We start from the raw sequence: 111,397 nt of genomic DNA on the forward strand, positions 1-111,397 counted from the left end.
GAAACCTTTGCTGGCACCTTTGAAGCAGTTTTAGCCCGTCTGCATCCAGATGATCGAGGATTACTGGCTCAATCGTTGAGTCGAGCGATTAACAAAAGCGTGGAGCATAATTTAGAATATCGAATTATTCAAGATGACGGCAGTATCCGCTACGTAGCCTGTCGGGGAAAAGCCTTTTTCAACGAAGCGGGTATTGCCACACACATGAGTGGTGTTGTGCTTGATATCACTGAGCGCAAACAATCTGAATCCGAACGTATCCAACTGATTCAAGAGCAAACCGCCCGACAGGAAGCAGAAGCTGATCAGCAACGAGCAGCATTTTTAGCTCAAGTCAGTTCAACCCTCGCCTCTTCTCTCGATTACGAAAGTACGCTAGCAAGCGTGGCCAACTTGGTTGTACCTTATTTCGCCGATTGGTGCGCTGTTGACTTGCTGGAAGATAACCAATCAATTCATCGGGTAGCAGTTGCTCATCGTGATCCAGAGAAAGTAAAACTCGGTTGGGAACTTCATCAGCGTTATCCCAGAGATTTGTATGCGGATGAAGGTGTGCTGAAAGTACTGCGTACATGGCTTACTGAAATGGTAGCTGAAATTTCAGATGCAGCCCTAGCAGCAGCGATCCAAGATCCAGAACATCTGCGGATTCTGCGTGAACTTGGTTTAAAGTCTTGTATAATCTTGCCCTTGGTGGCACGCGGACGGATTTTTGGTGCTATTTCCTTTGTGACTGCTGAATCAGAACGTCGTTACAGCGCGGCTGACTTGTCACTGGCCCAAGATGTTGCCCATCGAGCGGCGATCGCCATCGATAATGCCCGCCTTTACCAAGAAGCGCAGCAAGCACAAAGAACAGCAGAGCGAGCCTTAGAGCGCATTGCCCGTCTCCAGTCGATCACGGCTGCCCTTTCAGAATTGCTAACACCAGCCCAAGTCTCTGAAGTGATTGTAGAGCAGAGCATGGCTGCCCTGGGAGCCAGTTGTGCTCTCGTCGCCTTGCTGAATAAAAGTAAAACTGAACTGGAAATTGTGCGGGCAGTTGGTTTTAACCAAGATTTGGTGAATACTTGGAGTAATTTTCCCATAGATTCACTTTCTCCTTTAGCAGAAGCTGTGCGGACTGGGCAACCTATTTGGGCTGAACCAATACAAAATCGGGTAGCTCGTTACCCGCATTTGGCCCAAGCTTACGCCCAATATGACTTTGAAGCCTGGATTTCTATTCCATTGATGGTGGAGGGTTGGGCAGTTGGCGGTATAACTTTGGGATTTGCCCAGCTACAACAACTTAGTGGAGAAGATCAAGCATTTATCTTGGCTGTTGCTCAACAGTGCGCTCAAGCGATCGCTCGCGCCCATCTCTATGAAGCCGAACGAACGGCACGCAGCGCTGCGGAATCAGCAAACCGCGTCAAAGATGAATTTCTAGCTGTGCTGTCCCATGAATTGAGAACACCGCTTAACCCGATTCTGGGTTGGGCAAAACTGATGCGGAGTCGCAAGCTTGACCAAGCAACAAGCGATCGCGCCCTAGAAACTATTGAGCGTAATGCCAAGTTACAAACTCAATTGATTGAAGATTTGCTTGATGTCTCCCGCATCCTTCAGGGTAAACTTAACCTTAACTTCGATCAGATTAATTTGGGAGCAGTGATTGAAGCTGCGATCGAGACAGTGCGTTTATCGGCGGAGGCTAAGTCTATCCAGATTCAGACAATTCTCCAATCTGGTGTCGGGCAAGTTTTAGGCGATGGCAATCGATTGCAACAAGTCATTTGGAATATCCTTTCCAATGCCATTAAGTTTACTCCCACTGAGGGACAGGTAAAAATTAAATTAGAGCAAGTCGGCTCACAGGTACAAATCTGCGTCACTGACACCGGGAAGGGGATTGCACCTGAGTTCTTACCTTATGTCTTTGATTATTTCCGTCAAGCAGATGGTGCGACAACTCGAAAATTTGGCGGTTTAGGTTTAGGATTAGCGATCGTCCACCATCTTGTAGAACTTCACGGGGGAACTGTTCAAGCAGAAAGCCTGGGCGAAGGTAAAGGAGCAATTTTCACTGTCAGACTTCCATGTTTACAGGATGAAAGCAAAGGAATCAAGGATACAAAAGATAACTCCTCAGTTGTGGCGGCTCAGTCCTTACCCCTGTCTGGCTTAGAGATTCTCGTGGTGGATGATGATGCAGATATGCGAGAATTTTTGCCCTTCATGCTAGAGCAATATGGTGCAACTGTTATCGTTACAGCCTCAGCCATTGCCGCTTTAACTGCCCTGAGTCAATCCCAGCCAAATCTGATCATCAGCGATATCGGGATGCCAGAAATGGATGGTTATATGCTGATGCGACAGGTGAGGAGTCTGAAACCAGAGCAAGGCGGGACAATTCCCGCGATCGCTTTAACTGCCTATGCTGGTGAGATAGATCATCAGCAAGCGATCGCTGTCGGATTTCAACTGCATATTTCCAAGCCTGTAGATCCAGAAGAATTAGTGAAGGCGATCGCCTTATTAGACTTATCGAAATAGAATTCAGCATGAATTCAGTACGAGTGAGGGGTCTAAACCCCCACGCTCTTGATTCTGACATCTCGGCGGAGCGTCTCTGGCTTTGCTTTGCAATTCTGACTTCTTCTTCAATACAAAATTGACGATTTCCAGAAGGCTTGTGTGTAAACGGTAGCAGGGATTCGGAGTCTTACTGCATCTGCATTCTGATCATACCACGCTTGTTTGTAATCGACTTATACCTTCCTGCACAGGATGACGCTAGCTCAACAAGCGATTAAACTATGGATAATATCAAGCAATTAATTGTTGCTTTTAGCACCAATTACATAAATTTAATTTCATTGTTAAAGCTAAAATCTTATCCTGCTATATAAAATACCAATTATGTCAGTGTATCAAGTAAGCTCTGGGGAGACCACCGATTTGATTATTGGTATTCACAACCAAGAAAACCTCGAATTACAAGCAAATTCTGCTCCTGTGGGCGCTCTTGCCACAAGAAAAGGAAATTTTTCTACGTTTCTTGCTCCCCTGACTCAGGATACTTTTAAACAAGTCGTTAAGGATGTTGAGCATAAATTACAGATTGTCCATCAAACCCTATCAATGCTGGATTCTCAGGGGTTTGAAACTCTTCTGCAAGAAATGTTGCATTCGATTACCTTGAAAACCGGGGAATTACTGGGGGCAGACCGGACGACCATATTTTTATTGGATGAAGAAAAACAAGAACTCTGGTCAATTCTGGCTGAGGGGGAGGGCGATCGCTCTTTAGAAATTCGCATCCCCGCCAATAAAGGCATTGCTGGGGAAGTCGCCACCTTCAAGGAAGTTATCAATATTCCCTTTGATTTTTATAGTGATCCGCGATCGCATTTTGCCCAAGAACAAGAAAAAAGAACTGGCTATCGCACCTACACCATGTTGGCTTTGCCATTGTTGAATGAACATGGAAAGTTAGTTGCGGTGGTGCAATTACTAAATAAATTAAAATCTGTTAATAATTCCGATGCTCCACTTGCAGAGCGCATTGATACCAAAGGTTTTATCTATGCTGACGAGCAATTATTTCAAGAATTTGCGCCTTCGATTCGTCTGATTTTAGAATCCTCGCGCTCTTTTTATATCGCCACTCAAAAACAAAGAGCAGTGGCGGCGCTGATGAAGGCGATCAAGTCCCTCTCTCAAAGCAGTCTTGACTTAGAAGACACCTTAAAGCGAGTGATGGATGAAGCCAAGGAACTGATGAATGCCGATCGCAGTACACTATGGTTAATAGACCGCGATCGCGATGAATTGTGGACGAAAATCACCCAGGACGATGGTTCAACTAAAGAGTTGCGAGTCCCCGTAGGTAAAGGCTTTGCTGGTCTAGTAGCGGTTTCTGGCAAGAAACTGAATATTGCCTTTGACTTGTATGACCATTCTGACTCGGAGACAGCCAAAGAACTCGACCAGCAAAATGGCTATCGCACCTGTAGCTTATTTTGTATGCCAGTTTTTAACGGCGATGAACAACTAATTGGCGTTACCCAGCTTGTAAATAAAAAAAAGTCTGGTGATTTTCCACCTTATAATCCAGCTGATTGGCCGAAAGCCCCCGACTGCTTCCAAGCTAGCTTTGATCGCAACGATGAAGAGTTCATGGAAGCTTTTAATATTCAAGCCGGAGTCGCGCTGCAAAATGCCCAATTGTTTGCCACAGTCAAGCAACAAGAACAAATGCAACGGGATATTCTGCGTAGTCTTTCCAATGGAGTGGTTTCTACTGATAAAACTGGATTAATTATCGCCGCCAATGAAAGTGCCAAGCGTTTGCTAGGACTGGAGCCAGAAGACCGTTTAGAAGGTAAATTAGTTACTGATGCGATCGCCATAAAAGAAGGTGACTTTAGCAAGTGGTATCAGGATGCTTTACACGCAATTGACTTAAAAGGCCGCCAGCAATATTACCCCGATCGCACACTCATAAGTACTAGCATAAAACCGCACAGTATTAATTTATCGATTAACACAATTGCCGATGCTAGCGACCACGAGCAAATCCGTGGGGCGCTGGTGGTGATGGAAGATATCAGTGATGAAAAGCGGCTCAAGAGTACGATGTACCGCTACATGACCCAGGAATTAGCCGAAGAATTGCTGAAATTGGATGATGCTAAACTAGGAGGCGATCGTAAAGAAGTTTCGATTCTATTTTCCGATATTCGCGGCTACACCACTTTAACCGAAAGCTTGGAAGCAGAAGAAGTGGTGAGTATGCTGAATGAATATTTTGAATCAATGGTGGAGGCAGTTTTTAAACATAAAGGTACCCTTGACAAATACATCGGTGACGCCATCATGGCTGTATTTGGTTCTCCCCTACCTTTGAAAGAACACGCTTGGATGGCAGTGCAAACAGCCTTAGAAATGCGCGTTCGCCTGCACGAATTTAATCTCCGTCGCCACGCAGTTAATAAGCCCAAAATCAAGATCGGCATTGGCATCAATTCTGATACCGTCATTAGTGGGAATATTGGCTCTAGCAAGCGAATGGAATTTACCGCCATTGGCGATGGCGTTAATCTTGGCTCCCGATTAGAAAGTGTCAGTAAACAGTATGGTTGCGACATTATTATTAGCCATAACACTTTTAAACCATGCCAAGATTATATTTGGGCTAGGGAACTAGATTACATTCGTGTCAAGGGCAGAAATGAGCCAGTAGCCATATATGAATTACTGGGTTTGCGTTCCAATCCGATTGAAAGTGAAAAATTGCAAGTGATTGAGCACTATCAGAAAGGGCGCGAGTATTACCTCAAGCGGGAGTTTTATCTTGCAAGAGCTGAGTTTGCTAATGTTTTGGCAGCAGACAATCAGGACAAAGCTGCTATGTTGCATCTGTTGCGTTGTCAGCATTGGTTACAATCACCCCCAACAGAATCAGATTGGGATGAAGGAGTCTGGACATTTCTGGAAAAATAAGTGATATCATGTCCGGGTAATTAGTTGTGATTCCCATAGTCATTGCACCCCACACGCCAGATGCTCCACTTGGGGAGACCCCTCTGAGCGCACTGGCTCCCCTTAATCCCCTCCCCGCTCTTCGGGAGGGGAGACAAAACGCAGCTTTGGCGGGGTGGGGTTTTTAGGGTTTAATAAGTAATGAAGTGAACATGATATGAGTTCGGGACTCGGAGTTTGGTGTTCCGATCAAAAGTATTAGGCGAATATAATTCAATACGCTTGGGTTAAGGAGAATCGGAGTTTTTACTTGTTAACAATTCATGTGCTAATAATCTATCAGCAGCATATTTAATCACATCAAATGATATTCCCGACCTTTCTGCAATATCGAGCAGAGTATGCTGACCATCAGATAAATTTAAAACCCACAAAGTTGCCATTTGATTTAGCCTACTATCTTGATCGCCATTGTCTGCCTGATATAGACCTCTTCTCCCCAACTGTGGCTCACATTTGGGATTTTTGTTGTAGTAAATGTGATTATTATTGAGTAGATGTAAAATAGAACGACATTGAAAGAATGACTCGGCAAGATATTGGGGTTGAACAAAATTTAAATCATCGGCTGAGGTGTGATATTCGGGAAAACATTCATGAGGCGATCGCATCAAGCAACCTACAGCTAAATTAAATCCAGGTGAGCAATATTGTCGCTCATCATAGCCATAGGGGAAGAAATCTTTAATTTTATAATCCTGTTTTGAGTTTCTCAGTACATAAGCAGCAATTTTATCAATTTCAGTGTCACCTCTACGGCTTTTTTTGTAAGTAAAGTTGCCTGAATCTCCTAGACAAGTTAACACCAAGCCATGTTTAATATTATTGACTTTAGCCTCATTGAGAGCCAGCCATGTAATTGAGCCAATGGTTCCTGGAATCCAGAGAAATCGATAGGAATATCTTGGTGTCGTTTGACTTAAATATTTAGCGATAAAAGTAGCGATCGCAATTCCCGAAAGATTATCATTACACAGTGAAGGATGGCAGGCGTGGCAAGAAATTAAGACTTCATCAGTACTGTCTCCTGGAATATAATACTCACCATAGCTCAGATGACCTGGTTCGAGGGAAGAATCAATAAATACTTCATATTCTTGATCATTTAGTTCCAAATATTGATTTTGACTCACGCAAAAACCCCAAGTCTCTTTATAATATGAAGTGCGATAGGGAATCCAGTCAGGAGACTCAGGCACTGTAAATAGATGCGCTTTTAGTTCTGGAAGAGATAGCTTTTGATGTACTGGAATACTATAATTAACAACGTGTAGATTCGAGTTAGCAAAATCTACAATTTTCTTACCTTGGGAGTTTTTGATGTAGGCATCTTTAATATTCCATTCTTTGGGAACTTTCCAATCAAAAACTTGAGTGTCAGTTGGAACTTCATGAACCGATAAAGGAATATACTCACTAATAATCTTGAGGGTGTTTCTAACGCCATTACCTGTAATACTACGACAAATAGGATATAGCTGATCAACTAATTGATAAAGTTCCTGAGCAATTTGCTCTGAGGGTGTTTTTATACTACTAAGATTCATATATTTTCAGCTATTTTGAATTTTAAGGAAGTAGAGGTTTTCTAAATGGGCGGATGCTGATATCAGTAACTTCAGCAGTAGGAGGCAAGCTAAGGGCATTGATGACTACACTTGCCACATCTTCTGGTTGTATTAGGCGTTCTGGGTGATAAATTTTACCCTCCATCTCGTGAATTTTTGCTTGCAGAGGAGTTGCAGTACGCCCAAGAAACACACTAATAACACGTACTTGGTCAGTATTAACTTCTTCTCTAAGACTATCAGCGATCGCTTTTAGGGCGTGTTTGGTTGCTGCATAATGTCCTGCATTAGCACTTGCCCTCAAGCCCACAGATGAGTTGATAAACACAATTTGACCATGCCGGATTTTGAGCATGGGTAGCAAAGCTTGAGTCAGTAAGTAAGGAGCGCGAACATTAATCCGATACTGTTGGTCGAATTCTGCAACGGGGGTAGTTGCAATCGCACCCATTGAGAAAATACCAGCGTTGTGAATCAGGATATCAACTTGCCCAAAATCTTGTTGAATAGAGACTATGAGTTTCTGAATGTCTTCATCCAATGCCAGATCAACCTGATAGCTTTTGGATCTAGGTGAAGTTTCCTGAATAGTCTGAGCGATCGCTAAGAGTGTTTCTAAACGACGCCCCACTAAACATACTACAGCACCTTGCGCCGCCATTTCCAAAGCGATCGCTTTACCAATACCGCTATTCGCTCCTGTCACCACAACAATTTGGTTAGTGAATTGACTGATCATTTTATTTTTTAGAAAAATATTTTTCGACAGTAAAATGCCTCAGCATATTTACTCGGTGAATTTGATTCAATCCCGCGAATTCGGAGAATAGAACGAAAAGTATCTTCTGTAAACCACTGCTTATTATTTTGGGTGGCAAACGCATCCAAAATGTATTGAATTTTTCGGCGGCAAAGTGCCTCATCTAAATGGACAAAGAAATTAGGAATACCCAAATCACCATCGTATTTTGGGATCTCATATTCCAAAATTAAATGATTTCTGAAGGTATTCCAAGTCAACTCAGAAATTAAGCGGTGATCTTGGTGGCGATCGTCTCGGTGGTGAGTAAAGATTATATCTGGTGAAAATTCCTGCTTCAACTGTTCAAAGCATTCCTTCACCTCTATCCCTTGGAAAGGTAAAAAGCCATCTCGAAAATTTTTAATGATAATTTTCTTGGTCTGGATTTCTTTTAAGAAAAGATTGGCACTTGCTGTTGCTTCCTGTGCTCTTTGCTCGTTGGAACTAAAAACAACCCAATCGATGACAACATGCTGGTAATTCTGTATCAGCTTTAAGATTGTGCCTCCACAACCAATCTCGATATCATCGCAATGAGAACCTAGACAAAGGATTTTGTACTCAGATTCTTCTGTCTTGTTTAAGCTAAGTTGGATCATATATGCCTTACTTCTAGTTGTTTATCTCCCCATACTTCCCAAGGTCTTTCCCCTTGAGCATACATATCATCCAACTGTTGCTTCTCTTTAAACGTATCCATTACCCCGAAAAAGCCAGTATATTTATACGCAAAAAGTTCTTCTTTGGCAATCAGTCGTTGAAAAGGCTCAAAAACAAGTTCTTCACCATAATTAATATAGTTAAAAATCTCTTTTTTAAAGATAAAATATCCTCCATTAATCCAAATATCACGTTGCTTGACATCTTTTATATCCTTCACCAAACCATCCTCGTCCATATCAACTAGGTGAAAAGTTTGGCTTGGTCTGACACACAAAAAACTACCGATTTTATCACGCTGATAAAAATGCTGAATATACGCTGGTAGATGCAAATCTGTCAAACCATCACTGTAGTTACCTAAAAATACTTCTTCTCCTTCTAAATACTTTTCTACTGCCTTCAATCTTTGTCCAATATTGGCAGTTAACCCTGTATCTACAAATGTGATATTCCAATCTTGAATATCCCGATTAAATAACTGGATTTGGCTACCGTTGGAAAGGCTAAAATTATTAGAGAGCCATTCATTATAATTTAAAAAATAGCTTTTAATTAGGTCAGCCTTGTAACCAAGACATAAGATAAAATCTTTGTGTCCATAATGAGCATAGTATTTCATTACATGCCATAATATTGGTCTATAACCAATATTCACCATTGGCTTAGGAATAGTTTCTGAATAATCTCTCATTCTAGTTCCTAAACCACCACAGAATAAAACTACTTTCATGTAAATTCCTCTTTTTTGATGAGCAAAAAATATCAACCGCTTAAGAGTAGACATTAACTTCGGGAATTGGTACAATAAATTGACCTCCCCAATCACGAATATAAGCTATTTGTGTCATAATTTCAGTTTTCAAATTCCAGGGTAAAATTAGTACATAGTCAGGCTTTGTTTCGGCAATTTTGTCTGGATGAAAAATCGGAATATGAGTTCCTGGTAGAAATTTACCTTGTTTGTAAGGGTTACGGTCTACTGTATAATCAAGAAAATCTGTGCGGATACTACAATAGTTTAAGAGAGTATTTCCCTTACCTGGAGCGCCATAACCAACAATCGATTTTCCCTCTTGCTTAACTTTGATCAAGAAATCTAGTAACTTCCGTTTGGTTTCTTTGACTTGTTCCCCAAATGAAAAATAGTATTCTAATTGCGTAAAACCAGCCGCTTCTTCTCTATATTTAAGTTCTGATACTTGGTGGCGAACGGGTTTAGAATAATCTTCATTGTGGCGAGCATAAATTCTCAAAGAACCACCATGAGTAGTTAATTCTTCTACATCAAAAATTGTCAAACCGTGAGCAGCAAAAATCTTTTCTACGGTGAGAAATGAAAAATAAGAGAAATGCTCATGGTAAATAGTATCAAACTGATTTTCCTCGATTAACCGCATCAAGTGGGGAAATTCCATAGTAATTACACCATGTGGTTTCAGGATAATTTTCATTCCTTTCAGAAAATCATTAAGATACGGTGTGTGGGCAAGGACATTATTTCCTAGTAATAAATCTGCCTGTTTGCCCTTAGCAATCTGTTCTTGGGCTGTCTGCTGTCCAAAAAATTTGACAACTGTAGGAATACCTTTTTTAATTGCTACTTCAGCAATATTTGCGGCTGGCTCTATTCCCAGCACCGGGATACTTTTGGCAACAAAGTATTGCAGCAAGTAGCCATCATTACTAGCAATTTCTATTACCTGACTTTCCTGGGTTAATTGTAAACGCTCTACTACTAAATCAACGTAGTTCTTGGCATGTTGCAACCAGCTATCAGAGTAGGAAGAGAAATAAGCGTAGTCGCTAAAAATATTTTCCGGGCTAATGTATTCTTGAAGTTGAACTAAAAAACACTCCTCGCAAACATAGACATGCAGAGGATAAAAAGACTCCACTTGGTTGAGTTGTTTGAGACTGCGATAGCTTTCGCAGAGAGGAGACATACCTAAATCTACGAAGGTATGGTGCAACTCTGTCCCACAGAACAGACAGTTACCAGTGGTTGATTGATTATTTGTTGGTTTTGCTAAATTCATAATTTATATTTTTTGGCAAAAATCAGATTTCTAATTACAGCTATTTTCACGTAAATAGGCCACGCAGTAGGGAACATTGCTCACAAGTGTCAACTTAAGCAAAAAGGGCGGTTATAAACAGGCAAAACCCACCTCCGTGGGTTATTGGAATAGCACTAAGAAAAGCCCCCAATGAGCATTGCTGCGCCCCTACGAGAAATCTTACTCCCCTTCCCTACAAGCGAAGGCGTTGGAAGTTACGTTTGATATCATGTCCGCCAGATTACCCATAATAAAAGAACCCCACCCCCAGCCCCTCCCTGCAAGCGGGGAGGGGAGACAAAGCATAGCTTTGGCGGGGTGAGGTTCTTCGGGTTTAATAAGTAATCAAGCGGACATGATATGAGAGAAAGTCGCACAGGGAGCATCTCAATGAGTGCAAATATACCAGATGAGAAACAAGATTCTTGCTCCCTCTCCTTACCAAGGAGAGGGTTGGGGTGAGGTTTTACAAGGCTTTTTACACTCATTGAGATCCACACGGCGTTATATTATGCCGCGATCGCAATTTGTGGGAATTTTAATTCAGTAGCAATATTTTCTCCTAAAATAGCAAATGCCTACCTACTTACCAGTTTGGGTTGTCATGTCTGTACGATGTTCAGCAGAAAGATAACTCTCAGAAATTTCTATACCCTGGCGCATGGATGACACCAGAATCCCAGATGATAAGTCATGAACTGTCTGTCTGTAAAAATGTATCCGGTAAGGTCAACCCCTGAGGATACACCGAAATCGCCTCTTTAATTTGGTTTTGAGCTTGGTAAACTTGACTCAAGCGGTTGTAGATTTCCCAGTTTTGAGGATTGAGTTTTAAGGCTTGGTGATAGGATGCGTAGTTTACGGCCGCAGGCATCGCTTCTTCTAGCTGCTCTTGTTCTTGCAGAATGCTCCCTAAGTTATAATACAACTCTGACAAGTCTGGCTCAAGAGCGATCGCTTGTTGATAATAGCCCAAGACTTTTTGGATATAACCTGGTTTCTGAAGGGGAGTTGTTTCTTCCTGTGTTAACCAACTGAATAACTTTGCGATCGCTTTCGGGTTATGATCTATTTTTAGAGCCTCTTCTAACACTTGCCAAGCTCCCGTCAGATTCCCAGCCTCTAGAGGAATTAGGGCTAATTTTAGACAATAAAGAAAATAATAACTCCGGCATTCGGTCGTAATCTGTGCCGAGTCTTCAATAGGAAAATAACTCTCTGATATTTCAATTGCCCTACGGATGGATATCGTCTGCTTCCCAGTCAGCAAAAGCTCGCTAGTTATGTTATTAGCATGTTGGCGGTAACAAGCTAAAATTTCTGGTTCGTACCACCAATCATAAAAAACAGCAATGCGTTTATAAAGTTCCCAGTCAGTTGTATAGGTCAATTCGGGATGATATACCCCCAATTGTTGGTGCGCCTCTCGACGAATCACCACCGCAGGCATATTCAATAAGTTACTAACTCCAATGCGTTGCAGCCAATTTTTAGCAATCCCTCGCTGCTCTCCATAGACTTGTTTGCGGAAAATTACTTCCCCTTTCTCGTTAATATTTTGATAACCCGTAAAAGCTGCTCCCACAGAATCCGAACACCCTTCTAAACCCTCTTGCAGCCGGGAATAAAAACCTGGAAGAGTATAATCATCGTCATGAAGTAAATGAACCCACCAACCGCGAGTTAGGGCAATTCCCGCATTCCAATTTCCTGGCACACCGAGGTTTTGCGGATTGCGGTAGTAGTGGATTATTCCTTGTCCAATACTATTCACCAGTTGAAATACTGGCGTTATACTAGCATTGTCCATAACGATGATTTCCATCTGCTCTTCTCCCTGCCATTGTGCCAAGACACTGACAAGGCATTCGAGTAGATAATCTATCCGGTTATATACAGTTACCACCACACTCCAGAAAGGACGATTGATTGTATGATCTACTACGGGCTGGATAGCCGGAAAACTGTATTTCCCTACAATTACCTCCCCTTGGGGAATTGGGGGTGTAACTGGTACTTGTTGAAGAATTTCAGCATCCTCGTCAGATGCTAATGCTTTGGCATAGTGGGGATTAATCAGCTTTAACGCTTGTCGATAAGCAGAAACTGCTTTTTGGAATTGCTTCTGCTGTTGGTAAATTTTGCCTAAGTTCAGGTAAACTTGTCCATAGGTGGGATTAAGTTGCAAGAGTTTTTGATAAAAGGCGATCGCTTCTTCTAACTCCCCTTGGGATTGCAGCGCCAGTCCCAAGTTATAATAAGCTTCTAGCAAATCTGGCTGTAGTGCGATCGCTTGTTTGTGATAAATAACAGCAGTTTTTAAATCCCCTGCTTTTTCCCGGGCAACACCCAATTTATGATTTAATTGTGCATAGTACAATTGTTGTTCGCTGGCGAGCTTACCTTGAGCGTGCAGCGCATTACCCAAATTCGCCTCTGCTTCTATAAAGTCTGGCTTTAACTCTAGAGCTTTTTGATAGTAGTTAATTGCTTCGTCAAATAATCCTTGTTGTTGCAGAGCGTAGCCCAAATTGTTGTAAATTGGCAGTGAGTCAGGTACTATGAGTAGAGCTTGACGGTAAGCTTTCTCTGCTTCGGAAAAGTGTTCCTGAACTAAACGCAAATTACCTAAACTGAACCAAGTCTTAACAGAATCAGGTTTAATTTGCGAAGCCGTACTTAGCCACTGTTCAGCAATTTGGGGTTGCCCCATCTGCTGCGCCAATATCCCTAAACTATATAAAGCTTCCAGGTGGTCAGATTGTTTTTCCAGAACTTGACTATATAACAGTTCAGCCTCTACTAAACGATTGGCTCGTTGATGTTGAACTGCTAATTGGAAGATTTCAGTCACTTCTGTTTTGTCTAGCGATTCAGGTTCATCCCCTTGACTTGACTGATGCTTCTGCACCGCGATTTTAATCAGAGATTTTACTTGAGATTCAGAAATATTAGTAGTATTCATGGCTATCTATAGGACTCGTATTTGATTTTTGAAAAAACTCAGTACACTTCTACCCCCTTGTTTCCTGTTCCCTATTCCCAGTTAAGAGTTCGCTGCCTACGCAAGTAATTTCAGGAATCAAATCGGATTGCTATATATTAATTATTAAGTTGATATCAGCTTGTTACGGGTTAGTATAGCCTTAGAGGATGGCTGATAAGTATAAAATATTTCGCCTGTTTCCCCCTCTTAAAAAGCAGGGTAGTTTCATCCGATGGGAGAAAAATAAATGTGTCAGCCCTAAATTTCCAACGGAAAGGAGAGAATTTAAAGCCTCTCTCCTTACAGGAGAGAAGAATGGAAGTTAAGTTTTCCAGATAAGAGTGAAAAGTCAGGCAATTATTCGGGATAAGAGTAGTTTTTCTGGAGAGCAATTAGCCTTAAGTAAATGCTATTGATTGAGAGTTAATGTGACTGGCAGTCACACCTGAAATTAATATTGTTTCTTGATTAAATAAAGAATCTAATTTGATCACAGCACCATCTTTGCTATTTGTTATATTTATACCACCTAGCTTAAGACTACTATTAGTATAATCCCAGCCATCTAATACAATCTTATCAAAACCAACTTGGAAATCTTTAATGATATCAAAGTCATTTCTTAAGTGGGTATCGGCTTTTTTGAAAATAAATGTGTCTTTACCACCGCCACCAACCAAGACATCATTACCACTACCACCAATCAGGACATCATTACCCAAACGGCCATAGAGTGTATCATTGCCATCACCACCATCTAGCCTATCATTACCTTGGCCTGCGTCGAGGATATCATTACCTTTTTTTCCATATAGCTGATCATTCCCCAAGCTGGCATAAAGTTTATCCGCACCGTTAGTTCCGGTTAATTTATCGTTCCAAATCGTGCCATAGATAACATCTTTACCTAAGTTGCCAATTAAAGTATCTCCTGCCAATTCAACGGTACTAGTATTAATTTCAACTACAGCTATGTTGCTATTGCGAGTAAAATTCCGATGATAAGTCCCAACAGCACTATCATTGAGGAAGTCACTACCATTGTTGCTATTAATCTCAGAAATTTTATTCCGAAGGTTAATCGTAACATTGCGACTATTACCAAGGGTCAGATCGGCGATTTGATTAGAGGAGATTAAATTACCCTGGATACCAAAATAATCTAAAACTATGGGCTTATTGGGATTTGTAGTATCTAACACCAAAAAAGCGGTTTTAGACACAGCTTTGTTATATTCAACTTTGGAATTTTCAATTTCTTTAGCTTTCAGCGCTAAATTTGCTGAAAAATCAAAAGAGAAGTTTTGATTAGCGTCAACCCTAAAATTAGCAAGTACTTTTGTTTTGCTTTCGGAACTACCTGTAAACTGACCATTTAATCCAATGACACTAGTATCATTGAAGAGTTTTGAAAAAGTTGTGTCAGCCTTAAAAAAACTCGCTTTAGCCTCAGCAATAGCAACACCCAAGCCACCTTTAACTAATGTCTTCGTCTGGGCATCAGTCAAAGTTCCTGAAGGACTTTGACTATAGTTGGAGAAAACAGTATTCTCTTGAGCGGTAACAAAATTGGGTTTTGGTTTTGGTTTGGGTTTGGGATTTAAATTGGAATTGGAATTGGAACTGAAATTGTAATTGTAATTGTAATTGAAATTTGAAATGGGATCGAGATTAAATTTGACTGTGGAAATAATTAAGTCTGAAACTGTAGCTAGTGATGACATGAAAACCTCTGTTGAGCTTATTAACTACTCAAAGAAAATATGGGCAGTCCAACTGCAACCACACGACAAAGTTTAGCGTATTGGCAGGGTTTACAGAAAACCCACAAGTGTTTTGTGCCTTCAGGTATTATTGATTTTCAATAGCTCTGATTTAACAAAACAGAATCAAGGCGTCAGAAGCTAGAATTGAATTGAATGAAAATAGCTAACTTAAAAATCAGGACTTGGAAAACCTCAAAAGAAACTTCCCAACAAGTCGGAAAAACTCAGTACGGAGGTCGAATCAATCGAGATTACAGAACCACTTGCAGAAGCAGAGTTTTGATAAGATTTAAATTTAGTATTTCCAATCACTATATTACCATTACCTGTCGTTGCTAGGTTAGCTGTAGCATTATCACCCCATGCCTCAGATAATCCTGTGCCATTTGATGTGTAATCATCTGTTGACCAAGCTTTGGAAGAACTATTTGCACTAGCAAAAGGGTAACTATCTGACCCGAAAGCGAATGCCCCAGATATCACATTCACTCCAGCAGAACCTAAAATCAATTCGTCTTTTGAAACATTCTGTAAATATGGTAAATCAGCTATTTGCATACTTCCATTTTCTACAGCTTTTTTCAAATCCTCAACTTTCTTGCTCAGGAGTTGGCTGTGAAGAGTTTCGTCTTTGACTATTCTGATGAAGAAATCTTTAACTTTCTTAAAAATTGCTAAGAACATATTTTTTACTGTCTCCTGGAATATTAGTACTTGTGATGTAAAAGTCAAGCAGTATTTACAATTTCTAGGGTAGGCGCGACTTCTGCTGGTGTTGCTCCAACCACAACCCCTAGAATATCATTCCCCTTGCCAAAGTCCGCATAAATAATAGTGTCAAGTGCGCTATAAAAGCTGGCTTGTCCCAGTTTATAATTGAGTCCCTTCTGTAACTGAATGCGATCAACCGTCGGATCGAAGTCTCGTTTCAGCACCCCATTACTTTCCACACCAATCACAGCCGCATCAAAGAGAGTGAAACCCTTACCGACAGTAGAACCACCGAGGTAGTAGAATTGTCCATTACCTCCGAGTACAAACAGGTCTGCCCCAGCCCCTCCGGTCAAGAGATCGGTTTCCCCAAAGCCTAGTGACTTTCCTCCGAAACTTTCCTTGCTGCCCCGACCCACACCGACGAGGACATCATTACCAGCACCACCGATGAGAACATCATCACCGCCGCCCCCTTGGAGGGTGTCATTGCCGATGTTGCCATTTAGAGTATCGTTTCCAAGATCGCCGAACAGAAGGTCATTTCCGAAACCGCCATCGAGGTTGTCGTCGCCAGTGCCCCCTTCCAGATGATCATCCCCAATATAGCCACTGAGGGTGTCATTGCCAGCATCTCCGTAGAGGAAATCCTTTTGGCCTAGCGCGAATATTTGATCATTCCCGTCACCCCCATAAATCGTATCCATTCCTCCCCCTGTAAAGGCATTACCACTGGCTCCTTGGATGAAGTCATTGCCACTTCCCCCATAAATGAGATTATTGCCACTGATATCGAAGATGCGATCATTACCGGCTCCGCCTAATAAGGTGTCGTTACCCAGTCCGCCTTGAATATAGTCATCGCCATTACCGCCATCTACTCTGTCGTTGCCATCACCACCATCGAGGAAGTCATTGCCGGCACCACCCAGAAGCGTATCATTGCCGTCACCCCCAAAAAGCTGATCGTTACCATCACCACCATTTAATAAATCGTTACCCTGGTTGCCCTGAAGGAAATCATCTCCCCCTAACCCCAATAGAGTATCATTACCGAAATTTGCAAATAATTGATCGCTTGCAGCAGTCCCTGTAATTAAGTCATTACCGCTGGTTCCTAGATTAAAAGCCAGATTAAAAGCCACAAATTTTCTTTCCTTAATTTGAAAGTTTAAGTTTAGATTGATCGGAGTTGGATATCAGGTAAAACGACCCGTTTAACCACAAATTTTTAGTTGTTAGTTGTGCTAGGGTTGGTAAATCTATCCTAATTTGATGTTGGCTTCTTGGTGTTGGGGATTAAACTCCAAAGCTTTTTGATAGCAAGCGATCGCTTCTTCTTCTTTTCCTTGTTCTTGCAGTACCACCCCCAAGTTATAATGAGCTTCAACTAAATCAGGCTGTAGTGCGATCGCAGCTCGATAGTAAACAACAGCAGTTTGCCAATCACCTGCTTGTTGGCGGGCAATGCCCAGCTTATAATTCAATTCAGCATAATAGGGTTGTTTCTCTGTTGAGAGCTGCCCTTGGGCAAAAAGCGCATTCCCTAAATTGACTTCCGCTTCTATGCAGTTTTGCTGAAATTCCAGAGCTTTTTGATAGGATACGATCGCTTCTGACCACTTACCTTGTTGTTCCAAGGTGTAGCCCAAATTATTGTAAATTGTCCCTGCATCTGGTCGCAAAGCAATAGCTTTTTTGTAAGCTTCTTCAGCTTCTTGTAACTGTCCTTGTCCTTGATGCAAATTGCCTAAACTAAACCAAATTTTCACCGAGTTAGGCTGAAGTTGCGAAGCTGTATTCAAATACTTCTGTGCTTCCTGTAACGCACCTTTCTGCTGTGCCAGCATCCCTAAACCATATAATGCTTCTGAATAGTCTGATTGTTTTTCGATCACCTGAAGATATAGCTGTTCAGCTTCGTTTAGGCGATTAGTTCGATGATGTTGAACTGCAAGTTTAAATAATTCAGAAACATCTTTGGTGTCAAATTGTCTTGGTTTATTAACCAGCTGCAAAATAAAATCTTCCAGCGCTCTGACTGGTTTTAAATCGCCATATAATTTGTGCTTATTTTCTGCCACTTGCTGGGAGATATATTGCCGATATTCAGCATCTTTCCCCAGACGGATGGCGATTTGTACGTATTCTGCTTTATTTGAGGCGATCGTCTCTTCTATACCCATCATCTGCAAAATTGCCAAAGAATGCCGTCCCCGCATCAGTTCTCCTGGTAAAGTGACAACGGGAATATTATGGGCAATAGATTCTAAAGTAGAGTTACATCCAGACCAACCAATGCTATCCAAAAAAACATCAGCTAAGGCTGTAGTCCCAGCAAACTTTCTGGTATTCATGTGAGACAAAAATAAACAGTACTTTTGATAATCCAACCCAAAGGCTGCAAAAGCATGGTTTAAGCGCTGGCGAAATATTTCTGTAATGTCTTCACTTTCGTGTTTAATAAACACAAATTTAGAATTTTCTAACCCCTTGGCAATGGCGGCAAAAACATCATCATGATTGGGCAAATATTTATATAATGACTGGCAACACCAGAAGAAAATTTCATCCTCTTTTAAACCTATATCTGATTTCTTAATTACTTCAGGTTCAATTGCTAAGGGTGTGTAATGAATAGATAGATTGGGTAATCTAACTAACTTTTCTGTATAATGTTCTTGAGCATTTTCTGGTTCCATTAAGTCACTGCTCAAGTAATAGTCAATTGTCGGTAGTCCACTGGTATCAGGGTGTCCCCAAGATGTCATTTGAATTGGCGCTAATCTCAGACAACCCAGTTTGACTGTCATTGGGTCCATCCCAAATTCAGGGATAATCAGGATATGTAATTTATCTTCTGTGATTACCTTACACCATTGTTCAAGTGAGGGAACACCTTGAACAAATTTATCAAAAGTCTTGGTGGCACTGATTGTTGAATCATCTTTTTTGACCCCAGTATGATAACCAAATAATTCAAACTCACTTCGATCCAGATTTTCTACCCAACCTTTAAGCGGGATTTTCCAATTAGAATGATGACAGAAAAACCCCGAGACGATACCAATACGAACCTTTTGATTTTTATCTAAATTTGGGATAACAAGCGGCTGGACACTTTGGGGATAGCGAGTTGACATAATCTGGTAAATCATTTCCCCATAAGTTCGCTGTAAATCTCGGTCATTTAAGCCTTGATATGTCAAATAAAAGGGCTGTAATGCTCCCACCAACTCAGCTGCTTTTGCCCGTTCTTCCTGATTAGTTAATTCATAATCTTTCGCTAAATTTTGTAAATGCTGTTGATACTGATTTCGTCTAAATTCAATTTCATCAACACTGGAATAGATAATTGGCAGTTGACTGATACAAATACCCAATTTAGCAGGAGCATAGCTTGGCGTAACTTTGAGAGCTTGTTCAAATGCCTGTACTGCTGCTTCTATTTTGTTATTATCTCTAAGTAGTGTTCCTAAGTTGTAATAGATATAATCAACATCAGGTTTAATTCTGATAGCTTCTTGATAGGATTCTCTGGCGGCATCAAATCTATTTAATGCCTTCAGAGCATTTGCCAAGTTGTTATGGGTGATTACCCAATTAGGTTGAATATTTAATGTTTTTTTGTAAGCGTCTATTGCTTCCTCAAATTTTCCTTTTTCCTGGAAATAATAGCCTAAGTTGTGATAGGCGTAAGGATAGTCTGGTTTAATTTTTATTGCTTGTTGGTAAGACTTAAGGGCATCATTGAATCGCCCTTGTTTTTGGAGTACTTCTCCTAAATTATTATGAGCTTGTACCAAATCTGGCTGCAATGCAATAGCTTGGCGATAATATAATTCTGCAATCTTGAAATCCTCTACTTGTTGCCTACTTAAAGCAAACTGCTGATTTAAGTCTGCATAGTGGGCTTGTTCTTCTGGTGGTAGCCTTCCTTGAAGATGGAGAGCATTACCCAGATTCATTTGCACTTCTATGCAGTCGGGTAGAATGTTTAGTGCTTTTTCATAGTAGGCGATCGCTTCTTCTAGTTTACCCTGTTGTTGTAGACTAAACCCCAAGCTGTTGTGTATTCCGGCTGCTTCTGGCTGTAATTCCAAAGCTGCTTGGAAAAATTGCTCTGAATTTTGATATTCTCCCCGCTGCTGCGCCAGCATACCTAAGGCATATAGTGCATCTGGTTGCTGGGGATTTACGTCTATAATTTGACGATAAACCTCTTCAGCTTGAGTGAAGCGCTTGGCTCGGTGATGTTGAACAGCGAGTTGGAGAACCTCAGAAATTGTAGTCATAACTTAATACAAGTATTTTTACTTCATTTGTCTTTTGTTCTTATATCTGCAAGTGACTCAAGTTTCTGAAATTTATAACTTAATTAATTTGGTTAAAATCGACTGAGATACTGATTTTAAGTCTGTTAAAACTGAAAGCTTGCACCATTCTCAACAACCATTGGTAAGGTGCAAAATAAGGGCTTCAGCAAATGGTAGGCAGTGTCCACCCTACTTTAATAGCAATAAAGAATACTAACCCAGAATTTTAATTCAGGGCGGGCAAACAGCACATAACTGTAGCCTGGGTTGAGGACTAAATATTGTAAAAATTTATTGAGTAAACAGTTATTTGAGATCAAATGATGTAGTTTAGGTAAAAGCCGAAAGCTCAAATGAGCAGAGAGCCTTCGGCTATTTATGAATCTATTAGGCTTTCAAGCCTAACTCTACTTGCATGAGTTAATACTCTTTGTGAGTAGAGTTTAATTCTGATCTGGTAGCATATACCGACTATGAATTAGTTAGCTGGTAGCAGATGTAGCCAATGAGTTAGAAGCAGAAGAAGTAGGAGTGGTATTGGTGAAACCAGTTGTTTCAGCCGCGCTGTTGGGACCGAATGCAGTAGCTTGGGTTTCAGAATTAGCTACGTGGCCTTTAACGTTAGCTGTTGAGTTGACATTTTTGGTAATGGTAAGGTTCTCAAACTGGGACAGGTTGATATGTACGTACTTTGTAGCACTAAAAGAATAACCACCAAGAACTTCTTCAGAGGTGTTTTCCAAGTAGTTTAGATCAGAAATAATCATTTGAGTTTCTCCTGAAATTGGCTGTTTGGGAATCTTTGCTGTAACCAACTTGTTTTTGTTGCTTACATAATTACTATAGTTGATTACTCAAAAAAGTCAATCCTTTTTTGAGTAATTTTTGATTAATAAAACTAATAGATTTATGCTGAAAAATCATTATTTATGGAATTAATATAATCATAAAAAATCTAGATAGAAAGTAAAATTATCTCTACCTAGCAAGCCTTATGGCGATTTAAGCTATTTTTTAATCACATCAAAATAGCACCTTGTGGGTGTACTCACAAAATACTAAAAACGAAAAAATATTAAATTTTTAAGCAGATAATATCAGTATCCATAACATTTTTAAAAACTCCAGATATCTACCATAAGTTAGGGGAGATAGTTAGCTACAAAAATATTTGGAATTTAATAACCTATTTAGTCTTGGTGAATGACATATCTAGCAATTTCTCCGGCGATCGCATATTTGCATCTGAGTCTATCTGAGTAACTATTTTCATCGTGTTGATTTGTTGCTTTAACCAATTAGAAAATGATTCTGTAATGATTTTTTGGCGCAACTGTTCATCTAGTTGGGGTTGAATCACTTCTTCCACCCAAATTAAATGCACCCCTTTGGGAGTCGTAATCGGTTTGAGAGCTTGTGGTGGTGCAGCAGCAAATACAGCTGCTGCAATCTCTGGACGAAAATCTTTGCGGTATCGCAATCCCTGATATCCATAAATACGGCGGAGTTCTGGTTCTGGGATATATAAACGAGCAATTTCGGGAAAATTGACTTCGCCTTCTTCTAGGGCATAAAAAAGCTCTAAAGCCAAGTCTCGATTCTCGAAGACGACTTCGTAGGTAATGGCGGCGACATAATCTAGTTGGCGTTCATAAAAGTGCTTTTTGACTTGAGCAGAAAATAGATAATTTGCTAACTTCCGCGAAAGGATTTTGTTGTAGGCTAATTCTTCAAACTCATTCACAGACAGGTGGTGTTTTTCTAGCCATGTCCAGGTTTCTTTAGCTTTGACAAGCTTCTTCGCAAACCGTAATTCATCTCCTTCTTGCTGTAATTCTTCTGGTGTGACTGAAATTCCTAGCTCTTGAGCTGCTTCGGCAATAATGCTTTGCGATGCTATTGCTTCCACTACATCAGGTATTTGACAGGAGAGTTTGAGACTCTGAATGATATCTGAACTAGAAATGGTCAGATTCTGGGGCATAACATTCTCCAATAATTAAGGGAATTGGGCATTGGGCATGGGGCATTGGGCATTGATTATTAATTCTTCTCGTTGTCTTTTTCTTCTCTACGAGACGCTGCGCGAACAATTTTGAATTTTGAGTTTTGAATTTATTTCTCTCTTGTCTGATTTCCTAATTCCAGTGCATAGCTTACCGCCGTAGGTATCCCTCTGACTACATCTGTAAACCGCCTTTTTGCAGTTTCTTGAATGGATCTAAAACAAAGTCAATCACCCGCCGTTGGCGAATAATGACTTCAGCATTTGCTGTCTGACCGGCACCTAATTGAATACGTTTGTTGCCATTTTGGACATACTGCTGTTCTAAGGTGATTTCTAGCTGATAGGTTTCGATGTTCCCTTGGGGTGTTTGGCTAACTTTCGAGTCAGGAGAGATCCAAGCAACTTTCCCTTGCACAATTCCATACTCTTGGAAGGGATAAGCATCAAACTTGACTTTGACTGGCATTCCTACCTTCAAGAAACCACTATCCTGATTAGGTATTTGGGCTTTGAGTACAAAGTCTGTATTTTTGGGTGCGATTTGGGCAATCCTTTGACCGGCTTGTACTACTGCTCCCGCCTTAGTGGTGGGTAATTCAAAAATCACCCCATTAATCGGCGATCGCACCACTCGTTGCTGCATTTGAACTCTTATAGATGTAATCTGGCTTTTAGTCTGAGCCACTTCTGATTGCGCTGCTGTTATTTGGGTCTGTAGGTCTTTTAGCTGTTCCTGATTTTTCATTACAGCCAGTTTCCCGGCTTGCATCAGACTTTTATAGCTACTTTGTTCTTCTTGCAGTCGGAGTTTTGCTTGTTTGATATCAGATTCCAAAGTCTTGATAGTGACTTGATAACGATTTAGTTCTTCCACTAAACCCAATTGTGCTTGTTTGATATCTGATACAGCCTTGTTATAGAGTCGTTTGCTTTCTTGTTCTTCTTTTTGGAGTTGCTCAATTTGGGTTGCAGAAACCGCGCCATCATGAACGAGTTTGCTAAAACGTTTAACTTGCCTAGAATCTATACTCAAACGACTTTTAGCCGATTGCTGATCATCGCGAGTGGTGTAAATCTGCTGCTCTGCTTGCTTAACTAATGCTTGTTTTTCTAACTTTTGGAGGTTATAGCTACTCAGTTTGGCATCCAGGTTTTGATTTGCCTGGTTAACTTGAGCCATTTTTTCTAATTCTTGGGATTTATTTTGTTGCTCTAAAAGGTTAGTTGACATTAAGAGTTGATTTTTGAGAAGTTCCAGTTGAGATTGCCGATTTTGTAGCCCTTGCAATTTGCTCTCGACTTCTTGCAGTCCCGTTTGCAGTAAATCGGAGTTCAGTTCCAGTAGAACCTGACCGGCTCTGACTGTATCTCCTTCTTTGACCTTAACTGTTTTGACACTCCCACCAACTTGAGCGTCTAATTTTTGAGTTGCGCCTTTTGGTTCTATACGCCCTCTGGCGCTACCAGTTTCATCGACTCGCGAGAGAGTTGCCCAAGGTAAGACTAGACCAGCAAAGCCGATGAGTACATATAACAAACCACGAGTCCAAATTCGAGGTAAGGCATTGAGTAATCCCTCAGTACCGTAGTGCAAATCTTCACTGTCATTTTCTGTCTCTGTCTGCTCGTTGAACTCTACAGATTCCTCCTGCTGTGTATAACTTTGATGCTCATCTGGCTGATCTTGGGGAAGTGGCGATGATCTATTGGGATTTGGCATAGTTTTATTTCTGATAATGGGGAAGGTGGGGCCCCTCTGGGGATAAGGGGTAATGGGGAGTGGGGAGTAGGGAGTAGGGAGTGGGGGAGAAATAGCAATGCCCCATGCCCCATGCCCAATCTCAACTAACTTGAGCCAGTTGTTGTTGATTCAGGTAGTAATAATGACCTTTTTTAACGATTAATTCGTCGTGGGTGCCGCTTTCTACCAAAACGCCTTGATCTAAAACCAGGATCAAGTCAGCGTTGCGGACTGTAGAGAGGCGATGGGCAATGATTACACTTGTGCGCCCTTGAAGAATTGTTTTGAGGTTGTTTTGAATAATTCTTTCAGATTCGGAATCTAGGTGGCTGGTGGCTTCATCAAATAGTAATAACCGAGGATTTCCGAGCAAAGCCCGAGCGATCGCTAGGCGTTGGCGCTGTCCACCAGAGAGCATTCCGCCGCCTTCACCAATTTGGGATTCGTAACCCATCGGTAGTTTTTGAATAAATTCATCGGCTCCGGCGTATTTTGCTGCTTGGATAATTTCTTCTAAACAGGCATCTGGATGGGCGATCGCAATGTTTTCACGAATAGTCCCACCAAACAAAAAAGTATCTTGATCTACAACGCCGATTTGAGAACGGAGCGATCGCAACATAACACTCGTGATGTCATGACCATCAATGAGTACTTTGCCATCTGTCGGTGGGTATAAACCTAAAATCAATTTACTGAGGGTTGTTTTTCCAGAACCGCTCCGCCCCACTACTGCTACCATCTGTTCCGCCTGGATTTCAAAGTTCAGATTTTCTAGTACGTTAGTCTCAGTTTCTGAGTGATAGCGAAAGGTGACATTCTGAAAGCGAATATTACCGTGGAGTTTACCCAACAACTTCCGGGGTTTAGTTTCTAAATCTTCTTCTGGTTCCGCCTCCAACACATCATTAATGCGTTCGGTGGAAATCACGATTTCTTGCAATTGATTCCACAGCATAGCCAGCCGTTGGAAAGGACTCAAGACGTTACCCACCAACATATTGAAAGCAACTAATTGTCCAATAGTCAGTTCGCCATTAATTACTTGCGTCGCTCCATACCACATCAATGCAGTATTGACAAAGGTTTGGATGACACCACTGATAATTTGCAGACGATTGCCGATTATCTGAGCATTAAAGCCTTTTTTAACCAAATCATTCAGTAATTCCTCCCAATGCCAGCGCACCGTCTGTTCAATTGCTAATGAGCGGACGGTACGAATTCCACTGAGGGATTCGATGAGATAGCTTTGTTCTTTGGTGCCTGCATTGAAAATCTCTCTGGAGATGCGGCGCAAAATACTTGTGCTAGCCAGCGCCAAGATAAAAAATGGTGGTATAGTACACAGCACGAATAATGACATCCGCCAGCTATAGGAGAACATCAAGGACAGATAAACCACTAATGTCAGCATATCCAAGATGATGGAGAGTGTCTGACCGGTAAGGAATTGCTGAATTTTCTGGTTTTCTTGGATGCGCGAGACTATATCCCCAACGTAACGCGACTCAAAATAGGAAAGGGGTAAGCGGAAGGTATGTTTGATAAAACCTACGAGTAGGGCAATGCTAACGCGGTTAGCAGTATGAAATAGGAGATATTGCCGTAGACCGTTGACAGCGACACCAAACAACCCAAAAACAATCATTCCCACACCAATGGCGTTTAAGGTTGTAACACTACGTTGCACAAGTACTCTGTCGAGCAACAACTGGGTGAATACTGGCGTTACCAGTCCAAATAATTGGATTACTATCGAAGCGATAAAGATTTCAAATAGTGTCCGATAGTGAGGTTTGATTAACTCAAAAAACTTCCAGAAGGTTCTACTTTCGTTTTTAGTGTCTTTTAATAGGGCTGTAGGTTGGAGTAACAATGCATAACCACTCCAACTTGCTTGAAATTCAGCTTTTGTCAAGCTGCGTTGACCAAGAGCCGGGTCACATACAATCACCCGCTTTTTCGTTATTTCATAGACAACAATGAAGTGTTTGCCTTCCCAGTGGGCAATCGCAGGTAAAGGTTGTTCTGCTAATTTCTCAAGAGTGGCTTTCACCGGACGGGTGGCAAAACCCAGGTTTTCTGCTGTTGCTGCCATGGCCTTTAGAGATGCACCGTTGCGGCTGACGTTGGTCATATCCCGCAGGCGATTGATACTAAAATGCTTGTCCCAATAGTTACCAATCATCACCAAGCAAGCAGAGCCACAATCGGCAGCACTTTGTTGGGCATAGAAGGGATAGCTCTTGGTGATGCGTTTCCACCAATGCCCTATTTGTACCTTTGGACTAGGAAAGTAAAAACGTGAGTTTTTTGGCTGTTGTTGTGGCTGTTGAACTCGTTGGGGAAAAGGAATAATTTTAGATTTTGGAGATGGGGAAGTTTTTTCCCCACTCCCCACTCCCCACTTCTGGCCCCACTCCCCACTCCCTACTCCCCACTCCCCCAACTCCGGGAAGTATTCTAATGCTGTTTGTCTATGGTCGTTTTTCAGAATGTAAGCAATTGTTAGTTGTGTTGCTTGCCAATCTCCTTGTTCTGATTGGGCAAAGATTGTACCTGGTGTCAAAGAATGGCCTTCAGAATGCCGCAGTTGACCTCTGTACAATAGCCACAACTGGGAATTTTGGGATATTTCTGGACTTACAAAGCCAGTTTCTAGCTGCTGTCGCTCAAACAGAGATAAGGCTTTGAGCATTCCTGGAACTTGTGATGTATGGGACGGAAATTGCGAGATTTGCCGACATAACAATAGCAAATCCCAAAGTTCTGCACGGGCGTATAGGCGATCGCGAATGTTAGGATATTTCTCTATTAATATTTGCAATGCCTCTTGCCTAAAATAGCCAAGTTTTAGGTTTGTCGAAGCTCTGACTACATAAGGACTAAAGTTAGCTTCGGGAAACAGAGTCAATTCTCCAAAAACAGACCATGCACCAAAGGTAGTGATTAAATTCTCAGAGCTATCCAACAGTCGGACTTTACCTGTAAGGATGATGTAGATACCAGGATTCGTCTGTGCAGATTGCCAGAACTGCTTTGCTACTGGTGGCTCTACAATCTCCATTTCTGCTAGGAAGTTCTGTAATTCTTTTTCTGAAAGCTTTGTACCCAAGGTGTACAAGAGCCTTTCACCCACATCTTGCCCAGAAAGCATTGGTGGCATTTTCTAATCTCCACAATAGAATTTAGTTATTAGTCTGAATCAGATACAAAAATTAATTAAAAGTATTGTTAAATACCATATTTTCATGCAGGAAGCTCCAAGCCTCCTTGGAGTAATGTTGGGACGAAAAGCATGGTAAGAAACCATCTTTCTTTTACATACAAGGTATTTTTGTTTAGCTACATTTACATTTAAGGTAAACATCAACTAACTCCATCAAAATAGTTCACACAAATATGGCTCGCTCATTTTGACAATCAGCGGCCTGGGTAATTGGTGATTGAGAAGAATTATTTTCACATCAGAATTTTGTGAGTGTAGCGATCGCTACGCAAATTCTTCCAGTTCTCAATCACCAACTCCGACAATTTTTTCTAGATCCAGATATTGATTGAAAATTAGCTTTCATGCTCTTAAACAAGACCTGATCCAGAAAAAGCATTAAAAGACTGATTTCAGACATCCCTAACTTTTTAACAGCCTTCTCTTGACTAAAATGGTGTGACATAATTGCATAGATTATATGATTTGTAAATTATCGGCAAACGTAATCCATTGCAGCGGTGTGATCAAAGCTTGACAGCAAAAAGACCACAACTGCACATCTAATTAACCCTACAAGGTTAATTAGATATCTACACAATGTGCAATTATCACCCGGTGTTATTCCGCTAGTATTTTACGAGTCTAGGGGAATAACACAGGGATAGCCTTAGTCTCAATAAAAGTAACCTTGAATACTAAAAAGCTAGTTTTCGGTAGGCTACAGGAAGTAGAAGACAATAAGAACTAGAAAGCACATCATAACTACTTTGGGAGCTTTTACGAACAAAGGCAGAGGGCAAAAGGAAAGAAGTATTAACCGAAACTTAAGTTGTGGATTTAAAGCCGCACTAGTATCAAAATAATTATATCGAGACGCGTAGCCCGATATGCAAAAGGGCCAGTGCGGTCTTGGGCTTTGCTCAAGTGGACTATCTGGTGTTGTTCGGCGTGGGTGCTTCCTGCCTCCTACCTCCTGAATAATCAAGCAAAATTACACTTAAACAAATATTGCTTAAGTTCACTTGGAAGATTCTAGAGTGAATCCTTTTACTGCCGTATGTAGTAGTACCTTTAAGGGAACATCTGGCAAGTCATTTAACGTTTGGATTATACCTCGTTTAGCGGAATAAATGCAAGTGATTAAAATAGATTTGCGATCATGATATTCACATATTTAGCTTACACTGATCAAGTTCAAATTTGAATATTTTAGGACTTTATTCAGGAAATTTTCGGGAAAATCACCTCAGAGATTATTTTTAGCCAAAAAAAGATATATTTAAAACCCATTCATACATTAAATTTTTAAACAGCTAGGCAACCTAGAGTAGTGCGGTGTGAGTCATAACGGCGCGTATTCTTTAATATACTAAGTTGTTTTAATCAGCAGTGAGGTTAAACACATTAATATTGTGATCAAGCACACATACAGTGTTTTTCAGGTAAATGAGGTACACAGGTAGGGGCACAACAATGTTGTGCTCTTACAATAATCTGTACAGAGGTGCTTATTGCAATCTGCTGTATTAGTAAGTTCCCGCAACCATACCTTTTTTCCCAGAGAAGAACCAATCAAAATCGAAACACAGCAAGTGGCACATAGAGATTTCTACGCAGATGAACTGGACAATACCTCTAGGAGTGTCAGTAAACCACAAGCTTTTGAAAACCAACGTAAAAACATCGGTTTCAGCCATCGTGAATCAGAAGTATTCACCATTGGGAATAGAGCGATAAGTCTGACGGCCGGGCTAGCGCTTACTGCTTTCAGCTAGCTAGGGGTATCGCCTAAAATACTCAACTTAAGGTTGTTTGGTGATATCTCTGTATTTAGCTGAAATGTCTGCATGGTAAGAGGATGTTTGAAAAGTATTGGGCGAATAGAATGAGACTGTTGGCGAATTCACTCTCTTGTTAAACCCCCCACCCCTAAAACCTTAGTTTGGCGTTGCTTTCCCGCCCTGCAATAAATTGCGGGCTAATAGCTAAAGTGCGTTAAAACGCACTGAAGATTAAAGAAATTAAGATGGATTCAGGCTGAGGGGTTGGACCCCCTATCAATTCGCCAACAGTCTCATAGAATTCGCTACTACACAAACTTTCGTCTTCCTCCGTGGACTAACGAAAAAGCAAGGTTTTTAACCCAGGTCGGTGAGTTTTGTCTGTATAGCCAAGCCAGTGCGGTCTTGGGGGTTTCCCCCATGAGCAACTGGCGTGTGACTTCCAGTCGCCCGGTAAGTAATAAATTAGACTTGTTCATTCAACCTCTAAGACTTATCAAAAACTTTTTGGTTTACTGACTGTAGAAAGAGCAACTTTGCCAAGTATATTTATTGCGACAAGGCATCTCTGAAAACTGCATAAATATCTCTGTGACTAACTTATGGGGTGCGATGTCTGCGGACAAGGGAGCGATCGCCAGTCTCGTAGTCAGGCTAGTTTCTAGAAAGAATAAGGCTTTGAGATATTTATTATTAATAACTAGAGATGAAAGTTGGTTATGTACATTTATTTTAAACAACAAGTGGAGGTATTTACTTTACTTTTACGTTTTAACGCAATACCAATCGCTACCAAGTCGTTAGACTGCTACCTAATTTATTTCTAGCTTTGGCTCTATTCCTGCTTTCTTTTTGAGATTTAGATAAACGACGGTTTAAGCGTCCCCCTTTCCAGGGGGACGCTTTATATCATGTCCGCTTGATTGCTTATTAAACCCGAAGAACCCCACCCCCGCCAAAGCTATGCTTTGTCTCCCCTCCCGAAGAGCCTACGGTGTATACACAAGTCCTAAAATCCTTGCCTGGTAAGATACAAGCCTTAATGGGCAAGGTTTTGATTTGATCAAGTTGATTATCAATAGTGTCAGATTATTGATAGAGGCATAACGGAAAATCAAGGATTTTAAAAATAATTTTCCGTTCTTTTCTGTCCATTTGATTCCCAACTAGACTTGTGTATACACGGTAGCCCGAAGAGCGGAGAGGGGTTCTTTTATTATGGGTAATCTGGCGGATATCATATTAGACCCAATTTTTCGTAAACGATCTGTGCAGCCAACGTTGAATTATCATACTATTTGGGGTTGGTCACTTGCGGAAAATTGCTATGTTTAGATTTTTAGAATATTTACTAATAGCTGGTTATATTGCAGTACTGCTCGTTATCAGCCATTGGATTGGACAGCAAGCTTACTCCTGGATGCCTCTTGAAGCCACCGCAGAAGCAAAAAAAGTAGATGATTTGTTTAGCTTCTTAGTTTCAATTGGAGCTTTCATCTTGCTTGGGCTGGTTGGCATGATGGTGTATTCGGTACTTTTCTTTCGTGCATCCAAGGATGACTACAGCGAAGGACACCCTTCTAGAGGCGATGTCAGGCTAGAAATTATCTGGACAGCAACCCCGACTCTGCTGGTGTTGTGGATTGCTTTTCAAAGCTTCCATATTTATCAGCAATTAAATATCTTGGGTTTGGGACAAATCGTGCATTTGCATCTGCCGTCAGAATCAGCTAATGCTGCAATAGTGAGCGACGTTCCCAAACCTGCTTCTGAAACTATTGATGTTTTCGCTAAACAGTGGGAGTGGTCTTTCCGCTATCCAAATAATGTTAGCAGTAACGAATTACACCTAAAAGTAAATCGTAGCACCCGCTTGAATATGCACGCACAAGATGTAATCCACGGTTTCTACGTCCCTGAGTTCCGCTTAAAACAGGATATAATCCCCAAACGCGACATTGACATTGTGCTAACGCCTACTCGTACAGGAAAATATAAGCTGAAAGATTCTCAATTTAGTGGTACTTACTTTGCCTTGATGGAGGCGGATGTATACGTTGAATCCCCTGAAGCGTATAACCAGTGGCTTACTCAAACGGCTAGCGAACCAACGACTATAAAAAATCAGGCAGTTGCCGAACATATCCAACCACCAAAGATATTATTTAAAAGCGGTTGGTACACTGTCGTACCCACTCCAAGCGCCGTAGCGAATGAAAGGAAGGTAAGTAATGACACATGAATTTAGTGAAGCGATCGCCGACCAGAAAGAGCCTGTTGATGGCTGGCGGCAATATTTCAGCTTCAGCACCGACCATAAGGTGATCGGTGTTCAATACATGGTGATGACGTTTATTTTCTTCCTGATTGGCGGGCTGTTGGCGATGATCATTCGTGCCGAACTGCTGACCCCCGAATCCAATGTGGTTGACCGCCCCCTTTACAACGGCTTGTTCACCATGCACGGCACGATCATGATTTTCCTGTGGATTATCCCGTTCAACGCCGGACTTTCTAACTACTTAGTGCCGTTAATGATTGGAGCGCGCGATATGGCGTTCCCTTTACTTAATGCCATCTCTTTTTGGATTCTGCCACCAGCAGGTATTTTGCTAATATCTAGCTTCTTACTACCTAATGGGACTGCACAGGCAGGTTGGTGGTCTTATCCACCAGTCAGTTTACAATTTCCGCCCGGTCAACTAATTAACGGTGAATTCGTTTGGATCGTCAGTCTAATATTGATCGGCATTTCCTCGATCATGGGGGCTGTGAATTTTGTGACTACCATCTTTTGGATGCGAGCGCCAGGGATGACGTTTTTTCGGATGCCTGTGTTTGTTTGGTCGGTTTTCAGCGCCCAGTTGTTGCAGTTGATTAACTTACCAGCCTTGACAGGTGCATTGATACTGCTGTTGTTTGACCTCGCTTTCGGTACTCAATTCTTCAAACCTGAAGAAAATGGCGATCCCATCATCTACCAGCATTTATTCTGGTTCTATTCTCACCCGGCAGTTTATATCATGGCGCTACCAGCCTTCGGTATTATTGCGGAGATTCTGCCAGCCTTTTCCCGGAATCCTTTGTTTGGTTATCGGTCAGTTGCGATCGCCACTTTAGGTATTGCTTTTCTTAGCATCTTCGTTTGGGTGCATCATATGTTCACCAGTGGCACCCCTGGCTGGATGCGGATGACTTTTATGTTTACTTCGATGCTGGTTGCCATACCTACAGGTGTGAAGGCATTTGCTTGGACTGCCACTATCTGGAAAAGCAAGCTGCATTTAGAAACACCAATGCTATTTGCAATGGGAAGTGCAGCCATGTTTATTTTCGGTGGCGTTACTGGTGTTATGCTTGCCGCAACGCCATTTGATATTCACGTCAACAACACCTATTTTGTGGTGGGTCACTTCCATTACATCGTCTTCAACACGATCACGATGGCAATCTTCGCAGCCATTTATTTCTGGTTTCCCAAAATAACTGGAAGGATGTACGCTGAAGGCTGGGGCAAGCTGCATTTTTGGCTGACCTTTATTCCTGCCAATATTACGTTTTTTGCCATGCACCCGTTAGGTTTGCAAGGGATGTTGCGCCGAGTTTCTTCCTACGATCCACGGTATCAAGGATTGAACGTCATCGTTAGTCTAGCGGCATTCTTGCTGGGAGTATCTACTCTGCCCTTTATTGCCAATATTGTCGGTTCTTGGCTATACGGGCCAAGGGCGGTTGATAATCCTTGGCACGCTACTGGATTGGAATGGACAACCAGTTCACCACCTTTGCGAGATAACTTTGCAGAGATTCCGATTGTCACAAGACCCCCTTATGACTATGGCGATCCAAAATACTCAGTAATAAAAAATTCTGATAACGGTGAGTAAGGAGTTATGCAACGTCGCACCATTCATTTAGATGAAAGTCCGATCCGTTTTGAAGAGTGGGGGCGACGCCTACCAAATTGGTTGCAGCGCTTTCTGCCAAGTGGTGGTGGGAGTCATGAAGATCATCATGGTAAAGGGATGTTCGGGTTTAGTGTGTTCTTGCTGTCAGAGAGCATCATCTTTTTGAGTTTTATCTTTACTTATGTTGTTCTGCGACTGAATACTACTAACTGGCTACCACCCGGTATTTCTGGGCCAGAATTGTCTACCTTTGTGATTATTAATACGGTAGTATTACTTTCTAGCAGCTTTGTTATTCAACCAGCAGAAAATGCTCTCAAGCGTAATCAACTCAGTAAATTTCGCTGGCTATGGCTGATAACGATCGCAATGGGAACCTACTTTCTAATTGGTCTATTAATTGAGTGGAAAAATCTCGATTTCAAGCTGACTACAGGATTAGTTGGTTCCACATTTTACTTACTAACAGGCTTCCACGGTCTACACGTTCTGGCTGGTGTTGTGCTTCAGATAATTATGCTGATTCGCTCATTCATTCCAGGCAACTATAATAAGACTCACTTCGGTACAAGTGCGACTACTCTGTTTTGGCACTTTGTTGATGTAGTTTGGGTCTTCCTTTTCTCGCTTCTCTATCTTTGGCGGACATGAAAATCTTCAGTTAACCAAGTATTTTCAGGAGTAACTTTATGAATTTATTCTTCCAAGAAATGCCAGCCTCAGAACTCGCTCCAAAAGCAGTTCAAGAAACTCCACCACCAGGTAAAGACCCACTAATTGCACAGGGGTTACAAAAAGAGCAATATATAGGCATTATCGGGCTAGCGATCGCCCTGGTTGCTGCTGTGGGATTTTTTAGTCGGAGAGTTGAATACGCTATTGGATTGGCTGTGATCCTCAGCGCTAGTTTGATTGCTTTGTTTTTATTGCTATAGTAGAAGCTTTGATTAATTGAACATTCTGATTTCACAATATTTGGAAGGGATTTTATGAACAGCCCAGTTTATCAAACTGTGATTGTCGGTGGTGGCTTTACCGGGCTATTTACAGCTTTGCACTTAGCTCACGGACATTATCCTCGCTCTGTTATTTTGATTGATAAAGACGAGCGCTTTTGTTTTAAGCCGTTACTCTATGAATATTTCGATGGCGAGATGGATACTTTCCAAGTAGTACCACGTTTTTCGGAATTACTTAAAGGTAGTGGTGTCATCTTTGTTCAAGATACAGTGCAGTCGATAGACTTGGATCAAAAGGCAGTCAAATTAACTTCGGGTAACTCCTACAATTACAGCAACTTAGTATTAGCTTTGGGTAGCGTTACTGGCTATCATCAAGTTGAGGGAGCCAAAGAAAATGCCTTTCCTTTCTGGACGCAAGAAGATGCGATCGCTCTTGAGCGGCATTTACGCGATTGTTTACAACGAGCAGTGCAAACCGAAGATTTAGAACAACGCCGAAAACTGTTAACAGTAGTTGTGGTTGGTGGTGGTGCTTCTGGTGTAGAAATGGCAGCAACTTTAGCTGATTTCCTCCCTCATTGGTATACCGCGTTGGGAGGCAATCAGAATGAAATTCGCGTGATACTGCTCAATCACGGTAAACAAATCCTCAATGGTGATATTAATGACCCCTTAAGTGAAATTGCCGAACGGGAATTGAAGAAACGCACTGTGCCAATTGAAATACTCACGGAAGCAGAAGCCACTGCTGTTCGTCCCAACACAATTGAATATAAGCGCAATCAGCAAATCGAGACATTAGCAACACATACTACAATTTGGACAGCTGGGACTTCCACCCATCCACTGATTAAAGATTTAGCAATTTCCAAAGAACATCGGGATCATAGCGATCGCCTCCTAGTTACTCCTACTATGCAATTGCTCGACTTTCCAGAAGTTTTTGCAGGTGGTGATTGTACAGTAGTTCAGGATAATTCGCTACCACCTACAGCTCAAGTGGCTTATCAACAAGGGGCTAATATTGCCAGTAATTTGAAAGCATTAGCCTTGGAAAAAGACCTCAAACCTGCTAAAATTAACATCCGTGGAACTCTCTTGAAATTGGGGATAAATGATGCTGCTGCTAACTTATTCAATGTTTTTGAAGTTGCAGGCGAATCCGCACATTTAATCCGTCAAGCGGCTTATTTAACGCTATTGCCAACAGCAATTCATGATTTCAAAGCCACAACTGAATGGGTGGATGAGAAAATTTTTCATCACCACCTCGACCCTCAAGATGTAGGGAAAAAAGTGGTGCAAGCGGTGGAATTAGTTGGTGCTGGAGTTCTGGGCGTTTTAGCTGCCAGAAAATTATTAAAAATGTTAGGCGATGAGGAGTAAGGTATTGTGCGACACAATTCTAAAGAATTTTGTCATGCTTTCGTCACAATGTTGCCATAGCTCTGTCAATATAACGTGTGATGCTAAAGCTCTGGGTTAAAAAATAGGCTCACTCTATACAAAACCCACACACCAGAGTCTACGGAGAAGAATCACTATAAGGCACTAACCCTTATGAGGATGACTCTTCTGATCAACATTGTCAGAATTCTCATAGTTACAAGGAACAAAAAGATGAATTGGAAAGTACTTGCTTTGCTTCCTGCCTTGACTTTAGCTACTGCTATGCCTGCTTACTCTTTAACCAATAATAAAAACCACAATCCGACTACTGCTTCCTACGTTGCTCAAAATATGCCGCAGGGCAACACTATGAAAAAGCCTAATGCTATGCAAAAGGTTCATGCCAATCACAGGTCTAATAGTATGGCAAACCATAGTGATGTACTGAGAGTAGGTAGCACAGGAGAGGCAGTCAAAACTGCTCAGAATTCTTTAAAGCAGCAAGGATTCTATACTGGAAATGTGAATGGTGTCTTTGATCACCATACACGTTCAGCCGTGATGAAATTTCAGATGTCTAAAGGGTTAAGAGCAGACGGAATAATTGGACGCCGGACTATGGCATCTATGAAATAGATCAGGGGTCATAATACAGAATTCAGAATTGGTGAGTACTTTACCTATAAAGGGATAGAGTTTCAATCAGGAGGAATATTTAATAGTGTTTCGCCTACACTTGGGCAAAGCTCAGTGACCACCAGGGGCGAAAGCGCGTAGTGAAATGAAGTGAATTACGGTTTCAACCAATATTCACACACTCCAGGATGAGCTACGCTGCGCTATCATCCAGTCGTACAGAATTCATACTGAATTCTGACTCCTGAGTTCTGAATTCTTCTTATAAAAATGACACAGATTAAGCCGGAAGTAAAGCGCACAGAAGAATTGCGCCAGTTATTGCAACAAGCTAGCTATGCTTATTACGTCCTAGATGCTCCAATTATGGAGGATGCAGTCTATGACCAGCTATATCGAGAATTGCAACAACTGGAAATTCAATATCCAGAGTTGACAGCACCCGATAGTCCGACTCAGCGCGTGGGTGAGCTTAAACATACGCAGTTTACTTCGGTGCGGCACAATATCCCCTTGTACAGTCTGGAGAATGCGTTTAATATCGATGAGTTGCAAGGGTGGGATCAGCGTTGGCGGCGACAAGTATCTAAAATGGACTCAGTGGAATATGTCACTGAACTCAAAATTGATGGTTCTGCTTTGGCTCTTACCTACCAAGATGGCATTCTAGTTAGAGGCACAACTAGAGGTGATGGGGTAATGGGTGAAGATATCACTCAAAATGTGCGGACAATTCGCTCAATTCCCTTGCGTTTGAATTTTGAAGGGTTAGAAATTCTAGAAAGGGTGGAAGTGCGAGGTGAGGCGTTTTTGCCTTTGGAAGTATTTAAACAAATTAACGAGGAAAGGCAAAAAGCAGGTGAGCAATTATTTGCCAATCCCCGCAATGCCGCAGCTGGTACACTCAGGCAACTAGACTCCCGCATTGTCGCTAAACGGCGGTTAGATTTCTTTGGCTACACTTTGCACATTCCTGGTAGAGATGATACCAGTATTGCCAATACCCAATGGCAAGCGTTGGAGTTGTTGAAAAAGATGGGTTTTCCAGTCAACCGCAACCACAAACTCTCTGCCTCGATCGCAGAAGTGGCAGAATATTATGAATACTGGGATACGGAACGGCTGAATTTACCCTATATGACTGATGGGGTAGTAGTGAAGCTGAATTCTTTTAAACTTCAGGAACAGCTAGGGTTTACACAGAAATTTCCTCGCTGGGCGATCGCTTTGAAGTACGCAGCCGAAGAAGCGCCGACTCGTGTGGAAAATATTGCTGTGAATGTGGGACGAACAGGGGCGTTAACGCCGTTAGCAGAGATGCGCCCTGTGCAACTGGCGGGAACAACAGTTTCCCGCGCAACTTTACATAACAGCGATCGCATTGCTCAATTAGACATCCGCATTGGCGATACTGTGATTGTCCGCAAAGCTGGGGAAATCATCCCAGAAGTGGTGAGGGTATTAAAAGAACTCCGTCCCACTGACACCGAACCCTTCATTATGCCCACCCATTGCCCAGTCTGCGGTCAATCTGTGGTGCGAGAATCAGGTGAGGCGGTGACTCGGTGCGTCAATGCTTCCTGTGCAGCGATTCTTAAAGGTTCCATTGAACATTGGGTAAGTCGTGACGCCTTGGATATTAAAGGCATCGGGGAAAAGTTAGTGTATCAATTCGTTGATAAAGGTTTGGTACATTCCGTTGCCGATTTATATGAGTTGACAGCAGAGAAGTTATCTGAATTGGAAAGGATGGGGAAAAAGTCGGCAGAGAAATTGGTAGATGCGATCGCACAATCGAAAAATCAACCTTGGTCAAGGGTATTGTATGGTTTAGGCATCCGTCACGTTGGCAGTGTGAATGCCCAATTGTTGACTCAGAAATACTTCACTGTAGACCAGTTAGCTACAGCAAAGCAATCAGATATTGCAGGAATTTATGGTATTGGTGCTGAAATTGCCCAATCTGTGTACCAGTGGTTTCGGATTGATGCCAACCAAATGTTGATAGAACGCTTGCAAGCAGAAGGATTGCAATTAGCTGCCACAGAGGAAACAAAAACAGTTGGTGATAGTAATCAAAAGTTTGCAGGTAAAACTTTTGTAATTACGGGAACATTGCCAACCTTAAAGCGAGATGAGGTGAAGGCTTTGATTCAAAAAGCTGGGGGAAAAGTGACAGATTCAGTGAGTAAAAAAACAGATTATTTGGTATTAGGAGAAGATGCCGGTTCTAAGTTAGAAAAAGCGCTCTCTTTGGGAATTACGCAGTTAAGCGAGGCGCAATTTTTGGAGATGGTTGAAGATTGATATAGCGTTTCCTAATCATATGAGGTACATCATAGTCCCCTCTTCGCTTGCTCTTAGGGGGTTGGGGGTGGGGTTTTTGTACCTCACTCAACTGAGAACCGCTATAAAATAATTCGCAATTCCTAGCGCAGCGTGTCTCAGACAAGCCTCTCGAACGCGAACAGCGTCTCACCTTGGGAGAAGAGAAAGCTTTACGCTGCGCTATAGCGCTTCTCGTTTGCATTAACGTACATTTTTCAACCTTACCCCCTCTCCTTGTCCTCCGGTGTAGACACAAATTATCTGATTACCCAAAATCCTCCAAAACCTCACCCTGTCCTATCTTTAATCCCTCTCCTTACTAAGGAGAGGGACAGGTTTTACTACGTAAAACCAGGGTGAGGTTTCTTAGGGGCTATGACACTTAACCGGAAATTGCGTTCAGAAAGCACTTGTATGTATACCGTAGCGCAAGGAGAGGGGGTAAGTTGACGACTGTATATGTTATAACTTTGTACGGATGATGTTTGGTGAAGCTCACATAACTTCAGGAGTACTCACAGTGAATCAGATACAACTGACTTTAACTATTGGTTATCTGTTAATGACATGCTATTTTTTAAGCAATTGGTTAATATTTTTCCTACGTCATCCTGTTTCCACTCCCGAAGATAAATTTTTATCGGTTGTGATGTTTATGGTAACAACTATCTTCTGGCCTCTGATGATTCCGATGTCTTGTTTAGAAATGGTTCAAAAAAAGCGAATAGACTTTAGTAAAATGATTCCTGTTCTCTTAGCAATATTTGTATTTAGTATTTCATATTATTTGACCGAATAATTTATAATTCCTGGTTAGAATTGCATACAGCGTTTTTCAGGTAAATGAGGTACACAGGTAGGGGCACAACAATGTTGTGCCCTTACAATAATCTGTACAAAGGCGCTTGTTGCAATCTGCTGTAAATATAAGAGGATGTTTTAAAAGTTTATTTTCGTGTATCCTGGCGATTATAAATCACGGCTATATGGGTAAAATCGGGGGCATCTCACTTTCGTCGGAAGCCTAAACCTCACCCCAGCCCTCTCCTTATTAAGGAGAGGGAGCAGGAGTATTGTTTCTCCTATGGTGTATTTGCAAAACTAAGATGCTCCCGGTAAAATCCGGTTACGCGGGTTAGAAAACCCTTGATTTTGCATTAGTCCACGGAGGTGGACTTTGCTTGTGTAGCCGCGACTTCTAGTCGCCCGGCTTTACTTGTTACCCTCCGGCTTCTTTGTGCAACACCTACCTTCACTTCTTAGGCAATCTATTTATTGAATTTGGAATTTCCTAACGGCGTCTGCTGCCAAAACCACTTGAGCGGCGGGATGGTGAACTACGCCCACTACCAAAACCACTGCCAGAATTGCGTCTGATAGTGCTGGAGTTACCAGAGGGTCGCAAGTTACTACCACCAAAACCAGAACCAGAAGGACGGTTATTACCTGTAGTGCTACGCGGTGTATTGCGTATAGTTGAATTTCCAGGATATGACCTTCTAATTGTCCCTGTATTACGGAACGCAGTGCGATTTGTCACAGCTGCGGGTGGCGCATTGTAACGAGTTTGGTAGTTTTGAACTGCTTGGCCATAGCTTCCACCATATCCACCGAAGCCACTTAATCCTTGTCCTGATTGATAGACAGGGGGTACATAATATTGGGGTCTAAACAACATACTACCAATTGCCTGACCCGCCAAGCTACCAGCCACAGACCCAGCAAACGGTGCCCAAAAGCTGTTTTCTCGACGGACTACAACCGTCTCTTGTTGTCCTGTTTGGGGATTGGTTTTATTTTCGGTAACATTGTGGACGTACTCAATTTTAAAGTCTTCCGTCAGATATAAAATCGGTTGTCCTTTTTCTACCTTTAGATAGGTTTTCTTACCCTGCTTGATTTCATCATCAGTTAACCGTGCCATTTGCAAATTTTCGGTTGCAAAGGTTGGGGGCTGATTGTTAAGTAAAAACAGGTTGTACTCACCACCTACATCGTCGTATGTAACTTGTTGTATTTGATACTGTCCGTCACTCAGCTTGGTGGTATTAGAGCTTTGGCTAACGTTCTTAGGTGAAGAATTAGTTTGGTTTTGGCCTCCACAAGCGACAGTTGTCAGACACAAACTCAGAGCTAAAAAAACGGCTGTAAATTTACGTACTATGGTCATGATCATGGGATTATTGTCCTATCTCTGAGCTTAACAATTTCTCAATGGAATTAGTAAGTACGGACTACCCAACAGATTACAAAGGAATCAATTCTGGGTAATATTGCAACAATTGATCGTTAGTGAGTTCATCGCCTAACTGTGCTGGCGAGAAATGCACTTGGATTGCCTGGAGTTTATGTTTGTAGTGTAAATTGATTAAGGCTTTAAAAGCTTCCTTCAGAGACTGAACGTTAGAAAGATCAGTTTCTAATTCTGGTATTTCTCCTTCGTAAGCTACTGTAATTATCACAATAACGTTGCGGGTTACAGGTATAGATAAAGGTTCATTTAATCCAGAGTCAGAACTGTAATTTGGTTCACTGAGATATCTTTGGGCAGAGTCAGTAAATAATTCATTCACGTAATCTCCCGCCTCGCCTTCGTCCCAAAATACATCGCCTTCGTTGGCAGCAGAAAGCCAATATTCATCGTATTGCAGCAGGGTTTGACTAATTTCTACCAATGCTTCTCCCAAAACTTCTAAGTCGCCATCGGCATCGATCGCATTCCTTCCAGCACTATTTAATACTCCCAAAATTGGTGCTACCTCGCCTCCTCCTAAGTGCAGAAATAGGCGAAAGACTACATAGCGATTTCGACCGATCATTTTATTAAAGGTATCGCGCATTTTTCTCCTCCAGAAATTTACTTTTTGTCATTTGTCCCATGCCCCATGCCCAATGACTAATGACTAATATAGTGAAATCCTTTGACAAAATCCATAACCATATTTAACGAAGGTAATATATATTTTGTTGATTCACTGGATATATGATCATCAGCTGAAACATTGAGGGCAGAGCGATTAATAAATCTTTTCCCAAAGTGAGGATTATCATGGACAATCAAAGTGTAGGCGCTGGAATTCGTTAAAATTATTTGGGTTGGAGCCTTGCAAAAATTCAACTTTGCGGCTACTTCGATATTTTTTTTCATCTGTTTAATTGTTGTAGCCTGACTCATGGCTTGCTCTAGAAGAATATTTAATTGTTTCACCATATTGGGTAATTTTAAATCTTGGTTTGCAACAACTTGACTGTTAATACTTTCCACCATACTGGAAATATTCTTTTGGGTAGATGCCGCATCTAGAAAGGGAAGAATCGCAATGTAAGCAGTGGGAAATAATCCTTCATCGCTATCTAGATGAAATGTGAAAACAGTTCGACGACGCCCACTTTCTATGCTTGGAGGTTGTTTCAGCCCCCGATATTCCTGAGCAATTTGATAGTAAGCACCAGCGATCGCAAAATTAGCTTCATGTTCTAGGGCTGCATCAACAATAATCCGAATTGTTGGCGGTGTTTCGTTAAAAAAATCTCGTGAGTCTTCTGAATCAAAGTTTTGGATAATGGAGCGATCGCCTGCGGGACTAAGATCAACCCATTCACAAATCATACCTTCGGTTTTTAAACCAAATCTGGAGGTGGCATAAAGTTTTGCCCCAGTTAAAGTTGCTCCTGTTAAGTCAGCACCGATCCATTCTGCCTTAATTAATTTTGCCTGAGTTAAATTGGCGTGTACAAAACTCGTATTCGTTAAATTGGCATTGCTTAAATCTGCGCCAATTAAATTAGCCCCGCTCAATTTTGCACCGCTCAAATCTGCCCATCGGAGATTCGCGCCGCTCAAATCTCCCCACCGGAGGTTCGCCCCGCTCAAATCTGCCCCGCTCAGGTTAGCATGGCTGAAATTAGCTTGTCTGAGTTCAGCATCTCGCAAATTTGCACCGCTCAAGTCAGAACGACTGAGATCACTGGCATTTAAGTTAGCCATCTCCAAGTTAGCTCCCGTTAAGGAAGCGCCTCTCAAGACAGCTCCACTCAAGTTAGCGTGACGGAGATTCGCTTGGCGGAGTGTCGCTTCTCGCAAATCAGCACTGGTGAGGTCAGCCTCCAATAAGTCGGCGCGACTGAGGTTAGCGCGAATTAACTCGGCGCGGATTAGCGAGGCTCCTCTAAGTTGAGCGCGACTGAGATCCGCTCGAATCAAATTAGCGACGTTGAGAGTGGCGTTGTTTAAGATGGCGCTAGACAGATTCGCGCCACTTAGTCTGGTTATATTCAACTTGGCATTGCTCAAGTTAGCTTCACTCAGATTCGCGCCACTCAGGTTGACTATACTCAAATTAGCATCGCTAAGATTGACGCCACTGAGTTTAGCCCCACTCAGATTAGCTTCGGAGAGGTCAACACCACTAAAGTTTAAGACTCCTGCTGCGTATTGTTTCAGTAATTCCTCTACAGTCATCGATGCTACCCCTTGGATGCCAACTTTAATAGTTGGTAAAGTCATAAAAAACGGAATGTCAAAATCAAAAATGAATATTGGGATTTTAGGACTGGGACTGATCGGCGGATCTTTGGGTTTTGATTTGCGATCGCAAGGACATCATATCTTAGGAGTCAGCCGCCGTGAATCTACCTGTGAAAAGGCAGTTGCTCTCGGCAGTGTTGATCAAGCATCAGTTGATCTGAGCCTGTTAGCAGCCGCAGAAGTTGTATTTATTTGTACACCTCTAGCCCTTATTGTGCCCCAATTTGAACAGTTGATCGCTCATTTGTCTGTCGCTACCGTTATGACTGATGTGGGTTCGGCGAAAGCACAGATAGTTAAGGCGATTTCTCCCCTTTGGAAGAATTTTATCGGCGGTCATCCAATGGCCGGAACAGCAGACAGTGGGATAGAAGCTGCACAGAGGTATTTATTTGTCGATAAACCTTATGTACTAACACCGATAACTACAACACCAACCACGGCAATTACCGTTGTGGAAGAAATTGTGCGATCGCTGGGAGCGAATATCTACTATTGTCAACCTGAGCAACATGACCGCGCTGTTAGTTGGATTTCCCATTTACCTGTAATGGTCAGTTCCTCGTTAATTGCTGCTTGTTTGAGTGAAACTGACCCCGATGTTTTAGAATTAGCCCAAAAGTTAGCTAGTTCAGGTTTTCGGGATACCAGTCGTGTGGGTGGTGGGAATCCGGAGTTGGGCGTGATGATGGCGCGGTATAATCGTCAAGCATTGCTGCGATCGCTGCAACAATATCGCCACAATCTCGATGAGTTGACTAACTTAATTGAGCAAGAGAATTGGACAGTTTTAGAGTCAAAGTTGAAATCAACTCAACAGGCACGACCTGATTTTCTTGAATAGTTGTCGGGTGCGTTCAGTTATCGATAACGCACCCATTTTCACATTTCAATTCTAAATTCTGAATTCTGACTACTGAATTCTTTTCTGATAAAATCTTTAAAAAATGCTACTTAACAGCTTGATAGTCACCAAACCGATGTAATATAAAGATAAAAGATAAATTTACAAAAATCAACAATGGTAGAACGCCCAATCAAGAAATCGGAACGTCAGTCCCAAGGAAGTACTGACAACAATTCCGAAAAATCGGATTCTATATCTCCGATTGAATCCAACCCCAAAAGCTCAAAACCGACCCGTAATCGTTCGTCTGGCACAGAGAAAAAGGCATCCTATGGGGATGATAACAGGCAGCCGGGGAATCCTGCCCTAGCGCGTGGACCAAAACCCGTTAAACCTCCAGCCAAAGTCAAAACAGAAGAACTTGAAACCGAATCTGAAGCTATCTCTGAGGAGTCTGAAGACTAACATTACAAGTGTTGTATGTGATGTGGGAGGCTATAAGCAGATGAATACCGGGATTTCTGGCTCCGAAGGCAGCGATCGTGCCCCACATCACCATTAGGTTATTTTTATGTTGAATGCTTTTATATTAGACATTTATCGATTTTTCAGGCGCTGATCACAACCCTGAAAAAGCTCGTATATCTTTGTCGTTCCCAGGTAGGAGCCTGGGAACGACAAAGATTAGTTGTAGAGACAGGAAATTTCGCGTCTCCACAGGTTTTTCAAAATAAAAATGACAGACTACTATGCTGAAAGTTACGATAATGTAACACGAATTAGTGCAGATTAAATTGGGACTTCCTTTAGCTTTAGCTGGGGTGTTTCAAGGTATTTTATTCTTTTTTCTTTTAGCAGCAGATATATTAATTTACAACCGAGTGCGAATTAGATAAGAGGGAGATGAGGGATCTGGTGAGCAGGGGGGAAATAACCAATGCCCCATGCCCCATGCACCATGCCCAATAATTAATATTTAAGGAGATTTAATGTGTTCAGTCATAAATTAGCTCTAAGTTTGAAAGTAGCAATCATTATATTGCTTACTGGTGTTAGTACTTTGGGTATCAGTCTGCTTGTAGGCACAACTAAATTTAACCATCTGTTGGGAATTCAAACACCAAAAGGTAAGAATACGAGAGCGAGTTTAGGTAGGACGATGAGTGCATCTGCACAGGTTGTTTCCCCAGCAATAAACCAGATGAATGAAGTGCCAAAGCCTTTTCAGGGAACAACCATTTATCAAGCGAAACTAAAAGCAAATGAGAAAGTCATCGCCTTGACTTTTGATGATGGACCTGGCCCCAAAAACACGACACAGATTTTAGAAATTTTGAAGAAAAATGATATCAAAGCGACATTCTTCATGATTGGAGAAATGGTGAAATATTTTCCCAAAGTTGCCAAGCAAGTGGCTGCTGATGGTCATGTAATTGGAAATCACACATGGCATCATTGGTATCGCCATATGGATTTAGCAACTGCGGCTAGTGAAATTGATCGTACAGCAGAGATCATTTATAAGACTACTGGAGAGAAAACTACTCTGTTTCGTCCCCCTGGTGGCTTTTTGAATAATGGATTAGCCGAATATGCCAAAAACAAGAAGTACGCCGTCATGATGTGGTCAGAAGAGTCGGGAGACGCTGAACGTCGTTCGCCTCAAGTGCCGATGCTGGTCAAAAATGTGCTGAAATATGCAAAACCAGGTGCAATTGTACTGTTGCACGATGGGGGCGGCAACCGTTCCAAATCTGTCAAGGCTTTACCAGAAATGATCGCAGGTCTGAAAGCCCAAGGCTATCGATTTGTGACGATTCCTCAACTACTGGAAATACAAGCCCAAGAACAAAGTGTGGTAATGGCACTATCACCTACAGTTACAAAGGATGAACATCCAAACAATCAGCTTAATCATCAGTGATACCTAAAAATTGGAGCTTAAACCCACACGAAAAGTAAATCCAGGGCTATATATGCGATTAACTCGCTCATATTGCTCACCGAGTAGATTTTCTAAGTAAACTGTCAGTCCTAAATTGCTAGTTAGAGGTATACGACCGCTCAAATCTAAATTCACAAAAGATGGTGCAAAATCTGTAGCCTTGTCACTAGAGTTAGCGAAGATCGATCTGCGAGCGCCACTATTGTAAGTAACATACAAATTAGCCTGCCAACCCGCATTTTGATAACCTACACCACTTTGAAGTACAGAGTAGGGAATCAAACCTAACTGCAAACCTTTTTCTGAGCCTGTTTTTATTTGGGAATCTGTATAAGTATAGTTGAGGAAAGTTGACCAGCCAGCCGCAATTTTTAATTGCAATGCAGCCTCTAAACCATTGGTATCTACTAGCCCAATGTTTGCCCATTTTCCATCTATTACTCCCAAGCGATCGCCTATACTACTACCAAAGTAAGTAAACTGTCCAATGAGATTTTCTGAAAAATTGACATCTACTCCCGCACTCCAAGTAGAGCCAGTTTCCGGGCTTAAATCAGGATTAGGTTCCCAACCATGAACTGTATCATAAACATACAACTGATCTAACCCAGGATTGCGTTGTCCCCCTGCCCAACTTCCACGCAATGCTACTATTGGTGTGAGGGCATAACGTAAGCCAACACTAGGGTTAAGATAATTTCCAAACTGGCTGTCAAAGCTTTGTCTTAGCCCTAAATCTATCAGAAAATTCTCGCCAATATTCAAAGTATTGACAGCAAATAAAGCTGTATTGAACAAACTCTTATCTTCAGTTTCATTTTTGGCAATCCTACTAGGATCTGTACTCAAAACATCACCGGTTAAGTCGGTGTTTTTCAAATCTAATCCCCAGCGCAATTTATCATTGGAAGTAACTTTCCACTCATGCTCTACCCTAGCTGTGAGTTGTTGTGTATCTAAAGCACCTGTACGGTAAAATGCTCCTGTAGGGCCATAGGTGCTGAAGTAATCTTGGTTATAACCAATTGAGGTTGTAAGATTAGAGTTTTCCCCATTGCCTAAACGAGTTTTCCAGGATAAACCAACGTTTAAACCATCGTGGTCTAATCGATCTCTTTGGAGAGGGAAACCGAAATAAATTAAGCCGCGACGACTGCTGAGTTTAGTAACATCTAAATTCAATGAATTTTTCTGATCTAAATTCAGTCCAATGCTACCAAAGTAAGTACTTGTAGCTGTATCTGCATTCGATAAAAACCCCTGAATATCACGATTTGCTGCACCTACAGGGACGCGGTAACGGTTATCTGTAAAGAACCTTTCAAAGCTGAAGTTGTACTTAACATTAGCAGATGAACCACCATAGCTTACTTGTTGATTATTTAAACTCAATGAGCCAAATTCGGCGCTAGCACTCAATTTAGGTTTGCCATAACCTTCCTTGGTGATGATATTCACAACTCCCCCAAAGGCTGAGGAACCATACAAAGCGGAGGCTGTGCCACTATATAATTCTACTCGTTCAATCGCCTCTACGGGAATACTATTTAAGTCAGTTCCACCATGATAAATGTTGACGTTATTGTTAATTGGTCTGCCATTAATCAGAAATACAGACTGATTAATTGAGGCTCCCCGGTAGTATGTACCTATGTGAGTATCTGCACCATGACCGACATCATTGATCGCAAAACCAGGCATTCTTTTCAAAATATCGGCTAAACTTGTAGCGCCCTGCTTTTGAATTTCTTCTTGATCAATGACGTAAGTTGGAGTAGATTGAGGTAGGTTCTCTGGTTCTCCGATCGCTTCTATAGAAATGTCTGGATCATCGCTCGGACTTTCCTCTGTTTCTCGATTAACTTCACTCGGCGCAGATTGTTGAGTTAATAATTCGGCATTAATGGCGGGTAGCTCGATTTCACTCAAACTCGGAATATCTGAAATCACTTCGGTTGATTTATCAGTTCTCTGCTTAATTTCACTCTCAGCAGCAAAGCCAGGAAACGCTATCAGTAAACTCGGTAAAGCTACTGTTAGCAACGAAAAATCCTTTTTCACGTTCTCTTTCACACCAAGTCAAAACAGTCACCAAGTAGTATTTTGGCTCTAATAGTAAAATCATGTCAAAAGACGGGCTGTCATATTCCCACGATTCACATACCCGACTTTTTTGAGAAATCGGGAATCTTGTTGTTCACAAGAGAAGGAAGAAATGCTTACAGCATTTTTCATGTATTTGAACCACATCTATCGTAAGGGCACAGCATTGCTGTGCCCTTACCGCGTGGTCTATTTACCTGAAAATAGCTGTAATATCATGTCCGGGTAATTAGTTGTGATTCCCATAGTCATTGCACCCCACACGCCAGATGCTCCACTTGGGAAGACCCCTCTGAGCGCTGGCTCCCCTTAATCCCCTCCCCGCTCTTCGGGAGGGGAGACAAAACGCAGCTTTGTCGGGGTGGGGTTCTTCGGGTTTAATAAGTAATCAAGCGCACATGATATTACGCATCCAGTACGAAATGTAGGGGCAATTCATGAATTGCCCCTACGGTAATATCAAGGCTTTCACTGCCTTTCTACCTAAGTCCTGTGCTTAGGAACGTGGATTAATAAATAAAATGCAAAACTTCATCCTATCTCTAGCTTCCCTCTCCTTTATAAGGAGAGGGATTGAGGGTGAGGTAAGCCAGGGACATAAATTATATATTATTTAATTCTTATTCTTTAACTCAATTGTATTGATCTAAAATCGGGTTTCATACTCAACTTGGAATTGATTTTGATCATCCAAATTAGTTGAGCCTCGCATGAGAATTTCGTCATTGACTCGATATAGCACATTGTAAAGGAAAGAGTCATCATTGTTAGAAAGAGGGTGTGATAAAGAGGCAGAGAAATTTTTATTGATATCAAACACACCTTCTGCTGATAAATTAAGAACTGAAGCGATTGCTGCTTTATTAGTATTAGTAGATGGAGTCGGATATATCCGAAACTCACTGAAACCAACAGCCTGTCCGATCGCAGTGATACTTCCTTGCAAACCACCTAAAATGGTAGAACTAGCGAAATTAGTTAGCCCTTGGGTTGCATCTGTTTGACCGAAAGAATTCAGAATTGAGCCACCTAGCAGAGCAACTATTTCTCCCTTACTACGGCTAGGTTCACTCGTCAGTTCTAGATTGTCGCCCAATTCACTAGCTGGCCCGTTCACCCTCGCTTCAACGGTAACGGTACGTAAAGTCCCAAAGTTGTTTGCAGAAACATCGCTGACTTCAGCAGACAATGGTGATTCCAAAATTCGACTATTTATTGCTGATGCTTCCGGTACAATTGCGGTAAGTCGGACATCTAAGGTCGGGTCAAGTCCTTGACTTGGAATAAACCGCGCAGTTTGTTCATAGCCCCGCGCTAAGGTGAACTGAGTGGAAAATAAGCTCAGTCCTCCTCCTGTCAAACGAATGACTCCTTCAGGAAGCGGCTTGGCTAATGTACCATTGATGGTCAAGTCGCCTTTGGCATCAAAGCTCAATAGGGGCTGACTCAATGCGGCTGCTCCGGGTACAAAGTTCAGTAGGGACTGAGTAGCAACACGAATCTTTTTGTCTAAAATCAACTTTAAATCTGCAAACTCTATAGGTAAATTGGGTGGAGTTACTGCGCTAGTGCTACTCTTTGCTGTAATCACTGGGTCAGCGCTATTCTCTGCTGTAGCCACTGGGCTAGCGCTATTCTCTGCTGTAGGTTTGACGTTAGGGTTAACCTCTTCTCTGTTTATGACATTAGCGTTAGCTTCAGCTGTCGCTGCTGATTTTTTATTAGCAGTAGCCGAGTTTCCAATAATCACCTGACCATCACTCAGTTTAATCTCTCCACCAATTACCGGTTTTAACGCTGTTCCCCGAATTACCACATCGCCACCGACACCGCCTTCATACAGTGATGCCAGCTTGAAATTAAGTTTATCTGCTATTGAGACTGTCAGGGGATTCGCTGCGGCTTGCTGAGGAGTAAAAATTGGCAGGATACCTGATGCAGTCACTTGCCCTTTATTGTAAGTGCCTTGGATACCTTCGACATTCAGTGTATCACCATTAAATTGCACTGTTCCTGTGACATTCGTTAGGGGAGCAGATAAGGCTTGAGCGCTAAAAGTTGCATTATTAAGTGTGGCATTTCCGTTAATAATTGGTTCCTTTAAAGTACCCTGAACGTTTAAATCTACTTTTCCTTGACCGTCTACCCAAGCAACTTGATTGTTGGTAAACAGGTTTAACAATGCCAATCCTTCATTTTGCACATTGGCGTTGATGCTGATTTGATTGCTATCCGGTTGCACTTTGGCAGAAGGTAAGGGAGCAGGTACGCTACCTGTAATGGTAACTGGCTGCGTTCCTGTTACGAGTAAAGTACTATCAAAATTCAAGCGAGCTTTGTTGTAATCAAAGTCCACCTTTCCTGTTTGCACAGGTTTTTTATTGAGAGTCGCATCCGCCAGCGCCACTTGCCCTTTAACACTAGGGTCTTGTAAACTACCTGCTAATGTGGCGTCAGCATTTACTTTCCCAGTGATATCTATGGGGTATTTTTGGATAAAAGGCTCTAAAAGTGATAAAGGTAAACTTGCTACATTAAACTTTCCAGATAGTTGCTCAATTCCTAACTGTCCTGAAAACGCTACCAGTCCTTGATTTATCCCAACACTCAAGGGGGAAAGTGTGACGATACCATCGGCAAAAGTGCCTTGAGCAATAACTTGATTAATAGAATACTCACCCCATTGCCAGTTTGCACCTTGAAAATTAAAGCCGACATTCAACCCAGATTTTAACGAGCCATTCGCTGTAATTGCTCCGCTCAAAGCACCCGTTAATTCTGCAAGGGTGGGCAAAGATGGAGTTTGTTTTGTCTCTACTTGCTGTTGTTTTGCTGCCAATGCGCTAATTTTTGAAAAGTATGCTAACTGTGTTTTCAAATCTGCATTGGGCAAACTGATAGATTCAGTGTTAAGTACTTCTGCTTTAGCCAACTTCGGAGGCTGCAACCCGGTACTAAAGTCTTGAAACCCAAAGATATTGAACGCTTGTAAAAGTCTCTGGATTTTGGCTTGATCAAAATTAGCTTGAAATTGAAATTGCGGATCATTCCCTGTTTGCACATTTCCACTCAGGGCGATGTTGCTATCTCCAATCCGCAATTGACCATTAGCCAAGCTAGCAGTACCATCGGCATAATTGATCGTACCGCGAAATTCATCTGCTGCAACTCTGGCAACACGAGGCGCTGCGATCGCAACGTCTCCCGCGATCGCATAATTATTTAGATTGACAACTAAATTCCCCGATAAGTGCCCGGCCAGTGGTTTCAATTGATTGTTAGGTAAAAAGCCCCCAATCAGAGCGATGGGAAACTGTTGGGCGTTGATGAGCAAGTTATCTCCCTCAGTTCTCCCTGTGGTGAGGGCGCCATCACGTCGAACTAAAAATGAAGTGGGACGATAATCTGCACCCAGGTTAAGCGCAATCCGATTTTGCTTCCCAGCTAATCGCAGACTTGCCCCCTGTCCCCCTTGAAAATTCACGTTTCCAGTTAAAAGTGGGTCAAACGTCAAGTCACTCACCTGGAAATTCCGCAGTTGGATATTGCCATTAGCTTGGGGAACATCTGGAGTGCCTGTAACTTTTCCATTAAAATCAACTAGCCCCGCTACTGCTACGTCACCAGGAACTTGAAAGCCAGTATTTTTTAAGTTGAAATTCTGCGCCAGTACATTTAAATTAAATCCGGCGATTTGGGGTGCGCCAGTTGGTGGAGACTGAATAGCGATCGCACCATTAGCACTCAATCCTGGGGTACTTGCGTTTTCAACTATAATCTGCTGTCCATTCCACTTAAATTGCGCTGTCAGCGGTTTTTTCAGCAGTGCTATCCCTTGAGGAAGGCGGATTTGTCCGGCGGCGCGAATATCTGCAAGCTGGAAAGATTTTGTTGTGCCTGCTAACTGGATGTTGCTATTTAGCTGTCCTCGCAGTTGTGGTGAGAAACGGTTGAGTTGAATTTGCGAAGTGTTGACAACCCCTTGCCAGCGTTGTTGTGCAAGTTGACCTTGAGCTGTGATTGTCCCACCTGCGACGTTCAAAACTGCATCTGGGAAGAGAATTTTCTCCCCTTGTTTAGCAACCACAAGTCGTCCCGTAGTGGGATAGGTGGCTTTCGGCGCTTGTACCCGCGCTACTGTTTGCAGATTGTTCAGAGTACCAGAAATATTCGCATTTGCCGATACCTTCCCAATGGTGATCGAAGGTGAGGATTTGTAGGCTCGTGCGATCGCATCCCCTGGTAAATTTTGTGCTTGGACATTAAATGATACTCTACCTTTGGGTGCTAGCTGAAGTTGACCGCTAGCTGTAACTTGCCCTCCCACCTCTGGATTTACCTGAACACGAGCAACGTTCACGTTTAAGGGTGTACCTAAATAACCAGAGATTTTAGCGTTCGCAGATATACCACCAACCTTAATTGGAGTTGAAATGCCGTAACCTTGAGCGATCGCATTTCCTGGGATACCTTGAGCTTGAATATCTACGCCTACCTGACCTTGGGGAGTCAGTTGAATTTGACCATTGGCTGTTATTTGCCCCCCGGCTGGCGGCGTCACCTGAACACTACTAATATCAAGTTTCAACGGCTGTTTAGCAAGTGAGCCAGAAATTTGGGCTTTTGCTGAAATATTCCCCACTGCGATCGGTAGAGTAACGCCATAGCTGCGTGCTAGTATATCCCCTGATATACCATCAGCTTTAGCATTAAATATTACCTCCTTTTTAGCTCCCAATTGAGCTTGACCGCCGCCTGTAATTTGACCACCGGCTGCGGGGACTATTTTCAGATTGGAAACAGCAAGTTGAGATCCAGTTTGAGATACATTCAAGCGGAAATCAGTGTTGACGGTTTTTAATTGAATGCGGTCAACTTGAATAGGTTTTGTGTTGCTTACTGTACCATTCACCACTGGTTGCCCAAGTGCGCCTCGTACCTGAATATTTGCTTGAATTTCGCCACTAGCTGGGACTGACGAATTCACATTCAATGTGTCTAAGATATTTTTCGCACTAACTGGTTTTATCTGAGCAGAGACATCAAAACCTGTTTGAGTATTAATTGTTCCATTCGCTAGAATCGGAACTTTACCAAAGTTCGTATTCAAATTATCTAAAGCAACTGTCTGACCTTGAAATATAAATCTGCCATTAAAATTAGAAACCTGCTGAGGAATATTTTGAATTTTAGCAGTGACTTGATTAGCTGTAGCTGTTCCCGTAATTGCTATTTCTGACAATTTGGGTGGAATCTGAACCTCTAAGTCAGCATTTAAATACCCTGCTTGCAAAGCAATCGGTAACTGAATTAATCGACTTACCTCTGATGCTTGTAAATTTTGTGCTTGCAGCTTGAGGCTAGTTTGTTGAGCTTTTAGTTGTGTTTCGCCAACAATTTTAACAGCGCCTCCCCTAGTGAGTTGAGCATTGATGTCATAACCGATCCTTTGATTTTGATCTGAAAATCGGGCAATACCACCAACTTGATCTAATATTACTGAGCCTTTCGGTTTAGTTGGTGCGGCGAATGGCATCAACTTTACATCGCCATCTTGAATTTGAAGTGTCTGCAACTCAGTTTTAATAAAGCCTTGTCCCTCCCCAGCCTTAACTTGGGCTGTCACCCAACGACCATCTTTATCTTGTTGAATGTAGACATTGGGCTGAACTAACGTGACATTTAATGCCAGTGTTCGGTTAAAAAGCAGTTCCAAGGGCGAGAACTGCACCTCCAAAGCTTTTGCTATCACCTGATCTTGATCGGTGGGAGTTGCTGGTATCGATAAAGAGCTAAATCTTAGACTAGAGAGCGAAAAACGCTCAACTTTCCCGATTTTTACTGGACGCCCAAGCAATTGCTGAAGATTTTGCTGGACTAACGGTGCTAAATCATTATATACATAGTTTCTAGCCCACCAAGCACCAACTGCAATTCCAACCAGCAAAACCCCACCTAGAGCCAAACTGGTACGTCCTAAAAGCAGAAGCCACAGACGATGATTAGATGGTTTCTGATTATTTCCTGAATTTGGAGATGGCTTCATGATCGTTATTAGTACCAGTACTTTTTCTGGAGTCAGGCGAGAGAGAGACTAGTTGCAGTTGAATCAGCAAGTTACAAGCTATGGTTTCACAAAATTAGGACTTACGCAAGAACTTTGAGGTAAGCTGCTTTTATTCTCTAGGAGAGGCTGCGCCAACGAGACGCTTACAAATTCGTCTATGTTATTTGATAATTTTGCATAATTCTTGAATATATTTCGACTAATAATTTGTCACCAGACATTAGTTGTGTTGGTCTACTGGTATTTATTCTATCTTTAAACGGAATTCTCTAATCATTCAAATTGGTATCTTTAGATAGATTTTATTTGCTTAAGTAAGTATTATTCTTCAGGAATTAGGTAATATTGGGATCTTAAATTACTTTCCGATAACTTCTGTATATACAACCCTGGTGATAAAATTCAACCTCTGTAGAATCTAACTTCCTATAGATGACGATGGCAACTAATCTTAAATGGGGGAGTAATGTAAAGTGGAATGTCACTTTCTAAAGCTGGATTTAGATCGCCGCTTCTTAAAGAAGTCGGGGATCTAAATATCCTCATATATAGTCCATTAAAATTTCTGTATTTAAATAAATATGAGTTACACCAGAATGTTACTAATTTTTTTATATCGCTAGGACTTACGCATCAAGTACCAAATGTAGGGGCAAGTCATGAATTGCCCCTACGGTAAACCAAGGTTTTCACTGCCTTTTTGCGTAAGTCCTGATAGCGTTTCCTAAGTAACTGAGGTATAACTTAACCTCACCCCGATAAAGAATAAGCTTTATCTCTCCTCTCCTTAATTAAGTAGAGGGGTTGGGGGTGAAACTTGAGATGTACTTCACTCTTATTGGGAAATGCTATAAGATAAGTAGGCGAGAAAATTCCCAAGTATGTAACGAAATATAAATTTAGCACGTACCTTACAAATTCGTTATTTTACCGTTTTTACAAAACTGAATATATATCGGTTTTATCGTGCCTACCTACTTATACAACAAGTCAATAACTTGTTACTTTTAAGCAGCATAATCAATCTCGTCACATTTGCGTCATGAATTTGTCATAGATTTGTCAAACCAATGTGCAAATCTGAGCATGAATATATTTATTCATTTGCATAAGGTGCGATTACCTGCTTTTTACTTATCTTTAAGTTTTTTTTCATCGCCCAACCACGTATTTCAGAGGCTTAATTAATGTCTTCTGAATATCTCGTTTTAGCATGATAACTGCCGTGTATGACAGAGAGTTTTTCAGAGCTTTATTTATCAAAATCAGCACGAATAAAACAAAACTCTTGCCTCAATTAACAGTCTGTGGGATAATCCAAAACTGATACTAATGAAATTACCGAGGTGAGTAAGTCATATTCAGGATTTTTTGGTTTTCTATAATACCAGCCAAGTGAATCAACGAATTATTTGCTTCTAGAAAAATAACTAAATGAAGCCAAGGCATTTCAGCATAAAAAAATTGTAACCCTAGCACAATCGAGTTGAGTTTGTGAGTTTATTCAGTAAAGTATCATGGACATACAAAATAATCGCTTTAGGCCGACTGGTTTTGCTCTTATTCCCCTCGTAGCTTTAGTAATATTTGTGGTAGTTTTTGTAGGAAGAAAGATCCAAATAAAACTACTTTGGAATAGTGTCGAAGTTGCTCAAGAACAAAGAGACAGTACAGCAAGAATTGAAGCGCTGCAAAAACTGGTTAACACTGATAACACCCTGCATAAGATTCCATTGAATAATGTCGATTTCTCCAGTGTCAACCTTGAAGATGCTGACCTTAAAGAAGTCGATCTCAAGAGTGCCGACCTTGAAGGTACCAACCTGGAACGTGCCATTCTTAAAGATGCCGACCTCAAGAGTGCCGACATAACCAGTGCCGACCTTAAAGATGCCAACCTAACCAATACCGACCTAACCAGTGCCAACCTCGGCAATGCCAACCTAACCAGTGCCAACCTCAGCAATGCCAATCTAACCAGTGTCAATCTCAGAGATGCCCACCTTCAAGGTGCTAACCTCAGCAGTACCAACTTCAGTAGTGCTAACCTTCAAGGTGCTAACCTTCAACGTGCTAACCTTCAAGGTGCTAATCTCACGAGTAGTAATCTCAGCAGTGTCAACCTTCAAGGTGTCAACCTTCAAGGTGTCAACATCAAGAGTAGCAACCTTGAAGATGCCAACCTTCAAGATGCCAACCTTGAAAATGCCGACCTCAAGAGTACAAATCTTCAAGGTGCTAACCTTCAAGGTGCTAACCTTCAAGATGCCAACCTTCAAGATGCCCAAAACCTAACTCTTCAAAAGCTCAAAGCAGCTAAAAATTGGGAAAGAGCTTGCTACGGGCTAGAATTTCGCAAACAACTAGGCTTACCTCCAGGAAATCACGGTCAATGCTGACCAATTTTCTTGTGCAGTTGAAGTTGTGTTTGAAGAGGGAAGCTTTCATCGCATTACGAATATCTTTATAATCCCAATGAATCAACGAATCATTTACTTCTAGGAAAACAACTAAGCAAGTGGGCAAAAATTAATCAAACTATGTTATGCAATCTAAAAGTAATTGAATAGGCTGGTAGTAAGCTGGTCTACCCCTATTTAAAGGTTAAAGCCGCTTACTACAAATCTTTAATTATTCACGCCCACTTACTTAAATAAAGTCAAGGTATTTCAGCAGGAAAAAGCTGCAAACCTAGTGTAATCGAGTTGAGTTTGTGAGTTTATTTACCAAAGTATTATGGACATAAAAAATGATCGCTCTAGGTCAATTCGTTTTACTTCTATTCTCCTGGTGGCTGTAGTAATATTTGTGGGAATTGTTGTATACAAAAAGATAGAAATAAAACAACTTTTGGATACTGTCGAAGCTCTTCAAGGGCAAAAAGACAGTACGGAAAGAATTGAAGCGCTGGAAAAACTGGTTAAGGCTGGTAGCACCCTGAATAATATTTCATTGAATGATGCCGACATTGGAGGTGCCAACCTTGAAAATGCTAATCTCTCCGGTGCCAACCTTGAAGATGCTAATTTCTCGACTACCGACCTAAGCAGTGCCGACCTCAAACGTGCCAACCTCAAACGTGCCAACCTCAAACGTGCCAACCTCAATACTACCGACCTAAGCAGTGCCGACCTTAAAAGTGCCAACCTTGAAGATGCCAACCTTGAAGATGCCGACCTAAGCAGTGCCGACCTTAAAGGTGCCAACCTCAAGAGTGCCAACCTTGAAGATGCTGACCTCGAACACGCCGACTTCTCCAGTGCCAACCTCTCCAGTGCCAACCTCAAACGTGTTGACCTCAAAGAAAGTACCCAAATCGGAGATCCTGACTTATTTAATCTCAACTTTGAAGGTGCCAATCTCTCTAGTGCCAATCTCAAAGATGCCGACTTCTCCAGTGCCGACCTCAAGAGTGCCAACCTCAAGAGTGCCAACCTTGAAGGTGCCAAGTTCTCCAACGCCAACTTTAAAGGTGCCAAACTCTCCAACGCCAACCTGGAAAATGCCAACTTTGAAGGTGCCAAACTCTCCAACGCCAACCTGGAAAATGCCAACCTGGAAGGTACTAACTTTGAAGGTGCCAACCTGGAAAATGCCAACCTGGAAGGTACTAACTTTGAAGGTGCCAAGCTCAAGAGTGCTAACCTGAAAAGCGCTCGTCACCTAACTGTTCAAAAGTTAAAAACAGCTGAGAATTGGGATCAAGCCTGCTATAATCCAGAATTTCGCGAACAACTGGGCTTGCCTTCAGAAAATCCAAACCAATGCTAGAGAAGAGGAAGTGCAATATGTTGTTGGGCTAAAAGCAGGCGATCGCTGCGCCAACGTCTGCAACGATCGCACTTCTTTGGTAAAAATGGTCAATTCTGCGATTAATCCCTAACTAACGTCAGAGTTTGATTTTACCTCCCAGCGAAACAGCCGTGGCAATTGAGATACATCTATAGCGTAGTTAACAATCCATACTACCAATTCAAAAACTAATAAATATCGTACCCACAGCAACTCGCTTTTAGAATCCAAAAGTGTCAAACCCTCATACAACTGCCAGAAGCGGTAAGGCAAGTATATATAAGGAATCATCACCCACACTACATTTTGCAACTGCCTGAGCGTTACTGTCTCAGAGATGATTTGCAACCCTAATACGATAAAATACCAACCAAGCACAGTTAACACACTGCGATCGCCCCACCATACACCCCACAAAAGCATCGCTACTAATGGTAGCACTATTCCTAGTAGTTGCATTGAGCGAAACCAGATTTTATACCAAGCCGGAAATGGTAGAGGTAGGGTATAGGGCTTTGTGTCTTTCTACGCCCAGTTCACAACCACAATAAAAAGTGTGGCAATTAGAAAAAAGACGAGATTTTCTAGCAACAGATAGAGGTTGATGTTTAAGGAAGTCACGTCGCTTCTCTAACGAGACGCTGCGCGAACGCTCCCAATTCAAAATTCAAAATTCAAAATTAATAATCCCCATCAATTACGAAAAATATATCAACTTTTGTTTGCTCTATTTTCTTGTATTACATGAATAATCGATGGTACTAAAGAAATAACTATAATTAATCCAGTAATGGGTAATAAATACTTATCTACCTGTTCAGGTGGCAGAGATTTTCCTAAGAAAAACCCTAACATGGTGATGCCGAATGTCCAAAGAAAGCCACCGATTAAGTTGTAAGACATAAATGTGCGATAATGCATCGCACCAATCCCAGCCACAATCGGCGCGAAAGTCCGAACAATGGGTAAAAAACGTGCTAAAACAACCGTTTTTTTACCGTGCTGTTGATAAAAGTTTTGGGTTTTCACAAGATGTTTTTTATGAAACAACCATGAATCTTCCTTCTGAAATAGTCTTCTGCCAAATTTATGCCCAGTAAAATAGCCAACATTGTCTCCTAGGACTGCACAAATAAAAGCACCAAAAATCAGAACCCAAATGTTCAGTAAATTCTGAGATGCGACAAATCCAGCAGTGAACAATAAACTATCTCCAGGCAGAAAAAATCCAATTAACAAGCCAGATTCAGCAAAGACAATCGCCCATACCCCAAAGTAGCCGAGTGATTTAATCAGTTGTGGTAAATCCAGATGCATAGAATTTCTTACTTTTCAACAATAGATCCACAACATCTTAACGTTTAGCAATTTTCCTGAATAAAAAGTAATATTAAATTTACATAAAGTTATTGTGTCATCTTGATAAATATAATTACAGATGGCGTATTTTGGGTTATGGGTGCAAGATGCGAAGATATTTGAAAGTACTAAGACTATTTTGGGGTGCTGCGATCGCGGCAGAGTTGGAGTATCGGATTAATTTTTTCATAGCTACCCTCAGCAGCTTGGGAAATCTTGTCGGCAGCCTCTTTGGCCTATTCTTGTTTTACCGGACTGGCTACACTTTTAGTGGCTGGTCATGGGAAGCAGCTTTAGTAGTTCTAGGAATTTTTACCTTACTACAAGGATTTTCTGCTACTTTTCTGGCGTCTAACTTGAATCGCATTGTCCGCCATATACAGCAAGGCACTTTGGACTTTATATTATTAAAACCTATCCGCAGTCAGTTTTGGCTTTCTACCCATACTCTTTCACCTTGGGGACTGCCGGATCTAGTTTTTGGTAGTATTATTATTGGCTATGCAGGTAAACGCCTCGGTGTAGGGATAGACGACTACCTACTTGCTGTACTGCCGTTATTCTTCAGCTTGGTGATTTTGTACAGCCTGTGGTTTATGCTAGGAGCGACGAGTATTTGGTTCGTCAAAATACACAACGTTACCGAAGTGTTGCGTGGTTTGTTGGAAGCTGGACGATATCCCATCGCTGCATATCCCACTGCTTATCGCTTTTTCTTCACCTTTGTGATGCCAGTAGCTTTTTTAACAACTATACCAGCCCAAGCGCTGTTGGGTCGGAGTGAAATTAGCTGGCTGATAGGTGCGGCAATATTAGCAGTAGTGCTATTTTTCGCTTCTACTTGGTTTTGGCGGTTTGCGTTGCGGTTTTATACCAGTGCTTCGAGTTAGAGAGGAGCGTAGACAAGGCAGCGCCTTGCCCAAAGTTGTTGGAGCAACAATAAAGTTAACATATGAAAAGTAATCAAATTCCTCCTGGAAGCTTTGGTATACCTGTATTCGGTGAAACACTCTCCTTTATTTTCGACCGCGATTTTGGCAAAAAGCGCTATCGCCAGTATGGGTCCATCTTCAAAACTCATCTTTTTGGCAGACCGACTGTAGTAATGGTAAGGCCGGAGGCATTAGAGTTCGTTTTGTCAAGCCATATGGATAATTTTTCTTGGCGCGAGGGATGGCCTAATAATTTCAAGATATTACTCGGTGAATCACTTGTTCTCCAAGATGGAGAGGAACACCGCAGAAACCGCCGCTTGATGATGCCGGCGTTGCATGGTCCAGCATTAGTGAATTATGTCTCCACAATGGAAGATATTACGCGCGGCTATCTCCAAAAGTGGCAGAAAAAACAGGAGTTTACTTGGTTCCAAGAATTTAAACAGCTAACCTTTGATATTGCCAGTCAATTGTTGTTGGGTACGCGTCCTGGGCCTGAATGTGTGCGCCTCAGCCAGTTGTTTACAACCTTGGGGAATGGGCTGTTTGCTATTAACTCGTTGTCTTTACCATTTACTGCATTTGGTAAAGCTATAGCCGCTCGTAATCAGATTTTAGAGCATCTAACTCAAGTTGTCAGAGAACGTCAGCAAAACCCAACTAAAGATACCATCAGCTTGTTAATACAAGCTAAAGATGAAGATGGTAACAGCCTAAGTGAAAAAGAAATCATTGCCCAAGCGGTGCTGTTACTCTTTGCTGGACATGAAACGACTACTTCGATGCTGACTTGGCTGTGTGTAGAGTTAGCCCGTCATCCAGAAGTACTCAAAAAAGCTAGGGAAGAACAATTACAACTTGCAAGTAAAGGTGACTTGGATTTAGAACAATTAGGGAAAATGCCCTATTTAGAGCAGGTTCTATGGGAAGTTGAAAGATTGCATCAATCTGCCGGAGCTGGGTTTCGTGGTGTAATTAAAGACTTTGAGTTTAAAGGTTATCACGTTCCTGCTGGTTGGCAGTTGCTTTATTCAATTGTGATAACTCATAGCCTAAAGGAAATCTACCTTGAACCAGAGCGTTTTGATCCAGATCGTTTCAGTCCGCAACGCCAAGAACATAAAAAGTATCCTTTTAGTTTAGTTGGTTTCGGTGGTGGGCCACGCATCTGTATTGGTATAGCCTTTGCCAAAATGGAAATGAAGATTATTGCTGCCCACCTTCTACGCAATTATCATTGGGAGATATTACCCAATCAAAGTTTAGAAACAGTGTTCTTTCCCACTAATCGCCCCAAAGATGGGTTACGGGTTCGATTTCAACCTCAGTGAAATGTTTTATGGAATCCCAAATAGACATACATTTGCCTAACGGAGTTTTAGAACGCTTGCAAAATGTAAAAGATTTTGTGGGCGGAAGCGTTAACTCTCTAAGTAACTCAGCACAACAAGTTGAGGAGTCTTTGAATACAACAACTGATAGAGTAATTGATAGAGTTACGACAGGTTTAGAACAAAGCTGGCAAACGGCTGAACAAGTTAAGAGTACAACATCGGGAGTAGTAAAAACAGCAATTAGTTCTTCTGTGAATGATTGGCTGACACAACACCCAATATTTTTTCGGTTAGTTCAAATACTAGGTTGGGCGGCTAATCACTCAATTATTAGTGTAGTAATTCTGCTGTTTGCACTTGCTCTGCTTTGGAGCATCATCAAAGCAATTGTCCGCTTGATTGAAACAGCTAGTTGGTCAATACTCCAAGTTCCGATACAATTACTTCAGGTTTTGATTAAAGTTAGTTTTCTATCCTTAACTAAAGTTGGCAGTTTTGCTATTCAACGAATGACAGCTACTAAAATAACTGATAATCTGCCTATTTTACTACCTGAAAATTTTCAACCAAATAAGCAACAACGATTAGCAGAAATTTCTCATCGTTTAGAAGCAATTCAAAAGGAACAAAATGAGCTTTTAGAAGAAGCAGCAGATTTGATTGCTGCTGACACAATTGATATAGAAATATCAAAAATTCAACCGCTAAAAAGCGTTGAATCACACCTTGGCTTCAAAGAATGATTAATAAAAGCCTAAAACGACCTATTTTGGTAAATACATACCATGATTGATTTGTACAGTGCGTAAGTCTAGCCCTTTCAAGGTGAACGTTTGTACTATTAAATAAATGATATTTTAACCCAATTTTCGTATGTTGGCGTATGTGATCGCTTAATTTAGAGTCCAAAAATTTGGAGTTTAATACCTAAATTCTTTGTTCAATTCCAGCCGATGCCTGAAATGCCGTAAAAAGTTTGATAGTACATCTGCTCACCTTGAAAGGGCTAGTCCTAGCTATTTAACAACCATTAGCCAGATGTTGGAAATCTTCGTGTAATTACAGCGTTTTTCAGGTAAATGAGGTACACAGGTAGGGGCACAACAATGTTGTGCCCTAACAATAATCTGTACAGAGGCGCTTGTTGCAATCTGCTGTAGTAGTTTAGTTTACTGGGACTTGTGTCAAGTCCCAAAAACCCAGCTTGATGAGGTTTTCCTCGTTCCCATACTCCGTATGGGAGGAATGCATTCATTGAGACTCTGGCTCAATGTCTGACTGGAGGCAGCAGCCCCTAATCAGCCATTCCCATGCAGAGCATAAGAACGAGAGAACAATTTTATTGATAAAGTTTTTCATTAGTACTTGACATCAATTATCAATCAAGGCTATATTCTTCTACAGTGTTCTCCTCTCTTTTAAGGATCGGCAGACGGGATTAGCCAGCAGCAGCAGGCTCGTCCCTCTTTTTTGTGATTAGGTATTGGAAAATAAACAAAGGACTAATGACAAAAGAGAAAAATGCAAGATATTGATGCGATCGTGATTGGGTCTGGGATTGGCGGATTAGTAACAGCGACCCAGTTAGCGGCGAAGGGAGCGAAAGTGCTGGTACTGGAACGTTATTTGATTCCAGGTGGTAGCGCCGGTTATTTTGAACGCCAAGGCTATCGATTTGATGTCGGCGCATCAATGATTTTTGGGCTGGGACACAAGGGTACTACCAACTTACTCACCCGTGCATTATCAGCTGTAAATGTCAGCCAAGAAGCGATCGCAGATCCAGTGCAGATTCACTATCATCTACCCCAAGGTTTAGACCTGAAGGTTGACCGGGTTTATGAAAAATTTTTGCAAAATCTTACTGCTCATTTTCCCCATGAAGAACAGGGGCTTCGTCGCTTTTATGACGAATGCCAAAAAGTATTCAAGTGTCTCAACAGCATGGATTTGCTATCGCTGGAAGAACCTCGGTATCTACTGCGGGTATTTTTTCAGCATCCTTTGGCGTGTCTCGGTTTAGTTAAGTATCTCCCCCAAAATGCGGGGGATTTTGCCACACGCTACATCAAAGACCCGCAATTATTGAAATTTATCGATATGGAATGTTATTGCTGGTCGGTGGTTCCATCAGATATGACACCAATGATTAATGCTGGAATGGTCTTTTCTGACAGGCATTATGGCGGAGTAAACTATCCTAAAGGCGGAGTGGGACAAATTGCCCAAAAACTGGTGGAAGGTCTAGAGAAGGCTGGAGGTAAGATTCAGTACCAAGCTAGAGTCACAAAAATTCTCACAGAACAGGGAAAAGCGGTAGGTGTGCAACTGGCTAATGGTCAAGTATATCGGGGTAAACGCATAGTTTCTAATGCTACACGCTGGGATACATTTGCACAATTACTACCAGTAGAAAGAATGCCAGATAATGAGAAAGAATGGCAACAAAATTATCAAAAATCTCCAAGCTTCTTGAGTTTGCATATAGGGGTAAAGGAGTCAGTTTTACCTGCGGGGACAGAGTGCCATCATATTTTGCTGGAAAATTGGGAAAAGATGACAGCAGCAGAAGGCACAGTTTTTGTTTCGATTCCCACATTGCTTGACCCAGATTTAGCACCAACTGGATATCACATCATTCATGCCTTCACCCCTCACTGGATTGATGATTGGCAAAAACTTTCTGTGAGTGAGTACGAAGCGAAGAAAGAAGAGGCAGCTTGGCGAATTATTGACCGCCTAGAGAAGATTTTTCCAGGTTTAGATGCTGGATTGGATTATCTGGAGGTAGGCACACCGCGCACCCATCGCCGCTTTTTGGGTCGTGAAGATGGCACATACGGGCCAATTCCCCGGCGCAAGTTGTGGGGGTTATTAAAGATGCCCTTTAATCGCACAGCTATTCCAGGACTTTATTGTGTAGGGGATAGTAGCTTTCCGGGTCAAGGGTTGAATGCAGTCGCTTTTTCTGGATTTGCTTGCGCCCACCGCATTGCCGTAGATTTAGGATTTTAATGTACATCAATCAAGGTGATCATAGGAATAGCCTTACACATAATTTATAAAACTTTTCAATCAATTGTGCTTTAATAGGGAGCGGTTTTTGTTTCTCAAGAATTTTCCTCACACAAAGCGCTCACTGATGATCCTCACACACAAAGAAAATATTTTAAAATTTAGCTTGCTTCTACCCAGCTTCTTAAGTTTGTTCCTGTTTGGCTCTACTGTCAAAGCTGCTGCGATCGCTAATTGGCATTTTGATAGCAATCGCAATCATCTGGACTTCACCACAGATGAGAATGTTCAACCGAAAGTACAATTACTTACCAACCCTACTCGTCTGGTAATTGATTTGTCTGGAGTTACATTAGGATATCCACAGACTAGTCAAAGAGTGGGGTTAGTAATTCAAGAGATTCGCATTGAGCAGTTTAACGCACAGACTACCCGCATGGTAGTTACTTTAGCACCCGGTTACACCTTCGATCTAACACAGGTAAAGTTGCAAGAGGAATCCCCTAATCATTGGTCTGTGCAGTTACCCAAGCCATTACCACTGACTGCAACCCAGCCGAAATATCTAGAAATAACTCCGAGTATTTCTCCAAGAGTTAGTGATCATAGCACTCTGTTTGCTGGCGTGGTTCCTATGCATTTACCGATGAAAGCGCTGGAACCTGAAATTAAAGCCTTGATGAATCGCTACAGTTTTCTCAAAACAGGAATGTTTTTCCTGGATTTGGATACTGGGGATTATTTGGATATTGGAGGCGATCGCGTTTTCCCGGCTGCAAGTACAATTAAATTGCCAATTCTCATCGCCTTTTTCCAGGATTTAGATGCTGGTAAAGTCACTCTGAATGAAATACTCACCATGCGGCGTGACTTAGTTACCAATGGTTCTGGAACTATGCAGTATGAACGAGTTGGTAAGAAGTACACAGCTTTGGAAACCATCACTAAGATGGTTACTATCAGTGACAATACCGCCACCAACATGATTATTGATCGCTTGGGTGGGGCAGCGAAACTAAATCAGCGTTTCCGTACTTGGGGACTGAAAGACACGGTAATTCGCCATCTTTTGGCTGACTTGAGAGGAACCAACACCACAAGTTCTGAAGATATGGCGCGGGTGCTGGCTTTAGTTGTGAATAACAAGCTAGTTTCTTTACAGAGTCGGGAGCAAGTTTTAGATATTCTGCGTCACACCACAATTCGCACACTGCTTCCCGCAGGTTTGGGGAAAGGTGCTGTCATCGCTAACAAAACCGGAGATATCGGCTTTCTCATTGGCGACGCGGGATTTATTACTATGCCCAATGGTAAGCGCTATTTGGCGGCTATCTTCGTCACCCGTCCGTATAAGGACAGCAGGGGGAGAGACTTTATTCGTCAAGTTTCCCAGCTTGTTTACAATTACCTGAATCAGCCGAATCCAGTCGCCTCGCTTAATTCGCCTAACAGTGCTACGAGATAGCAGCTCACAATTGGGTTAAAAATCAATACAGTTCAGTTAAGGATAATTGTAGGTTGGGTTGAACGAAGTGAAACCCAACAAACCCTGCAAAATGTTGGGTTTCGTTCCTCAACCCAACCTACGCTGGTTTTGGTTTTTGGCTCTAACCCAACCGTATTGGGTTAAAAATAGTGTCAACTTAGAGCCAGGGCGAATAGAATAGAGCCTCCGGCACGCTGACGCGAACGCGGCTACACAAACCAAGTCCGCCTCCGCAGACTAAGGAAAAATTAAGGTTTTATATCATGTCCGCTTGATTACTTATTAAACCCGAAGAACCCCACCCCGCCAAAGCTACGCTTCGTCTCCCCTCCCCGCAAGCGGGGAGGGGATTAAGGGGAGCCAGCGCTCAGAGGGGTCTCCGCAAGTGGAGCATCTGGCGTGTGGGGTGCAATGACTGTGGCAATCGTAACTAATTATGCGGACATAATATTATAACCGCCTTTTTAACCTTAAGTAATTGATACAGGCTTTCGGTGTATTACGGCTTCCGTAACGCACCGAAAGCCTGAAATAATGCCGTCCTCTCAGCGATAAAACACCCTACAGCTACAGTGGTTTTATATTTAATTCAACCCACCTACTTGGATTAGATAATTGTGATTTTATTGACTGCTTTCGTAGCTTTTTCCCTAGCCTCTTGGACATTAACACCTTTCGCTAAAGCTACTCCCATTCGCCGATATGGATGAGCATTAGGTTTACCAAATAATCTAATATCTACATCTTTTTCTGACAAAGCATCGGCTACACCTGTAAAACCGATAGAATCAGATTTTTCTGATGCTAAAATTACCGCACTGGCTGATGCTCCTAGCTGTTCTATATGAGGAATTGGCAAGCCTAAAATTGCTCTTAAATGTAGTTCAAATTCATTGATATTTTGTGAGATTAATGTCACCATTCCCGTATCGTGGGGTCTGGGAGAAAGTTCGGAAAAAATTACTTCATCTTGGGTAATGAAAAACTCAACGCCAAAAATTCCGGCTCCTCCTAAAGCATCAGTGACTTTTATGGCTATTTCTTGGGCTTTTAATATCTTATCTTCAGAAATTAGTGCGGGTTGCCACGATTCTTGATAATCGCCTCGTTCTTGGCGATGACCAATAGGAGAGCAAAAAATTGTCGGTGCATTCCACTGTTTAATTGTCAGTAAAGTTATCTCAATTTCAAAGTTAATAAATTCTTCTACGATCACCTTTTGACTGTCTCCTCTAGAATTAGCGATCGCATAATTCCAAGCTTTCTCAACTTCACTTTTTTCTTGCACCACAGACTGACCTTTACCAGAGGATGACATCACAGGTTTAACAACATTACTAAACCCAATTTCATCAAAAACTGCAATTAATTCTTGTAGAGTAGTTGCATAACCATATTTAGCCGTTCTGATGCCCAATTCTTGATGCGCTAGTTCCCGAATTCTGTCGCGGTTCATTGTATAGTTAGTAGCAGCCGCAGTCGGTATAACTGTAATTCCTCGCTGTTCAAATTCGATCAGTTTTTCTGTTCTGATTGCTTCAATTTCTGGTATAATAATATCTGGCTGATGTTTTGTCACTACAGCTTCTAAATCATCAGCACTGAGCATAGAAATAACTTCATAAGCATCAGCAACTTGCATCGCCGGAGCATTAGCGTAGCGGTCAACGGCAATCACATAATTACCAAGACGTTGAGCTGCGATCGCAAATTCTTTGCCTAGTTCTCCTGAACCCAGCAACATCAATTTTTGGGGCAACTTAATATTCATTAACTTATCCAGGACAATTTCAATTCAATAATATTATAATTTTTTGTGTTGTTTTAATTACCATCTTCTCAAGAATTAAATCTAGCCCCACGTAGTTGTAAATCTTGACGTTGCAGATCATTTAAACCAGAACCTACGCCAAGCTGACACTTATCTACTAGAGTCTCTAACCAAATAGTCTCGTTAAGAGTTGCACCTCGTAAATCTGCATTTCTCAAGTCGGCTTTCGTAAAATTTACAAATAAGAGGTCTGCATCAACTAAACTACTACCTTGTAGATTTGCTTCTGATAAGTTTCCTCGGATGAGGTTTACACCATCTAAAATTAAACCAGATAAATCTGCTCCGATAAGATTAGGAAATTTTAGCTGACTTGGATATTTAAAAAAACGCATTATACAAATGACATTTGCTTCATTTAGTTGTATTTTGGTTAAAAAATCATAACGAGCTATGCCCAGTTGCTTAAGAATTTGTAGACGCTGTGTGGGACTTTGTTCTAAAAACTGGATGGCTGTATAGCGTAGGTCTTGAGTAGAAAGATTTAGCATAATTCTTAGAGGATGTTTGAAAAGTATTAGGCGAATAGAATAGAGCCTCCGGCACGCTGACGCGAACGCTACTACACAAGCTCTCGTCCACCTGCGTGGACTAATATAAAATCAAGGGTTTTTAACCATTAAAAATTTAACCGTGAATTTAGGCAAATAATAGATAATATCAAGTTCGGATAATTAGTTATGATTCCCACAGTCATTGCACCCCACCCCCAACCCCTAAGAGCTCTTCGGGAGGGGAGACAAAGTGTAGCCTTGGCGGGGTGGGGTTCTTGGGTTTTATAAGTAATGAAGCGGACATGATATAATATAGAAGTCTTAAATCATTTTTGAAAACAAGAACCCCGACTTCTCAAAGAAGTCGGGGTTCTAACGTGTATCGATAACTACTTACCTAACGTCCTGCCAATAATGCTTTCGTGGCAGATTCGCCTGCTAATCTCACCTGCCTTGTCAACTGGAAGTTTAACAACGCTAGAACACTCAACTCACCTAGGAGTGCCATAAAAATTGTTGTCACCCCAGAGTATTCTATAGCTGTCCAAGGAAAAGTTGAAAATAACCAAACAGTTGGATATTTCGATGAGGAGATGTCGAGAAATTGTAGAATTATCGGTGGTAGAAACATTGCTGTACCTAAAGTCCCAATTGTCCAAAAATAACGTTTAGGAGTTTTCAGCAAAAGTATCAATTGGGCGATGGTAGCGTAAATCATCATTAAGCTGATAGACAAAGCTATAGCTAAAACTACTTTAAACCTGTCAATATCGTTACTCAGCCAAGTTTGGCCATTGTTTGCATCAAAAACAGATGTAAGTGAAACCCAAACTAGCCAGGGGATAGTAACAATTGTCAGATTAATAGCAATCGCCACGAGTGCAGGGCTTTTTTCAGCCGAAATTAGATCCTGCCATAAATTTTTGTGGCTAGAAACTCTCTGATATCGATATCTTGCCCAATCTTGTACATCTTGACGGTGAGGGGAAAGAACCACAATTAAACTTAAAATCAACACAAAGTTGTACACTGCCAACAAAATGAGATTTCCCCCAACCTGTTCATCCCATCTTTCTTTATTTATACCGAATTGTACGGTAAACCCCCACATCATCAATTGGCAAAATGCTACTAGGAAATAACTTTGTTCCTTGCTGATTATTGAGGCTTGAGGATTACGGAAGCAACGTTTAAGAACTTGCAAAATACCGTAACTGCACAATCCAAAGTTCAGCAAGTGAAAACCAACAACACTCACAACACTTGTCCCTAATGGTAAATAGAAAAACTGGTAGTTTTCCAGGGCTAAACCATTGGATATATGGAACAAGTTAGGAAATAAATAATTTGTTACATCCCAAGGATTAAAGAGTCTAAACCAAGCAGTTGAATTATTTAAACTCTCGTTATAAGACGATGCTAGCACCATCGTTGTGAACAAAAAAAGGAAAACTGCACCACTACCTAACCAAGGCTGAAAACCGCTAAACCAACGACTAACTAAACCAAAGAGTAGTGCAGCGCTGTAGAAGAAAATACAGCTGGCAGCAAGAATTGCGTAGTAACTCAAAATGTAACTAAAGGCAAATTTGGCAGAAAGCCCAGCCCACAAATGTAAAGGAATTGCAACTAAGATTACGAGATAAATTAAACTCGGAACTCCTAGAAACTTGCCAGTCAATATAGTTGTTTCTGATTGAGGACTGAGACGGATGAAATTCAGTGTACCGCGAGTTTCTTCTTTGGCTAAATCGTTGATTAGCAAATAAGTTCCTGCAACTAATAGTGTAAATACAAAAATTACACTAAATGTTAGGAATATATATTCCCAGTGGTCTCGCCACCACAACTGCCAATCAATTTCGTTTTGGGGACAAATCTGCTTTGAGATTAAATCATTGAAGTCAGCATTTTGGAAAGCCTGTTTTTGTTGCTGTTCATATACTTGACTAGAACGACAGTATGTGCTATCTAGCGAATATTTATCATCAGGAAACTCCCGTAACTGATATAAAAAAACTACCAGTTGCAGTAGTAGAGATGTCACAACTGCGATCGCTACATTAAAAAATTTCAGGCGTCCTTTGAGTTCCCGGAATAGTTGCGGGTTCCAATCGCCGATTTTCTCTACTAAATTGAGCATCATAAGAAAAAATTCTCCAAAAATGGGGAGTGATATTTATTGACGTATCAAGATGCTTGTTTGTGACCTAATTTTAAGAAAATACTTTCTAAGTCTTCTTGCGTGCAGTGAAAATCATTTAGGGGAATCCCTGCTTTGATCAGCGATCGCAATAACTCAGCACTATCTTCATCTTTGCCCGAAAAATTCACCCGCACGCTGTTTTTTCCTGGTATTACCTCCCACTCTTCTACTAAATGATGATGTTTTAGTTCGCTCAAAAGTGCCTCTAAGTTTCCCAAAGTTGATAACACAATTTGCTGATGGGCAAGACGTTGGTAAAGTTGCTGTAAAAAGGTACTTTCTACCAAGAAGCCAAGTTCCATAATTCCCACAGAAGTACACAATTCCGCTAAATCACTGAGAACATGGGAGGAAATGATTACAGTCATCCCAGCTTCTTGCAAAGCCTTGATGATTTCGCGGAAGTGCATTCTGGCGATGGGGTCAAGCCCAGAAACAGGCTCATCTAGTAGTAGTAAAATCGGTTCGTGGATAATGGTTCGCGCTAAACTTAAGCGCTGTTTCATCCCCCGCGACAGGGTAGAAATCTGGCTGTGGCGTTTATTACCAAGTTGGATTAGTTCTAAAACTTCATGTAGGCGTTGAGTGCGGCGTGGTTCTCGCAAACGATACAGACGCGCAAAATAATCTAGGTAGTCCCAGACTGTCAGATCCTCATATAGCGGGTAGTCATCGGGTAAGTAGCCTAGACGACGCTTAAGTTTGGGGTTACTCTTGTCACGGAGTAGGCGATCGCCATTAATATAAATCTCACCTGTAGTTGGTTCCTCAGCTGTTGCCAACATTCGGATGAGAGTTGTTTTACCCGCGCCATTCGGCCCAATCAATCCATATACTTCCCCCCCCTGAATTTCTAAATCAACATCATTGACAGCAACGTGCCGGTCAAATTGCTTAGTTAATCCACGGGTGCAAATTGCTAATTCTTTTACCATTGCTGCTGGCGTGCGGCTTGTGATTAACACTTAACCTAGCCTTTTCTAAAGCTTTTGTCAGGCTGGTTTCAGAAATTGAAACTGAGTTTATATAAAGTTGCTTTGTGTAATGGGCATTATTTACCACTATTTCAATGAAGTTTTAAATAATACTAATCATTAAGTTTTACTACGGATAATACTAAAACTAGAAATCTCTAGGTCTTCTCAGTTAATCAGGTAAAAGCTGTATGGATTTTGAATCGATTATGAATATGCCTGTTATCGGGCAAACTATTGCTAGTGCGATCGAAGATGGTAGGTAATGGGGACTATCTTTTGCCAACAATTTTTATTGGGTAGGTAATAGAGATAATATTGCAAACTTGATGATATTAGAGTCAACCGTTTGGTCAGTAGGCAACGGTATTGTAAATGGACTCATAGGATTAGCTGGAATACCAACTGATATTGCGATTACTTTGTATTCCAATGTAAAATTAGCATCCGCTCTTTTTGCCCTTTATGGCATTGATATAAGAAGCGAATCTGCACGACTACTAGTTTTAGCTACTGCTGCTGGAGTTACTGTATCTGAATTTGCTAATCAATTAGGAACTAAGGCAGGATCACAAGTTATGCAAAAAGCTTTGATGTCTATCCCTGGTAAAACTTTTGCTGAGATAAACAAAGCTTTAGGAATTAAGTTAATCTCCAAAGCAGGTGAGAAAACTTTTGTGAACGTAGCAACAATAATGCCTTTTATAGGCTCTGCGGTTGGTGGTACAGTCAATGGAGTAACGATGAACGCTTGCGGATATTCAGTGGTTGCCTTTATCAAGGTTTGGAAGACAGCATAAGGTAGGATGACATAGCGATTATCTAGATTGTCAAGTCTAGGCGATCGCTATGACGCCTTTATTCTGTTTTGATAAATATATAGCGGTTCTCACTTGAGTGAAGGTACAAGAACCCCACCCCCAACCCCCTCCCCGCTCTTCGAGAGGGGGCTATGATTTACTTCATGTCATTAGGAAACGCTATATTACTGTCTAACTTTCAAGGTGACTCTAATGGGACAAACCATTACTCAGGTTGATGCTTTTACGAATACACCTTTTGCAGGTAATCCTGCTGCTGTGTGTGTTTTGCCTACTCCTCAAGACGAACGCTGGATGCAGAATGTGGCGCAGGAGATGAATTTATCTGAGACGGCTTTTCTAGTTAGACAAGATGATGGCTTTAATCTGCGTTGGTTTACGCCCACGGTAGAAGTGCCGCTTTGTGGTCATGCAACTTTAGCTAGTGCCCATGTACTTTGGTCAGAGGGGCATCTGTCAGCTAATGAAATTGCGCGTTTTTACACCAAAAGTGGAGTGCTGATTGCTAAGTTGCAAGGTGAGTGGATTGAGTTAGATTTTCCTGTAAATCACTCACAAGCAACGATCGCTCCTCCAGAACTTAATGCTGCTTTGGGTGTACCATACAAATCTGTCTTGCAAAATTCACTAGGTTATTTAGTGGAATTGGAATCGGAAGACTTGGTGCGGCAAATGCAGCCAAATTTTCAACTCCTAAAAACGTTGCCTGTTTCTGATGTTATAGTCACCAGCATTACGCAATCTGATCCAAATTATGATTTTATCTCTCGCTTCTTTGCACCAGGAGTAGGTATTAATGAAGACCCCGTGACTGGGGCTGCCCATTGTTGCCTTGCTGCGTTCTGGCGCGATCGCTTGCACAAAGATGAGTTTTTGGCTTATCAAGCATCAAGTCGTGGTGGGGTGGTAAAAGTACGTTATACAGGAGGCGATCGCGTCTTTCTGGGCGGACAAGCGGTAACTGTGATGCGAGGTGAGTTAATTAGCGCATAAACCTATATTACAAATCAATCGCATCCGGCAAAAACTCAGCATCAAAAACTTGGGAAATGGAATAAGGATATTCCACTGGAAACGTATCTATTGGTAGTTCAATTTCATTACTAGCAGCTTTCAATCCGCGATCGTAGCACTGGGCTAAAACTTCTTCTGGATAGGACTTGAGCCTGGGACTCTCTTGCAACAAATCTGCAATTCGGTTGCGTTGCTTATCAATCGTATTTCGCCAAGAGCCACTCCGCAAACTTGACTGATAATGCCACTTGAGCAAATGCTGCAATAATACTTCTAAGCGGCTTTTCAACTCCCGTCGATCTGACCGTCCCAAGCTTTCAATCTCCTCAATTACAGCATCCCAGTCTACTTGTGCAAATTGTCCAGCACGAATAAGTTGCACAGTCTTTTCTGTCCATGCTACAAAATCCGTTTCATACAACTGGGCTGCGCTTTTCGGAATCGGGGTCATCAGCTTCCTGCAATCCACCGTAGACTAGCAAAAGTTGAGATATTTTACAGTTATTTTAACGTCAGCTATGCGAGGCGATCGCGTTTTTCTCGCCGGACAAGCGGTAACTGTTATGCAAGGTGAGTAGGGACAATTCATGAATTGCCCCTACTAGCGTGTAGTTTTGTGTAAGTCCTACTTTAGAGAAGTGCGGTGGAAAATACTAGCCATCGACTCTACTTAATTTTTGCAAGCCGACATAATGCCATTGTTAATTGATACAATGCCATTGCAAGAGGTTTAGTTAAAATAACACGGCAATACAAATACTAAATTGCAAGAGCGTACTTTTGGGAAGAAGCGACTGTCACAATATTTAAACAAACCTCTATTTTAATTTAAAAAATGTCTGCTAAACACACAAATAGTAGAAGTCCTATCCAATCTCGTGACTGGCCAATTGAGCAATTACCTGGACTGAGCCAAGAGGAACAATCTCAACTGCAAAATTGTGGGATTACTAGCACAGTACAGCTAATCAAACAAGGCAAGACTCTAGAGGAAAGAGTAGCGTTAGCTAATAAACTACAGATTCATCTTCAGTATGTAAATAAATGGATAGCTTTGGGTGACTTGGCACGTATTCCCAGTGTTGGGACACAATATTGTGGTTTATTGCTCCATGCAGGTATTGGTTCTGTAGCACAGTTAGCTCAAACTCCCACTCACAGATTGCACCAACAAATTATGCGCTTGCAGGTAGCAACAATGCAGCGACGAGATTTGTGTCCAGCAATTGAGTTAGTACAACAGTGGAGTCAGCAAGCACAAGCAATCATCAGTTAGGAGTTAGGAGTTAAAACTCATAACTGATGATTTATAATTCATAAGCTGTTATATTATATCCGCCAAATTACCCATAATAAAGAACCCCACATCCATCAGTATTGAGTTAGGCATCTTTTGGCAGGCATAGTATTGACATACCCCCCGACCTAAAGGTAGGGGGATTCTAATTCATGGTTCACAGAAATCCGCTTGCTATATCAAGTTGCCCATCAATAGTATTGGCGGTCTTCTCCCCATGCTTTCCCTCAATAGAGGCAGATCCCTTTTGCCCAAAGGTACTGTTATTTTGCCACTCAATCCCTAATATCTTCATGCCCTTTTTGAGGATATTAATCGCAGCGTTTGTATCTCTGCAAATCTCTATCCCGCAGTTGGAACATGAATGAGTTCTGGTGCTAAGTGACTTTTTTACTCTATGTCCACAATGGCTACAGTCAATAGATGTGTAAGCGGGCGTTACTGCTACCACCACTTTATCCCAAATCTTGCCGTAGTAGTCTAGCCATTGAGTGAATTGATACCAGCACGAGTTTATCTAATTTATATTTTATGTGTAAAAAATCATCAATCTGACTTTTAAATATAGTTCCAACAAAAAAGCGCCCCCCATTTCTAGAGGGCGCTTTTTATTTAGCTAATACTGAACTGAAATATTAACCGTTGATAGCAGGAGCAGTCATTGCTACAGGATAAACTTCACCAGCAGCTAAGTCTAGAGGGAAGTTGTGAGCATTGCGCTCGTGCATTACTTCCATACCCAAGTTAGCGCGGTTTATTACGTCTGCCCAGGTGCTGATGACGCGACCTTGGGAGTCAATGATTGATTGGTTGAAGTTGAAACCGTTCAGGTTGAATGCCATCGTGCTGATACCCAAAGCGGTGAACCAGATACCAATGACAGGCCAAGCTGCGAGCAAGAAGTGCAATTGACGGCTGTTTTGAAATGATGCGTATTGGAAAATTAAACGACCGAAGTAGCCGTGGGCTGCAACGATGTTATAGGTTTCTTCTTCTTGGCCAAACTTGTAACCATAGTTCAGAGATTCAACTTCAGTTGTTTCACGAACTAAGGAAGAAGTTACCAAGGAACCGTGCATTGCAGAGAACAAGCTACCACCGAATACACCAGCCACACCTAACATGTGGAAGGGGTGCATCAAGATGTTATGTTCTGCTTGGAACACAATCATGAAGTTGAAGGTTCCAGAGATACCCAAAGGCATACCATCTGAGAAAGAACCTTGACCGATGGGGTAGATCAAGAATACTGCACAAGCAGAAGCCAAAGGTGCGCTGTAAGCTACGCAGATCCAAGGACGCATACCTAAGCGGTAAGAAAGTTCCCACTGACGACCCAGGTAGGCAGCGCAACCGATCAAGAAGTGGAAAACTACCAACTGGTAAGGACCACCGTTGTACAACCACTCATCTAAAGAAGCAGCTTCCCAGATTGGGTACAAGTGCAAGCCGATGGCGTTTGAAGAAGGAACAACTGCACCAGAGATGATGTTGTTTCCGTAGATCAAAGAACCTGCAACTGGTTCACGGATGCCATCGATGTCTACAGGAGGAGCAGCGATGAAGGCAATTACAAAGCAGGTGGTCGCAGCTAGCAGGGTAGGAATCATCAGAACGCCAAACCAACCGATATATATACGGTTGTCGGTGCTGGTGATCCACTCGCAGAAGCGATCCCATACGTTAGCGTCAGAGCGCCGTTGTAAGGTTGTGGTCATTGTTTTATAAGTGCGATGGGTTGTTAAATATGGAATAAGCGAATTTTTTTCCGCCTATTTAATTACAGTTTATATGAATTTACTTTGATGCGATCTGTGACTTAATATTCTGTTACAAAATTCTTTAACAAGCTGATCAAACTGTAAATTTTTCCTACTATGAAATAATAAAAAAAACTAATGAATTGAGGCTTTATAAGCCATTTAAACACCAAACTAGCTATAACTATCAATGATGCGATCGCATAGTACACTGTGGCGAAAGTTTACCTACCTTCAATAAGGGGCTTAATCAATTGTCTGGTTAATTGAGATGGTAGGTAGATTTACGTTGTGCTATAGTAGTAACTTACCTTTACACTTCTTTACAATCAGCTTGTGGAAAAATTTTAAGCCTTGCTTATTTGTAACGACATAAGAAACCTTGAAACGCCTCCCTAGAGGATTGCAGCTTTTATCCCAATAGGTTTCTATTGAAAAGTTACTTAAATAATCTTTACGAGTCTAAACGAGATAGTTAGGCTCAGTTTTTCGCTGCTAATACAGTCCTATTCCTTTTCCCCAAACAAAAATCTGTCTTTAAAGAGGAAATGCATGTTATCAGGTTTTTCGCGTGTTTTCAACGATAGTTCCAGAAACGTTAGACGTAAAGTTATCAATATTTATGCATTCCTGATTAGCGTGAATATTTTGGTTTGGGTAGTTGCACTGATTGCATTTCACAGCTATCCCCTTCTGCTTGGGACTGCCGTATTAGCTTATAGCTTTGGTCTACGTCATGCTGTGGATGCCGATCATATTGCGGCGATTGACAATGTTACCCGTAAATTGATGCAGGAGAACAAACGACCTGTTGCTGTTGGGTTCTTTTTCTCACTGGGTCATTCCACCATTGTGGTTTTAGCCTCTGTTGCGATCGCTTTGACCGCCTCGACCATCCAAAGGGACTTTCCTAGTTTTCAAAAGGTTGGTGGGTTAATTGGCACTAGTGTTTCTGCACTTTTCCTACTGGCAATTGCAGCGATTAATATGGTGGTTCTCTGGGATGTCTATAAAACCTTCCAAAGCGTAAAGCGGGGAGGAACCTACGATGATCAGTCCTTAGATGAATTTTTGAACCAACGTGGGCTGTTAGGTCGCTTCTTCCGTCCCTTGTTTCGGCTGATAGATAGTAGCTGGAAAATGTACCCTTTGGGGTTTCTTTTTGGTTTAGGCTTCGACACCGCGACTGAGGTAGGACTGCTTGGGATCTCTGCAAGTCAGGCAGCTAAAGGTCTGCCGATTTGGTCAATCTTATTGTTCCCAGCTTTGTTTACAGCAGGTATGTCCCTAGTTGACACTACTGACGGCATTTTAATGCTTGGTGCTTATGGCTGGGCTTACGTAAAACCAATCCGCAAGCTTTACTACAACATGACCATCACCTTTGTTTCTGTACTAGTCGCTGTAATCATCGGAGGGATTGAAGCTCTGAGCATCATTGGTGATCAGTTAGAGATGAAAGGTTCCTTTTGGGATTTTATTAGTAACCTAAGTGATAATTTCGGCACAATTGGCTACTTGATCATTGGCATCTTTGTATTAAGTTGGTTACTCTCGACTTTCATCTACAAAGTCAAGAAGTACGATGAGTTGGAGGTTACTACCACTACAACCCCTAAGCAGAGGAGAGATAAGTGAATGGATAGAATCAAAGGCGATGATCAATCTTAAGTGTGGACAAGGGTTGCAGTCAGTATCCGACCTGGAAAGTACGAATTCAAGTTGACAATTACGTTGCTTAACTCCATAAAACCGCCTTCGAGGTTTTTTGCTATTGTCTAATGTTTGAGTTAATTTTTTCTGGGTTGGGAAATTTTAAAAATCAAAGTAGATGTAAGGCAAACTGCCTTCAGGAGCTAATAACCAAACAGCGTAGAAACATAGAGGGGCGAAGACAAGCTTAAGAGGCCAGTTCAACTCTAACTTCAGAATTCGGTTGAAGGCATAGACTACAGCCATAAGGGCAGCGATCGCTAGAAGTACCCAAGTGAGTTGATATTGGCTCATATTTAAGGCTTCCACATAGACCTTTTGGGCAAACTGGGCGTCAGCAGGATAACCCCAAAGATGCCGAATTACCAAAGAAGAGTCTTGGAGATTAGGTAGGCGGAACCAAATCCAAGAGGTAAAAACCATCAGTTGCGTCAATAACCAAGCGACAAAGATACCCAGAGGATTTTGCCAGAATTCTTCTAAACTTTCAAACCGATCGCTCATCGCATCTGTAAGTCGATGAACCACCAAGGCTAACCCGTGGAATATGCCCCAAACGACATAACCCAAAGCAGCACCGTGCCAAATACCAGCAATTAGCATTATAGTAAGTAAATTCCAGCAGGTACGGACTAAACCCCGACGGGAACCACCCAAAGGAAAGTAGATATAGTTACGTAGCCAATCTCCGAGAGTGATATGCCAGCGCCGCCAAAATTGGGCAATATTGGTGCTGAAATAGGGAAAGTCAAAATTCTCAGGTAGAACCAAGCCGAAAAGCATAGCACTACCACGGGCAATGTCTACGTAACCGTTGAAATCTAGATATAACTGCAACCCGTAGGCGAATGTAGCTAACCAGAGATCGGTACTACCCGCCCGTTGCAAATTACCAAAACATAAATCAACAAAAATTCCCAGATGGTCTGCGAAAATACCTTTTTTGACTGCGCCCCTAGCAATCAACCACAGCGCTTCAGCTACTCTATCGCTACTGGGGAAGTCTAGTGTATTGAATTGATTTGCTAAGTTGTGATAGCGCGTAATCGGGCCGGAAATCAGTTTAGCGAAGAATAATTTGTACGTGGCAAATTTGAGAAACTGCTCAGTCGCAGGGGCACCGCGATAGACATCTATTAAATAAGCAATGCATTCAAAGGTGAAAAATGAAATTCCCAAGGGTGCAATCAATTTAAAAGAGCTATCTGGTGAGTTTGTTTCTAGATGAAAAACAAACTTGAATAAAGGGGTGCAATACTTAAAACCTAATAACAGTAAAACATTTAGAGTTATACCTAGCCATAAAAGTTTTAGACGGCGAAGATTCCAGTCACCTTGGGCAAATTGCCACTCTTCGTTAGAAATTCGCCAGTCACCAGAATGTTTTCCTGGTGATGTGTTGTTTCCAATCTCCAGCCCCACACGGAAATTAATAAATGTCAATGCTAAGAGTAATGGTATGTACTGGATCTGCAAAGATGCGTAGAAAACCAAACTGGCAATTAGCAGCGTCCACAATCGTAATTTCTGTTGTGCTAAAGACCAGTAAATTCCTAACACACTCAACAAGAACAGCCCATAGAAAATTGATATAAAGTTCATTTTTTAGTCATTGGTCATTTGTCATTTGCCATTTGTCATTTGTTATTTGTCATTTGCCATTCGTCATTTGTCATTCGTCATTGATTATTCTCCTTGTCTCCCTCATTCCCCACTCCCCATTACCCTTATCCCCAGAGGGGACCCCACCTTCCCCAGCTCCTTACTTCACTGGCCAAGGAATCATCGGGTCATTCGCCAGCTTTTTCGAGACTTCGTATGCTCCAAAGCGGTTGAGGTGGCTAGGATCAGAAAAGTAGTCATTTGATTTTATCCACTGTTGGCTCAAATCACGATAAATAAAGTTGCGACTAGTAGCCAAATGCAACATATATTGCTGAAATTCTTGTTCATATTGTCTACGCACTGGATCTAAATAATCTCCCGTCAGAGGCATGTTGACAAACACTAAGGAAATTTTATGAGACTGGGCAAACTGAAGCACTTCTTGACAGGCAGCATCTTGCTGTCCTTCTATTTGAAAAGATTTATAGTCGTTGTCGTAATTTCCGGGAACTCTAGAATGTTTTTGATAGTATCTAGCGGGATTGAAGCGAATAGACAAAGGTAGAAAGCCATCAAAGTCAACTGCTTGTTGGGAAGTACTCTCATCTGAAGTACCATCTGTTAACTGTTTTTCTGATGCAACTATCTGATTAGGGCCAGGTATAAGCAGTTGTTTTTGCAGTAAACTTTTAATTTGATCGCGGTTTTGATAGCTAGCAGAAACAGATGCTAGAGCCTGATTTAACGAGTGATTGACAGCTTCATAGATACTAATCTCTGGTTTTTCTTCGTTTGTCTTTTCTTCTCCCGGATTTACTGGATTTTGTGGCAAATCATTACTATTTGCAATTGTTGGTGTTTTTTGGAATGCTTGTTTATAACCAGCTGATGCAGCGATCGATTTAAAGGTAATATCCTCGCGTCCACCGTTGAAAGCACGGGCACCATCTGCCCAGATAATTATTTTAGGTAGTTCTGATGGTTCCAGTACCTGGCGAATCACAAAGTCTACAACTTGTGCAGTAGCACCGTTGATCCCAAAGTTAAACACGCCAAGATTTGGATAGCCCTGACTCGCTAAAGCTTTAGAAAGCGCTGCGGGATCAACTCCCCTGAGGGCGCGAGAGGAGCCAATAATCAACACATCTGGCGGACTACCAGTTCTAGCCAAACGCTGTTTATACAGTGCTAGTTGCTCGTCTAACTGCCTGACATTGAAACTTGGCATCTGCGATCGCGCTGCTAAAAGAATAGCGGTAGCGGTTGCTTTTTCCTTCAGTGGTGCAGCTGCCAAATTCTTGATCGGGATATTATCACTTTGGGTAAATTCCGAAGCATTAAATACAGAAGTCTGATTTGGAGGAGATTTTGTCTTGGAAGTGCTGGTAAAAAATGTCGTTTTCTGACTCTGATTTTTCCCAGATGTCAAAGATGCCTTTTGCCCAGATGATGATGGGGGTGAGATATTGGTGGGCGTAGTGTGTGCGATGATTTGACCTAACACCCAATCAGTTTGGAGGGTGAGTAATAATCCCAGTGTTCCCCAAACCAGAACCACCTTAAGTCCTTGAGCATCAGGGTTTGCCTCGGCTGACTTGTGGCTTTCGGTAAATAGCTGGCTTGTCAACAGGAATTTTTTCGCTGTTGCACTCGCTGTTACTATCCAACCTCGCGCTACTTCTGTCACAAAAGTTTGAACGTCTTCTGTCGTTAAATCGGGGCGCAAAATTGGTTCATTAGTTTCAGAGGTTACTAGATCGTTAACGTATTCAGAGGTAGCAGCAAATTCTGGAGTTGCTTCGGGGACTAAACGCTGGCGATGCTCAAGATCAAGTCCATAGTGCCAAAAAGGTTCTTTATTCCCAGCCCGGCGTCCGTAAACACGTATCCCCATAATACCAGGAATCTTTAACTGGCGGATAAACTGGGTAATTTTGTTTGCTACTTGTTCACGCCCTGGACAAACAGGTGCATCACACATGATGTGTAATAAATCATTTTTGGCCAGCAGGAGTACGCGAATTCCACCTGTCAATAGCCGCCAATCCAAATCAGGATTGAGTAAACGCTCCAGTAAAAATACGATCGCTGGTTGATCGCCACTATTCGCCAAATCTAGCGGTGATGTGGCAAAGGCGGGATGCTTTGTCGCGGGTAAAGCTAGCCAATCAATCCAAGTTGGTTGGTTGTCACCGGCTTTTTGTCCGTAGACGGTGGCGGCGAGAATGCCTTGAGGTGCGATCGCTTCTAGCTGGGGTAAAATCGCCTCTAAGCATACTACTTTGTCGGGGATTGGCGCAGTTCCCAAGGGATCAAAAGCTGGAGTACAAAAAATATGTAGCGTTGATTCTTTCAGAGAAACTTGGACAGCAACTTTTAACTCTGACAATACCTCAGTTAACAGTCGCGCGATCGCTTGGATATCCCCCCAACGCGCCCACTCCTTCAGCATTACCTCTGGTGGTGTCAAATCCACCCGCAGCAGCCAATCAGGGGCAGTTTCGCCGCTCACCTGGGAAACAATTACTGCATCTTGATAGCCGGAAAGCTTGAGATAACGCAACTTTTGCGCGATTGGTTCAGCAAGCAATGATGCATCAGGACTATAGCTCGACTGGCAAAATATCCACAGGCGATTTTCTTCCGGCTGAGAGTTCTTTGGCTTATATAGCTTAATTTTTGCTTGTACCGATACACCTAACATACTCAGAGTTTCGCTGAGATATCTAGCGATCGCTTCTGGGTTCCCTTGGCGTGCCAAACTTTCGTTAGAGACAATCAGCGCCCCAGCCGATTGTTTTGATTTTTCCGAGTCTGCTAGCAGCGCTTGCTGCACCTGCTCCAGATGCTTATCTATTTGATTCAAGTAAACCCGATGACACCATTTGGGGCGCTGTTCCCCTTTTCTACGGCCATAGACAAATACTTGATATATTGACGGTTCTTCCTTGCTTGTAAGGATATCCAAGTCAGTTTGCTGTAATGCTTGCAGCAAGTCAGACAAAGTGCGCCAACGCTGCGGACATTCTGTACCTTCACAAAGAATATGAAGATCATTTCCCCGCAACCGGACTTTCACTCCGAAAGTGTTGATCCCTGTTGCTTGGCTTACCCATTGCAATAAGGATTGCTGGCGATCTGGTAATACTATTTTCATCGGAATTTAAATTTACAGAAAGCGATCGTTGGGGGATAGTGCCTGCACTTGTAAACTAGAACCATAGGTCTATCACACTCTGAGGGTTTTTTTTTAACAATTTTGTTACCTTCGTAGCTCACAAAATCGGACAAGATAGTGTTGTACAGGTTGCAAGTCTGACTAATGTTGAGTTTTGCGTTTATTTTACTAATAGGGAGTCAGAAATCAGAAGTTAGGAGTTAGGAGTCAGAATAATTCTATATGACGAGCTGATGACTTGTCCTTATAAAGTTGGACTTGCGTCCCACTGTGCCAACGCCCCTAATGGGCAAAACAAACAACAAGCTGATCTCATTTAAACTCCATCCCTTAATCGTTGGAGTCATCTTAACTCTTGTACAGACGCGATTAATCGCGTCTCCCTTTTACTCACAATTCCCATAACCAAAAATTAGCAATGTCTCCTACCAAACAACAGCTTTCACCTAACCCCGCATCCAATCTGGATTTATTTACCATTCCCCAGTCTTTCCTTTTGCAAATAGGTACAGCGTCTATATTACTATTGCTCATTACCGGAAAAACTACAGTCAGAGCATTAGAAGCCATAGGGGAAGCCAGTGAAGAATTATTTCGAGGCGATCGCCTACCCAACCTCGACTTCCCAGATGAACACGAAACTAATCCAGATGAAAATATATACACCAAATAATTATTTGCTCAGGAACAACCCGGTGAGCATTAAGTGCAAAGCCTAGAACCGTAAACAGTAATTAGCTTTACAAGAATAGAGAATATGGGTTCCCTTTTATACTCTTCGTCTCAAACTGCGGATATATACCCGGTGTCGGAATTATTTTTGCGTCATCGTCTCCAGGTAGTGGAAGAATTGTGGGAGTCAGTTCTCCGGCAAGAATGCGGTCAAAATATGGTAGACCTCTTGGGGCAGTTGCGCGATTTATGTTCACCAGAAGGACAAGCAACAAACGATCAAGCATCCTCAGCCGTCAAATTAATTGAACAACTAAATATCAACGAAGCAATTCGGGCGGCTCGTGCTTTCGCTCTGTATTTTCAGTTGATTAACATCATAGAGCAGGAATATGAACAACGGCAGCAATTGAGTCGCTATGAGGCAGAAACAGAGGCTACAGAGCCGCAAACACCATCCAATGTCAACTATTCCTCCAATCAAAGAGAAGATGACGCCCCTGTTAGCAGGGGAATAGCAGCAGACATCCTGAGAAAGAGTTATGTAGAAAAAGCGCCAGTCAAACCAAAAGGTACTTTCGCTGCCTTGTTTCCCTATTTATTCAAACTGAATGTACCACCCCAGCAAATTCAACGTCTAATTGCACATCTGGATGTGCGCTTAGTTTTCACAGCGCACCCGACGGAAATTGTGCGTCATACCATCCGCGATAAGCAGCGACAGGTGGTACAACTATTACAAAAACTGGATGCCTTGGAAAACCACTCTGGTAGCACACCAGGAGCATATCCTTGGGAAGCAGCAGATGTCCGTGAACAATTGCTCGAAGAAATTCGCCTATGGTGGCGCACAGACGAACTTCACCAGTTCAAACCCACAGTGCTGGATGAAGTAGATTATGCCCTACACTACTTCCAAGAAGTTTTATTTGATGGCATTCCCCAACTGTATAAACGTTTCAAACACACCCTATCCAATACCTTTCCTTGGCTAGAACCACCGAGTAAAAACTTTTGCTCTTTTGGCTCCTGGGTAGGCTCAGATCGGGATGGGAACCCATCAGTTACACCAGAAATCACTTGGAAAACAGCTTGCTATCAGCGCAAAATGGTGCTAGGGAGATATATTCAGTCAGTGAAACAACTGATTGAATTGTTGAGTGTGTCGATGCACTGGAGTGATGTTTTACCAGATTTACTAGAATCTCTAGAATTGGATCAGTCACAGTTGAGTGAGGTATACGACGCACTGGCGCTGCGTTATCGACAAGAACCCTATCGGCTGAAACTGGCTTATGTGCTGAAACGGCTGGAAAATACTCGCGATCGCAATCTAGCTTTGTATAATCGGGAAACGCCACCAAATCAAGACAGTCCCCTGTATCTTTCGGGAGCCGATTTTTTAGCAGAACTGCGGATGATTGAGCGCAACTTGACAGAAACAGGTTTAAGCTGTCGAGAATTAGAAAATCTCATCTGTCAGGTAGAAATTTTTGGTTTTAACTTGACACAGTTAGATATCCGCCAAGAATCATCCCGCCACGCCGATGCGCTCAATGAGATACTGGAATACCTGCAAATATTATCTCAACCTTATAACGAACTATCTGAGGAGCAAAGAGTCGCTTGGCTGACAGCAGAACTGCAAACCCGTCGGCCATTAATTCCGGCAGAATTGCCATTTTCCGAAAAAACCAATGATGTAATTGAAACTTTTCGCGTCGTGCGATCGCTCCAACAAGAATTTGGTCTTAACATCTGCCAAACTTACATTATCAGTATGTGCCGCGACGTCAGCGACGTGCTGGAAGTATTGCTGTTAGCCAAAGAAGCCAGACTTTTTGACCCCGCCATTGCTGTGGGAACCATTCAAGTTGTCCCCCTGTTTGAAACAGTAGAAGATTTACAACGCTCCAGAAGCGTCATGCGGAAACTGTTTGAATTACCGTTATATCGCGCTTTGTTAGCCGGCGGCTACGAACAGACAAAAGCAGAGAATGCCGACGAAAATTCATCCTCCCCTGCTCCCCTGCTCCCCTGCTCCCCTGCTTCCGCCTCCCCCCTCACCCGGAACTTGCAAGAAGTGATGCTGGGGTATTCTGACAGCAACAAAGACTCTGGTTTTTTAAGCAGCAATTGGGAAATTCATAAAGCCCAAAAATCACTGCAACAAATAGCAGAAAACTATGATCTAAATTTGCGGATTTTCCACGGACGCGGCGGTTCTGTGGGACGTGGTGGGGGACCTGCTTACGAAGCGATTTTGGCTCAACCGGGTCATAGTATCAATGGGCGAATCAAGATTACTGAACAAGGAGAAGTTTTAGCTTCCAAATACTCCTTGTTGGACTTGGCATTGTACCACATGGAAACCATCACCACTGCTGTAATTCAAGCTAGCTTGCTGCGAACAGGGTTTGATGATATTGAACCGTGGAATGAGATTATGGAAGAATTAGCAGCGCGATCGCGTCAACATTATCGTGCTTTAATCTACGAACAACCTGATTTTGTTGACTTCTTCCACCAAGTAACCCCGATTGAAGAAATTAGCCAGCTACAAATTAGTTCCCGTCCAGCCCGCCGTCCATCTGGTAAGAAAGATTTAAGCAGTCTGCGAGCTATTCCTTGGGTATTTAGCTGGACACAAACCCGCTTTTTACTTCCTTCGTGGTATGGCGTTGGCACAGCTCTACAAGAGTTCTTGAACGAAGAACCAGAAGAACACTTGAAATTGCTGCGCTACTTTTACGTTAAATGGCCTTTCTTCAAAATGGTGATTTCTAAGGCCGAGATGACTTTGGCAAAAGTAGATATGCAAATGGCACATCACTACGTCCAGGAATTGTCAAAACCAGAAGATCAACTTCGTTTTGCCAAGGTTTTTGACCAAATTGCCAGCGAGTTCTATCTTACTAGGGATTTGGTCTTAAAAATCACCGATCACAATCAACTGTTAGATGGTGATCCTGTATTGCAACGATCTGTACAGTTACGCAATGGCACAATTGTACCTTTGGGATTTATCCAAGTTTCACTACTCAAGCGCCTACGACAGTCCCTAAATACTAGTGCTACTTCTGGAGTCATCCACTCTCGTTACAGCAAAGGCGAGTTATTGCGAGGGGCATTGTTAACTATTAATGGTATTGCTGCTGGGATGAGAAATACAGGTTGATTAGGAATGGGGCATGGGGCATGGGGCATTGGAATAAGGGAAAAATGACTAATGACTAATGACAAAAAATAGAATTTTAATTTGCACTTTTTTGGCGCTGTCATCAGGTTTTTTTGGTGCTTACACCAGTGGGCAAATTACCATAATGCTGCATAGCCAAAAGTGCCAAAACCAACCTTGGGGTTTAAACCAGATATGCAACGCTTGGATGACACCTGGAGCAATATGGCAAGGTAGCACAACAGGACTATGGACAGGCACTATCTTAGGGGCGTTTGTTGGGGGTTTGGTGACGCGACAAATTCGTAATTAGCCTTGGCGGAAGGTGATTCGCCAGTTTTGAACCGCCCTTTTAACGTTACAGCTATTTTCAGGTAAATAGACCACGCAGTAAGAACCCCACCCCGCCAAAGCTATGCTTTGTCTCCCCTCCCCGCAAGCTCTTAGGGGTTGGGGGTGGGATTCTTTTATTATGGGTAATCTGGCGGATATGATATAAGTTGACACAAATCCACATCTGTGTATCCATAGCAAAAAAGCTAGTAAGTAGCGTTGGTGTTAGCAAGACTGGTAAAATCTACCCATAGCGAAGAAGAACAAATCACCATGCCTACCGAAACTAACTCAGGGAATCAAACTACCACAGGTGCTGATGCTATTGATGAAGCGATCGCACAGGGAATTGATTTTGATGGTTCTCCCATTCCGCCTGCCAAGCTAGAACTTTATGGTAAAGTTATGGCGCTAGAAGGTAATAGACAGCGCAGTGGCGTATCTAATACGATGCGATCGCGCATTGTGCGAATTGGTGCAAAACACATTCCCCAAACGGAACTCGACCAATTACTTGTAGATGCTGGTTTCGCACCTCTAAAAGAGAAAGAAATTGCCTTTTTCTATAGTGGCAAATAAATATAGCAGCACAACACAGCGAATAGAATTCGCGGCTACACAAACGAAGTCCGCCTCCGCGGACTAAGAGAAAATTAAAGTTTTTAACCCAGGTCGGTGGGTAAAGTCTCGTGTAGACGCGGTTTCTAACCGCCCTTTTAACTCTTTATCTCAAATATCCCAAATTGGCATCTTTATTTTGGCTTCTTGAGTCTTTTCTTAATCGGGTTGAAAAGTGTATCTTCAGCAAGATATTGTCAACTTTCCCTTGTTTTTGAATTCGCACACAGCTATATCTACTTAAGTAATAGCTGAGAGACAAGGAGAATAGATGTCAGGAACTACGTCAAATTCAGAAATGCTATACCGAGTTCTCGGCAGTACAGGAGAAAAAGTTTCCGCCATTGGATTGGGTGGTTGGCACATCGCCTTGAAGCACGTTGATGAGCAACTGGGTATCCGAATTGTGAGAACAGCGATTGATCGCGGCATCACCTTTATGGATAACAGTTGGGATTACAACGATGGAGTTAGCGAGATTCGCATGGGAAAAGCGCTGCGCGATCGCTATCGAGATAAAGTGTTCCTGATGACGAAAATCGACGGTCGCTCCAAGAAAGAAGCAGCAAGACAGCTAGACGAATCACTTCAACGCCTGCAAGTAGATTACATCGACCTTGTGCAGCATCACGAAATTATTCGCTATGAAGACCCGCATCGAGTTTTTGACAAAGAAGGGGCGAATGCTGCCTTAATTGAGGCGCAAGAAGCTGGCAAAATTCGATATATTGGCTTCACTGGGCACAAAGATCCCCATGTTCATCTGCATATGCTGGAAGTTGCAGCCACTCACGGGTTTAAATTTGATACAGTGCAGATGCCGCTCAATGTGATGGATGCCCACTACCGGAGCTTTGCAAAGCTGGTTGTACCAGAACTTGTTAAACAAAACATCGGCGTTCTGGGGATGAAAAGCCTAGCAAACGGTATTCTTTTACGATCAAAGGTTGTAACACCAATTGAGTGTTTACACTATGCTTTAAATCTGCCGACATCGGTTGTGATTACCGGAATTGACAGCATGGAGATTTTAGAGCAAGCCTTTGAAGCAGTGCGAACATTCCAGCCAATGGACGACCAGCAGGTGCAATCGCTCTTAGCAAAAACAGCAGAAGCGGCATCACGCGGCGAGTTTGAGCCATTCAAAACTTCATCAATTTTCGACAGCACTGCCCAAAATCCAGATTGGCTGGGAGAGGAGCCACAGCGCATCCAACAATTGATGTCAGCGTAATCGCAGAGCAGATTGTATTGATTGATGTGTGACGCCAGAGCTAACGTAGTCTAGAAGATTAGCGATCGCTTGGTGCGATCGCACTTTTTTTTCTCAAAAACGTATGTTATGGCCTGCGTTGACTACTAATTGAGTATGCTACCACTGATATCTTTCTGGTTTCATTCGCTCCCAGGCAAAGTTTAAGCGGAAAGGGCGGTTTGATGAAAATTTCTTCGTTGACCTTGCCCACTGAGTTGGAACGTTGCCAGATTCTCAAAATTCACTTAGAACGGTTTGGTATAAAAGTTCCGCAGGAATATTTAGAGGCGATCGCTAAAATGCTGCAACGAGCTACCCAAAGTCAAAAACCAATGACTGTGTTAATTAAAGCAGAAGCAATTGGTAACGATATGACCCGTGCAGCCTCTGAGTTACGCAAACTGTATATCTTTGGTAGTGGCAGAAAATTAGAGTTTGCAGAAGTAAAAGAGTTAGTGCCATGTCAAACTCAGAGTAGCCTACAACTGGCATCTGCTATTCGTCAAGGAGTAAAGCAATCAAGTTTTGCACCTGCTAGATGATTTATCACGCTCGGAACCATTAATGATGATTGTTAGCACTCTCTTAATGCAGTTTAGAACTTGGCTGTGGGTTAAGCCTGCGATCGTTTCTGGGGTTAAGAAAGATAGTGAATTAGCTCAACTGTGCAGTATCAGCAATCCTAATCGTATTTACTATTTGCGTCAGGAGGTAGCAAATACAAGCATCAACGTTTTAGCTAAGGCAGTGACTATGGTGTTGGATTTGGAGATGTCTATCAAGAGAGGTGTTGAAGGTAAGGATTTACTACCAATAATTCTTAGCATTAGCAGGTTATTCAAGTTAACTTAATCAACTTAGAAATGACTGATAACTTTGGATTTTGGATTGTATATTTGATTCCAGTAGAAAATCCAAATTGACTAATAATGATATTAGTATATAACAAAACTTACACTTTGTTTATACATTATCTCGCCTTAGACAAAATCAGCGCTATTAACAAACCAATTTTCAATGCTTAGATCATTAAAAAACTCAAAATCAGAAACATTATTTGTTACCAAAATTAAATTATTACAGTAAGCAATACTCGCAATTTGACTATCTACAAAAGCAGGAGTTTTGCCAATCTTGGATAATCTAGACCTTTCTTGGGCGTGCTATTGTGCCGCCTTTAAATCGTAATCAAGGACTGGTAAATTTAATACCGATTCATGAATGTAATTCCAAAGAGACTCTCGCCGCTTAGATTCTGGCAACCGCAAACAGCCATGTAACAGTTCATGAACAACAATACTAGAAACGACAACTTCTGATTTATGAATATCTAGTTTGTGTAAAACATTGGCATTAGGAATAGGACGTGCTGGCTCTGAGAAAATATTGGTATCAAGTAAGAATTTCAAACTCATAAATCAATTTCTCTGCCCACACCACTATCTCGTAAATCAGCAAAATCCTCATCAGTAAAGATAATCCCCTCGCTTTGGATTACCTTTCTAAATTTTTGTAATCCCTGCCAAAAATTATCTCCTCTAGATTCCTCTTTTTTTTTACGGAGAAACTCAAATAAATAGTCCTGTTCTTCTCTAGGCAAACTTTCAATAGAATTAATAATTTCTTGTAAAGTCATCAGAGAACCTCCTAATCAAGTAAACTCTACCTTTACTAACTCTATTTTAATCTCTAAATCCAAAGCCTCAGCCTCTTAAATTTAGCCAATTTCCGCAAAAATATGATATACGGGCGCATGTTTATGGAGAGCAGAAGCAGCGATTAGCGTAGGCGTAGCCCGCCGCAGGCATCGCCAGGGCAATCATCAATAATCCACCAATTTTAACTTTAGATTAATCTACAGCTAATTTAGATTCTTTAACTGAAAAAGCAATCAAGTTTTGCCTTCGCTGGATGATTTACTGTCCACTTGGACGGAATAGGGTTATTTGCTTCCAGAAGGAGGAAGTAAATAACCCTATTCCCAGTGTCCGTGTTTGCCCAAAGCTTGGATAATATTTTCAAGCTAATACCTTGGCAAGCTGCTACCCCGACTCCACTACTATCGTCGAGTTCACAACCTATCTTCCTCTTAGTGACAGAAAATTGAATTTTTAATACATTGCTAAGTAGCTCGATCGACAGTTTAAGTTAACAATGAGCCACATCAGTTCGTTCTAAATCTTTAGCGATACTAGCGAGGCAATGGTTATGAGTCTACAGCGATTTGATTTTTTCCCCGATGAAATGTCCCTTTTGTCGCCAGTCGCTTCCCCGACATCGGTGGTACAGCGAATCGCAGCCCGGCCATCGCGTCAGCGCGGTATTGTGTTGACCGAACACGGCTGGAAGAAGCTCCTGGCGATGAAAGTGCTGCAAAACCAGCACGGAGAATGGCATGCTTATGAGCTACTCGGCGATCGCACGCTCCTGAGTCCGCGCACCGTTTCCAAGATTGTTGGGCGTGAAGTCGGTGTCGATCGCCACACGCTCAAGCAATTCTTTGATGCCTTTGACTTACCGTTGGAAAGCGATGACTACTGCTTGAAGAGTTGTTGTACAAAAAAGTCCTCAAATCCTGGCTACAAAGCTGTAGCATTTGTATTTCATTTTCAACTATAGATTGAGATTGGCGATTCCACGTTGGAAGGCAGTCACGACAGCTTGAGTGCGATCGCTCACGCCCAGTTTTTGCAAAATGTTAGTGATGTGAAACTTGACGGTTCCCTCGGTAATGCCTAACGTTAAACTGATCGCTTGAGTTTTTTTGCCTTTAGCTAACAGCTTGAGCACATCATTTTCACGGTCGCTCAGTTGCGGTCTAATCATCCGATCAACCAATTTTGCACCTACGAGCACCGGAATATACTTTTGTCCAGCGTGTACTGCCCGCATTGCCGCTAATAGCTCACTGCGATCGGCATCTTTGAGGAGATAGCCTTTGGCTCCAGTTTGCAGTCCGCGATAGATGTCTTCGTCGCCATCGTAGGTTGTGAGAATGATGATCCGAGCCTCAGGGCAGTCTTTGAGAATCGCGGTAATGGCTTCAACTCCGGTCAATTCTGGCATACGTAAATCCATCAGCGTCACATCAGGACGTAGCGTCCGGAATTGCGCGATCGCTTCGACACCCGTTTTAGCTTCGCCGATCGGTTCTAGACCCGGTTCAGAATGCAGCATGGTGGTTAACCCAGTTCGCACAACGGGATGGTCATCGACTACTAAAACGCGGATGTTGTCGGATAAAGTCATAACAATGGGCAAGTGAGTGGAATCTGAATAAGAATGCAAGTCCCTTGTCCTGGTTGACTGCGGAGGGTGAACTTTCCACCCAGACGATCGCAGCGTTGTTGCATTCCCAGCAAGCCAAAGCCCCCGCGATCGTGAGCCGACGATAGATCGAAACCGATTCCATCATCTTGAATACAAAGCGCGATCGCATCTACCCCAAAGGTAAGTTCGATCTGTAGCGTTTGCGCTTGAGCGTGACGCAACGTGTTGGTAGTGGCTTCTTGTCCAATTCGTAACAGATTGATGCCGATATCAGGTGGCACAAGCTGAGGCGTTCCCACGATTGCCACATCGGTTTGCAGGGAAGTATGCAGCGTCAGTTGAGTCAGCGATCGCTCTAATGACCCCGCTAAATCTCGGTACTCATCAGCATCGGGGTGCAGTGACCAAACTAAACGACGGGATTCGACCAGTCCAGCCCGCGCTAGGGTTTTGACTTGCTCAATAATATCCCAGGCGATCGCGGCATCAAGATTTGCGTAATACTGAGCGTTGTTGAGTTGCAGCGTAATTCCGGTAAAAGTTTGCGCCAGCGTATCGTGAATTTCCCGTGCTAACCGATTTTGTTCTTCGACGATCGCAACTTGTTTCGCCTCTTCAGCCAACCGCGTCAGTTGCAGGGCTAACACGACTTGCTGCGCCAGAGCAGTAACTAGACGCAAGGCTTCAGGAGAATAGGAATGACTTTGCATGTGACTGATCGTAATCACACCCAGAAGTTTGTTACCAAACACGAGTGGAACCCCCAGCCCTGTTTGTACGCCGTCGCGCAAGATTGAGAGGTCTCGAAAGATTTTCGCGTCTGGATGGTTGGGCATATTCGAGATGAGATATGGCTGAAGGTGCTCCCTCAGGGTTTTCCGACCTGAGGTCTTAAGGGCACACAAAGGAACGGGATGCGGTTTATAAAGATCGAGCGGTTCGGGCGCAAGCTGCGTGTTCCAGTAGCTTAAGTGCGGCGTTGCCATGGTTTGTTCGGCATTGTCTAACCAGATATCGGCAGCATGGGCATGAAGTTGCTCTACCATCGTGGCGAGGACTTGTCCCAAAAATTTGTCGAGTTCTGGTTCGGTGGCAAGCAGCGCCAGGGCACCTTGCAGTGCCATCTGCTGACCTTGAGCGATGAATTCGGCTTCTTTGCGCTGGTTGATGTCTTGCACAACGGCAATCAGGTAAGCCGGGTTTCCGGCAGGATCACGCACGAGTGAAACGTTTAGGCTTGCCCAAAGTAAGGAGCCATCTTTGCAAATGTAGCGCTTTTCGGTTTGGTAGGCAGACAGTTCGCCATTGATCAAGCGATGCACCGAGGCGCGGTCGTCCGCCAGTGTGTCGGGGTGGGTAATGTCGGCAAAATTGAGCGCGCGCAGTTCAGAGTCTGCATAGCCCATCATGTCACAAAAGCACTGGTTGCTTTGCAGCAAGTAACCCTCTAAATCAGTAATCGTCATGCCGATCGCGGCTTGCTCAAAGGCACGACGGAAGCAATGATCGCTCTCGCTCAGGGCGGTTTCAGTCTGTTGCCGGAGCAGGATTTCGGCTTGCAGCGCTGCGTTGAGGGTTGCCAGTTGGGCGGCACGGTCTTGCACGGCTGTTGCTTGGGCTTGCAGAGCCAATTCTCGTTGCCGTAAATCAGCAACTTCCCCCTGAAAAGCGGCGTTCTCTTGCTCTAGTTGAGCGATGCGCTCTTGTAATTGCTGCAACTCATTCGGCTGCATTTGCATGTTGACCTCTTGCCCTCGCCCCTCTCGATATTGTTTTCGCCTGTGTTAAGACTGCTTGTATGGTGTTTTAAATTGTATAGACTTTTACATTGAAATACTCGCAAGCAATTTTAGCATAGATTGTGCCACAATTGATACTTAAAATTTTGCTTACTCCCACAAGGGTAAGAGTTCACAGTTATTTGCTGGTTGCTTATCCTTATAGTAGGCTTTGGTATTTTCTGCCAGCAAATCAAGAATAGATTGATTATTTAATTGTATATTTTTTAACATATTCACCAAGTAGTAGTATTTACTTAGAATGAGGGAATCGCAGCATCCCCTTGTAAGTGGAGTTTTTCATTGAGGTGTATAATCCGCCGAAAGGATATTCTCAGGAGGTGAAACAAGAATGTTTTCCCACTGCTTAACTTGCGCTTTAACTGTGCAAACGTGACTACTTAGCAAGATTGGTAGTGAGATCGTAGAAATAGATTTCAAACATCAATTCAATCGGGAGAATCAACATGAGAGTGACTGATCCTGAAACGAGCGAACAATCCATTAACTCTGGATGGTTAACGGCGATCGCGGTTCTCATGATTGTGTTGGGCATAATTTACGATTGCGTTTCCCTTCTTTGCTACAGTTGCTTCAACCTGAGCGTTTGGCTGGGTGTTGATCATTGCTGGAATCAGTTTAGTCAGAGGGTAAATTGATGGACGAAAAAAGATTCAACAGCATTCTCTTCCCGAAGTTGAGCGATGCCCAAATTGCCCAGATTGAAAAGTTTGCTCAACTGAAATCATACAGAGACAGGGAAGTTATCTGTGAAGTCGGCGATCGCGACTTCTGTTTCTCTGTCATCAAGTCGGGCAAAATGGCGATCGTCGATCGCTCCGGTGGCGAAGAAAAGATAATGGCTGTTGCACAGGAGAAACAGTTTACGGGTGATGTTTCCCTGTTGACAGGCGATCTTGCCGTTTTGAGCGCGATCGCCCAGGGAGATTGCGAAGTCTACGAAGTTGCCGCTGCCGATCTCAGACAAATCCTGCGGGAAAACTCCAGTTTGAGCGACATCATTCTTCAAGCGTTTATTGCCCGCAGGCAATACCTGGAAGAGTTGAAAGACTTTACGGGTCTCAGGGTGATTGGATCTAGATTTTCGCGTGACACCTTTCGGATTCGGGATTTCCTGGCTAAAAACCGTGTCATGTTCACCTGGCTCGATCTGGAAAATCATCAGCAGGTTGACGCGTTGCTCAAGCAGCTTCAGATTAGCGAAGCCGATACGCCCGTTGTCGCTTATGGGAACGAGTGGGTCTTAAAAAACCCAGCAACGACAGAATTAGTCGAACGGCTGGGCATCAAAAAACCGATTCAGGAGACGCTTTACGATTTAGCTGTTGTGGGTGCGGGGCCTGCCGGATTAGCAGCGGCGGTGTATGGAGCCTCCGAAGGACTAAACACGATTGTCCTGGAACATATTGCCCCCGGCGGACAGGCGGGCACCAGCTCTAAAATTGAGAACTACCTCGGCTTTCCTACGGGCATCTCTGGCAGCGATCTGGCAAACAGTGCTGTGTTGCAGGCGAACAAGTTTGGGGCGCGACTTGCGATCCCCTGCCAGGTTGTGAAACTGGCGTTTGAGGATGGCATTACCGTGCTGCATCTGGGTAGCGGTGAGCAGGTGGCAGCAAAATGTGTGTTGATTGCGACGGGAGTTGAGTATCACAAGCTGAACGTCGAGGGACGCGATCGCTTTGACGGTGCAGGCATCTACTATGCCGCCACCACCACCGAAGCGCAAATGTGCAGTGGTTCGCAGGTGGCTGTGGTCGGTGCGGCAAATTCTGCCGGACAAGCGGCTGTCTTTCTGGCTGAACACGTAGAGAAGGTCTGGCTGCTGATTCGGGGCGATGACTTAGAAAAGAGTATGTCCCGCTATCTAATTTGTCGCATCGAGCAGATGGACAACATTGAATTACTGTGTAACACCGAAATTAGTCAGTTCGGCGGGGATGACTGTCTCCGTTCGATCAAGGTTAGCAACCACAAAACGGGTGAGACGCGATCGCTTGATGTCACTGCCGTTTTCACCTTTATTGGCGCAGTCCCGCGAACCGACTGGCTTTCCCCAGCGCTCGAAACCGACGACAAAGGCTTCATCAAGACCGGACTGGCTGTAGCTGACTCAGCCGGGTGGTCGTCTGCTCAACGGCAGCCGTTTCTACTAGAAACCAGCCGTCCTGGAATTTTCGCGGCAGGCGATGTGCGGCTCGGTTCCATCAAACGAGTTGCCTCTGCAGTCGGCGAAGGATCAATGGCAGTGCAGTTTATTCATCAGTATTTAGCGAGTATTTAGTGAAAATTTGACTTCTATTCCTTTTGAAAAAGAGGTAAGGGAGCAGTTCTTGTTGGGAGCAAGGGGGATGGTTCAAATGCGGATTCGACACTTCGACAAAGCTCAGTGACCACCCCACAGCCACGAAAACCACTTAGCAGAAGTGGGGGACTCATACCCATGTTCCCCTCTGCCCCCTGCCTCTTTCTTGATTTGTATTCGTTAAGTTGCGGCTTAACAAGTCAAACATAGCAGTAGAACTGACAGCAATCAGTAAAAATGAGGGCAGAAATTGATCATTGCACTGAACGGAAGACCGAAATGACACAAATAGAAGCAACAGCAAAGATTGCCCTCGTTGGTGGCGGTCCTGCCGCACTGACTGCCGCGATCGCCCTCGCCCGTCGCGGCATTCGGACGACGTTTTTCGAGCGGGATGCTCATCCAGAGATTGCACCCCGCTTCAACCCGGATCGCTCCTACGCGATAGACATCACGGGGCACGGACTTAAAGCACTGCGCCACATTGATGCCTGTACTTACTTTGATGAAAGGGTGCTGCAATTTAAGGGAATCAAGCTGGGGAGAGAGGCGGGGGAGTGGAACTTACCGGGTTGGATTGGGTCGCGCGGCGATATCCTACGATCGCTGATGGCACTCGTAGTAGAAAAGTACTCAGAATGGATATCCTTCGAGTATGAATGCCCCGTAACTTCAGTAGATGTCCTGACATGACAGCCTCACCTATGAGTCTAAGTCGAATGGTACGCTGACGAAGCAGTTCGATTTGATCATTGGTTCAGATGGCACAGGTTCTGTCGTCCGCAAAGCAATGCTTGAGCAGATTCCAGGATTCACCGCTCTGACCCAATCATTTCCTATCTACTGCACGATGATTGAGCTCGATCGAGTTGGCGATCGATGGGACAAAAACTACCTTTATGACCTATCTGTTATCCCCTTTTTCAGCTTTGCAGGCGCGATCATGGGAGGTCAAGGCTCCGACCCAGTCCGTTGGTTCTGTGCTATCGGTACCGATGCACCGCTGGAGTTCTCCTCCACTCAAGAAGCCCAGCAGCTTTTCCGCGATCACTTGCCACAGGTCAGCGAATTGACAAGTGAGGAACAGATCGCAGCATTTGCGAAGCGCGCCTCCAAACATATTGGTCAAACGCTGACTTGCTCGCAACTCTATGGTGGAAAGGCTGTATTACTCGGAGATGCAGCAGCGGCGTTTCCGCCGATTGGACAGGGAGTCAACGCGGCGATGGAGTCTTCAATGACGCTCGACCTCTGCATTGGCGAAGTAGGCAATTCACCAACGCAACTTCTCGAAGCAGCCAAACTCTACAATACTCGATGGAAACCAGAGGTGGATGCCGTCTCGTGGATCGCTATCAAAGGTCTCGTCGAAGAGGATGACGAGTCAATGACTGGTTTGGAAGTACTTAACCAATCCAAGAGCGCGGAAATCTCCTATTCAGAAGTCAGATGCAAGGCTGAACGGCTTTAGCAGAGGGGATTCTTGGTTGATTAACTCGCTGTTAGATGGTAGAGTTATCGGCTCTACCTCCCATCTTAATTGTACGCGAAATTTATTAATAAGTTTGGTTTTTCCATGCCGACTTACTTATTGGACTTTGGACAAAAAGGGAGTTCCCGGATAATTTACGCGAACAAATCTTTTTTGTCCAAAGTCCAATACTTAACCATGCTGCTAAATTCTTGAGAATTGTGGATTTAGTATTCTCAGATATGCGAAAAAATTTTAAAACACTGGAATTGCAATGATAAATTCTGTTCCCTCTCGCAGCACCGAGTTAACAGTGAATTTACCAGCGTGAGTTTCTTCAACGATTTGACGAGCGAGCGCCAATCCCAATCCCGTACCTTTCCCCACCGCTTTGGTAGAAAACAAGTGGTGAAAAATATTTTGTTTTACTTCTTCATTTATCCCCTTGCCATTATCAGCAATAGTAATTTTCACGCCTTCATTTTCTAAGGAAGTTTTAATTACAATTCGGTTAGGATTGGTCGTAACTTCCTCAAAACTTTAGACTGGGGTAAATTTCTGGAACAATAAATTAAATCGATTTTGTGCCGCCGTTGCTGATAAATCTGGTGCTGGTGGTTGCTTACCAATAATCCGTTCTAATTCCGGGATGACTTCAATAATTACCTGTGCGTTTTCGCCAACAGCATCTAATATTTTGTTTTTCCATGCCTGAATTTGAGCTTGCAGGTCAAAAATGAGCGAACGTACAGTTTTTAAGGTAGCTGAAAGCGGCGTTGCAAAATAGATATATGAATTAGGGCGATCGCGTGATTCATATTGTTGGTTCAGCAACGCCCTTTCGCTTTTCCAATTTTTTTATTATTAAATCTGTTTTAAGTTGCGGCTTAACAGGACAAACATAGCAGTAGAACTGACAGCAATCAGTAAAAATAAGGACGTAGCTTGAAGCTAGGACTTCAGTTGCGCCCGTAGCACTGTAGGAGTCTTTCTTATGGCTTTTGGACTTCCGCCTCTGCCATATGCTTACGATGCGCTAGAACCCTATATGTCTCAAAAAACATTAGAGTTCCACCACGATAGGCATCACGCGACTTATGTTTCCACGCTCAACACACTGGTTAAAGGGACTGAATTTGCTAACAAATCGCTAGAAGATATCATCCTGGCAACCAATAACGACACGAGCAAGGCAACGATCTTCAACAATGCCGCCCAAGTGTGGAACCACACCTTTTTCTGGAACTGCATGAAACCTGGCGGTGGCGGTCAACCGAATGGAGATATTGCTGAGAAACTCAACGAGGGCTTTGGCAGTTTTGACCAGTTTGTCACTGAGTTCAAAAGCGCCGGAATAGCTCAGTTCGGCAGTGGCTACGCTTGGTTAGTGTTCGACCAGAACCAACTCAAAGTTGTCAAAACTGGAAATGCGACGAATCCAATGGTGAATCAGCAAATTCCACTTTTGACGTGTGATCTTTGGGAACACGCCTACTATCTCGATTTTCAGAATCGTCGTCCTGATTTTCTTCAAGCGTTTTTAGAGCATTTGGTGAATTGGGAGTTTGTAACTCAGCGATTGCAGATGTATCAATATAGCGCATATCTGATTGGTAGTTATTCAAAATAACATGGAACACCTTTTGCATTCCAGATTCGGAGGTTGAAGTGAGTAGTTTAAATCAGCAAACTGTAATTTTGGGTGGTGGTTTCACAGGATTGTTCACTGCTCTTTACCTCAGCCAGCACCGATATTCTGGTCGAGTCCTCCTAATTGATAAATCGGAGCGATTTATCTTTAAGCCGTTGCTGTATGAGTTTCTCAATGGACAGATGGATGGTAATCAGGTCTGGCCCAGATACCAAAAACTGCTGCAAGGCACTGGCGTTACCTTCTTGCAAGACACGCTGTGTCAAATCGACTTGACAGAGGCAAAGGTGGAATTAGTCTCTGGATTGCATTACACCTACACCCATCTGGTGTTGGCAGTGGGAGGCGCAGTTGGCTACTTTGGCACACCGGGAGCGGCTGAATATGCTTTGACATTTTGCACAGGAGAGGATGCATTAGCGCTACGGCAGCGCATTATCCAGTGCTTTCAACGCGCCAGCCAAACTGAAGACCCCCAACTGCGTCGAAAATTGCTGACGATCGCCGTAATTGGGGCAGGTCCAGCAGGTGTTGAACTCGTAGCCACTTTGGCGGATAGCTTACCTGTTTTCTATGTCCAATTTGGCGGCGATCCTCAAGAAATTCGGATTGTGCTGATGAATCGCAGTTCAGATATTCTCGCGGGCGATGTCAATGGTCGCCTACGTGAAACAGCCCGAACTGCTCTGCAAGAGCGGGTGATTCCGGTTGAATTGCTGATGGGGGCTACGGTAACAATGCTGCATCCAGGTCAGATTGAGTATACCTATGACGGTCAGCCTGCTGTTTTAGAAGCTGAAACAATAGTTTGGACGGCAGGAACAGCAGTACATCCGCTGATTAAAAATCTTCCCATTCCGGAAACAGACCGCGATCGCCACGGTCGTCCTTTTGTTACCCCGACTCTCCAGTTAATCAATTATCCAGACGTTTTTGCCGGCGGCGATTGTGTGACCCAACATCTACCGCAACCCGCCTTAGCGCAAGTGGCTTATCAGCAGGCAAAGGCGATCGCTCAGAACTTGATTGCCCTCTCCAAGGGTGAAACCCTGAAAGACAGTCAGGTGTCTTTGCGAGGCACCTTAATGAAGCTAGGCATGGAAGAGGGGGCAGCGGAGATTTTTGATCGGTACGAAGTCAAGGGCAGACCGGGATACCTGATCCGGCAACTGGCATATCTGGAGATGCTGCCATTGCCTTCGCATAATCTGAAAGTGACGGCTGAATGGCTGAGTGATGGAATTCTCCACCATGCTAAGTACAAGCTCTGACCGTACAGATGAAGCGGTAATTAATTTATGCGGGTGCGATCGCGTTACATAAATTTGTGAATGGATGATCTCAGGAGGTTCCATGTCCGATGCTATTTTCGACGTACATACCCATCCCCTGCTCCCTACTTATGTCCAGGCGCTTACTGGGGAGTCGGGGAGTGCCGATGGCGTGACGCTGCCGCCCTGGTCTGCCGAGCAGCATATCGAGGTGATGGATCAACATGGCATTGATGTCGGCATCCTGTCCCAGCCAGCTTTGGCAGAACATCTCGTCGGGAGCGAGGGTCAGGCGATCGCACGCCAGATCAATGAGGAACTAGCAGCACTCGTCGCGCAGTACCCTTCGCGCTTTGGTGCGTTTGCGGTTGTGCTGATGGACGACATGGATGCGGCGATCGAAGAAATGACTTACGCGCTCGATGTCCTGAAGCTAGAAGGCTTAGGTGTCAGCACACACCGGGGTGGTAAGTACCTGGGCGAACCCGAATACGATCCCTGGTTCGACGAGATGAATCGGCGCGGTGTGACGCTGTTTGTTCATCCGGTTGCCCCGGACTATTTTGATGTCGAGACCAGCCGGATCAACGTTTCCGTCCTCGAATTTATGTTCGACTCCACTCGTATGGTCACAAATCTAGTGCTGTCCGGCACCAAGCAGCGTTTCGACCAGATCAACATCATCTCCACCCACGGCGGCGGCACGCTCCCCTATCTGGCACATCAGATCAGCATTGCAGATCCAAATGTCCTGGGCGTATCGAGACAGTGCCAAGCGAATCGAATCATTAGCGCCTCGGATTACCGAAGTGACTCACGAGTGGAGTTGGATGAGCATCAGCCTGGACAATGGCGATCGCATCAGCCTTTGGGACATTCTCGACAATGGCAAGGAGCAAGCCTTTGCGACAGTTCTGCATCCCAATGGTCGTCACGAACTTGTGGATATCGAGCCGCTGGCAAAGGATGCCACCAATATCTGGACAAGCGAGGCGACTGACCATCGCTATCCCACGCGCTGGAGCGTCTCGATTCCGGCACTGAAGGCACGCATTGAGGTCGAGCCGAGGATGCGTGAACAGGAAGTTGTCTCTTTGATCGAGGCTCACAAATATGAGGGTGCCAACACAGTTTTCGGCGAAGTGCTAGGCAAAAGCGTCACGGGACACGCCGTCGTCGAACTCGTCGGTAACTGGAAGTAGCGGTTCCTGGGAAGAACGGATATTGACCTTAAAATATGTGAAAATTCAATGAGTGATTCTGTGTTCGATCTTCTCCGTTCTGTTCTCTGTGTTGATTAAGCCTATGCCAGCTAAATTCATCAGAATCAGTCATCCTTTGCTGAGTGCAGCACTCTTCACTGCCCTCCTGCTGAGTGGTTGTGGAAAAAAAGATCCGGCAGCAACAGCTAAAGGCCCGCCACCGGCGGTAGTTAAAGTGCAAGAAGTAGCCACCCAAACGCTCCAAGAAAGCTCTGAGTTTGTCGGAACGCTAGAAGCTGACGAGAGAGTCACCCTAAAGCCTCAGATAGAAGGTCGCATTGACCGAATCTTGGTTGTTAATGGCGATCGCGTCAAGCAGGGAACTCTGATTGCCGCCCTCAGTCTCGATCAAACGCAAGCCGATGTTGCCAGTGCCAAATCAAAGATAAATTCAGTGCGATCAACCGTGGTAACGGCTCAAGCTCAACTGCAAGCATCCGAAGCCGATCAGGTCAGCGCTCAGTCTGATGTCAAGCTTCAGCAAATCCAGTTCAATCGGACAAAGAAATTGGTCAGCGAGGGGGCACAGGCACGACAAGAACTGGATATTGCCCAGAATAATCTGGAAACAGCGATCGCCAAACTGGATGCGGCTAAAAAGAAAGTCAACGCCGATGAAGCGTCTATTGCTCAAGCCCAAGCAAACGTGCAACAATCTCAAGCTGAGACAACGGCCACCAGCGTGAATTTGAATTATAAACAGGTGTTGGCTCCGATCAGTGGCATTGTGGGCGACTTTCAGGTCAAAGTCGGAGACTATCTGAATACTGGTCAAACCATTACCACCATCACTCGCAATAACGCTTTCAATATGCGAATCTCGGTGCCGTCCAACTACGCTGCCAAACTGCGTCCCAGATTGACCGTGAACCTAGTCGATCCTAAAACGAACAAACTTCTGGGTACGGGAAGCATTTATTACATCTCCCCTCAAGTCGATACAAGCGCACAAGGCATCTTGATTAAGGCTCGGTTTCCCAATCAGGGTGGCAGACTGCGAGATGGACAGTATGTTCGAGCCAGATTACTCTGGGCAAGCAAGCCAGGGGTGTTGATTCCCACATCTGCCGTTTCCCAGGTGGGCGCACAAGATTTTGTGTTTGTGGCCCAAAGCCTATCCAAAGATGGAAAAACCGTTCAGGTGGCGCGGCAACGCCCCGTGAAACTTGGTGTGATTCAAGATCAGAACTATCAAGTCATTTCAGGCATCAAGTCAGGCGAACAGTTGATTGTGTCAGGGATTCAAAGTCTGGTTGACGGTGCGCCAATTCAACCGGATAATGCCAATACGTCCAGTCGTGCTGTCTCCACAAACCCTTAAAAAGTAAAAAGTAAATACCCATAAATAAATTTACTTGCTCTAAACCCTTTTTTATTTCTTCCTTCTTTTGGCTTTTAACTTTTTACTTGTTTGGTAACAAAAACGCTTCTTTTTTTGTCGTATCCCTTCTGATTATGAGCATTGCCAGCAACTTTATTAAGCGACCTGTTTTGACCACCGTTTGCACAATTCTGATTGTGCTGATTGGAGGAATTTGTCTGCCGCTGTTATCACTTGACAAGCTGCCGGAACTGGCGCTGAAACAAGTTTCTGTCACCGCTAATTATTTGGGTACCGATGCCAAAACAGCGGAAGAGAATGTCACGACGGTCTTGGAACGACAAATTAATGGCACAGAGCAGGTTGTTTATATGTCGTCCCAAACAACCAACAATGGACAAACCAGCATTAACATTTCGTTTCCAGTTGAGATTGATCGCAACACAGCTCAGGTACTGGTTCAGAATAACGTGGCGGTGGCTGAAGCTGCCCTGCCGACCGTAGTCAACCAGACAGGGGTAACAACCCAGAAACAATCTCCAACGATTACGCTTGCCTATTCCATTGCCTCCAAGAAAGATGAACAGGGGAAGTATTTCTACGACAGCGTCTTTTTGAGCAACTATGTCGATAAGTTCATTCTGGATGAGGTGAAACGGATTCAGGGCGTGGGGAATGCCGTGATTGTGGGGGAACGAAAATATGCGATGCGGATCTGGCTCAATCCAGATGATTTAGCTGCCAGAGGGGTGACAGCCCAAGATGTCATCAAAGCCATCTCTGAGCAAAATATTCAGGTGGGGGCTGGACGCATTGGGCAGCAGCCTACGCCAGAGTCACAGCAATATGAAATGGCGCTGCGGGCGGTAGGGCGGTTTTCGACGCCGCAGGAAGCCGAAGATATTGTCGTGCAGGTTGGCAAAGATGGCACGATCACGCGCATCCGCGATGTGGGGCGAGCCGAAGTGGGCGCAGAGGACTACAGCACAGCTTCTCTGTTTAACAATGACCCGGCTGTGACATTACTGGTTTACCAGCTCCCTGGAACGAATGCTTGGAATACCGCAGAGTTAGTCAGAAGCCGGATCACCGAGTTAGAGAAAAAGTTTCCCCCTGGTATCAAAGCGACGCTCTCACTCGACAATACAGAGTTCATTGCGGCAGCGCTGAATGAGGCGGTTAAAACCTTAATTGAAGCGATTTTGCTAGTATTTTTAGTCATTTTCATCTTCCTGCAAAACTGGCGGACTACCATCATTCCGGCTCTTGCCATTCCCGTGTCTTTGATTGGCGCGATGGCGTGCGCCTTTGTCTTTGGGTTTACCCTCAACCAGTTGACCTTGTTCGGCGTGATTCTCGCCACAGGTCTGGTGGTGGATGACGGGATTATTGTAGTGGAAGCCGTTGCGGAAAAGCTCTCCCAGGGAATGCGACCGATGCAAGCCGCTTTGGATGGAATGGAAGAACTCACGTCTGCTGTCATTGCCACTTCGCTGGTGTTGATGGCGGTGTTTATTCCGGTTTCGTTCTTCCCAGGGACAACGGGCATTGTTTACAAACAATTTGCGCTGATTATTGCCTTCTCGATCGCCATTTCCACCTTTAACGCCATCAGCTTTTCACCTAGCATGGGCGCAATCCTCATGCGTCCTCCTCGCCAATCTCATGGGCCGCTCGCCATCTTATTTCGCTGGTTTAACCGATTTTTCGACTGGATGAAAGCCGGCTATGTGCGATCGCTGCAATTCCTCGTGCGCGTGCGATGGGGGGTGATGGTCGTCTTTATTGCTGCATTGGTTGCTACGGGCTGGATTTACATCACAACCCCGCAAGGATTTATTCCCGAAGAAGATCAAGGATACTTTTTTATCATCGGTGAAGGTCCGCCGAGTGTTTCTCTGAATTACACGGATGCGCTCGTGCAGCGAGTGGAGAAAATGATTCTCAAACATCCAGAGGTTGAGGGGATCACGGGTTTAGCAGGGTTTGGATTTGAAGGAAACGCCAGCAATAAGGCGCTGTTTTTCGTGAAGCTCAAACCCTGGGAAGAGCGTCCAGGCGCGGAGCATTCAGTCTTCGGCATCTTGAAGAAAGTGAACCAGGAGCTATTTCCGATCGCCGATGCCCGATTAGTTGCTGCCAATGCACCGCCAGTCGATGGATTGAGCAGCACTGGTGGCTTGGAGCTTTACATTCAGAATCGAGCCGCCCTGCCGATGGCAGCCCTGGTGGCTAGCGCTCAACAATTCATGGGGGCGGCTCGGCAGCGCCCAGAAGTGGCAGGTGTGTTTACCCAATTCACAACCGCCGCCCCAATTATGCAAGTGTCGATCGATCGCAACCAAGCTAAAGCCCAAAACATTAATATTGATGACATTTTCGGAACCATGCAGACGTATCTGGGTGGGAATTATGTCAACCAGTATGTGTTGGGAGGACGACTTTACCGAGTCTATGCTCAAGCCGAAGGAAGCTTCCGCTCCAACCCAGGGGATATTAGTCGGCTGTATGTGCGATCGCAAGATGGTAATCTCGTGCAAATGAGTACGTTAGTCCGCACGGAACAGACCTCCTATCCGCCGATCATCACCCACTACAATGTGTATCCGGCGATCAAGATTAATGTTGCGCCTGCACCGGGCTATAGTACTGGACAGGCGATCGCGGCAATGGAAGAGGTTGCTAAACAGTCATTGCAGCCTGGATTTGAGTACGAGTGGACGGGAACGGCGTTTCAGGAAAAATCCTCCGGGGGTGCTGCACCGATTATCTTCGGTTTAGCCTTTGTGATCGTGTTCCTAGTGTTAGCCGCGCAATATGAAAGCTATATCGATCCCCTGATCATTTTGATGACGGTGCCGCTAGCGATTTTGGGTGCGCTCGGTGCGATTGTGTTTCGGGCTAGTGTCTTTCAAGCAGGGGGTGTATGGCCCGTTATTAATAACAATATTTACGCCCAGGTAGCGCTGGTCATGCTGATTGGTCTTGCCAGTAAGAACGCGATTCTGATTGTGGAATTTGCCAATCAATCTCGTGAACTCGGCATGAACATCACGCAAGCTGCCATCCGGGCGGCTGAAGAGCGGTTACGTCCCATTTTGATGACGGCACTGGCAGGGATACTGGGATTCTATCCTCTGGTGGTGGCCTCAGGCGCAGGAGCCATGAGCCGCTGGTCACTCGGTACAGCGCTCTTAGGCGGTTACGCCTTCTCAACAGTCTTGAGTTTGTTTTTAGTTCCCGTTCTCTACGTCGTCATCAAGAGTTTGGAAGACCGATTCTTGCGTCCCGGTAGACCGAGGAAACCCGGTGCAGGTGGAGATGAACCACCGACTGAATCGACACAGAATCAAAAAGAGGTAGCGGCTTCAACGTTCAACCATGAAGCGTCTCCACAAGGCGAATAACACAGAATTAAACTTCAGGAGGACAAGTGGATGTTCAGGAAATTATTCGGGGATTGGGAGTTGGATGATTGGGTAGACCATCTGATCTTTATTCCAACCGTTATATTCCTCGTTTATTCTTTGTTCTTTCATGGCAGTCATTGACAAATAAGAGGATCAAAAAATGTCTACAAATCCAGAAAACAAGGATACTCCACTCAGCGATCGCATTACCCAACTCGAAACGAAAATTCAACCCTTGTCGCTTTCAGAACGAGTTGAGAAAATTGAAGCAACCTTACTTTTGGTTGCGGATGTTTATCGATTTCAGAGGTTAAGTGAGTTACTAGCAGTAGGCAAATGGCGAGAAGCTGATTTAGAAACAATTCAAGTGATTTTGGAAATTACCGGGCACACTGAGCTAGAGTCCATTACTCCCAATGATGTCAAGCAGTTCTCGTGTAACCAACTGCGGGTTATTGACAAACTGTGGACAACCTACAGCCAGGAGCACTTTGGGTTTAGCGCTCAGGTTCAACTGTATCAAAGTGTAGGCGGGAGTCTCAATACCACGATCGCTCAGGATAATTCCGTGATTGAACGTTTTGGCGAGCAAGTCGGCTGGCGAATCAATGGTCAGTGGCAAAAATGTGACGAACTGGACTATACCCTGAATGCACCAAAAGGCTGTCATCCCTCCCGCTGGTGGAATTCCCCCTTCGGCTCAAAAATGACGAACTACTTCTTCGCTCGTCTGATCACCTGTGCTATTTAAGTAGGACTTACGCAGAATAATGAAAAAACCAACCGCTCTAGGTGCAGAGAACACTGAGAAATAAAAGTTTGGGAGAGTTTTTGCGTAAGTCCTATTAAGCTATGCCATTTAAGCAGTCCTAGCTTTCTTCTTGATCGCGCTGTGCTTTTAACTCTCGAACACAGGCCTGTCCAACGCCGGCGACAAAGCCTAATCCGGCTCCAATCAGCGCATAGTTTCGATATAAGTTTTGGTACGATTTGCCTTCATACCTGAGGTGATTGAAGTCGCGTTGACCCAGTTGAGCGGCTCCTAAGCCAATCACTGAACCGATCAGTGCCGTTATAACTCCAGAGAAGAAAATCAGTCGAATGTTCAAAATTTTCCCCTTAGTTGAAACTTTGCTTTACTATACGCAAAAACGATTCAAGATGTTTATATTCAAGCACAATCTACTGCTTTTGTTAATGCTTATCCCTGCCGTATTGATAACAGTAGACAAGGCAATGGGAGCGATAGGAATGATCGCGTTTGTATTGGTTTATTTCTCGAAAGGCATCAGGCACCATTAGTTCAACTCATTGATGCATTAGGCGATCGGACTCCATGAATTCTCAACTCCAGCAATTTCTATTCAATGGCGATCAATTCATCAAAGCGACCTTTTTCAAAGTTGGAGATGCGTCAATCTCCCTGCTGTGGCTACTAAAACTGACGCTGGTATTCCTGATCGTTATTATCCTCTCGACTCTGCTGAAGCGTTTACTCAAGCATCGATTGCTACGGTTACACCCAGATTTAGCGGAGGGATTCGCTCATGAAATGACGAAAGAGACGGAAATTTATCAAAATGTGCGGCAACAATTGCAAGATATGGGCTTGCTGGGTATGACGGAGCATCACTTTCAGTTTACTGAGTGGGTGCAGGCACGCTTGAAAAACCTGTTTTCGGCTCGCTCGCCCTTTGCAAAGAGTACGATACCCGATTTCCCACCACCGCCAGCAGAGCCGAATTAACATCTCCGTTAAGCATTGGACACCATAATTAAGAAATAAAAAGTAAAAAGATAATCCCCATAAATAAATTTAGTTGCTCTGAGACCATGTTTATTTTTATTTCTTTTGCCTTTTAACTTTTTACTTTTGCCTTGTTCGGTCAAATTACTCATGCACACGATACTATGAGACTTGAAATTCCTGTTTGGATTGGTACTACGATCGGGATGTTGAGCATGGGAATGATGCCAGATCTTGGTGCTGAACAAATAAAATTTTCTTACAGTATTTTAGAATTTTCTGTTTCTGTTGCTGATTTAAAAACTTATGCTCAAGAAGGTAAAATTAGCAGCCAACTAGCATCATATACAAAGCGGCTCAAACCAGAGGATGTTGCTCAAGGGCGTCAGGTTTTGACTGAACAACAACAATTAAGTCCCGTAGCAATCTCTCAATTTCTCTATTCAGACATCGGAGAATCGATGTTAAAGTCTGCGGGTGAATTGATTGAAACAGATTCAGGACAAAACGGTTTTTATGCAATTCGTGCGGCGTTGATTCTAGCTGCGGCTGACCCAGGAGGATTGACACTACTGAATACTATGCGCTACTTCCCTTCACAGAGTATTCGGATTAACTCTGAAAAGCTTTTAGCACTGATGAATCAACTTTCCAGTCTGAAAAACGAGACAAATCAAGCTCTCTCCGTAATCGATCAACAGTCTACTACAGAAGCATCTACTGAACCATCTGTCAATATCTCAAAATTACCAGATTTATATAACAAGTCAGGGTCATTTTCTTGGCAGAAAAAAGCGATCGCTTTTATGGATACTAATCGTAGATCCCTAACTGGCAGCATTAAAACTAGGGTCATTCAAACAGATATCTATTTACCTGAAAGTCAAACACCTGCACCAGTTGTAGTCATTTCTCATGGACTAGGTTCCGATCGCGATAGCTTTGCTTACTTAGCAGAAAATTTAGCATCCTATGGGTTTGCTGTTGTTGTTCCTGAGCATTCTGGTAGTGATTCTCTCCAAATGCAAGCATTATTAACAGGGAGAAGCCAACAAGTATTTGCAGACACCGAATTGATTGATCGACCCTTAGACGTAACTTTTGTACTCGATCAATTAGAACAGCGCTCAAAATCCGATCCCTGGCTACAAGGAAAAATCAATGTCCAAGAAGTTGGTGTGATTGGACAATCTTTTGGTGGTTACACAGCTTTAGTCTTAGCTGGCGCACGCATCAATATTAATCAGTTGCACAAAGATTGTAAATCTGAACCCGATCCGGTCAATGTTTCGTTGTTATTGCAGTGTCGTGCTTTAGCACTGGGAAAAAATTCTCCTGATTATGAACAAATACAACAAAACTTAAGTAATTTAGATTTAGGCGATCGTCGAGTGAAAGCTGTGATTGCTCTGAATCCAGTCACGAGTAGTATTCTTGGTCAAGCAGGTCTTAGCCGAATCGAAATTCCCGTAGCCATTGCTGCTGGAGCCGCAGACACGGTTACTCCCGTCTTTTTGGAACAAATACAAGCATTTAACTGGTTGACTACCAAAGAAAAGTATTTGGGTATTGGTGACAAAGGGACTCATACTGATTTGATTGCTGGTGTGAGTACTGTAGTTTTACCATCTTCTAACCGTTTTTCTGGTTTCTCTGGGCGCGATCCAGAATTAGGACGCATTCATGTTCAGGCTTTTAGTACCGCTTTCATGAAAGTATATCTTGCTCACCAGACTGAATATCGTCCTTTTCTAAGTGCATCTTATGTGAAGAACTCGAATCTTGATGAACCAATAAAGGTTTATTTCGTCAGGTTGCTACCACCAGGATTTCCCCATAAAAAGTAAAAAGATAAAACCGACATTCCGCACTTCAAGATGTAATACATCGATATTCAAGAATATTTACTAATAATGCTCAATTATTAAGTATTAATATTGACAATTATTGGGGATTTGTGATTGCTATTTAACCACCATTAGCCAGATGTTGGAAATCCTCGTGTATTACACGATGAAGTGCAGAATGTGGGGTACAAGCTCTCTTTGATTCATTAGGGCTAATGACATGGGAATCTTTTGTGAAAAACCGCTTACCTCTGTTGAATCTGCCCGATGATATCTTGGAAACTCTACGTCCAGGGGAGATTGCCTACACAAAAGCTACTGCAATTGCACGAGTTAAGAATGAGTTACAAAGACAATCCTTGCTTAAAAAGGTAATAAACGAACACCTATCTTTAAGGGATAAGTGATAGAGAAACTGTAGAATAAATAAAGGAAAATCCTTATCTACAGTAGTTTATAGGGATGTCATCTTATAGCAATGAAGCTCCATTTGATGCAATCAATGTTAGTCCATTTTCGTGAAAGAATCAGTGTCGTTCTAGTCAACAAAGTAAATCAAGGAACGGTAAAGAAGATGCTAGAAACAGCATCTTCGATTAGCACCGAAAAAAAAACAGAAGAACCAGGAAAAGAAGATAGTACGCTCAAAAATCGGGGAAAATTGATATTAGATGCGACCTGTGCGCCAGGTGATATCAGCTATCCGACAGATTTAGAGTTGTTAAATCACGCGAGAAAGCAGACAGAAAAAATCATCGACTTACTTTATGAACAGGTGAAGCTTCAAGTAGATAAAAAACCAAGAACAATGTTAGTAAAGAAAAAAAGAAACAAGATTTGGAATCCTCTCGGATTCGTAATTGTATTGAGGGAAAATTTGGGCAAGGTAAAAGAAGATTTAGCCTGGGTAGAGTCATGGCTAAACTATCTCATACTTCTCAAACTGCAATTGCTATTACTTTTTTAGTGATGAATCTTTCTACTCACCTGTCACGGCTTTTTTGTGCTTTTTTATGTCTATTTTTCAAAAATAGAACTTTTTTGCCGTTTTGTATAATTAAAAATTATCATTTTTGCAGTTATAGACAACAAACGCTTATATTTGACTTTGTTTGAATAACTAGTCAACCCTCCTCTTACTTTTTTACTACTTTTTCAGCAAACCCTAACTATTAATCAGGAGTTGCGTACTAATTTGGCATAAGTTATAAAGATAATTACGGGTAATATCATGTTCGGATAATCACTTATGATAAAAGTAGGGATGAAAACGCTGAACTATGCCGAAACGAATCAGTATAACCACGCATTTAGATAT

Annotated in this window: 81 protein-coding genes and 5 pseudogenes (1 of these 86 only partly in view); 48 read left to right on the forward strand and 38 right to left on the reverse strand. The window is 42.9% G+C overall.

From position 1 onward, the window contains the following. Both V7K36_RS20175 and V7K36_RS20180 read left to right on the forward strand, forming a co-directional pair. On the forward strand, positions 1–2,538 hold the final stretch of the coding sequence (locus V7K36_RS20175) for an AAA family ATPase (RefSeq protein ID WP_335118618.1). The gene continues 4,545 nt to the left of window position 1, outside the view; only the last 2,538 of its 7,083 coding nucleotides appear in the window; its start codon lies off the left edge, out of view; its stop codon occupies positions 2,536–2,538. 366 nt (positions 2,539–2,904) lie between these two features. Next, entirely contained in the window at positions 2,905–5,490 is a 2,586-nt protein-coding gene (locus tag V7K36_RS20180; RefSeq protein WP_335118620.1) for a GAF domain-containing protein, read from the forward strand. A gap of 266 nt (positions 5,491–5,756) precedes the next feature. On the opposite strand, the gene V7K36_RS20185 is transcribed toward V7K36_RS20180, so the two are convergent. From V7K36_RS20185 to V7K36_RS20205, 5 genes are read right to left on the reverse strand one after another with little or no spacing between them, the layout of a single operon-like run. After that, the gene (locus tag V7K36_RS20185; RefSeq protein WP_335118622.1) at positions 5,757–7,076 is read right to left on the reverse strand and encodes a DUF4910 domain-containing protein; all 1,320 of its coding nucleotides are present in this window, start codon (positions 7,074–7,076) and stop codon (positions 5,757–5,759) included. A gap of 22 nt (positions 7,077–7,098) precedes the next feature. After that, a complete protein-coding gene (locus V7K36_RS20190; protein WP_335118624.1) occupies positions 7,099–7,836 on the reverse strand; it encodes an SDR family oxidoreductase in 738 nt (245 codons plus the stop codon). Positions 7,837–7,844: 8 nt separating this feature from the next. Then, the gene (locus tag V7K36_RS20195) at positions 7,845–8,498 is read right to left on the reverse strand and encodes a PIG-L deacetylase family protein (RefSeq protein WP_335118626.1); all 654 of its coding nucleotides are present in this window, start codon (positions 8,496–8,498) and stop codon (positions 7,845–7,847) included. Then, on the reverse strand, positions 8,495–9,292 hold the full coding sequence (locus V7K36_RS20200; protein WP_335118628.1) for a sugar phosphate nucleotidyltransferase: 798 nt from the start codon (positions 9,290–9,292) through the stop codon (positions 8,495–8,497). Before V7K36_RS20200 ends, V7K36_RS20195 begins: the two co-directional genes overlap by 4 nt. A gap of 40 nt (positions 9,293–9,332) precedes the next feature. After that, positions 9,333–10,598, reverse strand: a complete 1,266-nt coding sequence (locus V7K36_RS20205; protein ID WP_335118630.1) for a class I SAM-dependent methyltransferase — start codon at positions 10,596–10,598, stop codon at positions 9,333–9,335. A gap of 430 nt (positions 10,599–11,028) precedes the next feature. On the opposite strand from V7K36_RS20205, the gene V7K36_RS20210 reads away from it, so the two are divergent. Next, on the forward strand, positions 11,029–11,169 hold the full coding sequence (locus V7K36_RS20210; protein WP_335118632.1) for a hypothetical protein: 141 nt from the start codon (positions 11,029–11,031) through the stop codon (positions 11,167–11,169). 141 nt (positions 11,170–11,310) lie between these two features. Here V7K36_RS20210 and V7K36_RS20215 read toward each other — a convergent pair whose 3' ends face one another. The 9 genes from V7K36_RS20215 to V7K36_RS20255 all read right to left on the reverse strand — a co-directional run bounded on the left by V7K36_RS20215 (position 11,311) and on the right by V7K36_RS20255 (position 27,316). After that, positions 11,311–13,584 (reverse strand): tetratricopeptide repeat protein, encoded by a 2,274-nt coding sequence (locus V7K36_RS20215; RefSeq protein WP_335118634.1) that lies wholly within the window; start codon positions 13,582–13,584, stop codon positions 11,311–11,313. A gap of 419 nt (positions 13,585–14,003) precedes the next feature. Next, positions 14,004–15,329 (reverse strand): calcium-binding protein, encoded by a 1,326-nt coding sequence (locus V7K36_RS20220; protein WP_335118636.1) that lies wholly within the window; start codon positions 15,327–15,329, stop codon positions 14,004–14,006. 234 nt (positions 15,330–15,563) lie between these two features. After that, a complete protein-coding gene (locus V7K36_RS20225; protein ID WP_335118638.1) occupies positions 15,564–16,055 on the reverse strand; it encodes a hypothetical protein in 492 nt (163 codons plus the stop codon). A 44-nt stretch (positions 16,056–16,099) separates the two neighbouring features. Next, on the reverse strand, positions 16,100–17,227 hold the full coding sequence (locus V7K36_RS20230; protein ID WP_335118640.1) for a calcium-binding protein: 1,128 nt from the start codon (positions 17,225–17,227) through the stop codon (positions 16,100–16,102). Positions 17,228–17,344: 117 nt separating this feature from the next. Next, a complete protein-coding gene (locus V7K36_RS20235) occupies positions 17,345–20,377 on the reverse strand; it encodes a tetratricopeptide repeat protein (RefSeq protein ID WP_335118642.1) in 3,033 nt (1,010 codons plus the stop codon). Positions 20,378–20,880: 503 nt separating this feature from the next. Further along, positions 20,881–21,165 (reverse strand): hypothetical protein, encoded by a 285-nt coding sequence (locus tag V7K36_RS20240; RefSeq protein WP_335118644.1) that lies wholly within the window; start codon positions 21,163–21,165, stop codon positions 20,881–20,883. Between the two features lie 419 nt (positions 21,166–21,584). Further along, positions 21,585–22,382 carry a peptidylprolyl isomerase gene (locus V7K36_RS20245; RefSeq protein WP_335118646.1) on the reverse strand — a complete coding sequence of 266 codons (798 nt, stop codon included), beginning with the start codon at positions 22,380–22,382 and terminating at the stop codon, positions 21,585–21,587. Positions 22,383–22,578: 196 nt separating this feature from the next. After that, on the reverse strand, positions 22,579–24,126 hold the full coding sequence (locus V7K36_RS20250; RefSeq protein ID WP_335118648.1) for an HlyD family efflux transporter periplasmic adaptor subunit: 1,548 nt from the start codon (positions 24,124–24,126) through the stop codon (positions 22,579–22,581). A 121-nt stretch (positions 24,127–24,247) separates the two neighbouring features. Continuing rightward, positions 24,248–27,316 (reverse strand): peptidase domain-containing ABC transporter, encoded by a 3,069-nt coding sequence (locus tag V7K36_RS20255; protein WP_442948488.1) that lies wholly within the window; start codon positions 27,314–27,316, stop codon positions 24,248–24,250. 1,556 nt (positions 27,317–28,872) lie between these two features. On the opposite strand from V7K36_RS20255, the gene V7K36_RS20260 reads away from it, so the two are divergent. Further along, positions 28,873–29,136 (forward strand): hypothetical protein, encoded by a 264-nt coding sequence (locus tag V7K36_RS20260; RefSeq protein WP_335118650.1) that lies wholly within the window; start codon positions 28,873–28,875, stop codon positions 29,134–29,136. A gap of 518 nt (positions 29,137–29,654) precedes the next feature. Here the strand turns inward: V7K36_RS20260 and V7K36_RS20265 are convergent. Further along, complete coding sequence (locus tag V7K36_RS20265) at positions 29,655–29,882, reverse strand: hypothetical protein (protein ID WP_335118652.1); 228 nt, start codon at positions 29,880–29,882, stop codon at positions 29,655–29,657. A gap of 587 nt (positions 29,883–30,469) precedes the next feature. Here V7K36_RS20265 and V7K36_RS20270 point away from each other — a divergent pair. The 7 genes from V7K36_RS20270 to ligA all read left to right on the forward strand — a co-directional run bounded on the left by V7K36_RS20270 (position 30,470) and on the right by ligA (position 38,344). Continuing rightward, positions 30,470–31,384 (forward strand): cytochrome c oxidase subunit II, encoded by a 915-nt coding sequence (locus tag V7K36_RS20270; protein WP_335118654.1) that lies wholly within the window; start codon positions 30,470–30,472, stop codon positions 31,382–31,384. Continuing rightward, positions 31,374–33,029, forward strand: a complete 1,656-nt coding sequence (gene ctaD, locus V7K36_RS20275) for a cytochrome c oxidase subunit I (RefSeq protein ID WP_335118656.1) — start codon at positions 31,374–31,376, stop codon at positions 33,027–33,029. The genes V7K36_RS20270 and ctaD overlap by 11 nt, the downstream gene beginning before the upstream one ends. 6 nt (positions 33,030–33,035) lie before the next feature. Then, positions 33,036–33,701 carry a cytochrome c oxidase subunit 3 gene (locus tag V7K36_RS20280; RefSeq protein ID WP_335118658.1) on the forward strand — a complete coding sequence of 222 codons (666 nt, stop codon included), beginning with the start codon at positions 33,036–33,038 and terminating at the stop codon, positions 33,699–33,701. Between the two features lie 38 nt (positions 33,702–33,739). Further along, on the forward strand, positions 33,740–33,985 hold the full coding sequence (locus tag V7K36_RS20285) for a hypothetical protein (protein WP_334826899.1): 246 nt from the start codon (positions 33,740–33,742) through the stop codon (positions 33,983–33,985). A gap of 54 nt (positions 33,986–34,039) precedes the next feature. Then, a complete protein-coding gene (locus tag V7K36_RS20290; protein WP_335118660.1) occupies positions 34,040–35,398 on the forward strand; it encodes an NAD(P)/FAD-dependent oxidoreductase in 1,359 nt (452 codons plus the stop codon). 234 nt (positions 35,399–35,632) lie between these two features. Beyond that, a complete protein-coding gene (locus tag V7K36_RS20295; RefSeq protein WP_335118662.1) occupies positions 35,633–36,037 on the forward strand; it encodes a peptidoglycan-binding domain-containing protein in 405 nt (134 codons plus the stop codon). Between the two features lie 270 nt (positions 36,038–36,307). Beyond that, positions 36,308–38,344: an NAD-dependent DNA ligase LigA gene (gene ligA, locus V7K36_RS20300; RefSeq protein ID WP_335118664.1), complete on the forward strand. Its 2,037-nt coding sequence runs from the start codon at positions 36,308–36,310 to the stop codon at positions 38,342–38,344. A 1,312-nt stretch (positions 38,345–39,656) separates the two neighbouring features. On the opposite strand, the gene V7K36_RS20305 is transcribed toward ligA, so the two are convergent. The 3 genes from V7K36_RS20305 to V7K36_RS20315 form a co-directional block, all read right to left on the reverse strand. Then, the gene (locus tag V7K36_RS20305; protein WP_335118666.1) at positions 39,657–40,541 is read right to left on the reverse strand and encodes a hypothetical protein; all 885 of its coding nucleotides are present in this window, start codon (positions 40,539–40,541) and stop codon (positions 39,657–39,659) included. 70 nt (positions 40,542–40,611) lie between these two features. Continuing rightward, on the reverse strand, positions 40,612–41,205 hold the full coding sequence (locus V7K36_RS20310; protein WP_334940443.1) for a DUF1517 domain-containing protein: 594 nt from the start codon (positions 41,203–41,205) through the stop codon (positions 40,612–40,614). A 56-nt stretch (positions 41,206–41,261) separates the two neighbouring features. Next, on the reverse strand, positions 41,262–42,827 hold the full coding sequence (locus V7K36_RS20315; RefSeq protein WP_335118768.1) for a pentapeptide repeat-containing protein: 1,566 nt from the start codon (positions 42,825–42,827) through the stop codon (positions 41,262–41,264). 70 nt (positions 42,828–42,897) lie between these two features. Here V7K36_RS20315 and V7K36_RS20320 point away from each other — a divergent pair, with 70 nt between their 5' ends. From V7K36_RS20320 to V7K36_RS20330, 3 genes are all read left to right on the forward strand, one after another. Next, positions 42,898–43,737: a prephenate/arogenate dehydrogenase gene (locus tag V7K36_RS20320; RefSeq protein WP_335118770.1), complete on the forward strand. Its 840-nt coding sequence runs from the start codon at positions 42,898–42,900 to the stop codon at positions 43,735–43,737. Between the two features lie 177 nt (positions 43,738–43,914). Continuing rightward, positions 43,915–44,205, forward strand: coding sequence for a hypothetical protein (locus tag V7K36_RS20325; RefSeq protein WP_335118668.1), 291 nt, complete (start codon positions 43,915–43,917; stop codon positions 44,203–44,205). A 526-nt stretch (positions 44,206–44,731) separates the two neighbouring features. Further along, positions 44,732–45,664: a polysaccharide deacetylase family protein gene (locus V7K36_RS20330; protein WP_335118670.1), complete on the forward strand. Its 933-nt coding sequence runs from the start codon at positions 44,732–44,734 to the stop codon at positions 45,662–45,664. A 3-nt stretch (positions 45,665–45,667) separates the two neighbouring features. Here V7K36_RS20330 and V7K36_RS20335 read toward each other — a convergent pair whose 3' ends face one another. Next, a complete protein-coding gene (locus tag V7K36_RS20335; RefSeq protein WP_335118672.1) occupies positions 45,668–47,746 on the reverse strand; it encodes a TonB-dependent receptor plug domain-containing protein in 2,079 nt (692 codons plus the stop codon). Positions 47,747–48,434: 688 nt separating this feature from the next. Then, positions 48,435–53,834 carry a translocation/assembly module TamB domain-containing protein gene (locus V7K36_RS20340; RefSeq protein WP_335118674.1) on the reverse strand — a complete coding sequence of 1,800 codons (5,400 nt, stop codon included), beginning with the start codon at positions 53,832–53,834 and terminating at the stop codon, positions 48,435–48,437. Positions 53,835–55,372: 1,538 nt separating this feature from the next. Between V7K36_RS20340 and V7K36_RS20345 the strand changes: the two genes are divergently transcribed. Further along, positions 55,373–56,254 carry a pentapeptide repeat-containing protein gene (locus V7K36_RS20345; RefSeq protein ID WP_335118676.1) on the forward strand — a complete coding sequence of 294 codons (882 nt, stop codon included), beginning with the start codon at positions 55,373–55,375 and terminating at the stop codon, positions 56,252–56,254. Between the two features lie 337 nt (positions 56,255–56,591). Next, positions 56,592–57,626, forward strand: coding sequence for a pentapeptide repeat-containing protein (locus tag V7K36_RS20350; RefSeq protein WP_335118678.1), 1,035 nt, complete (start codon positions 56,592–56,594; stop codon positions 57,624–57,626). 108 nt (positions 57,627–57,734) lie between these two features. Here the strand turns inward: V7K36_RS20350 and V7K36_RS20355 are convergent, their stop codons facing one another. Both V7K36_RS20355 and V7K36_RS20360 read right to left on the reverse strand, forming a co-directional pair. Then, on the reverse strand, positions 57,735–58,106 hold the full coding sequence (locus V7K36_RS20355; RefSeq protein ID WP_335118680.1) for a hypothetical protein: 372 nt from the start codon (positions 58,104–58,106) through the stop codon (positions 57,735–57,737). Positions 58,107–58,358: 252 nt separating this feature from the next. Next, a complete protein-coding gene (locus V7K36_RS20360; protein WP_335118682.1) occupies positions 58,359–58,964 on the reverse strand; it encodes a DedA family protein in 606 nt (201 codons plus the stop codon). A 149-nt stretch (positions 58,965–59,113) separates the two neighbouring features. Here V7K36_RS20360 and V7K36_RS20365 point away from each other — a divergent pair, with 149 nt between their 5' ends. From V7K36_RS20365 to V7K36_RS20385, 5 genes are all read left to right on the forward strand, one after another. Continuing rightward, positions 59,114–59,896, forward strand: coding sequence for an ABC transporter permease (locus tag V7K36_RS20365; RefSeq protein ID WP_335118684.1), 783 nt, complete (start codon positions 59,114–59,116; stop codon positions 59,894–59,896). Between the two features lie 62 nt (positions 59,897–59,958). Continuing rightward, entirely contained in the window at positions 59,959–61,272 is a 1,314-nt protein-coding gene (locus V7K36_RS20370; protein WP_335118686.1) for a cytochrome P450, read from the forward strand. Positions 61,273–61,280: 8 nt separating this feature from the next. Next, positions 61,281–62,018 (forward strand): hypothetical protein, encoded by a 738-nt coding sequence (locus tag V7K36_RS20375; protein ID WP_335118688.1) that lies wholly within the window; start codon positions 61,281–61,283, stop codon positions 62,016–62,018. Positions 62,019–62,796: 778 nt separating this feature from the next. Next, a complete protein-coding gene (gene crtH, locus V7K36_RS20380) occupies positions 62,797–64,290 on the forward strand; it encodes a carotenoid isomerase (protein WP_335118690.1) in 1,494 nt (497 codons plus the stop codon). Positions 64,291–64,417: 127 nt separating this feature from the next. Next, positions 64,418–65,755: a serine hydrolase gene (locus V7K36_RS20385; RefSeq protein ID WP_335118692.1), complete on the forward strand. Its 1,338-nt coding sequence runs from the start codon at positions 64,418–64,420 to the stop codon at positions 65,753–65,755. A 628-nt stretch (positions 65,756–66,383) separates the two neighbouring features. Here V7K36_RS20385 and purT read toward each other — a convergent pair. The 4 genes from purT to V7K36_RS20405 all read right to left on the reverse strand — a co-directional run bounded on the left by purT (position 66,384) and on the right by V7K36_RS20405 (position 71,242). Continuing rightward, positions 66,384–67,547 (reverse strand): formate-dependent phosphoribosylglycinamide formyltransferase, encoded by a 1,164-nt coding sequence (purT, locus tag V7K36_RS20390; RefSeq protein WP_335118693.1) that lies wholly within the window; start codon positions 67,545–67,547, stop codon positions 66,384–66,386. 68 nt (positions 67,548–67,615) lie between these two features. Beyond that, positions 67,616–68,098, reverse strand: coding sequence for a pentapeptide repeat-containing protein (locus V7K36_RS20395; protein WP_335118695.1), 483 nt, complete (start codon positions 68,096–68,098; stop codon positions 67,616–67,618). Between the two features lie 400 nt (positions 68,099–68,498). Next, on the reverse strand, positions 68,499–70,247 hold the full coding sequence (locus V7K36_RS20400) for an ABC transporter permease subunit (protein ID WP_335118697.1): 1,749 nt from the start codon (positions 70,245–70,247) through the stop codon (positions 68,499–68,501). Between the two features lie 44 nt (positions 70,248–70,291). Further along, positions 70,292–71,242 carry an ABC transporter ATP-binding protein gene (locus tag V7K36_RS20405; RefSeq protein WP_335118772.1) on the reverse strand — a complete coding sequence of 317 codons (951 nt, stop codon included), beginning with the start codon at positions 71,240–71,242 and terminating at the stop codon, positions 70,292–70,294. A 368-nt stretch (positions 71,243–71,610) separates the two neighbouring features. On the opposite strand from V7K36_RS20405, the gene V7K36_RS20410 reads away from it, so the two are divergent. Both V7K36_RS20410 and V7K36_RS20415 read left to right on the forward strand, forming a co-directional pair. Continuing rightward, a complete protein-coding gene (locus V7K36_RS20410) occupies positions 71,611–72,081 on the forward strand; it encodes a hypothetical protein (protein WP_335118699.1) in 471 nt (156 codons plus the stop codon). 213 nt (positions 72,082–72,294) lie between these two features. Continuing rightward, a complete protein-coding gene (locus tag V7K36_RS20415; RefSeq protein ID WP_335118701.1) occupies positions 72,295–73,095 on the forward strand; it encodes a PhzF family phenazine biosynthesis protein in 801 nt (266 codons plus the stop codon). A gap of 7 nt (positions 73,096–73,102) precedes the next feature. On the opposite strand, the gene V7K36_RS20420 is transcribed toward V7K36_RS20415, so the two are convergent. Next, positions 73,103–73,567, reverse strand: a complete 465-nt coding sequence (locus V7K36_RS20420; protein ID WP_335118704.1) for a DUF29 domain-containing protein — start codon at positions 73,565–73,567, stop codon at positions 73,103–73,105. 384 nt (positions 73,568–73,951) lie between these two features. On the opposite strand from V7K36_RS20420, the gene V7K36_RS20425 reads away from it, so the two are divergent. Next, entirely contained in the window at positions 73,952–74,392 is a 441-nt protein-coding gene (locus V7K36_RS20425) for a DUF4332 domain-containing protein (protein WP_335118706.1), read from the forward strand. A 178-nt stretch (positions 74,393–74,570) separates the two neighbouring features. Here the strand turns inward: V7K36_RS20425 and V7K36_RS20430 are convergent, their stop codons facing one another. Together V7K36_RS20430 and psbA are read right to left on the reverse strand one after the other, a co-directional pair. Then, entirely contained in the window at positions 74,571–74,930 is a 360-nt protein-coding gene (locus tag V7K36_RS20430) for a transposase (protein WP_335118774.1), read from the reverse strand. 118 nt (positions 74,931–75,048) lie between these two features. After that, complete coding sequence (gene psbA, locus V7K36_RS20435; RefSeq protein WP_334826866.1) at positions 75,049–76,131, reverse strand: photosystem II q(b) protein; 1,083 nt, start codon at positions 76,129–76,131, stop codon at positions 75,049–75,051. A gap of 594 nt (positions 76,132–76,725) precedes the next feature. On the opposite strand from psbA, the gene V7K36_RS20440 reads away from it, so the two are divergent. After that, a complete protein-coding gene (locus V7K36_RS20440; RefSeq protein ID WP_335118708.1) occupies positions 76,726–77,811 on the forward strand; it encodes a HoxN/HupN/NixA family nickel/cobalt transporter in 1,086 nt (361 codons plus the stop codon). A 177-nt stretch (positions 77,812–77,988) separates the two neighbouring features. Here V7K36_RS20440 and V7K36_RS20445 read toward each other — a convergent pair whose 3' ends face one another. Beyond that, positions 77,989–79,488, reverse strand: coding sequence for an MBOAT family O-acyltransferase (locus tag V7K36_RS20445; protein WP_335118710.1), 1,500 nt, complete (start codon positions 79,486–79,488; stop codon positions 77,989–77,991). A gap of 160 nt (positions 79,489–79,648) precedes the next feature. Continuing rightward, entirely contained in the window at positions 79,649–82,648 is a 3,000-nt protein-coding gene (locus V7K36_RS20450) for a DUF1574 domain-containing protein (RefSeq protein ID WP_335118713.1), read from the reverse strand. 439 nt (positions 82,649–83,087) lie between these two features. On the opposite strand from V7K36_RS20450, the gene V7K36_RS20455 reads away from it, so the two are divergent. The 7 genes from V7K36_RS20455 (at position 83,088) to V7K36_RS20485 (ending at position 89,577) form a co-directional block, all read left to right on the forward strand. Continuing rightward, on the forward strand, positions 83,088–83,342 hold the full coding sequence (locus V7K36_RS20455) for a hypothetical protein (RefSeq protein ID WP_335118714.1): 255 nt from the start codon (positions 83,088–83,090) through the stop codon (positions 83,340–83,342). An 84-nt stretch (positions 83,343–83,426) separates the two neighbouring features. Next, positions 83,427–86,519, forward strand: coding sequence for a phosphoenolpyruvate carboxylase (locus tag V7K36_RS20460; protein WP_335118716.1), 3,093 nt, complete (start codon positions 83,427–83,429; stop codon positions 86,517–86,519). A 58-nt stretch (positions 86,520–86,577) separates the two neighbouring features. Then, entirely contained in the window at positions 86,578–86,832 is a 255-nt protein-coding gene (locus V7K36_RS20465; protein ID WP_335118719.1) for a hypothetical protein, read from the forward strand. 293 nt (positions 86,833–87,125) lie between these two features. After that, positions 87,126–87,431, forward strand: coding sequence for a small RNA NsiR4-regulated ssr1528 family protein (locus tag V7K36_RS20470; protein WP_334827131.1), 306 nt, complete (start codon positions 87,126–87,128; stop codon positions 87,429–87,431). Positions 87,432–87,741: 310 nt separating this feature from the next. Beyond that, on the forward strand, positions 87,742–88,704 hold the full coding sequence (locus V7K36_RS20475) for an aldo/keto reductase (protein WP_335118721.1): 963 nt from the start codon (positions 87,742–87,744) through the stop codon (positions 88,702–88,704). 203 nt (positions 88,705–88,907) lie between these two features. Next, complete coding sequence (locus V7K36_RS20480) at positions 88,908–89,267, forward strand: hypothetical protein (protein ID WP_442948494.1); 360 nt, start codon at positions 88,908–88,910, stop codon at positions 89,265–89,267. A gap of 22 nt (positions 89,268–89,289) precedes the next feature. Further along, positions 89,290–89,577: a hypothetical protein gene (locus tag V7K36_RS20485; protein ID WP_335118723.1), complete on the forward strand. Its 288-nt coding sequence runs from the start codon at positions 89,290–89,292 to the stop codon at positions 89,575–89,577. Between the two features lie 128 nt (positions 89,578–89,705). Here V7K36_RS20485 and V7K36_RS20490 read toward each other — a convergent pair. Together V7K36_RS20490 and V7K36_RS20495 are read right to left on the reverse strand one after the other, a co-directional pair. Next, positions 89,706–90,140: pseudogene (locus tag V7K36_RS20490) on the reverse strand (type II toxin-antitoxin system VapC family toxin). Further along, positions 90,137–90,364, reverse strand: a complete 228-nt coding sequence (locus V7K36_RS20495; protein ID WP_442948493.1) for a hypothetical protein — start codon at positions 90,362–90,364, stop codon at positions 90,137–90,139. Before V7K36_RS20495 ends, V7K36_RS20490 begins: the two are co-directional and overlap by 4 nt. Before the next feature lie 569 nt (positions 90,365–90,933). Between V7K36_RS20495 and V7K36_RS20500 the strand changes: the two genes are divergently transcribed. Continuing rightward, a complete protein-coding gene (locus V7K36_RS20500) occupies positions 90,934–91,344 on the forward strand; it encodes a hypothetical protein (RefSeq protein WP_335118726.1) in 411 nt (136 codons plus the stop codon). Here the strand turns inward: V7K36_RS20500 and V7K36_RS20505 are convergent. Together V7K36_RS20505 and V7K36_RS20510 are read right to left on the reverse strand one after the other, a co-directional pair. Further along, complete coding sequence (locus V7K36_RS20505; protein WP_335118728.1) at positions 91,339–91,974, reverse strand: response regulator transcription factor; 636 nt, start codon at positions 91,972–91,974, stop codon at positions 91,339–91,341. The two genes, V7K36_RS20500 and V7K36_RS20505, sit on opposite strands and share 6 nt — an antisense overlap. Further along, complete coding sequence (locus tag V7K36_RS20510) at positions 91,971–93,734, reverse strand: PAS domain S-box protein (protein ID WP_335118730.1); 1,764 nt, start codon at positions 93,732–93,734, stop codon at positions 91,971–91,973. The genes V7K36_RS20505 and V7K36_RS20510 overlap by 4 nt, the downstream gene beginning before the upstream one ends. Before the next feature lie 697 nt (positions 93,735–94,431). Here V7K36_RS20510 and V7K36_RS20515 point away from each other — a divergent pair. The 3 genes from V7K36_RS20515 (at position 94,432) to V7K36_RS20525 (ending at position 97,570) form a co-directional block, all read left to right on the forward strand. After that, positions 94,432–96,078: an FAD-dependent oxidoreductase gene (locus V7K36_RS20515; protein ID WP_335118732.1), complete on the forward strand. Its 1,647-nt coding sequence runs from the start codon at positions 94,432–94,434 to the stop codon at positions 96,076–96,078. A 300-nt stretch (positions 96,079–96,378) separates the two neighbouring features. After that, positions 96,379–96,792 (forward strand): NAD(P)-binding protein, encoded by a 414-nt coding sequence (locus V7K36_RS20520; RefSeq protein WP_335118734.1) that lies wholly within the window; start codon positions 96,379–96,381, stop codon positions 96,790–96,792. 52 nt (positions 96,793–96,844) lie between these two features. Next, positions 96,845–97,570, forward strand: coding sequence for an FAD-dependent monooxygenase (locus V7K36_RS20525; RefSeq protein WP_335118735.1), 726 nt, complete (start codon positions 96,845–96,847; stop codon positions 97,568–97,570). A 255-nt stretch (positions 97,571–97,825) separates the two neighbouring features. Here the strand turns inward: V7K36_RS20525 and V7K36_RS20530 are convergent. Beyond that, a pseudogene (locus V7K36_RS20530) lies at positions 97,826–98,110 on the reverse strand (sensor histidine kinase); the annotation flags it as partial. Further along, positions 98,111–98,404: a hypothetical protein gene (locus tag V7K36_RS20535; RefSeq protein WP_335118737.1), complete on the reverse strand. Its 294-nt coding sequence runs from the start codon at positions 98,402–98,404 to the stop codon at positions 98,111–98,113. Positions 98,405–98,564: 160 nt separating this feature from the next. Between V7K36_RS20535 and V7K36_RS20540 the strand changes: the two genes are divergently transcribed. From V7K36_RS20540 to V7K36_RS20565, 7 genes and pseudogenes are all read left to right on the forward strand, one after another. Next, complete coding sequence (locus tag V7K36_RS20540) at positions 98,565–99,200, forward strand: superoxide dismutase (RefSeq protein WP_335118739.1); 636 nt, start codon at positions 98,565–98,567, stop codon at positions 99,198–99,200. 38 nt (positions 99,201–99,238) lie between these two features. After that, positions 99,239–100,492 (forward strand): NAD(P)/FAD-dependent oxidoreductase, encoded by a 1,254-nt coding sequence (locus V7K36_RS20545; protein WP_335118741.1) that lies wholly within the window; start codon positions 99,239–99,241, stop codon positions 100,490–100,492. 82 nt (positions 100,493–100,574) lie between these two features. After that, a pseudogene (locus tag V7K36_RS20550) lies at positions 100,575–101,192 on the forward strand (amidohydrolase family protein); the annotation flags it as partial. Between the two features lie 130 nt (positions 101,193–101,322). Continuing rightward, the gene (locus V7K36_RS34205; protein ID WP_442948489.1) at positions 101,323–101,694 is read left to right on the forward strand and encodes a lipocalin family protein; all 372 of its coding nucleotides are present in this window, start codon (positions 101,323–101,325) and stop codon (positions 101,692–101,694) included. 103 nt (positions 101,695–101,797) lie between these two features. Next, entirely contained in the window at positions 101,798–103,075 is a 1,278-nt protein-coding gene (locus V7K36_RS20555) for an efflux RND transporter periplasmic adaptor subunit (protein WP_335118744.1), read from the forward strand. Positions 103,076–103,209: 134 nt separating this feature from the next. Next, on the forward strand, positions 103,210–106,482 hold the full coding sequence (locus V7K36_RS20560) for an efflux RND transporter permease subunit (RefSeq protein ID WP_335118745.1): 3,273 nt from the start codon (positions 103,210–103,212) through the stop codon (positions 106,480–106,482). 163 nt (positions 106,483–106,645) lie between these two features. Beyond that, on the forward strand, positions 106,646–107,236 hold the full coding sequence (locus V7K36_RS20565) for a GUN4 domain-containing protein (RefSeq protein WP_335118747.1): 591 nt from the start codon (positions 106,646–106,648) through the stop codon (positions 107,234–107,236). 118 nt (positions 107,237–107,354) lie between these two features. Here the strand turns inward: V7K36_RS20565 and V7K36_RS20570 are convergent, their stop codons facing one another. After that, positions 107,355–107,594, reverse strand: a complete 240-nt coding sequence (locus tag V7K36_RS20570; RefSeq protein WP_335118749.1) for a hypothetical protein — start codon at positions 107,592–107,594, stop codon at positions 107,355–107,357. A 227-nt stretch (positions 107,595–107,821) separates the two neighbouring features. Between V7K36_RS20570 and V7K36_RS20575 the strand changes: the two genes are divergently transcribed. The 5 genes and pseudogenes from V7K36_RS20575 to V7K36_RS34215 all read left to right on the forward strand — a co-directional run. Further along, entirely contained in the window at positions 107,822–108,232 is a 411-nt protein-coding gene (locus V7K36_RS20575; RefSeq protein ID WP_335118751.1) for a hypothetical protein, read from the forward strand. A gap of 164 nt (positions 108,233–108,396) precedes the next feature. Beyond that, entirely contained in the window at positions 108,397–110,079 is a 1,683-nt protein-coding gene (locus tag V7K36_RS20580; RefSeq protein ID WP_335118753.1) for an alpha/beta hydrolase, read from the forward strand. 215 nt (positions 110,080–110,294) lie between these two features. Next, on the forward strand, positions 110,295–110,486 hold the full coding sequence (locus V7K36_RS20585; protein ID WP_442948490.1) for a hypothetical protein: 192 nt from the start codon (positions 110,295–110,297) through the stop codon (positions 110,484–110,486). Beyond that, a pseudogene (locus tag V7K36_RS34210) lies at positions 110,476–110,887 on the forward strand (transposase); the annotation flags it as partial. The gene V7K36_RS20585 and the pseudogene V7K36_RS34210, both read left to right, overlap by 11 nt. Continuing rightward, positions 110,887–111,195, forward strand: a pseudogene (locus V7K36_RS34215) (transposase); the annotation flags it as partial. The pseudogenes V7K36_RS34210 and V7K36_RS34215, both read left to right, overlap by 1 nt. Positions 111,196–111,397: the final 202 nt, after the last annotated feature.

This window comes from Nostoc sp., from assembly GCF_036919555.1.
In the GTDB taxonomy this organism is placed as follows: domain Bacteria; phylum Cyanobacteriota; class Cyanobacteriia; order Cyanobacteriales; family Nostocaceae; genus Nostoc.

What these genes read in the sequence shown, in the direction of transcription:
- V7K36_RS20310 (WP_334940443.1), bottom strand. Translation starts at nt 41,205, where the DNA reads ATGCGCGATACCTTTAATAAAATGATCGGTCGAAATCGCTATGTAGTC.
- V7K36_RS20440 (WP_335118708.1), top strand. Translation starts at nt 76,726, where the DNA reads ATGTTATCAGGTTTTTCGCGTGTTTTCAACGATAGTTCCAGAAACGTT.
- V7K36_RS20295 (WP_335118662.1), top strand. Translation starts at nt 35,633, where the DNA reads ATGAATTGGAAAGTACTTGCTTTGCTTCCTGCCTTGACTTTAGCTACT.
- V7K36_RS20245 (WP_335118646.1), bottom strand. Translation starts at nt 22,382, where the DNA reads ATGCCCCAGAATCTGACCATTTCTAGTTCAGATATCATTCAGAGTCTC.
- V7K36_RS20215 (WP_335118634.1), bottom strand. Translation starts at nt 13,584, where the DNA reads ATGAATACTACTAATATTTCTGAATCTCAAGTAAAATCTCTGATTAAA.
- V7K36_RS20340 (WP_335118674.1), bottom strand. Translation starts at nt 53,834, where the DNA reads ATGAAGCCATCTCCAAATTCAGGAAATAATCAGAAACCATCTAATCAT.
- V7K36_RS20425 (WP_335118706.1), top strand. Translation starts at nt 73,952, where the DNA reads ATGTCTGCTAAACACACAAATAGTAGAAGTCCTATCCAATCTCGTGAC.
- V7K36_RS20360 (WP_335118682.1), bottom strand. Translation starts at nt 58,964, where the DNA reads ATGCATCTGGATTTACCACAACTGATTAAATCACTCGGCTACTTTGGG.
- ligA (WP_335118664.1), top strand. Translation starts at nt 36,308, where the DNA reads ATGACACAGATTAAGCCGGAAGTAAAGCGCACAGAAGAATTGCGCCAG.
- V7K36_RS20515 (WP_335118732.1), top strand. Translation starts at nt 94,432, where the DNA reads ATGGACGAAAAAAGATTCAACAGCATTCTCTTCCCGAAGTTGAGCGAT.
- V7K36_RS20240 (WP_335118644.1), bottom strand. Translation starts at nt 21,165, where the DNA reads ATGATTATTTCTGATCTAAACTACTTGGAAAACACCTCTGAAGAAGTT.
- V7K36_RS20485 (WP_335118723.1), top strand. Translation starts at nt 89,290, where the DNA reads ATGATGATTGTTAGCACTCTCTTAATGCAGTTTAGAACTTGGCTGTGG.
- V7K36_RS20415 (WP_335118701.1), top strand. Translation starts at nt 72,295, where the DNA reads ATGGGACAAACCATTACTCAGGTTGATGCTTTTACGAATACACCTTTT.
- V7K36_RS20520 (WP_335118734.1), top strand. Translation starts at nt 96,379, where the DNA reads ATGACACAAATAGAAGCAACAGCAAAGATTGCCCTCGTTGGTGGCGGT.
- V7K36_RS20290 (WP_335118660.1), top strand. Translation starts at nt 34,040, where the DNA reads ATGAACAGCCCAGTTTATCAAACTGTGATTGTCGGTGGTGGCTTTACC.
- V7K36_RS20185 (WP_335118622.1), bottom strand. Translation starts at nt 7,076, where the DNA reads ATGAATCTTAGTAGTATAAAAACACCCTCAGAGCAAATTGCTCAGGAA.
- V7K36_RS20255 (WP_442948488.1), bottom strand. Translation starts at nt 27,316, where the DNA reads ATGCCACCAATGCTTTCTGGGCAAGATGTGGGTGAAAGGCTCTTGTAC.
- V7K36_RS20475 (WP_335118721.1), top strand. Translation starts at nt 87,742, where the DNA reads ATGTCAGGAACTACGTCAAATTCAGAAATGCTATACCGAGTTCTCGGC.
- V7K36_RS20585 (WP_442948490.1), top strand. Translation starts at nt 110,295, where the DNA reads ATGACATGGGAATCTTTTGTGAAAAACCGCTTACCTCTGTTGAATCTG.
- V7K36_RS20540 (WP_335118739.1), top strand. Translation starts at nt 98,565, where the DNA reads ATGGCTTTTGGACTTCCGCCTCTGCCATATGCTTACGATGCGCTAGAA.
- V7K36_RS20470 (WP_334827131.1), top strand. Translation starts at nt 87,126, where the DNA reads ATGCCTACCGAAACTAACTCAGGGAATCAAACTACCACAGGTGCTGAT.
- V7K36_RS20395 (WP_335118695.1), bottom strand. Translation starts at nt 68,098, where the DNA reads ATGCTAAATCTTTCTACTCAAGACCTACGCTATACAGCCATCCAGTTT.
- V7K36_RS20350 (WP_335118678.1), top strand. Translation starts at nt 56,592, where the DNA reads ATGGACATAAAAAATGATCGCTCTAGGTCAATTCGTTTTACTTCTATT.
- V7K36_RS20445 (WP_335118710.1), bottom strand. Translation starts at nt 79,488, where the DNA reads ATGAACTTTATATCAATTTTCTATGGGCTGTTCTTGTTGAGTGTGTTA.
- V7K36_RS20320 (WP_335118770.1), top strand. Translation starts at nt 42,898, where the DNA reads ATGAATATTGGGATTTTAGGACTGGGACTGATCGGCGGATCTTTGGGT.
- V7K36_RS20410 (WP_335118699.1), top strand. Translation starts at nt 71,611, where the DNA reads ATGATATTAGAGTCAACCGTTTGGTCAGTAGGCAACGGTATTGTAAAT.
- V7K36_RS20250 (WP_335118648.1), bottom strand. Translation starts at nt 24,126, where the DNA reads ATGCCAAATCCCAATAGATCATCGCCACTTCCCCAAGATCAGCCAGAT.
- V7K36_RS20220 (WP_335118636.1), bottom strand. Translation starts at nt 15,329, where the DNA reads ATGTCATCACTAGCTACAGTTTCAGACTTAATTATTTCCACAGTCAAA.
- V7K36_RS34205 (WP_442948489.1), top strand. Translation starts at nt 101,323, where the DNA reads ATGAGCATCAGCCTGGACAATGGCGATCGCATCAGCCTTTGGGACATT.
- V7K36_RS20305 (WP_335118666.1), bottom strand. Translation starts at nt 40,541, where the DNA reads ATGATCATGACCATAGTACGTAAATTTACAGCCGTTTTTTTAGCTCTG.
- V7K36_RS20365 (WP_335118684.1), top strand. Translation starts at nt 59,114, where the DNA reads ATGCGAAGATATTTGAAAGTACTAAGACTATTTTGGGGTGCTGCGATC.
- V7K36_RS20325 (WP_335118668.1), top strand. Translation starts at nt 43,915, where the DNA reads ATGGTAGAACGCCCAATCAAGAAATCGGAACGTCAGTCCCAAGGAAGT.
- V7K36_RS20405 (WP_335118772.1), bottom strand. Translation starts at nt 71,242, where the DNA reads ATGGTAAAAGAATTAGCAATTTGCACCCGTGGATTAACTAAGCAATTT.
- psbA (WP_334826866.1), bottom strand. Translation starts at nt 76,131, where the DNA reads ATGACCACAACCTTACAACGGCGCTCTGACGCTAACGTATGGGATCGC.
- V7K36_RS20420 (WP_335118704.1), bottom strand. Translation starts at nt 73,567, where the DNA reads ATGACCCCGATTCCGAAAAGCGCAGCCCAGTTGTATGAAACGGATTTT.
- V7K36_RS20285 (WP_334826899.1), top strand. Translation starts at nt 33,740, where the DNA reads ATGAATTTATTCTTCCAAGAAATGCCAGCCTCAGAACTCGCTCCAAAA.
- V7K36_RS20500 (WP_335118726.1), top strand. Translation starts at nt 90,934, where the DNA reads ATGAGTCTACAGCGATTTGATTTTTTCCCCGATGAAATGTCCCTTTTG.
- V7K36_RS20270 (WP_335118654.1), top strand. Translation starts at nt 30,470, where the DNA reads ATGTTTAGATTTTTAGAATATTTACTAATAGCTGGTTATATTGCAGTA.
- crtH (WP_335118690.1), top strand. Translation starts at nt 62,797, where the DNA reads ATGCAAGATATTGATGCGATCGTGATTGGGTCTGGGATTGGCGGATTA.
- V7K36_RS20555 (WP_335118744.1), top strand. Translation starts at nt 101,798, where the DNA reads ATGCCAGCTAAATTCATCAGAATCAGTCATCCTTTGCTGAGTGCAGCA.
- V7K36_RS20400 (WP_335118697.1), bottom strand. Translation starts at nt 70,247, where the DNA reads ATGATGCTCAATTTAGTAGAGAAAATCGGCGATTGGAACCCGCAACTA.
- V7K36_RS20510 (WP_335118730.1), bottom strand. Translation starts at nt 93,734, where the DNA reads ATGCAAATGCAGCCGAATGAGTTGCAGCAATTACAAGAGCGCATCGCT.
- V7K36_RS20345 (WP_335118676.1), top strand. Translation starts at nt 55,373, where the DNA reads ATGGACATACAAAATAATCGCTTTAGGCCGACTGGTTTTGCTCTTATT.
- ctaD (WP_335118656.1), top strand. Translation starts at nt 31,374, where the DNA reads ATGACACATGAATTTAGTGAAGCGATCGCCGACCAGAAAGAGCCTGTT.
- V7K36_RS20315 (WP_335118768.1), bottom strand. Translation starts at nt 42,827, where the DNA reads ATGACTGTAGAGGAATTACTGAAACAATACGCAGCAGGAGTCTTAAAC.
- V7K36_RS20505 (WP_335118728.1), bottom strand. Translation starts at nt 91,974, where the DNA reads ATGACTTTATCCGACAACATCCGCGTTTTAGTAGTCGATGACCATCCC.
- V7K36_RS20375 (WP_335118688.1), top strand. Translation starts at nt 61,281, where the DNA reads ATGGAATCCCAAATAGACATACATTTGCCTAACGGAGTTTTAGAACGC.
- V7K36_RS20460 (WP_335118716.1), top strand. Translation starts at nt 83,427, where the DNA reads ATGGGTTCCCTTTTATACTCTTCGTCTCAAACTGCGGATATATACCCG.
- V7K36_RS20565 (WP_335118747.1), top strand. Translation starts at nt 106,646, where the DNA reads ATGTCTACAAATCCAGAAAACAAGGATACTCCACTCAGCGATCGCATT.
- V7K36_RS20575 (WP_335118751.1), top strand. Translation starts at nt 107,822, where the DNA reads ATGAATTCTCAACTCCAGCAATTTCTATTCAATGGCGATCAATTCATC.
- V7K36_RS20560 (WP_335118745.1), top strand. Translation starts at nt 103,210, where the DNA reads ATGAGCATTGCCAGCAACTTTATTAAGCGACCTGTTTTGACCACCGTT.
- V7K36_RS20210 (WP_335118632.1), top strand. Translation starts at nt 11,029, where the DNA reads ATGAGAAACAAGATTCTTGCTCCCTCTCCTTACCAAGGAGAGGGTTGG.
- V7K36_RS20580 (WP_335118753.1), top strand. Translation starts at nt 108,397, where the DNA reads ATGAGACTTGAAATTCCTGTTTGGATTGGTACTACGATCGGGATGTTG.
- V7K36_RS20200 (WP_335118628.1), bottom strand. Translation starts at nt 9,292, where the DNA reads ATGAAAGTAGTTTTATTCTGTGGTGGTTTAGGAACTAGAATGAGAGAT.
- V7K36_RS20385 (WP_335118692.1), top strand. Translation starts at nt 64,418, where the DNA reads ATGATCCTCACACACAAAGAAAATATTTTAAAATTTAGCTTGCTTCTA.
- V7K36_RS20480 (WP_442948494.1), top strand. Translation starts at nt 88,908, where the DNA reads ATGAAAATTTCTTCGTTGACCTTGCCCACTGAGTTGGAACGTTGCCAG.
- V7K36_RS20450 (WP_335118713.1), bottom strand. Translation starts at nt 82,648, where the DNA reads ATGAAAATAGTATTACCAGATCGCCAGCAATCCTTATTGCAATGGGTA.
- V7K36_RS20225 (WP_335118638.1), bottom strand. Translation starts at nt 16,055, where the DNA reads ATGTTCTTAGCAATTTTTAAGAAAGTTAAAGATTTCTTCATCAGAATA.
- V7K36_RS20235 (WP_335118642.1), bottom strand. Translation starts at nt 20,377, where the DNA reads ATGACTACAATTTCTGAGGTTCTCCAACTCGCTGTTCAACATCACCGA.
- V7K36_RS20355 (WP_335118680.1), bottom strand. Translation starts at nt 58,106, where the DNA reads ATGCAACTACTAGGAATAGTGCTACCATTAGTAGCGATGCTTTTGTGG.
- V7K36_RS20190 (WP_335118624.1), bottom strand. Translation starts at nt 7,836, where the DNA reads ATGATCAGTCAATTCACTAACCAAATTGTTGTGGTGACAGGAGCGAAT.
- V7K36_RS20180 (WP_335118620.1), top strand. Translation starts at nt 2,905, where the DNA reads ATGTCAGTGTATCAAGTAAGCTCTGGGGAGACCACCGATTTGATTATT.
- V7K36_RS20370 (WP_335118686.1), top strand. Translation starts at nt 59,959, where the DNA reads ATGAAAAGTAATCAAATTCCTCCTGGAAGCTTTGGTATACCTGTATTC.
- V7K36_RS20465 (WP_335118719.1), top strand. Translation starts at nt 86,578, where the DNA reads ATGACAAAAAATAGAATTTTAATTTGCACTTTTTTGGCGCTGTCATCA.
- purT (WP_335118693.1), bottom strand. Translation starts at nt 67,547, where the DNA reads ATGAATATTAAGTTGCCCCAAAAATTGATGTTGCTGGGTTCAGGAGAA.
- V7K36_RS20280 (WP_335118658.1), top strand. Translation starts at nt 33,036, where the DNA reads ATGCAACGTCGCACCATTCATTTAGATGAAAGTCCGATCCGTTTTGAA.
- V7K36_RS20205 (WP_335118630.1), bottom strand. Translation starts at nt 10,598, where the DNA reads ATGAATTTAGCAAAACCAACAAATAATCAATCAACCACTGGTAACTGT.
- V7K36_RS20455 (WP_335118714.1), top strand. Translation starts at nt 83,088, where the DNA reads ATGTCTCCTACCAAACAACAGCTTTCACCTAACCCCGCATCCAATCTG.
- V7K36_RS20195 (WP_335118626.1), bottom strand. Translation starts at nt 8,498, where the DNA reads ATGATCCAACTTAGCTTAAACAAGACAGAAGAATCTGAGTACAAAATC.